The sequence below is a fragment of the Reyranella sp. genome (assembly GCF_052439685.1).
Classification (GTDB): domain Bacteria; phylum Pseudomonadota; class Alphaproteobacteria; order Reyranellales; family Reyranellaceae; genus Reyranella.
On record NZ_JBQVQG010000013.1, the window covers coordinates 26,502 to 136,958 of the forward strand.

The window sequence follows — 110,457 nt, forward strand, 5'->3', positions numbered from 1 at the left end:
CCCAACCCCCCTCCACACGGTTTACCCGGCGTATTTTTGTGTAAAAACGGGGCGTCCCCCGTCGGGGGTACACCCCCCGCCCGCGGTGCCACGCTCCAATGAGACCTACTCCAGCGTTTCCAGCAGGCGCGCGCAGAGGTAGGTGCGCGGCTCCAGCGACGAATAGTAGATCTGTTCGGTAACGGCGTGGGCGCCCTTGCCGTCGGCGCCCAGCCCGTCGAGCGTCGGGATGCCCAGCGCCGCCGTGAAATTACCGTCGCTGCCGCCACCGGTCAGCGGCACGTCGTTCAGCTCCTTGCCGATCTCGCGATAGATTGCCTGCGCCTTCTGGAAGAGATCGGTGATGCCCGCATCCTTCTGGTAGGGTGGCCGGTTCATGCCGCCTTCGACCGAGAGCTCGACCTCCTTGCCGATCGGTTCGAGGTTCAGGAACCAGTGCGTCATCTCCTCCGCCAGCTGCATGCTGGGCACACGCAGGTCGACGTCGATCGAGCATTCGGCCGGTGTCACGTTGACGCCCGAACCGCCGCGGATCAGGCCGACGTTGCAGGTGATGCCGCGGGCATAGTCGGTCTTCTCCTCGATGCGCACGATCTGACGCGCAATCTCGAGGATGGCGCTGCGGCCGTCCTCATGGCGCACGCCGGCATGGGCGGCACGGCCCTTGGCGGTCAGCGTGAAGCGGCCGACGCCCTTGCGTGAGGTCACGACCTTGTCGCCGTCGCGGCCCGGCTCCATGACCAGCGCGTATTTGTGACCCTTGGCGGCTTCCTCGATGCGGGCGCGCGAGGTCGGGCTGCCGACTTCTTCTTCCGGAATGAACAGGAAGGTGACGGGCAGCTTGGTGCGCTTGCCCTGACGGACAAGGTGCCTGAGGGCGTAATAGGCGATATAGCCGCCCGCCTTCATGTCGTAGATGCCGGGGCCGAAGACGCTGTCGCCTTCCTGGCGGATCTTCAACTCCTTCTCCTTCATCCCGTGCGGATGGACCGTGTCGAGATGGGCAAGGACCAGAATGCCCTTGCCCTGCCCCATGCTCCATTCCGCCGGGGTCCTGGCTTCGAGGATGTCCCCGAAGCCATCACGACCCGGCGTGCGCGACAGGTCGAGGCCGAGGTCGCGGCATTGGCCCTCGACCTTGTCGACCATCAGATTGACTGCCTTCGCGTCGTGGCTCGGACTCTCGATCTCGATCCACTCGACGATCCCCTCCAGGATCTCCTTGGGGTCGATCCTGGGCTCGTTCTTCATACGCTCGGCAGCCATCGTCGTCAGTCCTTCCGGCTCAGATCGGATCCCAGGTGAAGTACTCGGGCGAGCGCTTCAGGTCGGTGAAGTAGGGCTTCATCGACGGCACCGCGTGCTCGGCGATGTCCTCGAGGGTCCAGCCCTCGGAGTTATGCACGGATCGTACCGGGCGGTTGGCGTTGAACAGCATGATCTCGTTCATGCGCACCCCGAAGATCTGCGAGGAAATGCCCTGCTCCTGGGCCGAATCCGACAGGAGGTACACCGCCATCGGCGCGATCTTGGCCGGGGTCATCTTCTTGGAGCGCTCCAGGCGCGCCTTCTGCGCCTCGGTGTCGGCGGGGATGGTGCCGATCATGCGCGTCCAGGCGAACGGCGAGATGCAGTTGGAGCGCACGTTGAACGCTGCCATGTCCAGCGCGATCGAGCGCGACAGGCCGATGATGCCCATCTTGGCGGCCGAGTAATTGGCCTGGCCGAAGTTGCCGACGAGGCCGGACGTCGAGGTGAAGTGCACGAAGGCGCCGGACTTCTGTTCCTTGAAGTAGTTGGCGGCGGCGCGGCTGGTGTTGAACGAGCCGTTGAGATGCACGTCGATGACCATCTTCCAGTCCATGTGGCTCATGCGATGGAAGATGCGGTCGCGCAGGATGCCGGCATTGTTGATGACGCCGTCGATGCGGCCGAAATTCTCGACCGCCGCCTTGACCATGCGCTCGGCGCCGGCCGGATCGGACACGCTGTCGCCGTTGGGCACGGCGTGGCCGCCGGCCGCCTTGATCTCCTCGCAGACCTTCTCGGCTGCCGTCGCGCTGCCGCTGCCCTCGCCGTCGACCGCGCCGCCGAGATCGTTGACCACGACCTTGGCGCCTTCCTTGGCCGCCAGCAGCGCCATCTCGCGGCCGATGCCGCCGCCCGCGCCGGTCACCAGCACGACCTTGTCCTTCAACATGTTCGCCATAGTCTTCTCTCTCCCTCTTCTATTGATCCAGTTTCGGGGCCCGCGGCTCACCGCGCAACAGTCGGGCGCTCAGCACCGTTGCAATGGCGAAAGGCGCAAGCCCGATCACCATCGGCATGGCGATGTAGCGACTGCCGACCACAGTCAGGGCCGCGACCGCGACCGTGCCCATGGCGCCCATTCCCATCTGCGCGAGGCCGGCCAGCGACGAAGCCGTGCCGGCGAGCCGCGGATAGAGGCCGACGGCGCCGGCATTGGCGTTGGCGACGATCATGCCCGTGCCGAAGCTCAGCAGCATGTGCGGGCCGACGATGGCCCACCAGGTCACGATGCCGGAGAGCGAAAGAGCCGCCATGCCGACCAGTGCCGCCACGTGAAACCAGCCCGAGAACATAATGATGTCGACCGGCGCGACCCTGCCGACCAGGCGGTTGTTCACGAAGGTGCCCAGTGTGAAGCCGCCGACCGAGAGCAGGACGATGAGGCCGAACTCGCGGGGGCTGAAGCCCATGCTCTCCTGCAGCACGAAGGGCACGCCCGCCAACATCCCGAAATTCAGCGCGAAGGCGAAACCGAGCGGCAGGATGTGGCCGAGGAAGCGCCGGTCTCGCAGCATTTCGCCAGAGCCGCGCAGCAGGCTCGACAAATCGATTCGCTCACTGCGGAACTTGTTGGTCTCGCGCAGGCCCGCCAGCGTGACGAGGAACAGGATGGCGCCGAAGCCGCCGACGAACCAGAAGGTCGCCCGCCAGCTCGACCATTCGCCGAGGAACCCGCCGATCGTCGGCGCGAGGGATGGCGCGATGTTCTGGCCGAGCGAGATCCAGCTCATGACCAGTGGCATTTCCTTGAACGTGTAGGCATCGCGCGTGAGCGCGCGGCCCAGAACCGATCCGGAGGCGGCCCCCAGCCCCTGCAGAATGCGCAGCCCGATCAGCCCGCCGATCGAGGGGGCGAAGGAACAGGCAAAACTGGTGATGGTGAAGAACAGCAACCCGCCCAGCAGGACCGGCCGCCGCCCGTAGCGGTCGCTGAGGGGGCCGTAGAACAGCTGCCCGACCGCGAAGCCCAGCATGTAGGTGGTGAGCGTCAGCTTCACGTTGTCGGGTGTCGCAAAGAGTTCGTGACCCACCGACGGCATGACCGGCGTGTAGATGCTCATGGTGAGCGGGCCAAAACTGCCCAGCGCCACCAGCAGCGCAATGTAGGCGGGCGACCGCGGCGTCAGGTTCACTTTGTCTTCGCCCCGCCCTTTGCTTCAGCTGCACCCTCCGCGCCGAAATCGCCGCCCAGCGCCATCTCCTCCTGCGCCTTCGTCATGCGCGGGTAATAGTGGCGGAAGGCGCCGCGAATCTCGTCGAACGGGATGTCGGCGAACACGCCGCGATAGGCGAGATATTCCATGTGACGGCGGCCGCTGAGATCGAACGGGTGATAGATCGAATCGCCCACCGCGTCCCAGTCGAGCGGCTTCAGGCCGAACTTGTCGGTCAGTTCGCGGTTGAAGGCCGGCGTCGCCTTCACCCAACGCCCGTCCAGCCAGACGTCGGTGTAGCCGTGATAATAGAAGACGTCGCAGCCCATCAGCTCCGACAGCCTCTGAGTCGTCATGTGGTTGCGCACGTCGGCATAGCCCAGCCGCGCCGGAATGCCGGCGGCACGGCAGACGGCGGCCATGAGGCCTGCCTTGTTCACGCAGTATCCGTGCCCGGCCGCCAGGGTCGTGCTCGCGCGATAGGCCTCGCGCTTCATCGGCGTGTTGTAGGGATCGTAGCGCAGCTCGTCGCGCACGGCGTAGTAGAGGCGCAACGCCTTCTCCCGGTCACTGCCCTCACCGGCCACACGCCTTGCATAGGCCACGATTTTCGGGTGTTGTGAATCGATCAAGTCGCCTGGAAGCCGGTAGGCCTCGAAGCTGGCGCCGTCACGAACGACGTCGTCGGCCGGGGTCTTGAAGGATTCGTAATCCATGTGCGGCGTTTTCTTTAAGGCAAGAGGCAGGAAAGTCCATGAGCGACGGCGCGCAATTCACCCATGCGCATATGGTGCGCTTCGAGCGACACCTCCCCGGCCCGCCTGTACAGGCATGGGGTTTCCTGACCGATCCCGGTCGCCTGCCCGGCTGGTATGGCGACGGCAGCATCGAACCGAGGGTCGGCGGCGCCGTCTCGCTGATGGGCGGCCATATCCGCGGGGTGGTCACGCAATGGCAACCGCCGGGCCGGCTCGCCTACACATGGAACGTGTACAATCCGGGTGACGCGACCTCCCCCTATCCGGAATCCTACGTCATCCTGACCTTGGCGGGCTCCGCCGAGGGCACTCTGCTGACGCTTGAGCACCTCCCGGTCCTGGAATCGTTCGTGAAGCTGAACGCCATGGGCTGGCATACCTTCGTCGACATGGTCGACGCGGCCGTCCGCGGCGAGCCCGTCCATGGCCGCGATCACTACATGGCGCGCAACGCCAAGCAGTACGGCGTCGACCTGAGCAATCCGCGGGGGTGATTGGCGTCCTCGTCGCCCTCTCCGCATGCGGCGCATGGGGAGAGGGAACGAATGTCTAAAGCGACGGCGGGGCGTCGGCGTCGGATTTGACCAGGAAGTGTGCATTGGCGGTGGCGACGGGTCTCGACCGGTCCTCCTGCCAGGCTTCGGCGAAGACGTTGACCATGCGTCTTCCCTGCTTCGTCACCTTGGCGCAGGCGATCACGTCGACCGGTCGCGCCGAACGCAGGTAGTCGACCGTGATGTTGACGATCTTCGGCACCGTCTCGGTCTCCGTCTCCCACAGGAGATGGAAGATCGCGGCCATCTCCAGCATGGCGCCCAGGGTGCCGCCATGGATCGCCGGCAGGAAGGTGTTTCCGATCAGCTCCGGGTGATAGCGCATGCGGGTCAGCAGTTCGCCGGTACCATTCTCGGGGGCGATCTGCATCCACCGTGCATAGGGGATGGCTTCGGCCAGGCGGGCGACGTTGCCCTCCTTGCGCGCCTCGGCGAGGCGGCTGAGCAGCGCGCTCATGGCTTGTCTCCCAGCGGCAGCCGGTTCGGCCTGCCCTTGGTGCCCAGCATGAATATGCCGGCGGCGGCAGCGATCGGGTCCTTGGCATCGCCGTGATGGGCGAAGGCGCGGGTGAAGGCGACCGAGCGCGTGATGCGGTAGCACTCGGCTTCGGCGATCACCGGCTTGCCGGGCTCGGCCGGCCGCACATAGTCGATGCGCAGGTCGAGGGTCGCGAAGGGCTCCGGCGCCTTCAGCATGGTGGCCACCGACATGCCGCAGCAGCCGTCGAGCATGGCGGTGAGCGGACCGCCGGCCAGTACGCCGGTCTCGGGATTGCCCACGAGTTCCTCGCGCCAGTCGAGCTGCATCGAGGCGAAGCCGCGCGAGGCATCGATCACCTTCAGGCCCAGCGCCTTGTTGTGCGGGATGTTGTCGGAAAACCATTGCTGGAAGAGCGCGATGCGCTCCTCCTTGCTGGTGAGAGGAGGCATGCGTAACTCCGCAGTTACTAGGCGGCCGGACTGCGCCGCGGAGGCTCTCGCTCGGCTCGCTGGCAGGTGAGCAAGGCTATACCGTTCGGCGAAGATATCGTAACGAAGAATCGTCGATTGGAATTTCTGGGGACTTTCGGTGACCAAAGCATATGCGGGCGTCACGCTGTTGATGATCCTTTCATGGTCGCCCGTATTTGCGCAGGAGGAGCCCTGGGGCGGCAACGTACCGGGGTGGAAATTCACCCAGACGGCGGAATCGGGAGGCGTCGCCAACTGCCGCGCGACGCAGGGCCCGAACATCATCTCGAGGCGAAACAACGGACGCACCTATGTTTCCGTACCTGCGCCCGCGGGGCTGCCGAAGGGCTGGTACCGGGAGGGGCGGGCCACGATCATCATCGGCGGCAGTGCAGAGCCGATCGACGCGGAAGTCGGCGGCCGCCTGGTATTTTACATCGATGAAGGAAATTATCCGGCGCTCATCCGTGCGCGCGGCTATCAGTGGCAGGTCAGCGGACCGAACGGGCTGGTGAAGGGTTCGGTATCGTTTTCCGGCGACGTCGCGAAAGTCTTCTCGGAAGTGCGCGCCTGTGCGAACGCCAACACCACCGCTTCGCAAACCCGACCGGCAGCGAGCCGCAATCCCAGTTGGTCCGGCGACTGGGTCTGGATCCGTCCCATGACAATCTTCGGGAAGCCGGCCGACACCAAAGGCCAGCGCCTGTCGATCGAACTGCTGCAGAACAACCGGGTGAACATCTGCGTCGACCTTCGGCGGAAAGACACGTGCAGAAACAACGTCCCCTTCACCGAACGAAACGGCGCCTACACCCTGTCCGTACACGGATCGGAACTTTACGAGATTAGGGCCGTCAACGACGAGCTGCGCGGACAGTTCTGGTGGGACAAGGCGAACCGGACAAAGACCGGTCCGGACGGAACGTTCCTCCTGAAGCGATAGGGCAGAACTAGAAACCCATCTGGCGGGCGGCGAGATCCTTCATGATCTCGGTCGAGCCGCCGCCGATCGACATGACCTTGGTCTCACGATAGATGCGCTCGACCTTGGCGCCGCGCAGGTAGCCGGCGCCGCCGAAGATCTGCATCGCCTCGTTGGCGCAATACTCCATGGTCGAGGTCGCGAGGTTCTTCAGCATGCAGATCTCCGCGACCGGCTTCTCGCCCTGCCCAACCCGATACGCCAGCAGTTCGAGCGTCGACTTCACCGCGTTGATGCGCATGGCCATGTCGACCAGCCGGTGGCGCACGACCTGGTTGGCGATCAGCGGCTTGCCGAACGTGTGGCGCTCGCGGGCATAGGCGATCGCCTCGTCGAGGCAGACCTTGGCGTAGCCGCAGGCGCCGGCCGCCATGCCCAGCCGTTCCGAGTTGAAATTCAGCATGATGCCAATGAAGCCGCGATTCTCCTCGCCGATCAGGTTCTCCACCGGCACTTTCACATTGTCGAAGAAGAGCTGGGCGGTGTCGGAGGCCCACCAGCCCATCTTCTTCAGCTTGGTGCGCGCGAAGCCTTCGCGGTCGCGCTCGATCAGCAGCAGGGAGACCCCGCCCGCCCCCGGACCGCCGGTGCGGACCGCGACCGTGTAGTAATCGGCCCGCATGCCCGAGGTGATGAACATCTTGGAGCCATTGACGACATAGTGGTCGCCCTCTCGCCGCGCGGTAGTCTTCAGGTTGGCCACGTCGGAACCGCCACTGGGCTCGGTGATGGCCAACGCACTGATCTTCTCGCCGGCCAGGACCTCGGGCAGGACCTTGCGCTTCATCCACTCCGGACCGAGCGCGGCGATGGGCGGGGCGCCGATCGTGTGGCTGTTCAGGCTGGCATTGAGGCCGCCGCTGCCGTGGCGCGCCATCTCCTCGGCCTTGACGATGCCGAAGAACGGGTCGGTGGGGACGCCGCCATACTCCTCGGGGAAGCCAAGCTGCAACAGGCCCGCGGCCGAGGCCTTGCGATAGAGCTCGCGCGGAAATTCCTCGGCCTCGTCCCACTGATCGACATGGGGCATGAGCTCACGGTCGACGAAGCGCCGGACGGTGCTCCGGAACGCCTCGTGCTCCCCGGTGTAGAAGGGCGACGGCGGCCGGCTCGACAGGACGGCCTGCTCGACGAGCGACATGGAATTCTCCGCTGAAGAAGTGAGATCAACCAACAGTACAGCGCTCCGGTTGAAAATCCATTGACTCCCCGCAGCCCGGCCATGTCTTATGATTCAAGTTAAACGCGAAGCCATCAAACGGCCGGTTTACAGGGTTAGGGAATGCTCGACTTCATCCAGCAGCTGGTGAGCGGTATCGCGCTCGGCTGTGTCTACGGCCTCATCGCACTGGGCTTCGTCCTCATCTACAAGGCGACCGAAGTCGTGAACTTCGCCCAGGGCGACCTGATGATGCTGGGCGGCTTCTTCGTCTTCACCTTCATCGGCCTGATCGGCCTCGACTACTGGCTGGGCTTCCTGTTCGCAGTCTGCGCCATGGCGGTGTTCGGTATGGCGACCGAACGCATCCTGATCCGGCCGATCCTGGGCTATCCGCAATTCTCCATCGTCATGGCCACGATCGGGCTGGGATACTTCCTGCGCTCGGTCGCCGGCATGATCTGGGGCACCGACGACCTGAAGATCGAAACCCCCTTCTCGACCGGTGTCTTCAAGCTGGGCGACCTCGTGATCGCCCACGACAAGTTGTCGGTGATCGTGGCCACCGTCATCCTCTGTGCGGTGCTCTACGCCTTCTTCAATTACACGCGGATGGGCACCGCCATGCGGGCCACGTCGGAGAACATGCTGGCTGCCTATTACATGGGCATTCCCGTGAAGCGGGTCGTCTCGCTGATCTGGGCGATCAGCGCCGCGGTGGCGGCGACCGCCGGCGTGCTTCTGGCGCCCATCACCTTCATCCATTCCAATGTCGGCCTTGCACTGGGGCTGAAGGCCTTCCCGGCGGCGGTGCTGGGCGGCTTCGGCTCGATCCCCGGCGCTGTGATCGGCGGTCTGATCATCGGCGTCATCGAGACGCTGGCCGGCTTCTACCTGCCGCAAGGCTGGAAGGACGTCGCCCCCTACGTCGTGCTGCTGATCGTCCTGCTGGTCCGGCCGCATGGGCTGTTCGGCCCCAGCATGCGCAAGAAGGTCTGAGCCCATGCGTTTCGTCTTCAAGACAGATTACGACCAGGACATCCGCCTGCTGAAGCACAGCGGCTACTGGTGGTCCTACGGCGTGCTCCTGGCGGCGCTGATCGCCTTCCCCTACCTCGTCGGCAGCTATCTGCAGAGCCAGATCGTCTTCGTGTTCATCTACGCCATCGTCGGCGTGGCGCTGATCATCCTGACGGGCTTCACCGGCCAGGCCTCGCTGGGCCACGCCGCCTTCCTGGCGATCGGCGCCTATACCGCCGGCTTCCTGCAGAGCCAGGGGATATCCTTCATCGTCTACTTCCCGGCGGCGGCGATCATCACCGGCGCGGTGGGCGCCATGGTCGGTTTCCCGGCGCTGCGCCTCAGCGGCATCTATCTGGTGATCGCCACCATCGCCTTCGCCTTCATCGTCGAGGAGATCCTGGCGCGCTGGGAATCGGTGACGCACGGCAACGAAGGCATGCGGGTCCGCACCATCGACCTGCTGGGCCAGCCGATCCCGCGCGACGGCGACGCCTTCTACTTTCTCTGCCTGCTGGTGCTCGTGGGATCGATCCTGCTGGCGCTGAACCTGCTGCGCTCGCCCACCGGCCGCGCCTTCATCGCCATCCGCGACTCCGAGACGGCGGCCAAGAGCATGGGCATCGACCTCGCCGGCTACAAGGTGAAGTCCTTCGCCATCAGCGCCGCCCTCACCGGCATGGCGGGCGTGCTGTTTGCGCACAAGATGTCCTTCATCTCGCCCGAGATGTTCACCCTGCTGCTGTCGATCGAATTCATCATGGTGATCATCATCGGCGGCGCCTTCGGGGTGCATGGCGCGGTGCTGGGCGCGATCTTCATCGTCATGGTCGATCCCTTCCTGACGGCCCTGAAGGACGACGTACCGGTGCTGGGCGCGAGCCTCGCCACCACGCTCGGCATGGCGCCCGACGCCGCCGGCAAGCTGCGCGACACGATGTCGGCGATCGGCTCGGCCGCCGGCCTCAAGGGCGCGATCTACGGGCTGATCATCATGATGTTCATCCTGTTCGAGCCCTACGGACTCTATGGGCGCTGGCTCAAGGTGAAGCTCTTCTTCCAGCTCTTCCCGCTCTACAAGAAGGCCACCTTCAAGCGGCAGAAGACCTACGTGAAGTCGGAGCGCAACCGATGAGCTTCTTCACGGTCGACGGCATCTCGCTGCAGTTCGGCGGCCTCAAGGCGGTCGACAGCGTGAGCTTCAGCGTCGAGAAGGGCGAGATCTTCACCATCATCGGCCCCAACGGCGCCGGCAAGACCTCGATCTTCAACTTGATCTCGCGGCTCTACGACCCAACCTCGGGCAAGCTGTTCTTCGAGGGGCGCGACATCACCGAGGTGCCGGCCCACCAGATCGCCAAGCTCGGCATCGCCCGCACCTTCCAGAACATCGAGTTGTTCGAGAACGCCTCGATGCTCGCCAACCTGCTGGTCGGACGGCATTGCCACGCCACCACCCAGCTCTGGCAGGAGATCCTGTTCCTGCCGTCGGTCCGTCGCGCCGAGAAGGAGCATCGCCGCAAGGTCGAGGAGGTGATCGAGTTCCTCGATCTGCAGGCCTATCGCGACAAGCTGATCGCCGGCCTGCCCTACGGCGTGCGCAAGGTGGTCGAAGTCGCCCGCGCCCTCTGTTCGGAGCCCAAGCTGATCCTGCTGGACGAGCCCTCCTCCGGCCTCAACGTCGAGGAGACCGACGACATGTCGTTCTGGATCCGCGACATCCGGACGGAACTCGGCGTGACCGTGCTCATGGTCGAGCACGACATGAGCCTGGTGAACCGCGTTTCCGACCGCGTGCTGGCGCTCAACTACGGCAAGGTCCTGGCCTCCGGCACCCCGGCCGAGGTGCAGGCGCATCCCGACGTCATTGCGGCCTATCTCGGCGCCTGAGAGGAGCGGACATGAGCGACGACCCGATCCTCAAGGTTTCGAACATCGAGAGCTACTACGGCCCGATCATGGCCATCCGCGGCGTCAGTCTGGCTGTACCGCGCGGCAAGATCATCACCGTGCTGGGCGCCAACGGTGCCGGCAAGACGACGATCCTCAAGACCATTTCGGGGGTACTCGACCCGCTCAAGGGCACGATCGAATTCGAGGGCAAGGCGATCCAGCGTATGGATGCCGACAAGATCGTGCGGCTCGGCCTCAGCCATGTCCCCGAGGGCCGCGAGGTCTTTCCGTTCCTCACGATCCGCGAGAATCTCGCGATGGGCGCCTTCCTGCGCACCGACCGCGATGGCGTCGCCCGCGACCTGGAAAAGGTCTTCGCCTATTTCCCGCGCCTCAAGGAGCGCATCGACCAGCCGGCCGGCTCGCTCTCCGGCGGCGAGCAGCAGATGCTGGCGATCAGCCGTGCGCTGATGAACCGGCCGAAGCTGCTGCTGCTCGACGAGCCCTCGCTCGGCCTGTCGCCTCTGCTGGTGAAGGAGATCTTCAGCATCATCCGCCGGGTCAACGCCGAGGAAGGCACGTCGATCCTGCTGGTCGAGCAGAATGCCAAGATGGCGCTCGAGACGGCCCACTATGGCTACGTGCTCGAAGTCGGCCGCGTCGTGATGGACGATACCTGCGAGCGGCTGATGAACAGCAAAGACATCCAGGAGTTCTATCTCGGCGCCAAGGAAGAGAGCGCCCGCGGCGAACGCCGCTGGAAGAAGAAGAAGAACTGGCGCTGACGGGAACGAGGAAACCATGCCCATCAAAGCGACGCTGACGGTTGCCGAGACACTGCCCAAGAGCTTCCTGCTCTCCTGCAAGACGCGCGGCGACCGGCCGGCGATGCGCGAAAAGCTTTACGGCATCTGGAACGCCATTTCCTGGACGCAGTGGCTAGAGCGGTCGAAAGCCGTCACCTTCGCGCTGCACGAGACCGGCTTCCGACCGGGCGATGTTGCCTCGGTCCTGGCCAACACCGTGCCGGAATGGAACTACGCCGACTTCGGCATCCTGTGCGCCGGCGGCGTCTCCTCGGGCATCTATCCGACCGACTCGGCCAAGCAGGTCGAGTATCTGATCAACGACTCGAAGACCTCCGTTCTGTTCGTCGAGGATGACGAGCAGCTCGACAAGGCGCTCGACGTGCGCGAGCGCTGCCCGACCTTGCGCAAGATCGTAGTCTTCGACATGGAGGGTCTGCGCACCTTCGACGATTCCATGGTGGTCTCGCTGGACGAGTTCATGGCGGCGGGCCGCAACTACGGCCAGGGCAAGGACGCGCTGTTCGAGGAGCTGGTCGCCTCGCGCAAGCCGGACGACCTCGCCATCCTGGTCTACACGTCGGGCACGACGGGACCTCCCAAGGGCGCGATGCACAGCCATCGCAACGTCGTCTATACGATGCAGAACTGCATGCATCCCGAACTCTCGCTGTCCTGGTACGAAGGGGACGAGCGACTGGCCTTCCTGCCGCTCTGCCACGTCGCCGAGCGCATCGCCGGCAGCTACTACTCGGTCGCAACCGGCGTCTGCAGCAATTTTGCCGAAAGCCCGGAGACGGTCCCCGACAATATCCGCGAGGTGCAGCCCACCCTGTTCGGCGCCGTGCCGCGCGTCTGGGAGAAATTCTACGCCGGCATCACGATCGCGCTGAAGGACGCGACGCCGCTGCAGCAATGGGCCTACCGGCGCGCGATCTCAGCCGGACTCGCCATCGCCGATGCGCGGTTGGCACGGCGCGAGCCCACCGCCTTCGAAAAGCTGCACTTCCAGGTCGCCTACTGGCTGGTGCTGAAGAACATCCGGCGGATGATCGGCCTCGACCGCTGCCGCTGGCTGTTCACCGGGGCCGCGCCAATCTCGCCCGAGCTCATCCGCTGGTATCTGGCGCTCGGTCTCGACATGTACGAGGTCTACGGCCAGACGGAAAATTGCGGTCTGGCGACGGCGATGCCGGCGAATGCCATCAAGCTCGGCACCGTGGGCAAGTCCGTGCCCTACGGCCAGGTCGCGATCTCGCCGGCCGGCGAGATCCTGATCAAGGGCGACATGGTGTTCATGGGTTACCTGAACCAGCCCGAGAAAACCGCCGAGACGGTCGACAAGGACGGCTGGCTGCACACCGGCGACGTGGGCCTGATCGACGAAGAAGGCTACGTCAAGATCACCGACCGGATGAAGGACATCATCATCACGGCCGGCGGCAAGAACATCACGCCCTCGGAGATCGAGAACCTGCTCAAGGCGTCGCCCTATATCAGCGACGCCGTCGTGATCGGCGACAAGCGCGCCTATCTGACATGCCTCGTCATGATCGAGCGTGAGACGGTCGAAAAGTTCGCCCAGGACATCGATGTCCCCTTCACGAACTACACCAGCCTGTGCCGCGCCAAGGAAGTGCAGGAGCTGATCTGGTCGGAGATCGAGAGGGTCAACACCAACTTCGCCCGTGTCGAAACGATCAAGCGCTTCTTCCTGATCGAGCAGCAGCTCACGCCCGAGGACGAGGAGCTGACGCCGACCATGAAGCTCAAGCGGTCGTTCGTGAACACCAAGTACAAGGACCAGATCGACGCGATGTACCGCCCCCAGGCTGCCTGAGCCGGGGCGGTTCGAGGTCACGAAACGGGGAACAAGTAAACAACCTGGAGGAAATCGAAGTGATGCGTACGTTTTGCGTAAAGGCCGCCCTGTTGGGCGGTGTGTTCAGCCTCGCGGCCCTGCCCGCGCTGGCGCAGCAGACCAAGGTCACCAACCAGGGCATCACGCCCACCGAGATCGTCCTGGGCACGCACCAGGATCTCTCCGGCCCCATCAAGTCCTGGGGCGTTCCCGTCACCAACGGCATGAAGATGGCCGTCGACGAGGTCAACGCGGCGGGCGGCATCAACGGCCGCAAGCTGAAGCTGATCGTCGAGGATGTGGGTTACGATCCCAAGCGCGCCGTCCTCGCGACGCAGAAGCTGGTCGAGAAGGACAAGATTTTCGCCATGCTGGCGCCGCTGGGCTCGCCCACCGTACTCGCCGCCCAAGACATCCTGCTCGAGGCCGGTATTCCGCAGCTGTTCCCGGTCACCTCGGCCGAGTTCACCTACAAGATGGACCCGAAAAACCCGCAGGACCGGCTGAAGTTCAACAACGTGCCGCCCTACACCGAGAGTGTGCGCGCCGGCGCGCGCCACTTGATTCAGGAAAAGGGCAGCAAGAAGCCCTGCGTCATCTACCAGGACGACGAGTTCGGCAAGAACGTGCTCGACGGCTTCAACCAGGCCGTCGCGGATACCAAGCTCAAGGCCGCCTCGGTCACCAGCTACAAGCGCGGCGCCTCGGATTTCTCCTCACAGGTCGCGAAGATGAAGTCCGACGGCTGTGACCTCGTCGTTCTCGGCACGATCGTGCGCGAGACCGTCGGCGTGATGGCCGAAGGCCGCAAGATCGGCTTCGCGCCGGTCTATTTCGGCAGCACCGCCGCCAACGTCGTCGAGGTCCCCGCGCTCGGCAAGGAAGTCACGGAAGGATTCTATGCCGTCGGCGGCATGGAGATCCCCTATCGCGACACCTCGACCGGCAAGGCCAAGGAATGGGCCGAGGCCTATCACAAGCTCTACAACATGGAGCCGAACACCCAGTCGGCGCTGGGCTACAACGAGGTCATGACCTTCGCCCACTACGCCAAGCTGGCGGGCAAGGACCTGACCGGCGCGAAGTTCCTGGCGGCGATGGAATCGGGTGACGTCTTCCAGGACATCTTCAACTCACCGCCGGTGAAGTTCTCGCCGACCGAGCATCTCTCGGCCACGGTCTACCTGCTGCAGCAGGTCAAGGACGGGCGCTGGGTCGTCCTGAAGCGCGACCTCAAGAACTGACGAACTTCTCATCGACGGAAGAGGCCCGGGCTTGTCCCGGGCCTTTTCTTTTGCCTGCCGGAATCGTCCGTTTCGCCGTGCATAATCGCTGCGAAACTGATCTAATTCCGCACAAGTCGCGCAAAGCGACGACGGAGCGGGTCGTGCGCGCCGCCCGCCTGAGAAACAAAGAGCGCATCAGTGGAGGAAACGAACAATGCATCTCAAGGCATTCGCGGTGACGCTTGCCTGCACGACGACGCTGGCGGCCATGCCGGCTCTCGCGCAGACAAAGGTCACCAATCAGGGCATCACGCCGACCGAGATCGTCATCGGCACGCATCAGGATCTCTCCGGCCCCATCAAGACCTGGGGCGTCCCCGTGGCCAACGGCATGAAACTCGCCGTCGAGGAAATCAACGCGGCAGGCGGGATCAACGGTCGCAAGCTGAAGCTGATCATCGAGGACAGCGCCTACGACCCGAAGAAGGCCGTGCTCGCCAGCCAGAAAATGATCGAGAAGGACAAGGTGTTCGCCATGATCGGCGGCATGGGCTCCGCGCCCGTGATCGCCGCCCAGGACATCCTGTTCGATGCCGGTGTGCTCCAGCTCTTCCCGCTGACCGCCGCCGAGTTCACCTACAAGTTCGACGCCGGCAAGCCGCAGGAACGGCTGAAGTTCAGCAACCTCCTGCCTTATGTCGAGAGTACGCGTGCGGCCGTGAAGTACATGGTGGAGTGGAAGAAGCCGACCAAGCCCTGCCTGATGTACCAGGACGACGAGTACGGCAAGAACGTGCTCGACGGCTTTACCCAGCAGCTCGACGCCATGAAGCTGAAGCCCGCATCGGTCACGACCTACAAGCGCGGCGCCTCCGACTTCAGCGCCCAGATCGCCAAGATGAAATCCGACGGCTGCGACCTGGTCGTGCTGGGCACCATCCTGCGCGAGACGATCGGCGCCATCGCCGAGGCCAAGAAGCTCGGCTGGGACGTCACCTTCCTTGGCGCGACGCCGACCAACATTCCCGACACGATCACGCTCGGCAAGGACGTGGTCGAGGGCTTCTACGCCGCCGGCGCCTTCGAGACGCCCTATGCCGACACGGCCAAGGGCAAGGTCAAGGACTGGGTCGAGGCCTACAAGAAGATGTTCGGCACCGACGCCAACACGCAGTCCGTCATCGGCTACAACGCGGTCATGACCTTCGCGCACTATGCCAAGCTGGCGGGCAAGGACCTCACGGGCCAGAAGATGTTGGACGCACTCGAGTCGGGCAATCCGTATCTCGACATCTTCAGTTCGCCGCCCAGCAAGTTCTCCAAGACCAACCACCTCGCGAACACGATCACGCAGGTGCAGCAGGTCAAGAACGGCCGCTGGGTCGTCATCAAGGAAGGCCTGGGCTTCTAGTTCCTCGGCTCCTGCCAGAAACACGAAACCCGGACGGGCAACCGTCCGGGTTTTTCTTTGGGCGAAACCAGACCGCCCGTCAGACCGGCGGCACCGGCACCTTGTTGCGGCGGAGCTCCTGCTGGAGCACCGGAATGGCAGCGCCGGTCTGGCCCTCGTGGCATTGGGCAATCGCCACGCGCGCACTGATATCGGCGTCGGTGTTGTCGTTGTCGCCGGCGCTGTCGCCCATCCCGCTTGCGACATACTCGCCGTAGGCCCAACTCAGCTTGGTGCAGTAGGCAGCGGCCTGGGCGGCCGTCATGCCCGGCGGTGGGCCGCCTGCCGTCTGGGTACACCCTGCCGCGAGCAGCGGCAGGAGCATCAATCCGACACACCCGATCAGATGACGAGGAGTTGTCACGGCGGCGGTACCTCGACCTTGTTGTTGCGCAGTTCCCGCTGCAGCACGGGAATGCCCGCGGCTGTATTGCCGTCCTGGCATTGAGCCACCGCGACCCGGGCGTCGATATCGGACTGCCCGCCGCCCCTGCCGACGCCGCCCATCGACGTAGCGAGGCCGGCGACATATTCGCTGTAGACCGTCGTGAGCTTGGTGCAATAGGCCGCACCCTGCGCCGCCGTCATGCCCGGTGGCGGACCGCCCGCAGTCTGGGTGCATCCGGCCGCCGCCAGCGGAGCGACCATCAACCCGAGAATACCCGTCAACTTCCCCATGCGTTCCTCCTCAACGAGAAGCTAACGCACCGCGCGTTTCGCCGCTATGCTCGCCTCGATATGAGCGATGAACTTTCCGGGAGAGTGGCGGTCGTCACCGGCGGTGGTTCGGGCATCGGCGCCGCTTCGGCCGCCCTGCTCGCCACAGCGGGAGCGACCGTGATCGTGGCCGACCTGGCCGAGGGCTCTAAAGAGACGCAGGTCGGTCGCTTCGTGACGCATGACGTCGCATCGGAGGAGGCCTGGCAGTCCCTGCTGGCCGACATCCTCCACCGCGAAGGACGGCTCGACATCATGGTCAACAATGCCGGCATCTCCGGCGGTCCCGGCAATCCCGAGACCACGACCGTCGAGAACTGGCAGCAGGTCCAGGCGGTGAATTCCGAGGGCGTGTTTCTCGGCTGCAAGTACGCCATCCAGGGCATGAAACATCTCGGCGCAGGCAAGACCGAGCCATCGGGATCGATCGTCAACATCTCCTCGATCGCCGGCCTGGTCGGCGGCGCCGGCCCCACCGCCTATACCGCCAGCAAAGGCGCGGTGCGGCTCTTGAGCAAGAGCGTCGCGCTCTACTGCGCCGAACAGAAATACGGGATCCGCTGCAATTCCGTTCATCCCGGCGGCGTCGACACGGCGATCTTCAATCCGCTGTGGCAGGCGGTCGGCCGTGATCAGGGCAAGGCCTTCCTGGGCTCCCGCCATCCGATCGGTCGCATGGCCGAACCGCAGGACCTGGGCGAGCTCGTCCTGTGGCTGGCCTCGGACCGCTCCTCCTTCGTCACCGGTGCGGAGTTCACCTCCGACGGCGGTGTCACCGCCGGACTCATGAGGAGGTCGCTCCTTGCCCCGTCTTGAGAACAAGGTCGTCCTGCTGAGCGGCGGCGCATCGGGCATTGGTGCGGCGACCGCGCGCATGATCGTGCGCGAGGGCGGCAAGGCCGTGCTGGCCGACCGCGACGAAGCCAAAGGCCGTGCACTGGCGGCGGAACTCGGCGACGCCGCGCACTTCGTGCCGCTCGACGTCGTTCAGGAAGAAAGCTGGCAGGCCGCCGTTGCGGCTTCGGTCGAGAAGTTCGGCGCGTTGCACGGCCTGCTGAATGCGGCCGGCGTCGGCGTGCGCAACTCGATCGAGGATTGCACCCTGGCGGAATACCGCCGCGTCAACGACATCAACGCGCTGGGCACGTTCCTCGGCTGCAAGCACGCCATTCCCGCGATGAAGGAGTCGGGCGGCGGCTCGATCGTGAACATCTCCTCGGTGCTGGGCCTGCGTGGATCCTCCTACGCCATGGCCTATTGCGCCTCCAAGGGCGCGGTGCGCACGCTCACCAAGAACGTGGCGCTGCACTGTGCGCAGCAGAAGTACAACGTCCGCTGCAATTCAGTGCATCCGGGCTACATTGACACGCCGATGATCGCGCCGAGGCTCGATTCCAACGTCGGCAACATGACCGGCCGGCAGGCGCTCGAAGAACTCCACCCGCTCGGCCGCCTCGGCCAGGCCGATGAGGTGGCGTACATGATCCTGTTCCTGCTGTCGGACGAGTCGACCTTTTCGACCGGCTCGGAGTTCGTCTGTGACGGTGGGCTGACGGCATAAGCGACAGACTCTGTCGTCTCGACCGAAGCCTCGAGGAGCGAGGCGTGGCGGAGAGACCTTCTCTCCGCCAAAAGCCAGCAATTCGTAGAGAGAAGGTCTCTCCGCTCCGCGCTACGCGCTCCGGTCGAGACGACGGATTACCTTAAGACTTCATCCCCGTGATCGACCCCGAGACGGCGCGCGGGTCGCGCTTGGGCCAGCGGCCCGCTTCGACCTGGACGATGAAGTCGCCGACGATGCGGTTGAACTGGTCGGGGTCTTCGAGGTTGATGGTGTGCCCGCAGTTCGGCATCACCGCCAACGCCGCCGACGGGATTTCGCGCTTCATCAGCATCGAGGGGGCAAGGCAGGGCCAGTCCTCGTCGCCGGTCAGCACCAGCGTCGGGACCGTCATCGCCCGCATCTTGTCGACCAGATCATAGAGCGACGGCCGCTCGCCCTGGCAGCCGAGCTGGGTATTGGCCGAGCCCAGCGCCGAATGCTCTGCCAGCGCCTTCTTGAATTCGGCGAAACCGCGCGGATCCTTGTTCTCGAACTGAACGCGCGTCGGGCCGTAGGCGTACTTCTCCGCGAAGGCTGCCATGCCCTCCTCCAGCAGCGACTTGGCCACGATGCCGACCTCGGCCTTGAACTTCGCCGTCTCGTGCTTCTCCGCGCCATAGCCCACGCCGGCGACGACCAGCGAGCGCGCCCGCGTCGGATGGCGAAAGCCAAAGTGAAGGCTGGCGAAGCCGCCCATCGACAGGCCGACCACATGGGCCTTGTCGATGCCGAGATGATCCATCACGGCCAGGATATCGTCGGTGGCTCGGTTCTGGCTGTAGCTCTCGGGCTTCTCGGGCACGTCGGATGGCGGATAGCCGCGCGCGCCGTAGGTGATGCAGCGATAGCGCTGGCCGAAATGGCGCATCTGCATTTCCCACGAGCGATGGTCCGCGGCGAATTCGTGCACGAACACGATGGGCGCGCCGGCTCCCGTCTCCTCGAAGTAGAGCTTCACGCCATCATCCGTCGTCGCATAAGACATCAGTCGATCTCCCTGTCGGCGCCGACCAGCCCGCGCAACTCGCGAGCCAGGGCAACGAATTCCGGCAATTGTGACGTACGCGGCCGTGGCAAATCCACCTTGATGTCAGCCGCGATGCGGCCCGGCCGCGGGCTGAACACGAGGATGCGATCGGCCAGCAACAGCGCCTCGTCGATCGAGTGCGTGACGAACAGTACCGTCGTCCGCTGCTTCTCCCAGATCTGCAGCACCTCGCCCTGCAGCTTGCCGCGCGTCTGGGCATCGAGCGCGCCGAACGGCTCGTCCATGAGCAGTGCCTTCGGCCGCGTCGTCAGCGCCCGCGCAATGCCGACCCTCTGGCGCATGCCGCCCGAGAGTTCATGCGGATAGCGGTCGGCGAAGCCCGTGAGGCTGGTCATTTCGATGAACTGCGTCGCCGTCGCCCGCCGCTCGGCGGCCGGCGTGCCGCGCGCCTTCATGTTGAACTCGACGTTCTTCTGCACCGTCATCCACGGGAAGAGGCCATGGTCCTGGAAGACGATGGCCGCCTCGGGCGACGGGCCGTCGAGTTCGCGGTTGGCGATCACGATCTGCCCCGAGGTCGGCTTCTCCAGTCCCGCCACCATCTGCAGCAGCGTGGACTTGCCGCAGCCCGAGCGCCCCAGCAGGCAGACGAAGTCGCCGGCATCGCAGGCAAAGTCGATGCCGCGCAGCGCCTCCACCGGCTCGGTCTTGCCGGGATAGATCTTCCCGACGCCGATGCATTCGAGGAACTTGCTCATTCGGGCGACGCCGTGAGGCCCTCCTGCCAGCGGCAGACATGGGCGCGGATCATGCGCACCGCTTGGTCGGCCAGCAGGCCGATCGCGCCGATCACGATGATGCCGGCAATGATGAGGTCGGAGCGGAAGGTGAGCTGGGCATTCAGGATCATGTAGCCCAGCCCCGACTTCACCGCGATCATCTCGGCCGTCACCACGGTCAGCCAGCCGCCACCGACCGCCAGGCGAAGGCCAGTGAAGATCGCCGGCAGCGAGGCCGGCAGGATGATGTCCTTCATCACGAGGAACTCGCTGGCGCGCGCCGCCCGAGCCACCTTGATCAGGGTGCGTTCGATGCCGCGTACACCGAAGATCGTATTGATCAGAAGCGGCCAGGTGCCCGCCAGGAAGATCAGCGCGATCGCCGGCTTGTCGCCGATGCCGAGGAACAGCAACGCCATGGGGATGAGCGCGATCGGCGGGATCGAGCGGAAGATCTGGATCGACCAGTCCGTCATCGTATCGAGCAGACGATAGCGGCCGATCATCAGCCCGAGCGGCACAGCGAACAGGAAGGCGAGCGAAATGCCCACGGCCACGCGGGTGACGCTGGCCAGTGCATTGCCGAGCAAGGTGTCCCAATCGTCGATGAAGACCATCAGGACCTTGGCCGGCGGCGGCAGCAGGACAGGCGGATAGACCTTGGCCTGCACCGCCAGTTCCCAGGCGAGCAGCAGCAGCGCCAGGGGCAGAAGCCCCAGCGCCCGTCGGAACTGCATCAGACGAAACCGAGATTCAGGAAGTTGTCCCAGTCGGGCTCCTTCTCGAGCATCTTGTCGTCGATCATCATCTTGGCCAGCGACTTGAGGCCGGTGACGAAGGTCGGGCCGGAGTCGGCGCTGAAGAAGAGGTTCTTCGTCGAGAGTTCGGCCACTTCCTTCGTCATCTTGAACTGCTTGATGGTGGTCTCGATGGCGATCGAGGGATTGGCCGCCATCTCCTTGGTCGCCCTCACATGCGCCTGCACCATCTTCTTCGTGAGATCCGGGTCCTTCTTCACGAAGGCCGAGGAAGCCACGAAACCGAGGTTGGTCTTTCCCATGGGAGAGTCGTACGGCACCCACAGCCGCTTGCCCCAGCCGTTCACCTCGGCCAGCGCGGCATAAGGCTCGAACACGCAGATGGCCGCGACGTCGCCGCGCATCAGCGGGATCGGCTGGTCCTGGTTGTCCATGAAGGCCAGTTCGACCTTTCCGAACACGCCTTCCTGCTTCAGCTTCCAGTTCAGGGAGACGAGGCCGATCGAACCGTTCTGCACGGCGATCTTCTTGCCGACGAGGTCCTTGAAGCTCTTGATGGACGGCTGGGCCAGCACCATCCAGCCGCCATCGCAGCCATTGGCCAGCACCTGCATCGGAAAGCCCTTGGTCGCGACCTGCATCGTGGCGGACAGTCCACCGTTGCCGATATCGACGTCGCCCGAGGCGACGGCCTGCATGCGCTGCACGAGCGAGGGAAACATCACCAGTTCGAGGTCGATGCCTTCGGGCTTGAGCAGCGCCGGCATCAGGAAGGCCGCGTTGGTCGTGGTGGTGAAGGCCGAGCCCATCTTCACCTTACGCAGATTCTGTCCGAGCGACGCGCGCGAGACGAGGGCGGGGGCGGCAAACGAGGCGGCAGCGGTGGCGAGGAGCTTGCGTCGCAACATGTGTGAATCTCCATGAGCCGCGGAAGCGGCAGGGCAGCAGTGACGGAGCGCGCTCTGCAATCGGTGGGCCAATCCCTAGAAACCTTCATGCGCCTCAGATGCGGAATGATGCCGCCGTAATGCTAGGGTAATCGACATGAGTGAAATCGGTACCGGCCTGCAAAACGCATCAGGCATCCGCGCCGCCATAGAGCGAGCGGGTTATGCCTTCGTCGAAGCCTCCGACATGCGGACGGCCCTCGCCCGCTTCGGGTCGCTCGCCGACTGGCCGGCTTTCGCCGAGAGCTGGAACGATCTCGAAGTCGACACCTACATGGGCGACGGCGGCCGCTACCGGAAGCGCCGCTTCGGCGTCTACGCGGCCGAGCGTCAGGGCGCCATCGAGCGCGGCCCCCACCAGCCGCACTATCAGGGGCTCAGCTACAACAATCTGAATGGCGGCATCGAACGCTGGTTCAAGCCGGTGACCGAGGAGATCGGCGGCGGCGAGTCGATGCATACGATCCTCGAATACTGTCGCGCCCTGTTCGGTCGCCTCGTACCCGAGGCGAATAAGTGGCACATCGAGGTCCATCAGTTCCGCATCGAGGCCAAGACCGGCGAGGCCGGCAAGCCGACGCCCGAGGGCATGCACCGCGACGGCGTCGACTATGTGCTGGTGCTGCTGATCAACCGCCGCAATATCGCCAGCGGCACCACCACGGTGCACGATCTCGACAAGCGCGCGCTGGGCAGCTTCACCCTCACCGACCCGCTCGATGCCGCGCTCGTCGACGACTCCCGCTGCTATCATGGCGTGACGCCGGTCGAGCCGGAGAACCCGGCCCTGCCCGCCTACCGCGACGTGCTGGTCGTGACTTTCAAGAAGAAGCCGTAGCCCTTCCTGTTAGATGGCGGCCAATTTGAAGCTGCCAAAGGTGCAGCTTACCGCGAAGATCGGGACCGGCTCGCAGAAGTCGACCGTCCCCTTCGCGCCCTTCGCCGCGGCGGCCGCCGCGATGAACGTCCTGATCTCGAAGCCGCCCTGCCCGGCTTCGCGATAGGTTTCGGCGTCTGTATAGGACAGCAATGCCTCGCGGTCGTTGGCCGACCAGCGTCGCAGGAACTCGCGGTCCCATTCCTGATTGATCTTTCCTGAATCCGGCGTGGCCGGCCAATGCGAAAGGCCGCCGGTGCCGATCAGCGCAATGCGTTCCGGGACGGCGTCCGCCGCACGCCTGAGCGCCTCGCCGAAGGCCCAGGCGCGGGCCAGCGGGGCGAGTGGCGGGCCCTGGCAGTTGATGTTGGCCGGCACGATCGGCAGGTCGTAGTCAGGCGTCAGGAAGTGCAGCGGCACGGAGATGCCATGGTCGAACTGCCATTCCTCGGCATAGGCCACATCGACCGTCTGCATGACGTTCTCGATCAGCCGGCGCGACAGGGCCTTGTTGCCCGGCACCGTCGTGCGCTTGATGCGCAGGAACGCCTCGTCCTCGATCGGGCCGTGGTAACCGTCGGCCATGCCGATCGCGAAGGCCGGCATGTTGTTCATGAAGAAGTTCGCGAAGTGCTCGGCCGCGATCACCACCAGCGCATCGGGTCTGGTGGCGCGGATATCGTCGCCCATGCGGCGGAACGCGCTCTCCAGCGCCTGGCGCGTCTGGGTATCGGCACGCTCGGCGCGGCCGGTCATACCCGGGGCATGGCTGCAGGCGCCGCAATAGACCAGGGGCATCAGCGAGCCTCCCGTTCGGCCTTGAGGCGCGCCTCGTGCGCCTCGACGCCCTCGTAACCGGTGGCGGCATAGACGCCTTCGCGCACCGGGCCGTACTGCTTCAGCCCCTGCCGCATGCGCTCGAGATAGTCGGTCCACTCGATGCGATGCAGGGCCGCGAAGTGCATCAGGAGCTGGCCGTTGACGCCCAGCACGTAGAGAAGCCCGATATCCGGCTTCTCCAACGCACCGATCTCCTCCTGCGTGAGATCGTATTCACGGAGCACGGCGTCGCGCTGCTCGACGTAGCGCTGCCGCATGCGCGGATCGCGGTTGAGCTGATAGATCAGCTTCTGGACCTGGTAGAGGCTCATCCCCAGCCCTCCCGCGCCCCCGGCCGGGGCTGCTAGCCGCCGCTGCCGATGGTTACGCCCGCATCGGCGATGATGGTCTGGCCGGTGATGAAGGCTCCGGCCTTGGCGGCCAGCATCACCGCAATGCCGCCGATATCGTCCGGCTCGCCGATACGGCCGAGCGGGGCGCTCTTGAGGCGGACGGCGAGATACTTCTGGTCGTCCCACAGCGCCTTGGCGAAGTCGGTCTTCACAAGGCCCGGCGCGATCGTGTTCACGCGGATATTGTCCTTGCCGTACTCGACGGCGAGGTTGCGCGCGAGCTGCATGTCGGCGGCCTTGGAGATGCCGTAGGCGCCGATCACCGGGGTGCCGCGCACGCCGCCGATCGACGAGACGATGATGATCGAGCCGTCCTTCTTGGCGCGCATGTCGGGCAGGCAGAAATTGATCAGCCACATGCTCGACAGGATGTTGTTATGCATCACCTTCATGAACACGTCGTCCGGCAGCTTCTCGTTCGGCCCGTAATAGGGGTTCGAGGCGGCGTTGCAGACCAGGATGTCGACCGGCCCGAGTTGCTTGCGAGTCTCCTCGATGAGCTTCTCGCACTGCGCCTTGTCGGAAATGTTGCAGGGAATGACGATGGCTTCGCCGCCGGCCGCCTTGATCTCCGCCGCCGCTTCCTCACACGCCGGCGCCTTGCGGCTCGACACCACGACCCTGGCGCCCTGCAGCGCGAGGTGGAGCGCGATCGACTTGCCGATGCCCTTGCTCGAGCCGGTGACGACGGCGACCTTGCCGGTAAGGTCGAAAAGCGGCGATGCCATTGAGCTGTCCTCCAGAAGATTTCAGCCTCTTCTGTGGCATGAACGCAAGAAATCGAAAACCCCCGCGCCCATGGTCCTGAGCGTTCACGAAGGCCTGATTTGCGGGCGAGAAGGTCGCGACCTTAGCTTGGCGAACAATCCAACAGGAGTTCACGATGCGCCTTACGACCAGGATCGGCGCCGTCCTTGCAGGTCTCCTTGCTCTCCCCATCGTTGCCGTCGCTGCCACGATCGGAGGCAACTATTATGCGCCGCAGTACGACTATCGGGAATTCTTCGCGGCAACGGACGGCAAGAACTTCCCGGTCGTCCTGGCCGGCACCGCATTCCCGGGCGTCGATCCCGCGGTCGTGGCGCGCGACCTCTTGCCGGCGATGCAGCAGGCCAAGCCCCGTCCTGCCCTCACCTTCACCTACGATCGGCCCAGTCCACCGCCAAGCCCGGACTACCGGCTGGTGCTGGTGTTCGACCCGGCCAACAATCTCAATGCAGATCCCGTCTGCGCCGGCGAGCCGCCGCGCTTTCAGCCGGGCAAGCCGGGTCGCTTCTACGTCTACGCAATCTACTGTCGCAACGCGCAGGCCCTCTCCTTTACCACCGCATGGACGCAGGCCACCGGCCCGGGCGATCCGCGCATCGAACGACTTTTCCGAGAGCTGTTCATGGTGGTTTTCTCCGATCAGCAGCAGCGCTTTGCCCAGGCGGATCCCATCTGGATTCCGTGAATCGCTGGGCGCGCTCTTGAAGGGCTTCCGCTGAGGCATCCCTTTTCAGTCCCCAGCGTTGTATGGCTTGCGTGGCATGACATGTCTCAGACACGAATTTCTGCGGTGGGCGCGCATATGTTGCCTCGCTGCCCTGACGTCGGCCGGCATCGCAAGCCTGTTTCCGCGCACTGCCGAGGCGCGCGCCGGCAAGATCGCGCTCGCCGTCACCGGAGACGAGCGCATGGCGTCGGACCTCCGGGAAGTTTCGGAAGACTTTCAGAAGCAGCAGCCTTTGACCGGCGACGCGTTGGGCATCCTTCAGGGCGCTCAAGCCGTTACATCCCAGTTCAATACTGCACTGCGGTCGCGCGGGTTCTATGACGCGACGATCAACGCCACGATCGAGGGAAAGCCGATTGCCGATGCTTCCGCCCTGGAGGCGCTGGAGGCGCGGCCCGACGCCGACGAGGTTACGGTCGACATCACGATAAATACCGGCCCGCGCTTCCGCATCGGCTCCGTCGCCATTCGTCCCCCCGGAGCGCAGCAGTCCCTGCCCGGCGTCGACCGCACGGAACTCGGCATCGCCCCCGGCGATCCGGCCGACGCAGCCGCGATCATCGCCGCGCAGAACAAGCTTTTGGACGAACTGCGCAAGCAGGGCTACGCGCTGGCTACCATCAAGGACCGCGAGGTCATCATCGATCACGCCACGCGCGAAGCCGAGGTGACCTTCGTTGCGCAGCCCGGTCCGCTTGCCAAGATGGGCCCAGTGCGCTTCACCGGAACCGAGAAGGTCGATACGGTCTGGCTGCAGCGCCGCGTCCCGTTCAAGGAAGGTGACCCGTACTCGCCGGCCAAGGTCGAGGAGCTGCGCGGGAAGCTCACCTCGCTCGGCACTTTCAACGCGGTGCGCCTGAAGCCCGCGACGGAACTCGATGCCAACGGCGAGCTCCCGATCGAGGCCGAGTTGACCGACCGGCTGCAGCGCTCGTTCGGCTTCGGCGCGAGCTACGAAACCCAGCTGGGCTTCGCGGTCGAGGGCTTCTGGGTCCACCGCAACCTGTTCGGCCAGGCCGAGAGCCTGCGTCTCTCCGGCGAAGTCAATCACATCGGCCAGGGCTACGCGATCCTCGACACCGGCTTCGCCTTCCGAGCCGCTTTCCGCAAGCCCGACTGGTGGCTGTCGGGACAGGATCTGCGACTGGAAGCGGCGGCGCTGAAAGAGGTCGTTCCCGCTTATACGAGGAAGGCCGCTACCTTCTATGGCGGCTTCGATCGAACCTTCTCACCGCGTTGGCAGGCCCGGCTCGGCTTGGCGGCCGAGATCTCCGACATCACCCGTGAGGGCTTGACGCAAAGCTATCGTCTGCTCGGCCTGCAAGGGACGGTGCTCTACAACCGCGCCAACAGCGACCTCGACCCGACGCGCGGCTATCGTATCGAGTTCAATGCCCAGCCCTGGATCGACACCGGACCCGGCGGCGACTTCTTCACCATCCTGCGTCTGACGGGCCGTCACTACTGGGACATCGCCGAGCCGGGTCGCACTGTCCTGGCGACCCGGGCGTCGTTCGGCACCGAACCCGCCAGCAGCATCGCCGGCATCCCGCCCGACAAGCTGTTCTATGCCGGCGGCGGCGGCTCCGTGCGCGGCTTCGTCTATCAGACCGCCGGACCGCTCGACGCCTATGGCAACCCGCTGGGCGGCGCGAGCGTCGTCGAGGCCAACGTCGAATTGCGCCAGCGCATCGGCAAGGCGTTCGGCGCCGTGGCCTTCGTCGATGCCGGCAGCGCCTACCCTGATTTCCTGCCCAACTTCTCGCAGCTGGCCCCGCGGGTCGGCGCCGGCGTCGGCATTCGCTACTACACCGACTTCGGGCCGATCAGGGCCGATGTCGGTGTCCCACTGAACCGCCGGCCAACCGATCCGCCTTTCGGCATCTACGTCAGCTTGGGACAGGCCTTCTGATGCGCGCACTCCGCATCACAGCCTATGCGCTGGCTGCCGTCTTGGCGCTGCTCGGCCTCGCCTTCGCAGGAATGCAGACCACCCCCGGGAAGCGGCTGCTCGCCAAACTGGCTTCCAGTCTCGCTTCCTCACCCGGTCAGCAGATCCAGATCACAGGTATCGATGGTCTCGTGCCGACCGACCTGCGGGTGGAGCAGATCGAAATTTCGGACCGCACGGGTCCGTGGCTGCGGGTCGAGGACGCCCGCGTATCGTGGTCCTTCGCGTCGCTCCTGCAGCGCCGGCTGCAGATCGACCTTCTGTCGGCCGCGAAGATCGGGGTGCTGCGCGCGCCGCAGGACGAAAAGAAGGAGAGCGCATCCGCCGGCGGCGGCCTCCGGCTTCCCGTCGACATCGATCTGCAGGCACTGCGCATCGACGACCTCCACCTTGCGGCTGCCCTCGGCGGAGTCGACTCGCATTGGAAGATCAGCGGCCAGTCCGCCGTCGCTCGCGACCTCGGGGAGATCAGCGCGAAACTCGCGGCCGATCGTCTTGAAGGGCCGAAGGGCACCCTCACCGCCGACGTCCGGCTCGAACGAGCGCCTCGCAGGATCGCCGCCGACATCACGCTCGACGAAGCGTCCGGGGGCATCGTCGCCGCCCTCATGCAGCGCCCCGACCTGCCGGAAATCTCGCTGAAGCTCTCGGCACGAGGCGATGAACGCGAAGGCACGGCCGAACTGACGGCCAAGGCTGGTAATGCGGCGACTGCGAAGGGCGATCTGCAGTGGATGCCTGATGGCAGCGAGACCGGTTTCCAGGCCGCTCTCGACGCCGGCCCGATCGAGGTCCCCGCACAGGGCGTGGCCTGGAAGGGTCTGCATCTGGAGGCCGATGGTAAGCTTACCGGCGCGGTGCGTATCCGGGGCCGCGTCGAGGATCTGAAGCTGGCGACACTCGATCCCCGCCTGCCGCAACCGGGAACCGTCACGGTTGACGCAACCGCGGCAGATCTTGCTTGTGAAAAGATATCGATTCGCTCGTTTGAAATCGCCACGTCGCTCGTGCGCGTGAAAGGCGACGGCGACTACACGCCCTCGGCGGACAAGGGGGAAGTGCGCGCCACCCTCGATCTTCCCAGCCTCGAGCCGCTGTCCGCCTTGGCCGGCCGTGCCTTGGCTGGCAAGGCACAGGTCGAGCTCACGGCGGGCATCGACAAGGGCAACCTCTCTGCCCGCTGGCAGGGCCGCATCGACGGGTTCGGAGCGCCTGACATCCCGCCCGGGCTGGTGGCTTCCGTCAACCTGGCCGGAAACGCCACCCTGGCCCCGGACGGCAACTGGACGATCCGGGACGCGAAGCTCGGCAGCGACACCGGCACGCTCACTGTGACGGGTCAGGGCCACGAACAGGCAGGAACACTGGATCTCGACCTCGACCTGCCCCGACTGGCCGTCTTCCGCGCGGGGGTAGAGGGCGCTGCCACCGCGACGGCCCACCTCGGATTCGGCGGTCCCGAAACCTCACTGAAGCTCGGCATCAAGTCCCGCGACGTGGCCTACCAGGGCATCACCTCTCGGCGCTTGAGCCTCGACACATCGGTGTCCCTCGCCGCCGACGGCAAGCTTGCGGGGAACGTCCAGGCCCAGGGCGTGGTGGCGGATCAGCCGCTTTCGCTGAATGGGCGATTTGCGTATGACGCGGCCGCGGGTCTCTCAGTGCCGGACTTGCAGGGCCGCTGGTCGACCGCCGTTCTCGACGTGACAAATCTTGTCATTGCCCAAATACAAACGACCGGTCGTGCGCGTCTGACCGTCACGCAGCTCAAGGATGTCGAGGCGCTGGCCGCGCTCGGCCTCGAAGGCTCTCTTGTTGCCGAGGTAACGGCCGATCCCAGTGCTCCCGCGGGCCGGCTCGACGTTTCGGTGAAAGGCACTGACCTTGCCGGCCAGGGTGTGGCAGCCGGCACACTCCAACTTACGGGATACATCGAAGATCCGGCTGGTCGCGCCGCCACCGACCTCACCCTCGAAGCGGCCCGCCTGCGCGGCGTTGGTGGGCTTTCGACCCTCAAGGCGACGGCCAAGGGGGATCGCCCGAGCGGCATCGACGTCAGCCTGCGGGGGGCCGGCCCGGAACTCGCCGCCGATCTCGCCGCGAAGATCGAATTCCTGTCGGAAGAAATCCGGGTCGCACTGTCCCGATTCACCGGCCGCTACCGGGACATCCCCCTCGGTCTCAATGCGCCGACGAAGGTGACCGTGGCTGGTGCGCGCATCGTGATCGATCCCACGAACCTGCGCGTGGGTGGCGGCCGGGTTGCCTTGCGCGGCACGCTCGATCCCGTGGCAAGCGACCTGCAGGCCGATATCGCCGGGCTGCCGCTCGCCCTCATCGACACGTTCGCTCCCGGGACCGGCCTCGAGGGCACCTTGCAGGCTAAGGTCCGTGCGACCGGCGCCATGGCGACGCCGAGACTCGAGGCCAGTTACAGTGCGGCGGGGGTGCGGGTACGCCGCCCCGATGCGGCGTTGATCCCCGCCCTCTCGTTGCAGGGCACAGGCTCCCTCGTCGGTCAGCAGGTGAGCCTCGATGCCCGGGTGACGGCTGGCGGCAGCGCAAACTTGACAATGAAAGGCACCGGGACACTCCCACGAGGATTCGGGCCTGTCGCTGCCAGGATCGCGGTCGGCGGCTCGATCGACATCGCCCCCTTCACGCCCCTCCTGGGTAACGATGTCCGGAACGTCACCGGTCGCCTCAGGCCCAACCTGACGGTTACGATCAACGGTTCGCAGGTGGGCGGCACCGGCACGATCGACTTCGAGGGCGGCGCGCTGGCTCTGCCGGAAGCGGGGCTGAAGCTGAGTGGCGGCCAGGGTCGCCTGGTCCTGCAAGGCGAAATGCTACAGGTGCAGCGTCTGACCTTCCGGGCGGGCACGGGCACCGTGAACGGCAGCGGCTCGATAAGCATCGATGCCGAGCGCGGGCTGATCCTCGACCTTGGGCTGGCGACCCAGCGTGCCCTGCTGGTCAGCCGGCCCGACATGGTCGCCACGGTCTCCAGCACCCTGAAGATCACCGGCGCCACCTCGTCCGGCATCGAGGTCTCCGGGCCCGTGACGATCGACCGTGCGGAAATCTCGGTTGGCGGCGGTCAGACCGCGTCCTTTCCGACCCTCGACGTCCGTGAGATCAACAAGCCGGGCGCGCCCGCCACACGATCCGCGCAGGGCCGGGCGTCCCCCAAGGCCCCGCCTCCGCCGGACGCCACACCGATCTCGCTGGCGCTCGATGTTCGGGCGCCGCAGGCAATCTTCGTCCGCGGTCGGGGCCTCGACGCCGAAATGAGCGGGCAGCTCACCGTCACCGGCAGTCCGAGCGCACCCGCGGTGATCGGCGGCTTCACGATGCGGCGCGGCACGTTCAGCCTGGGCAGCCGGCGCTTCACCTTCTCCAAGGGCATCGTGACCCTCGACAACCTCAATACCATCGATCCACGCCTCGACTTCCTGGCGACGACGACGGCCAATTCCGCCACCATCGGTGTGGCCATCACCGGAACCGCGCGCGAGCCCAAGCTCGAGATCACCTCCACGCCCTCCATGCCTCCGGATGAGGCGATGGCGCTGCTGATCTTCGGCAAGCCGGCCTCGCAGCTCGGGGCCTCGGAACTCGTCCAGGTCGCCCAGGCGCTTGCCGAACTGGCAGGCCAGTCGCCGGGTGAGGGCGTGTTGAGCCGTCTGCGCAAGGGGCTGGGGCTCGACCAGTTGAGCATCGGATCCTCGTCGTCGTCGTCGCGCGGTGGTGAGCCGTCGGGGGGCGTGGCCAGTGGCGTATCCCTCGAAGCCGGACGCTACGTGGCCCCCGGCGTGTATGTCGGCGCCCGACAGGGAGCCGCCGGCAATTCCAGCCGGGGCGTGGTGCAGCTCGATGTCTTCGACAACATCAAGGTCGAGGGCGACATCGGCGCTAATTCCACCGGCCGAGTTGGGGTGAAGGCGGAGTGGGACTACTGATCCGGACGACGGAAAGTTCTTTCTGCATGGCATCGGAACTTCCACGAGGGTCGCGCGTTTAGCCCTCGGACGGACCCACCGTGGGTTTAGATCCGAAAATCGAGGGAAACCATTCCATGCTCAAAAAACTCCTGGTCGTCGCCGCGGCGACATTCCTGTTGGGCGCTTGCGCGTCGGAGCCGCCTCCGCCGCCTCCTCCCCCGCCGCCGCCGCCGGTCCAGGCGCAGACCTTCATGGTCTTCTTCGATTGGGACCGCTCCAACCTGACCGCCCAGGCCGTCGATACGGTCCGGCAGGCCGCGCAGGCCTACAAGACCCGTGGTAGCGCCAACATCGTGGCGACCGGCCATACCGACACTTCCGGCTCGCCGCAGTACAACATGGCGCTCTCCCTGCGCCGCGCGAACTCGGTCAAGGAACAGCTCGTCCGCGAGGGCGTGCCGGCGACCGCCATCACGGTCAATGGCCGGGGCGAGGAAGGCCTTCTCGTGCAGACCGGCCCCAATGTCCGCGAACCGCAGAACCGCCGCGTCGAGATCGCGGTGGGCGGCCAGACCACGGTCAGCACCGTGTTCTCGGACCCGCGCTCGTACTGCAAGGCGCTGAGCGACAAGTGGCGCCAGTATCGCACCTCCGTGATCGAGCCGCGTGAGGCTGCCGCGATGGCGAAGTGCGAGCAGGGCGACTACGCCGCGGGCATCCCGGTGCTCGAGGACGCGCTGATCGGCGTCAAGATCCCGCTCCCGGCCCCCGGCTATCGCTGGCCCGGCCGTCCCATCGGCCCGGCCTAAACCCCGGTCCGATCGACAACGGAAGGCGGCCCCTCGCGGGGCCGCCTTTTTCGTTGTAGGCAGACCGGATGTTCGACGGCGACCTTGCCTCCTTCCTCGGTTTCATTCGCCAGCATGGCGATGCCGTCTACAGCTTCCTCGCCGTTTACTCGATGGCCAACAGTCTGCTGCTCGCGCTGTTCGCAGGCTATGCCGCGCAGGCCGGCGCGCTGGGCTACGAACAGGCGCTGGCAGCCTGCTGGGTTGGCACGTTCGTGGGCGACGTCCTGCGCTTCTGGGTTGGGCGGCGCTTCGGCACCCGCTGGCTGCGCGGCATCCCGCGCCTGCAACGCGCCGTCGAGGCGGCGGCGCGGGTGGCCGACCGCCATCATTCTTGGATGATCCTGATCCACCGCTATCCGCGCATCATCCGCAACGTCGCGGGATTCGCCTATGGGGCCTCGACCCTGAGCTGGCCGCGTTTCCTCATCCTCAATTTCATCGCGGCGGGCCTGTGGGCCACGCTCGCCGTCTCGGCAGGCTACGGCTTCGGTTTCGTCTCCGAAAAGACCATGACCGATGCCCTGTCGGTCTTCGGCATTGCCATGCTGGTGGCCTTCCTGGGGATCGGCTGGTTCCTGACGCGACGTCTGGAGCGTGTGATGGAGCGCAACTAGGATGAATCCCTTCTGGAGCCGGATCGCTCGCGAGCTGTCGCCCTACACGCCGGGCGAACAACCACGCATCGCCAACCTCGTGAAGCTCAACACCAACGAGAGCCCGATCGGCCCCTCACCTCGCGCCGAAGAGGCGATGCGGGCGGCGGCCTCCGATTCGCTGCGGCTCTATCCCGACCCGGAGGCCGGCGAACTGCTTCAGGCGCTGGCCGATCATCACGGCGTCAAGCGGGAGCAGGTGTTCGTCGGCAACGGCTCCGACGAGGTGCTGGCCCACGCCTTCGCCGGACTGCTGAAACAGGACAGGCCCCTCCTCTGCCCGGACATCACGTACAGCTTCTACCCGGTGTGGGCGCAGCTCTTCGGCATCACCCTGGAGACCGTACCGCTCGACGAGGGGTTGGGCGTGCGCATCGAGGACTATCGCCGCGATCCCGGGGCGATCGTCATCGCCAACCCCAATGCCCCGACCGGAATCGCCCTGCCGCGCGCCGCCATCGCCCGGCTGCTCGACGAGCACGCCGACATTCCGGTCCTGATCGACGAAGCCTATGTCGATTTCGGCGGCGAGAGCGCGGTGCCGCTGATCGCCGATCATCCAAACCTGCTGGTCGTGCAGACCATGTCCAAGTCGCGCGCCCTGGCCGGCCTGCGCGTCGGCTATGCTCTGGGCGATGCGGGACTGATCGAGGCGCTGCGCCGGATGAAGGACTCCTTCAATTCCTACCCGCTGGGCCGTATCGCCCAGGCCGGCGCCATCGCCTCGGTGCGCGACGATGCCTGGTTCCGCGAGAGCTGCGCCCGGATCGTGGCGACACGCGAGGCGATGACGCGCGATCTGGCGGCGCTGGATTTCGTCGTCCTGCCCTCCAGCGCCAACTTCGTCTTCGCCCGTCATCCCTTTTTGGGCGGTGCCGAATTCGCCGCCGCCCTGCGCGATCGCGCGATCCTGGTCCGGCACTTCGACAAGCCTCGATCGGCACCGTACATGCGAATCACGGTGGGCTCGCCAGAAGACGTGCGGAAGCTCACCGCGGCGGCAGCGGATGTCCTGAGGAGCCGTTAGAATGCCTTTGGAGTACGACGGATTGCCGCCAGCATGATCACCCGACGACTGTCTCTTCTCGCAGGCGCCACGGCTGGCGTGCTCGGCACGACCGGCACGGCGACCGCTCAGGAAATCCGCGTGCTGGACTCGGCACCGAAGGCCGACGCGGTGGTCGGTCAGCGCAGCAGCGCCTTCTATGTCCGCTTCAACCGGCCCGTGGACCACCAGGATTCTCGCCTGACCATCAAGCAGGGCGGCCGCATCATCGAAGTTCTGCAGCCGCGCCTGGAATCGACGCCGGACGTACTGTTCGCCAGGGCGCCCACGCTGCAGCCGGGCCGCTACAGTCTCCACTGGATCGTGGGCGGCGATCCAAAGGCCGACGGCGAGATCCCCTTCACCGTCGGCAACGACTGAGGATCAGTCGAACAGCTCGCGCAGGACGCGGCCGGTGGCCGTGATCGCGAGCAAGGTCGGCACTTTCAACACGGCCTTCACAGCGGCCTTTGTCGCGGGCCCGTAGCTCATGCAGTCGAGCGCCACCAGGTCGGGCTTCGTCGCGGCCAGGCGGCCGGCCACTGCGACCGCCTCTTCAGGCCCGGCACTCGGCACGAGCGCCTCGACCGTCACCGACACACCGTTGCGCGCCCACTTGGTGGCGAGTTTTTCGCCCTGCTCGGCGAAGGGCACCAGCAGACCCAGCCGTCCGCGCGGCAGCAATCCTTCGGCGATGCCGCTCAGCACCCGCGACGGGAAAAGGACGCCGGCATCGCCTTCCATGGCCGGGAACTCGCCCGTGCAGGCATAGACGATGGCATCGCAGCCGTCGGCGCGCAGCTTCGCCAGCGTGCCCGGTGAGCGGGCGATCACGGCCTGCTTGGAGATCTTCACGTCGCGGCCGCCGCGCAGGCGCGTGTAGAGCGTGTCGGCGCCGTTGAGCGGCGGTAGCGTGTCAACTTCCTCGTCGCTCAAGCCATCGAGTGCGCCACGCAGGATTACCTTCGTGCCGGCCGGCGCCTGGGCGGCAAACAGCTCGACGATGTCGTCGCGCGGCGCCTGTCCGATGGTGACGATGCCCAAGGTACTCATGGTCAGCCCTCCAATGCTACGGCGTCGGCGTCGTTCCAGGCGAGCCCCACCGCATCGCCCGGCGCCCGCGAGGCGCGCTCGCCGGCATGTGTCTCGCGCACCAGCATCGAGGAGCCCGTGGTCGGCCGGACGCGCAGCAGCGTCGATCCGCCGAGATAGTTTGCCGTCTCGACCGTTCCGGCGAGGCGCGCGCCATTGGCGGCCACGAGCCGGATCTTCTCGGGTCGCAGCGCGCGGAGCGGGCCGCCCTCCTCCAGGATGTTGATCTCGCCGATGAAGTCGGCGACGAAGCGCGTCCGCGGCCGCTCATAGATTTCGGTCGGCGTCCCGACCTGCTCGACCTTGCCGCCGTTCATGACGGCGATACGGTCGCTCATGGCCAGCGCCTCCTCCTGGTCGTGGGTGACGAAGACCAGCGTGACGCCCAGGCGCTTCTGCAATTCCTTCAGTTCGAACTGCATCTGCTGGCGCAGCTTGCGGTCGAGCGCACCCAGCGGCTCGTCGCAGAGGAGTACCGGTGGCTCGACGACCAGCGCGCGGGCGAGCGCCACGCGCTGCTGCTGTCCGCCCGAAAGCTGGCCGGGCTTGCGCGTCTCGAAACCCGTGAGCGCCACCTGAGCCAGCGCCGCCGCCACCCGCCGCTCGATCTCCGGCTTTGGGACCTCGCGCATGCGCAGTCCGAATGCCACATTCTCCGCCACCGTGCGGTGCGGGAACAGCGCATAGGACTGGAACACCATCCCCATGTCGCGCCGGTGTACCGGCAGGTCGGTGATATCGCGGCCGCCGACATGGACGCGGCCCGAATCGGGGTGCTCGAAGCCCGCGATCATGCGCAGGCTCGTCGTCTTGCCACAGCCAGAAGGCCCCAGCAGCGAGAAGAACTCGCCGGCGGCGATGTCGAGCGTCACCCCGTCGACGGCCAGTACGCGGCCGTCGAACGTCTTGGTCACCTGGTCGAGTTTGATGGCCGCGGAGGTCACGGATGCACGCCTGTCCGTCAGCCCTTGAGGATCTTGGTGACGCGGGCGTCGATGTCTTCGCGGCGCGCATTGTACCATTTCCAGTCGGGCTGGATCAGCGACGCGACCTTCTCCGGCGTGGTGAGAAGCTTGGCATCGTACTTGGCGTCGAGCTTCACCTTCTTGTTCGCCGGCGAGTACCACACCGCCTCCGCCAGCAGCTTCTGCACGTCGGGCCGCAGCATGTAGTCGATATAGGCGAAGGCCAGTTCCTTGACCTTGGAGCCCGGCGTGACGTTGAGCACCTGCTCCAGCGCCAGCACGCCCTCGGAGGGGCTGGCGAAGTCGACCGGCTGCATGTTCGGCCCTTCGTAGCGGTAGACGCCCGAATCGTGGATGACGCCCATCGACACCTCGCCCGACAGCAGCATCTTTTCCATCTGCCCGGTGAAATCGACCAACTTGATCGGCTTGAGCGCTTCGAGCGCCTTGTAGGCGGCGTCGAGGTCGGTGAGGCCCTTGCCGTAGACCTTGCCGAGCATCATCAGGTGCGCCTGGCCGAGGCTGTTCACCGGGATCAGGTAACCGCCGCGCGAACCGGCCAGCTTGGGATCCGCGAGATCCTTCCACGAGGTCGGCTTTGTCAGGCCCTTGTCGGTGCGATACCCCAGGCCGATGGCGCTGGTGAAGATCGTGACGCCGACGATCTTGTCGCTCACCGCGTAAGGATAGACGTCGGCGATGTTGGGCACTTCCTTGGCGGTGATCTTGTCCATTACCAGGCCCTCGACGACCGCATTCCACTGCTCGTTCGAGTTGGCGTGCAGCACGTCGTAGATCGGGTCGTTCTTCGAGCTGACCTGCAGCTTGGGCAGGAACGGGAAGGCCTGATCGGCCGACACCGTACACTTGAACTCCTTCTCGAAGGCCGGCAGCACCGTGGCCTTCATCACTTCGCCCCACTTGCCGCCCCAGGTCGTGATCTTGAGCGTCTTGGTCTGGGCATGAAGGATCGATGGTGCTCCCACCGTGGCGAGGGCCGCGAGACCCGCACCGGCACGCAACGCTTTGCGACGTGAAATCATGGCAACCCCCTTGTTCGTTCCGATCACAGCTTAACGTAGGCCTTGAGGCCGATCAGCCTCTCCAGCACCAGAACCACCGAAAGTGCGAGCAAGATCGAGACCATCGAGGCGGCCGCAATGGCGCCGTCGAGGTCGAATTTCATGTAGTTGAACAGCACCACCGGCAGGGTCTCGCCCTTTGGCACCACCAGGAACAGCGAGACCGGGAACTGGTCGAACGACACGATGAAGGCGAAGACACCGCCCGCGAAGACGCCCGGCCGGATCAATGGCAGGGTGACCTCGAAGAAGACCCGCATCGGGCTGGCGCCCAGCACGGCGGCGGCCTCCTCGATGCGGCGATCGAAATTGTGCAGCACGGCGAGCGTCGTGCGAATGACGTAGGGCACTGCGACGAGCGTATGGGCCGCGATCAGCCCCCAGACCGGCCGGCCGATCCCCGACAGGAGATAGGCCTGGAACAGCGCGAGGCCGGTCAGGATGGCCGGCACCATCAGCGGCGACATGAAGAAAGCCGTCATCACAGCCCGCCCCGGCAGGTTGCCGCGCACCAGCGCCAGCGCGCAGGCGGCGCCGATCACGATCGACAGGACCAGCACCACGGACGCCACCCACAGAGACAGCCAGAGCGCATTCATGAACTCCGCACTGCCGAAGAACTTCTCGAACCAGCGCAGGCTGATGCCGACCGGCGGGAAGGAGATGTACGGTGTCGGGTTCAGCGCGAACACCAGCACGATCACGATGGGCAGCAACAGGAACGTGAGCAGGAGCGCGTTGAGCGTGAGATAGGCGGCACGTCCCGCGTCGAACGGGCGCCGGTTGGGCGCGGCGCTCATGCCATCCCCTGCCCGCCCGCCAGCCGCGCCAGGATGCGGTTGTAGGCGACGACGATCGCCAGCGAGACCAGCAGCAGGATGACGCCCAGCGCCCCCGCGAAGTTCGGGTTGAAGCTGGTGCCGACCTGCTGGGCGATCAGCATCGGCAGGGTCAGCACGTCAGTGCCGCCCATCAGCGAGGGTGTGACATAGGCGCTGATCGACAACGCGAAGACCAGCAGCGAGCCCGCCAAAATGCCCGGCAGGCTGAGCGGCAAGGTCACCTCGACGAAGGCACGCAACCGGCCGGCGCCCAGGCTGCGCGCCGCCTGCTCCAGCCGCTCGTCGATGCGGCCGATCACACCGGTCAGGGTCAGCACCATGAACGGCACGTAGATATGGACCAGGGCCACGATCGTGCCGAACTCGTTGTACATCAGCGGCAGCGGCTTCTCGATCACGCCCCACTGCATCAGCGTCGTGTTGATGACGCCCTTGTCCTGCAGGATGGTCATCCAGGCGAAGGTGCGCACGACGATGCCGGTCAGCATGGGCGCAATCACCGCCATCAGCACCAGCGCGTGGCCCAGACGGGATTGCATGCGCGCCATCCAATGCGCCAGCGGATAGCCGATCAGCAGCGACACGATCGTGGTGATGAGGCCGATGCGCAGGGTCGACCACAGGGCCTCATGGAAGATGCCGGCCGTATCGAAGATGAAACGCTCGTAGTGGCGGGTCGTCAGGAAGGCGTTGGGATTGGTGACGGGATTGCCGGAATAGAACGACATCGCGGTCATCACGGCGAAGGGCAGCACGAAGAACAGGACGAACAGCAGCCCGGCCGGGGCGATCAGCCAGGCGATCGGCGACAGGCGGGCGGCGGTCGTCATGCCGTCACGATCACGCGGTGGCCGCGACGTCGCCCACGACCCGGACGCGCACGCGCACCGAGTTGCCGGGCAGGTAGGCGAGCGGCATGTCCTCGCTCTCGATCGTGTGCAGGGTCGCGCGGTCGGCGCCGGCCGCGACGGCGCGGTCGTTGGCGATGTGCTGCGCCGCTTCGATCGCCTCGACCCTGGTCATATCCTTGAAGATCTGGTCGCACTCGCCCGAAACCTGGGCGATGGCGGCGCCTACGGCATTGGCGCAATCGCCATGCTCGACATGGATGACCTGCGAAACACCCGCCATTTTATCGGGGATCAGGAACGCCCCACCACCGACGGCGATCAGCGGCACATCGCCCGCCTCGGTCTTCATCCGGTCGACTGCCTCCTCAGCGAGACGCGCCGCTTCGGAGAAGACCTTCGCGCAGGTCGCGGCATCGAGGTGCGCCACCTTCGTCTTGTCGCCGAGATCGAGTACGCCCGCCGCCACCGCCACGTCCGTCGTCGTGAGCTGCGCGCCACCAAAGGCGATGGCGTCGGTCAGCAGGCGATAGCCCACCGAGACCGGGCCGATGGAAAGCGGATCGAGCACCACGTGGCTGCCGCCACCCAGGCCGATCGACAGCAGGTCGGGCATGCGGAACAGCGTGCGCACACCGCCGACCTTGACCACCGAATTGGCTTCGCGCGGGAAGCCGAGCTTGAGCTGGCCCACGTCGGTCGTGGTGCCACCGACATCGATCACCATCGCGTCGCTCAGCCCCGACAGGTAGGCCGCGCCGCGCATGGAGTTCGTCGCACCCGAGGCGAAACTGTAGACGGGCAGGCGCCGTGCCTGACTGGCCTCGGCGACGGTGCCGTCGTTCTGGGTGATGAACAGTGGCGCGGCGATGCCGGAATCGCGGATCGCCTTCTCGAAGGCGGCGATCGTGTCGCGCGACAGGTCGGCCAGGGCCGCGTTCAGCAGCCCGGCATTCTCGCGTTCCAGCAGGCCGATGCGGCCGAGATCGGAAGAACAGGTGATGGCGGCATCCGGGACGACCGAAGCAACCAGTTCCGCAGCGCGCTTCTCGTGGCTGGGATCGAGCGGTGAGAAAACCGACGAGATGCCGACCGCGCGCAGACCCGCCGCCTTCATCTCCTGCGCCGCCTTCAGCACGGCAGCCTCGTCGAGCGGCATGAACGGGCGGCCATCATACTCGTGGCCGCCTTCGACCATCCAGACGCCGCCGCGCACCAGCTCGCCAAGATCCTCGGGCCAGTCGCAGAACGGCGGCAGCGAGGCGCCGGACGGCAGGCCGAGGCGCAGCGCGGCCACCTTCGTAAGATGCCGGCGCTGCACCACGGCATTGATGAAGTGCGTGGTGCCGATCATCACGCCGTCGACCTTCTTCGCCGCGCCGTCGGTACCCTTCAGCACGCCGGTTGCGGCGAGCTTCTTCAGCGCGTCGAGGATGCCCGTCGTCACGTCCTGGCTGGTCGGCGCCTTCACCGCGCCGGATACCTTGCCCTCTTCGATCAGGACTGCGTCGGTGTTGGTGCCGCCGACATCGATACCGATTCGTCTCATGACGCGAACACGCTCCTGAAGTCGAGATCATAGCCAAAAGCCCGCGGGCCGACATGCGCCAGGCCTTCGGGTGTGAGGAAGATGTCGGGGCCTGGCAAGGCGATCACGGTGACCCGCTGCCCGTAGCGCACCGTTTCCGTGCCGACCGCCTCGCCGGACACCGAGTCGAGGACACAGATGAGGTCCGGCGTCATGGCGATGGGTTCGCCATCCTGCGAAGCCACGATCCACTCATTCTGGAAGTTGATACGGAGAGCCGATCCACGCCACTCGTCCATGCCTTCGAGACGCGCGACACCGCGCAGGAAGCCTTCGGTTGCCCGCCGTTCGACGTCGACGATCTTGCCCTTGTAGAGAAGCCGGCCCGGTTCGACCGAGAGGATGGCCGCCACCGGATCGTCGTGAGTCCTCTGTGCTTCGCGCACGGCACGGCCGATGGCGATCGCCTTGGTGGTGGTGCCATGAATGCCCCACTTCTTGACCTCGGCCCCCGTGCGGGGCGGCTGGCAGGTCGGGGCCGTGGAGCCATATTCGACACAGATCTTGCGCACGATCCGTTCCGCCCATTTCCACGACGGCACGGTCTCGACGATCGCTTCGAGGCCGCGCACGTCGACCGCCGTCAACGGACAGGGCTTGAGGCCGCCCACTGCGACAGAGGTCATCTGCGCCTCGGGATAGGCGCGGCCCATCGTATCGGAATCGACGACCGGAACGCCGAGATGGGCCGCGACCATGAACGGCCGCACGCCGTTGCCGCCGCCGATCTCCATCCCCATCACGGCGTCGAACCGGCGTCCGGTATGCTCTTCCATCAGCCGTGCTGCGCGCGCGATCGTCTGGTGATCCGTCAGCCGCTCGATGCCGACCAGCGGTGCGCCCATATTGGCGATGACGCCGACCCAATCGTCATCGCCGAGGTCCGAGGCCGGCATGAGTTCGACGCGACGGCCCTCGCGATAGAGCACCCGCATGTTGAGCAGCGACAGATAGGGATTGCCGCCGCCACCGGTGCCCAGGACCCAGGCCCCGACGGCGAGCGATTCGATGTCGTCCTCTGTGATCTCGCGGCGGCTCACCCGAAGACGCTCTTGAATTCGATGTCGTAGCCGAAGGCCATGGGGCCCACATGCTGCAGGCCTTTGGCGCTGAGGAAGACCGGCGGCGGCGGCAGCGCGATCACCGTCACGCGCTGGCCGTAGCGGATCGTCTCGGTACCGACCGCCTCGCCCGAAACGGAATCCAGCACGCAGATCAGGTCCGGCGACATGGCGACGGGCTTGCCGTCGAGCCACGCTACGATCCACTCGTTCTGGAAGTTGATCTCCATGCCCGAGCCGCGCCACTCGTCCATGCCGTCGAAGCGGGTGCGACCGCGCAGAAAGCCCTCGGTCGCGCGTCGTTCGACGTCGACGACCTTGCCCTTGTAGAGGACCTTGCCCGGTTCGACCGAAAGAATGGCCGCGATCGGGTCTTCATGCCTGCGCTGGGCCTCACGCACGGCGTGGCCGATGGCGATGGCCTTGGTCGTGGTGCCCTGGATGCCCCACTTCTTCACCTCGGCGCCGGTGCGCGGCGCCTTGCAGGTCGAGGCGATCGAACCATACTCGACGCAGATCTTGCGGCTCACCCGCTCCATCCACTTCCAGGTCGGCACCTTCTCGACGACCGACTCGAGCCCGCGCACGTCGACCGTCGTCAGAGGACAGGGCTCGAGATCGCCGACGGCAACCGACGTCATCTGCGCCTCGGGGTAAGCGCGGCCCATCATGTCGGCGTCGATCACCGGGCGCTTGAGGTGAGCCGCCGCCATCAGCGGCTGGATCGAATTGCCGCCGCCGATCTCGAGCGCCATGATTCCGCGGAAACGGTAGCGCGTATGGCGCTCCATCAGGTCGACGGCGCGCGCGATGGTGCGGCTATCGGTGAGACGTTCCTGTCCGACCAGCGGCGCGCCCATGTTCGAAACGGCGGCGACCCAGTCGTCGTCGGCCAGCTCGGAGGCCGGCATGAGTTGGACGCGATAGCCTTCCTTGTAGAGGGCCCGCATGTTGAGCAGGCCGAGATACGGGCTGCCGCCGCCGCCCGTGCCGAGGACCCAGGCGCCAACGGCCAGCGATTCGATGTCGTCGAGAGTGATGTCGGTCAGGGGCATGGGCCAGTGCTTCGGGCGAATTTTCTCTTGTCGGGTCAGACGAGGTCCGCCGGAGCGCCGCCTTGCAAGATCGGGACCACCGACGCAGCGTGTTTCGTCGCGTGATGAGTTCGAGCCCGCATGACATCTTGCCCCGTGTTCAGGCATGTCTACGGATTGGGCAGGCAGGCATCAATACGTGCGAGCACGTATGGGGAGAAGACAAGTGGAGACCAGGCGCATACCGCGCATTGCCGTGATCACGATGGGCCATGCCCCGCGTCCCGATGTGATGCGGGAAATCGCTCCCCTGCTCGGCGAAGCCGAGTACGAAGAGTTCGGAGCCCTCGACAACGATCCCGAAGCGATGATCGCGAGCATGGCGCCGCGCGGCGACGAGTTGAGCTATCTCACCCAGGTGCGCAGCGGCCGGCACGTCATCGTCGAAGCCGGCTTCGTGACGAGGCGCACCGAGGCGCTCGTCGCAGACCTCGATGGCCGCGATTACGATCTTCTCATCCTGGCGATGACCGGCATGCGAGCGCGACTTTCGACGCGCACGCCACTCATCCACGGCCAGGATGCGCTCGACGCCTGGATCTCCGCCCTGGTGGCCAGCAACTCGCGCATCGGCATCATTTTCCCCCTGGCGAGCCAGCAATCGGCTGCGAGCGAGAGCGACTACGGCACGATGCTGAAGAGCTCGCTGGCGAGCATCGGCGGCAGCCAGAGTTCCGACCTGACCCGAGCCATCGACCGCGTGTCCGGCGCGGACCTCATCGTGATGAACTCGGTCGGCTACACCGGCGGGATGGCCCAGGAGGTCGCGCGCACCAGCGGCAAGCCGGTCGTGACCGCTTGCCGCATCATCGCCAGCACGGCCCGCCTGCGCCTGTCCGAGATCGCCGGCAAGCCGCTCGACCTCCCGGTCGCCACCTATACCGGCGCCGAGCTGCTGCGGCGACTTCCGCAGGCCGCTCTCGACTCGCTGACGCGGCGCGAGACGGAGGTGCTGGTTCAGGTGCTGGAAGGTGCCGGCAACAAGTACATCGCGCGGGCGCTGGGCATCAGCCACCGTACCGTCGAGATCCACCGCGCTCGCGCGATGCTGAAGCTGGGCGCGACGTCGACTCCCGAACTTATCCGGCGTGCATTGAGGCAGTCGGACCGCTGAAGTCCGACGGCGGCCCTCACGGTGCGAGCGGCGGTACGGCAGCCAGGATCGGCGCGCTCGAAATCTGCATCAGGCCGGAGAATGGCTTGGCCATTTCGAGGATCAGGAACAGGGCCGCTGCCACCGAAAGGGCGACCAGCACCAGCGCCACGGCCGATGTCGGATTCACCGGCGAGAACAGGCAGTAGCTGGCGAACAGCACGGTGAGCCAGAAAATCAGCACCACGAGGATCGGCAGCGGCAATCCGGACCTCGACTGCTCGTAAAGGGCGAGTCTGGCCTGCGAGATCGCGACGGCGAGTTGGAGGGCCTGCGTGGCGAGGGCTGATGTGACGGCTGTCCCGCCCGGCAGAGCATGGAGACCGGCATAGACCTGCGACGCAAGCGTCCCGCTGCCGTACAGCGCGCCACGAGCCTGGGCTTTCGGATCATGCCAGATTCCCTCGATCATCTGGTCGACGGCTTCCCTCAGCAGGATGCGCACCGGCTTCGCGTCCGGACCGTACTGATCGAGCACCGCGTCGAGCAGGGTGAGATTGGCGGCAATCTGGCGGACTTCGGCACGCTGGGCTTCGTAGCTGCTGCTCGCCGAGTTGATGAGAAGACCGAGGACCAGTGCCGCGATCGTACCGACGAGGCCGGCTCCGAGCCGCACGATGTCGCGAGCATGACCGTCGAGATGATGGTCGGGCAGCCAGCGGCGCAGCAAGACACCGATCACTGCGCCAAGGAGCATGACCCCGCATGTCGCGAGCGAGATCCAGATGGGCTGCACGAAATAGACCTTTCCCGGGGGCGCCGTACGCTGGCGCACGCTGAATTCTAGCACTTCTGCGAAACGCGCACGGCTTGCTTTTTGCAGGGGTTCCGGGGCGCATGTTAGCGTTCGTGTAGCGTAATCGGAGGACATCGATGCAGCCATCCATCCAACCCGTGAGGGGGCAGCCCGTCGCCCCGCCGCTGATCGGCGGCGAGATTCCGCTGATCGATGTCTCGGCCTATCTGGCAGGCGTTCCCGGCGCAGCCGAGAAAGCCGCGGCCGAACTTCGCTACGCCTTCGAGAATGTCGGCTTCTACTATCTCGCGGGTCACGGCGTGCCGCAGAAGCTGATCGATGCCACCTATGAAGCGGCCGCACGCTTCCATGCCCAGCCCATGGCAGCCAAGCTCGCGGTGAAGGTCGACGAGCACAATATCGGCTACATGCCGATCGCCGAGAAGGCGCCGCCCAACGCGGCCGCGCAGGGCAAGAAGCCCAGCCAGAACGAGGCCTATTTCCTGCGCCGCGAGCGCGACGCCAGCGACCCCGATGTGATCTCGGGCCGTCGCTTCCATGCGCCCAACAAGTGGCCGGCCGACCTGCCGGGCTTCCGCGACACGACGCTCGAATACATCTCGACGCTCGAGAAGCTCTGCCAGAAGCTCGTGAAGCTCTACGCGCTGGCGCTCGATCTCCCGGAGACGTATTTCGACGCGTGCTTCGCCAAGCCGCACATGATCCTGCGGATGTCGCGCTATCCGCAGATCGACGGCGCCGACGAGAGCGTCGAGAGCCTGGTCCCGCATACCGACTCGGGCTTCATGACCCTGCTGCCGCCCAACAAGGTGCAGGGCCTGTCGATCCTGCTGCCCGACGGGCGCTGGATGGAGGCGCCCGGCCTCGAGAATGCCTTCGTCGTGAACGGCGGCGACATCCTCCACCGCTGGAGCAACGAGCGGTTCCTGTCGACGCCACACCGCGTGCGCAACGTTTCGGGACAACTCCGCTACGCCATTCCCTTCTTCTGCGATCCCGACCACGACACGATGATCGAGTGCCTGCCGTCGTGCCAGTCGCCCGAGAAGCCCGCCAAGTATCCGCCGATCAAGTTCGGCGACTATGCGCTGTGGTTCGCCGCCCAGCGCTACGGCCACATGTCGAAGGTCCAGGCGCCGTCCGAGACCGAGATCGCGCCGGGTGAGCGCGCAACCTCCCGCTGGCAGGCCTGATCCGATGCGCCTTCGTGACCTGCTTGCGGCCGGCTCCGCCGCTGCCTTTCTCCTCGCCTCGCCCGCTTTCGCCCAGACCAAGACCATCAAGGCGGTGATGCATTCCGACCTCAAGGTCCTCGACCCGATCTGGACGACCGCCAACATCGTGCGCAACCACGGCTACATGGTGTGGGACACGCTGTTCGCGATGGACGAGAAGCTGCAGCCGCAGCCCCAGATGGTCGACACCTGGACCCTGAGCGACGACAAGCTCACCTACACTTTCACGCTGCGCGACGGGCTGAAGTGGCATGACGGCAAGCCGGTCACGGCCGAGGATTGCATCGCCTCGCTGAAGCGTTGGGGCGCTCGCGATTCGACGGGCGTGAAGATGCTGAGCTTCGTCTCGTCCTTCGAACCGGTGAACGACAAGACGTTCAGGATCGTGCTGAAGGAACCGTATGGGCTGTTGATCGATTCGCTGGCCAAGCCGGGCGGCTCGACTCCGCTGATGATGCCCAAGCGCATCGCCGACACCGACCCGGCCAAGCAGATCTCCGAGTTCATCGGGTCCGGCCCCTTCATCTTCAAAGCCGACGAGTGGAAGCCGGGCGACAAGACCGTCTATGTGAAGAACCCCGACTACAAGCCGCGTCCCGAGCCGGCGTCGGGCCTGGCCGGCGGCAAGGTCGCCAAGGTCGATCGCGTGGAATGGTTGGCCATCCCCGACCATCAGACCGCGGTGAACGCCCTGCTCGCCGGCGAGATCGACTATATCGAGGCGCCGCCGCACGACCTGAAGTCGCTGCTTCTGGCGGACAAGAACATCAAGCTCGAGGTCTATAACAAGATCGGCGCGCAATACGTGTTCCGCTGGAACACGGTCGTGCCGCCTTTCAACAACGAGAAGGTACGGCGCGCTGCAGAGTATGCCTTCGACCAGAAGGCGTTCCTCCAGGGCGTGATCGGCGACGAGAAGTATTACCAGACCTGCGATGCCATGTTCGTCTGCGGCACGCCGCTCGAATCGAACGCCGGCATGGACGGGCTGGTGCGGGGCAACTTCGCCAAGTCGAAGGAGCTTCTCAAGGAGGCGGGTTACGACGGCACACCGATCGTGATGCTGCACACGACCGACATCGCGGTGCTGACCAATGCCGGCCCGATCGCCAAGGACCTGCTCGAGAAGGGCGGCTTCAAGGTGCAGATGGTGCCGCTCGACTTCCAGGCCATCGTGGCGCGGCGCCTGCGCAAGACACCGCCGCAGGATGGCGGCTGGAACGGCTTCATGACCGCATGGCTCTCGATCGACATGATGAACCCGCTGACCAACAGCATGCTCACCGCCTCGTGCGACAAGGCCAATTTCGGCTGGCCCTGCGACGCCGAGGTCGAGAAGCTGCGTGACGCCTTCGCGCGAGCGCCCGATCTCGAGAGCCGCAAGAAGATCGCCGCCGACCTGCAGGCGCGCGCCATCACCTACGGCACGCATGTCCCGCTGGGCCAGTACACGCTGCCGACCGCAACCCGTTCGGACCGGCTGAGCGGTATCGTGACGAGCCCCATTCCGGTATTCTGGAACATCGAGAAGAAGGGCAACTGACGCCCATCACGCCGGGGCCGACGATGCTTTCCGAGAAAACCCGCATCGTCGGCGCCAGCGCCATCGGCAACGTCCTCGAATGGTTCGATTTCGCGATCTACGGATACTTCGCGATCACCATCGGCCAGGCCTTCTTTCCGCACCAGGAGCCGGTGGCGCAGCTGCTGTCCACCTTCGGCGTGTTCGCCATCGGCTGCCTGATGCGGCCGCTGGGCAGCCTTCTCTCGGGCAGCATCGGCGACCGATACGGCCGGCGCGCCGCGCTCACCTTCTCGATGACGGCGATGGCGTTTTCGACCTTCCTCGTCGGACTCCTGCCCGGCTATGACACGCTCGGGCTGGCAGCGCCCCTGATCCTGACGGTCCTGCGCATGGTGCAGGGCCTGGCGCTCGGAGGCGAGTGCCCGACTGCCTTCATCTTCATGATCGAGCATGCGGGGGCGCACCGGCGCGGCCTGGCCGGCGCGATGGCGACTGGCGGCGGCACGGCCGGTCTCCTCCTCGGTTCGGCGACCGGCGCGATCCTCACGGCGCTCATGCCGCCTGAGTTCCTGCAGGACTGGGGCTGGAGGCTACCCTTCCTCCTCGGCCTGCCGGTCGGGCTGATGGGCCTCTGGCTACGGCGGGGCGTGCCCGAGCCGCCACGAGAGGCCGGCATGCTGCAGGCGCCGGTGCGGGAGGTGTTCAGCCACCATCGCTGGCTGCTGGCCCGGCTGGCCGGCATGGCATCGCTGGGCGCCGTGACGTTCTTCATCGTGTTCCTGTACCTCGTGAGCTGGCTCCAATTTGTCGACGGCGTCACGCCGGCCCGCGCCCTGGCCTTCAACACGATCGCCATGGCATCGGCTCTCCCCATCTATCTCGCCTCAGGATGGTTGAGCGACCGGATCGGGCGTCGCAAGTTGCTCCTCGGCGCGATGGCGGCAGGGTTCGTGGGCGCGGTGCCCCTGTTCTGGATGATGCAGCACAGCGATCCCCTCATGGTCCTGGCCGGCCAGTTCGGCTTCGTGCTGATCATCTCCACGATTTTCGGTGCCGAACCCGCCTTCATGGTGGAAGCGACCCCGTCCCCGATCCGCTGCACGGCCGTCGCACTCGCCTTCAACCTGCCGGCCGGCATCCTGGGCGGCCTCTCGCCCCTCGCGGCAGCATGGCTGATTCATCGCACCGGAAACGATCTCAGCCCTGCCTTCCTCATCATGGCTGCGGCAGCCGTTTCCCTGGTCGCGACAGCGTCGTTTCGCGACAGGACAGGGATGCCCGACGAACGGCCTGAACAGGTGACAGGCAGTAATCCCCGTCAGCTCGTGGCATAGTCCCGCGAGATGAATCCCATCAGCACTCGCCGCATCGTTGCGGCCGGCACCATCGGCAACCTGCTCGAATGGTACGATTTCGCGGTCTACGGCTACTTCGCCGCCACCATCGGCCGTGTCTTCTTCCCCGCCGAGAATCCTGTGGCGCAGGTCCTGGCCGCCTTCGGCATCTTCGCGCTGGGCTATCTGATGCGCCCGCTGGGCGGCATCGTGGTCGGCCATATCGGCGACCGGCTCGGCAGGCGGGCCGCGCTAACCTTCTCGATTGCCGCCATGGCGCTCCCGACCTTTCTCGTGGGCCTGCTGCCGGGCTACGAGACCCTGGGCGTCGCGGCGCCCATCCTGCTCACGCTGCTGCGCATGATCCAGGGCCTGTCGGTCGGCGGTGAGGCCACGACCGCAATGGTCTTCCTGGTCGAACAGGCACCGGCCGGGCGCCGCGGCCTGGTCGGCAGCTTCTGCTCTCTGGCCGCCACCGGCGGCTTCCTCCTGGGCTCGGGAATCGGTGCGGCTTTCGCTGCACTCCTGCCGCCGGAGGCACTGGCGACCTGGGGCTGGCGCGTGCCGTTCCTGCTCGGCCTGCTGCTCGGCGTCGTCGGCTGGTGGATCCGCCAGGTCATCGTCGAGGAGGCCCCGGCCAAGGCGAGCCACGGCTCGCCCCTGATCGAAACGCTGCGCCATCACGGCCGCGCCGTAATGCGCGTGGCCGGCATCACCGTCTTCAACGCCGTCGGCTTCTACTTGATGTTCCTCTACGTAGTGACCTGGCTGCAGACCGTCGACGGAATCCCGCCGGCGCGTGCTTTGGAGATCAACACCGTCAGCATGGTCTTCCTGCTGCCGGTAATGCTCGCGTCCGGCTGGCTGTCGGACCGGCTGGGCCGCCGACCGCTGATGTTTGCCGCCATGGTTCTGGGCTTCGTCGGCGCGCTGCCGCTGCTCTGGCTGATGCATCATCCCGATCCGAGGCTGATCCTGGTGGGACAGCTCGCTCTGGTGGTGCCGGCCGGCATGGGCCTCGGCATCATCCCCTCCCTCTTGACCGAGGCGGTGGCGGGCCGGGTCCGCTGCACCGCCATCTCGCTGGGCTACAACATCGCCTTCGGTGTGATCGGCGGCCTGACGCCGCTCACCGCCGCCTGGCTGATCGCTCGCACGGAAATGGACCTGAGCCCGGCCTGGCTGTTCATGGGCGCCGCCGCCATCTCCATCGCGACCCTCCTCACCTTCCGCGAGACGTCGCGCGATGCGACGCTGCCGCCGTGAAGACCACACGTCGCGCGCTGGCGCCGATGGCGCTCGCGGCAGCGACGCTGCCAGCCCGGGCAGCACCTCCTCCCTGGATCGACGCGCACACCCACGCCTTCGTGCGTGGGTTGAAGCTCGCCGTCGATGCGCGCTATGCGCCGACCTACGACGCATCCTGGGAGACGTTGCTGAAGTTGGCCGAGACCAATGGCGTCGGACGTACGGTGCTGCTGCAGCCCTCGTTCCTGGGCTACGACAATTCCTATCTCTTCGCCGCGCTGAAGGCCGAGCCGCAGCACTTTCGCGGCGTGCCGTGGATCTCGCCCTCGGTCGAGACGCGGCCCGAAGAGTGGGAGGAGATGGCGCGCATCGGCGTGCGTGGGCTGCGCTTCCCGATCTTCGGCCTGCCATCGCCGCAATGGTCGGCCTATCATGAGATGCTGGGCGAGGCCCTGAAGCGGGACTGGCCGATCCACCTCTATGTCGAGAGCAAACGCCTGCCCGAGATGCTGCCGTTCCTGCTCGACGGCGGCCACAAGGTCGTGATCCCCCACTACGGCATGTTCGATCGCACTCTGGGCCCGGCGCGCGATCCAGGCTTCAAGACCCTTCTGGAAAGCGCGAGAACGGGCCGTGTCTTCGTCGTGATGTGCGGCGCCTATCGTGTCGGTCCCGAACGCGCCCGGATGGCGGCGCCCATGCTGCTCGATGCCTTCGGGCCCGAGCGCCTGATGTGGGGCAGCGACTGGCCGCATACCGATACGGATCTGAACCGCGTCACCACCTATCCGATCACGCTCCGGACGTTCGAGGACTGGGTGCCGGACGAGGCGGCTCGGCGCACGATCCTGGTCGATACGCCGACACGGCTCTACGGGTTTTAGGCGGCGCCACCCTCGACGGCGCGACTTTCGGCACGCCAGCGCAGCATGCCGCCGGGGAGGTTGGCGACGTCGGCCAGCCCTGCCTTCTGCAGGATCGCGGTCGCATGGGCGGAGCGGCTGCCGGCGCGGCAGACGGCAACGACCGGCTTGTCCTTCGGCAGGTCCTTGGCCCGCGACGCCAGTTCGCCGAGCGGCACGAGTGTAGCGCCGCGGATATGACCGAGAGGACCGGAGAACTCGGCCGGCTCGCGGACGTCGACGATGTTCACCTTCGCCAGATTCTCTTCGAGCCAATGCGGCTCGACCTCCCAGACGCCACCGAACGTGAAGCGCAGCGGCGCCCAGCCCGGCTCGGCCGGCGGCGGCGTCTCGTTGCCGGGCTGGCCGCAGCGCAGGTTGGCGGGCACGGCCTCATCGATCTTTTTCGGGTGAGGAAGGTCGAGGTTCTTTATGTAGCCGACATAGTCGTTTTCGCCGACCTCGCCGCCCAGCCGCGGATTGAACCGCTTCTCTTCGGCGACGCTGCTGACCGTCAGGCCGCGATAGTCGTGCGCGGGATAGAGCAGGCAGCTTTCGGGGAGCGCGAAGATGCGCGAGCGGACGGAGCGATAGAGGGCGCGAGGATCGCCCTGCTGGAAGTCGGTGCGGCCCGAGCCGCGGATCAGCAGGCAGTCGCCGGTGAAGGCCATGCTCTCGTCATCGAGCACGTAGGTAACGCAGCCCGACGTATGACCCGGCGTGGCACGGACCTCGAGCGACCGGCGACCGAACTCGATCCGGTCGCCGTCCTCCAGCAGGCGGTCGGCCCCCGCCGCGCCCGAGGCCGCCGACAGCGCGATCCGGCTGCCCAGCCGCTGCTTCAGCAGCCAGGCACCGGTGACATGGTCGGCATGGACGTGGGTGTCGAGTGTCCAGGCGAGCGTGAGGCCGAGTTCGCCGATCAGTGCCGCATCGCGCCGTACCTGTTCGAATACCGGGTCGATCAGCAGCGCCTCTTTCGAGACGCTGCAGCCGAGCAGGTAGGTGTAGGTCGACGAGGTCGGATCGAAGAGCTGGCGGAAGACGAGCATCGGCCTCTCCCTTCTCAGGCTGGTGCGCTGGCCTTGTCGAGGGCGGCGACCGATTCCGGATCGAGCTCCAGGGTCGTCGAGTTGAGCACGTCGTCGAGCTGCTTCAGGCTGGTCGCGCTCACGATCGGCGCCGTGATCGCCTTGCGCTGCAGCAGCCAGGCGAGCGCCACCTGCGCCAAAGTGGCGCCATTCTTCTCGGCGGCATCGTCGAGCGCCTTCAGCACGGCCATGCCCTTCGGGTTGATGTACTTCTTCACGCCGGCGCCGCGCTGGGCATTTCCAACATCGGCCTCGGACCGGTACTTGCCCGTCAGGAAGCCGCTGGCCAGGGAATAGTAGGGAATCACGCCGATTCCCTGCTTCAGGCACTCGTCCTCCAGCGCTCCCTCGAACAGGCCGCGCTCCATCAGATTGTAGTGCGGCTGGAGGCTCTCGTAGCGCGGCAGGCCCTTTTCCTTAGCGATCGCCGCGGCCTCGGCAAGGCGCGGCGCCTCGAAGTTGGAGGCGCCGATGAAGCGGATCTTGCCCGCCTTCACCAGCTCCCCGTAGGTCGAGAGCGTCTCTTCCTGCGGCGTGTCCTTGTCGTCCTTGTGCGACTGGAAGAGGTCGATACGGTCCGTATTGAGCCGCTTCAACGAGGCGTCGACCGACTCCTTGATGTTCTTCGCCGAGAGCGCACCGCTCGGCAGGCCGAGGCCGCACTTGGTCGCCAGCACGATCTTGTCGCGCTTGGACGGGCCTTTCTTCAGCCAGCTCCCGATCACCGTCTCGCTCTCGCCGCCCTTGTTGCCCGGAAACCAGCGGGAATAAACGTCGGCCGTGTCGACGAAGGAGAAGCCATGGTCGACGAAGGCGTCGAGCAACTTGTGGGACGTCGCCTCGTCGGCCGTCCAGCCGAAGACATTGCCGCCGAAGGCGATGGGTACGAATTCGAGGTCCGACTTGCCGAGTTTGCGCTTCTGCATCTTTGACTCCTCTGGAGATTTACTCTGCGGCCTTGGGGGGCGCGGCGACAGGCGCCTCGACCTTCGCCTCGGCCACCGGCGGGACGGCAGGTGTCGCGGGGATCGGAAACGGATAGTTGTTGCCAGACGCGAACTGGATGCCGAGCGCCGGGAACTGCTCGTACATTCGCCGGATCACAATACGCTGGACCAGGGTCGGGTTCTTGGGCCGCGCCATGAACTTGAAGCGCACGATGACCGAGTTGTCCTTGATGTCGACGACACCCTGCATCTTGGGCGGGTCCAGCAGGATCGGCTTGTAGGCCGCCTCCTCCATCATCGCGAGGCCGATCTTCTTAACCGTCTTGCGGAGCAATTCGACGTCAGTGCCGTTGGCGAAGGCGATATTGAACTTCACCACTGTCCAGTCCCGGCTGAAGTTGGTGATGTGGGCGACTTGCCCGAACGGCACGATGTTGAGCTGACCGTTCTGGTGCCGCAGCTTCAGTGAGCGGACGCTGAACCCTTCGACGGTGCCCTTACCTTTGCTGCAGTCCACATACTCACCGATACGGAAGGAGTCTTCGGCGAGGAAGAAGACGCCCGACACGATGTCCCGCACCAGCGACTGGCTACCGAACGAGACGGCGAGGCCGAGCACGGACGCGCCGGCGATCAGCGGCGTGATGTTGACACCGAGTTCCGCCAGGACCAGCAGTCCGCCAATGATGGCAATGGTGGCGCCCGCAACGACGCGCAGTAGCGGCATCAGGGTGCGCAGCCGGGAGGCCGCGACCTGGACTTCCTCCTCCGAATCCCCCGAAACGTCGGCCGAGGGTAGCGGATTGGCGGCAATGTAGGAGTCCATGCGGTACTTGAGGAACCGCCAGCCGGCATAGATCGCCACCGCACTGATCGCCGCCATCTTGGCCCCGCGATCGTGCGCGACCCATTCGTCGGCCGTCGCCGCGGCCAGGACGCGGACCATCAGCGCCTCGGCGATCAGGATCGCCACATAGAGGCGCACGAGCAGACGCACGCAGTCGGCCACGACGTCGCCGGCCATCGGCAGTTCGGAGACGATGTGGCGCGTGATGCGGTGCATCAGCGTCTCGAACAGCAGCAATGCGATCAGGGCGGATTCGATGGTCGACAGGCCACGCGCCGCGGTGCCGCTCTCGGTCAGGGCGGCATAGACGGAGGCGGCGCCCAGCAGCACGTAGAAGGCGAGACCGCCCATCCACCAGTTGCGTGCCGCGTCGAGCTTGAGCTGGCGGCTGAAACCGGTCTGCGGCACCATGGCGGTCAGCCAGGTCGCCATGTCGAAGCGCCAGCGCCAGACGATTCCCACCAGCAGCACCGCGATCACCGGCACGTAGAGGATGATGGCGGCGCTCGTGATCTCGCGGTTCGCTCCGGTCGCGTCGAGAGCACGCGCCGCGAGACTTCCGACCAGCGGCAGCAGAACCACGAGGTCCAGCGCGACCAGCAGGCGATGCGCCGTGCCATCGTCTACCGGGGCGATGCGACCTTCCGCCAGGTTCGGGCGCAGAAAGGCGCGGAACACCAGGTTGAACGCCCGCCAGTAGACGAGGGCGTGCAGCAACATCTGGCCGAGGTGTGAGCCGAGGCTGTCCGACGGGCCGAGTTGGGCGAGCACCAGCCGGCCGGCGACGGCCAGCGCCATCAGGGCGAGCGCGTCCAGCAGCAGCGCGCGGAAGAAGGCGCGCAGCGGCGTCTTGCTGGCGAGCCGGTCGAAGGCATGGACCCGGGCGCGGCTCAGGATCAGGCGGGTGATGAATTCGGCCATGAGGCCGGCCACGACGAGACCGACGAGAAGCAACGCCGTGCGCCCCCCGATCGCCTCCGGCAGGCCCATGAGGTGCGCGCCGAGTGCGGGAAGTTGCGCGACCGTGAACTCGAACCGCTCGGTCATCATCAACAGGAATCCGGCCGCGGCGGTGTGGCCGCCCGTCACCGTTTGGGCCCCTGCGGGAAACGCCCAGCCGGCGGCGAGTGCACCAATCGCCGAGGCGCCGCCGCAGCTTGACCGTTTCATCGATTTTCCCCCAAAGGATGTCTTCCGGACCCTAAGGCAATTGGCGCCAAGTCGCCAGACGACACGACAGGAGAGACGCCCCGATGCTCGGCCTCATGCAGGATCGCCCGCTTCTGATTTCGCAGCTCATCGAGCATGCCGCCCTCAACCACGGCGACACGGAGATCGTCTCCCGAACCGTCGAAGGCCCGATCCACCGCTACACCTACCGCGATGCGAACAAGCGGGCGAAGAAGGTCGCCGAGGCGCTGCTCGGCCTCGGCATCAAGGTCGGCGATCGCATCGGCACGCTGGCCTGGAATGGCTACCGGCATTTCGAGCTCTACTACGGCATCTCCGGCATGGGCGCGGTCTGCCACACGATCAATCCGCGGCTGTTTCCCGAGCAGATCGTCTACATCGTGAACCATGCCGAGGATCAGCTCCTTTTCGTCGATCTCAACCTGCTCCCGGCCGTCGAGAAGCTGCTGCCGCAAATGAAGGGCGTGCGCCACGTCGTGGCGATGACCGACCGTGCGCACCTTCCCAAGGACTGCAACATCCCCAACCTGTTGGTCTACGAGGAGCTGATCGCCGACAAGCCCGGCACCTATGAATGGCCGGAGTTCGACGAGCGCACGGCCTCCTCGCTCTGCTACACATCGGGCACGACGGGCAATCCCAAGGGAGTGCTCTATCACCACCGCTCGACCATCCTGCACGCCTATGGCGCGGCCCTGCCCGATACGCTGAACCTCTCGGCGCGCTCGGTGGTGCTCCCCGTGGTCCCGATGTTCCACGTCAATGCCTGGGGCCTGCCCTATTCAGCCGCACTGGTCGGCGCCAAGCTGGTCTTCCCCGGCGTCGCGCTCGATGGCGCCAGCCTGCACGAGCTGTTCGAGAAGGAACGGGTCACCTTCACGGCCGGTGTGCCGACCGTGTGGCTGGCGCTGCTGAACCACATGAAGGCCAACAAGCTCACGCTCTCGACCGTGAAGTATGCCGTAATTGGCGGCTCGGCCGCCCCGCCGGCCATGATCGAGACCTTCGACAAGGAATTCGGCGTCGAGGTGCTGCATGCCTGGGGCATGAGCGAGATGAGCCCGCTCGGCACGGTCAACCATCCCAAGGAAAAGCATCTCGACTTCTCGCCCGCCGATCTGCTGCAGGTGCGCCTGAAGCAGGGCCGCCCGCCCTACGGCGTCGAGATGATGATCGTCGACGATGCCGGCAACGAACTGCCGCGCGACGGCGAGGCGTTCGGCGACCTGCTGGTGCGCGGTCCCTGGATCACCTCGGGCTACTTCAAGGGCGAGGGTGGCGAGGTGCTGCGGGCCCTCGAGGGCAAGGGCGGCGGCTGGTTCGCGACCGGCGACGTCGCCACCATCGATCCCGACGGCTACATGCAGATCACCGACCGTTCCAAGGATGTGATCAAGTCAGGCGGCGAGTGGATCAGCTCGATCGACCTCGAGAACGCCGCCATGGCCCATCCCGCGGTCGCCGAGGCGGCGGTGATCGGGGTCACACACCCCAAATGGGACGAGCGCCCGCTGCTGATCGTACACCGGAAGCCCGACGCCCAGATCGACAAGCAGGAACTGGTCGACTTCCTCGCGACCAAGGTCGCCAAATGGTGGCTGCCCGACGACGTCCAGTTCGTCGACGCCATCCCCCACACCGCCACCGGCAAGATCCTGAAGACCCGCCTGCGCGAGGACTTCAAGGACTACAAACTGCCGACGGCGTAGAGCAGTCGATCAAAAGTCTCTACCTCCCCCACACAGGGGGAGGCTGAGTTATGATCAACTCAGCGCCGCCCACATGAACAGGAGCGTCGCGCCCACGCCGAGCATCGTACGTTTGACGTGGAGTTTGCCCCAGCGGCGCAGCAGCGTGTGGCTGTCCTCGCCGGCATCGTCGAGGTCGATTGCCTTCAGCTCGTTGTTGACGGGCATGATCATCAGGGCGGTGTAGGCCCAGTTGGCACCCATCAGGATGGCCCCGACGATGTAGAGTTCGTCGCGCGTCTGCCACCACGCCGCCATACCCAGCGCGAATCCCAGGGCCGCCAGCGTGCCCTGCATCATCGTCCCTCGCCTGTAGGCGGGCTTCCAGTGCTGGAGCTGCGCGCGGTCGTCGAGTTCGGAGCGGGCCGGGTGCTCGGCGAAGCTCACGTAAAAGGCCGCACCGGCGAAGAGCGACGCCGTCACCAGGGCGAGAATTCCGAAGATCATGACATTCCTTCCGTGCGCGCTGGACCGCGGCGCCGTGACGGCATTATCGTCCGTTCCGGGCGAAATAGGGAGCCCGAGGAGGAGCAGACCGTGGCCACCGAAACAATTCCCGTCATCGATCTCGGCCCCTATCTGGCGGGCGAGCCCGGCGCGATGGACCGCACCGCCAAGGAGCTGCGCTTCGCGCTGACCGAGATCGGCTTCTACTTCATCGTGAACCACGGCATCGCGCGCGAGAAGATCGCCGCCATGTTCGCCGAGGTGAAGCGCTTCCACGACCAGCCGGTCGAGAAGAAGCTTGAGCTCAAGCTCGACCAGCACAATACCGGCTACCTGCCGATGCGCGGCAACACGTTGCGCACCTCGACGGTCCAGGCCGGCACCAAGGCCAATCTCAACGAAGCCTTCTTCGTGAAGCGCGAGATGGCGCCGGATCATCCCGACGTGCTGTCGGGGCGGCGCTTTCGCGGTCTCAACCGCTGGCCCGACCTGCCCGGCTTCCGCGATACCGTCGTCGACTACTGCAACGAGATGGAGCGGCTGGTGCAGAAGATGGTGCGGCTCTACGCGCGCGCCCTCGACCTGCCGGCCAACTATTTCGACACCGCCTTCGCCGAGCCGATGTTCTCGATGCGCATGACTCACTACCCGCCACAGGACGGACCGGTGGACGACGAGTTCGGCCTGGCGCCGCATACCGACACCAGCTTCCTCACCCTGCTGGCGCCGAACGAGGTGCAGGGCCTGTCGATCCGCAGCCAGAGCGGGACCTGGATCGACATGCCGGCCATCGACAACGCCTATGTCGTGAACGGCGGCCAGATGCTGCAGCGCTACACCAACGATCTGTTCCTGGCGACGCCGCACCGCGCCATCAACAAGACGGTCGGCGCGCGCTATGCGCTGCCCTTCTTCTGCGACAGCGGCATCGACTGGCCGGTTGCCGCCGTGCCGACCACGGTCGGCCCCGACAAGCCGCCGAAATACCCCACGACCTGGTACAGCGATTACATGACCTGGTACCTCAAGCGGAACTACGACGTGCTCAACACGGAGGCCCAGCAGGCCGCCGAATGAGCCCGCGCGCCGACGCCATCCCGATCATCGATCTCGGCCCCTGTCTGGCGGGCCAGCCCGGGGCGATCGAGCGCGCCACCCGGGAGCTGCACGCGGCGCTGACCGAAATCGGTTTCTATTTTGTCGTCAATCACGGCGTGCCGCCGGATCTGATCCGCAACACGTTCCATCAGGCGGCGCGGTTTCATGCCCTGCCGCTCGATCGCAAGATGGAAGTCAGGATCGACACGCACAATGTCGGCTACCTGCCGATGCGGGGCGACACGCTGCGCACCTCCACGGTTCAGGCCGTCACCAAGCCCAATCTCAACGAAGCCTTCTTCGTCGCGCGCGACCTCCCGGCCGACCACCCCGACGTCGTGGCCGGCCGGCGTTTCCGCAGCGCCAACCGGTGGCCGTCGGACCTGCCGGGTTTCCGCGAGACCATCATCGCCTATTGCGACACCCTGGAGCGGCTGGTCCGCCGGCTGGTGCCGCTCTATGCCCGCGCCCTCGGCCTGCCCCCGACCTACTTCGATGCAGCCTTCGCCGAGCCGCAATACAAGCTGCGCATGACGCATTATCCGAACCAGCCGGCCCTCGCCGACGACGAGTTCGGCATCGCCCCGCACACCGACACGAGCTTCCTCACCCTGCTGGCACCCAACGATGTGTCCGGCCTGTCGATCCGCAGCCGGGACGGGCATTGGATCGAGGCGCCCGTCCTGCCCGACGCCTATCTCGTGAACGGCGGACAGCTCCTGCAGCGCTGGACCAACGATGTCTGCCTCGCCACGCCACATCGCGCCGTCAATCGCAGCGGCGGCGAGCGCTATGCGCTGGCCTTCTTCTGCGACAATACCATCGACTGGCCGATCGCTGCCGTGCCGACAACGGTGGGGCCCGACAGACCGCCGAAATACCCGACGACCTCGTACACCGATTACATGGTCGAGTATCAGAAGCGGACCTACGACCTGCTGAACGCCGACCCGAAGGCTGCCGAATGAGCGACGCGATCGAGCTGGGCCCTGTCGTCCCCATCTTGCGCATCTTCGACACCGCCAAGGCAAAGGAGTTCTACGTCGACTTCCTCGGATTCACCTGGGACTGGGAGCATCGCTTCGACGACAACGCGCCGCTCTATGCCCAGATTTCGCGCGCCGGTGTCGTGCTCCATCTCAGCGAGCATCACGGCGATGGCGCGCCGGGTTCGGCGATGATGATCCAAACCAAGGGCATCGAGGCGTTTCATCACGAACTCACGCAGAAGAAGTATCGCTTCGCACGCCCGGGTCTCGAGGACCAACCGTGGGGTGCGCGCACGGTCACGGTGACCGACCCGTTCGCCAACAAGCTTACCTTCAGCGAGTCGAACGACTAGACTTCCCGCATCACCGGCGAAAAGCCGGGACTCGGGAGGAACATGAGACAATGAGTGGGGCGACCCTCGCCCGCGTCGAAGCCCACGTCTTCCGCACCCCCATCGCGCAGCCGGTCCGTACCTCCTTCGGCACCATGACCGAACGCGCCGCCGTGTTCGTGAAGGTCGAGGATTCCGACGGCGCGCGGGGCTGGGGCGAGATCTGGTGCAACTTTCCGAACGCCGCCGCCGAGCATCGCGCGCTGCTGTTCGCCGACATTGTGGCGCCCCGCGCGCTGGGCCGGTCGCTCGACGATCCGGTCGGCCTGTGGGGCGAGATCGACCGCGCACTGCATGTGCTGCGCGTGCAGAGCGGGGATGCCGGCGCGCTCTCCGCTGCAGCGGCCGGCCTCGATCTGGCGATCCACGATCTTCGGGCACGCAAGCGCGGCCTGCCGCTGTGGCGGGCCCTCGGCGGCACAGACGATGCGCCCGTCCCTGTCTATGCGTCGGGTCTGAACCCCGGCCGCGCTGCCTACGACACGGTGGGCCGCATGCGCGCGGCTGGATACCGGGCCTTCAAGATCAAGGTGGGTTTCGGCGAGGAGACCGACCTCGGCTCGCTGCGGCCCGTGGCCGCCGAGCTGCAGGAAGGCGAGCGGTTGATGGTCGACGCCAACCAGGGCTGGGACCTGGGCGCGGCCTGCCGTATGGCACCGAAGCTCGCCGAGTTCGGGTTGGGCTGGATCGAGGAGCCGCTGATGGCCGACCGGCCCCTCGCCGAATGGACCCAGGTCGCTGCCGTGGCGCCGGCCCGGCTGGCCATCGGCGAGAACCTGCGCGGCGCCGGCCCCTTCCAGGAAGCCATCGACAGCGGCCTGTTCGGGGTGATTCAGCCCGATGCCGCCAAATGGGGCGGCCATTCGGGCTGCCAGCCCGTCGCCCGCGCCGCCCTGGCGGCGGGCCGCACCTTCTGTCCGCACTTCCTGGGTGGTGGCATTGGCCTGCTCCACTCGTTGCACCTGCTGGCCGCCGTGCGCGGTTCCGGCCTGCTCGAGGTCGATGCCAACCCCAATCCCCTGCGCGAAGGCATCCTTCAGGACGTTTTTTCGGTCCGTGACGGAAGCGTCAGTCTTCCCGGAGGGCAAGGACTCGGTCTAGAACCGAACATCAAGCCGCTCCTAACCCTAAGAAGCCTACATATCGAGCGGCGCGCGTAAGAGAGGAAACGCCATGCTGGGTTTGATGCAAGACCGTCCGCTGCTGATCTCGCAGATCATCGACTATGCAGCCGCCGCCTATCCCGAAGTCGAGATCGTGACGCGAACCGTCGAAGGGCCGATCCACCGCTACGGCTACAAGGACGCGCAGAAGCGCGCCAAGCAACTGGCGGAAGCGCTGCAGGGGCTCGGCATCAAGCTTGGCGACCGGGTCGGGACCATCGCCTGGAACACCTACCGGCATTTCGAGCTCTATTTCGGCATCTCCGGCATCGGCGCGGTGCTGCACACGCTGAACCCGCGCCTGGCGCCCGAGCACGTGGCCTATATCGCCAACCATGCCGAGGACCAGATCCTCTTCGTCGACCTCAACCTGGTACCGATCGTCGAGGGCGTCTGGGACCAGCTGAAGACCGTGAAGCATGTCGTGGTCATGACCGACCGCGCCCATATGCCGGCCTCGGCCAAGATCCCGAACCTGCTCTGCTACGAGGAGCTGATCGCCGACAAGCCGGGCACGCTGACGTGGCCGGAGTTCGACGAGAAGACGGCCTCGTCGCTTTGCTACACGTCGGGCACCACGGGCAATCCCAAGGGCGTGCTCTACTCTCACCGCTCCACGATGATCCATTCGATGATGATGTGCTCGGGCCCGGTTCTGGCGCTCGATCCCGATACGACCATCCTGCCCGTCGTGCCGATGTTTCACGCCAATGCCTGGGGCCTCGTCTATGCCGGCCCCTTCTGCGGCACCAAGCTGGTGTTCCCGGGCTTCAAGCTCGACGGCGCCAGCATCTACGAGCTGCTCGACAAGGAGCAGGTGACCCTGTCGGCCGGCGTGCCGACCGTGTGGCTGGCCCTGCTCGACTACTGCCAGCAGAACAAGCTCAAGATGTCGTCGGTGAAGCGCACCCTGATCGGCGGCTCGGCCGTGCCCTACGCCATGATCGAGCGCTTCTGGAAGGAGCACGGTGTCGAGGTCGCGCAGGGCTGGGGCATGACAGAGATGAGCCCGCTCGGCACGCTCACCCGGTTCAACAGGGGCGAGCGCAACCTGCCCGATGCCGAGCGCTTCGCCATCACCGCCAAGCAGGGCCGCCCGGTGTTCGGCTGCGAGATGAAGATCATCGACGATGCCGGCAACGACCTGCCGCTCGACGGCAGCGTCTCCGGCAACATGGTCGTGCGCGGTCCGTGGATCGTGAAGGGCTACATGAAGGGCGACGGCAGGAGCCAGTTCCTCGAGAACGACTGGTTCCACACCGGCGACGTCTGCAAGATCGAGAGCGACGGCTCGGTGGTCATCACCGACCGCTCCAAGGACGTGATCAAATCGGGCGGCGAGTGGATCAGCTCGATCGATCTCGAGAATGCCGCCATGGGCTGCCCCGGCGTGGCCGAGGCCGCGGTGATCGGGGTCGCCCATCCCAAGTGGGACGAGCGCCCCCTCCTCATCGTCGTCCGCCGTCCCGACGCGTCCCTCGAGAAGGGCGACGTCCTGAAGTTTCTCGACGGCAAGATCGCCAAGTGGTGGATGCCCGACGACGTGCAGTTCATCGACGCCATCCCGCACGGCGCCACCGGCAAGATCCTGAAGACGGCGCTGCGCCAGCAGTTCGAGAGCTACAAGCTCCCAACCGCCTGAACCTCTGCCTCCCGGGCCTGACGCAGCTCTGCGATGGCATGGCGCGTCACCTGGAAGGCACCGACCAGGGCGAGGCCGGACATGATCGCGGCGACGAGATAGTCCGGCCAGCCGCTCCCTGAGCCGAAAACGCCCGCAGCGGCGGCCAGCACGGCGAGGTTGCCGATCGCGTCGTTGCGCGTGCAGATCCACACCGAGCGCATGTTGCTGTCGCCGTCGCGCCAGCGATAGAGCAGCAGCGCCACACCGAAATTGGCGGCGAGCGCCAGCGCGCCGACCACGCCCATCACCGGCGCCGCCGGTACGGTGCCGGCCATGGCGTGATTGATCGTGGTGATCGCGATCCACAGGCCGAAGGCGCCCATGCTGGCGGCTTTCAGGAGCGAGGCGCGGGCACGCCACTGGATCGCCATGCCCAGCACGAACAGGCTGATGCCGTAGTTGCCGGCGTCCCCCAGGAAGTCGAGCGAGTCGGCGAGCAGCGAGACCGATTGCGCCGCAACGCCCGCGCCGATCTCGACCGCGAACATGGCGAGGTTCACCGCCAGGGCGATCCACAGGATCCGCCGGTAGGCGGGCGAGGATGCTGCCGCGGCGCCGTGGTCATGGCTGTGACCGGGACCGTGCGAATGAGAGTGGCAGCTCGCGCTCATGTCAGTGCTCCGCGATGTGGTTGACCATGTCCTCGACCATGCGGCGGACATGGAGATCGTCGGCCTCGTAGTAGACCTGCTTGCCCTGCCGGTCGGCCCGCACAAGGCGCGCGCCCTTCAGCAGCCGCAGGTGATGGCTCACCAGCGAAACCGAGAGGCCAAGCCGCTCGGCGATGTCCGACACCGCGAGCGGCGTGCGCAGGCAGGAGACCACGATCTTCAACCGGGTCGGATCGCCCAGCAGCCGGAACAGGTCGGCCAGCGCCACCGCGTGGTCGTCGGAGAGGAGGGTTTTCTTTGCTTTGGACATTTGAATAACTGTTCAAATGTAAGAAGCACCTGCCCTGCCGTCAACCCGCGAGAATCGTTACGTTATTTCCTCCTGTCGACGGCGAATCGCGATGTCGCAAACCACCGCCACAACGACGATCGCGCCTCCGGCGAGAGTCGGCCAGCCCGGCGTCTCGGCGAAGGCCAGCCAGACCCAGATCGTGCCGAGCGGCGTCTGCAGCACGCCGATCAGGGCGCCGCGCGTCGCGGAGACCAGCGGCGTGCCCAGTGCCAGCAGCAACAGGCCGAGGCCGAACTGGCTCATGCCGAACAGCGCGAGCAGCAGCAGTTCGTGTCCGCTCACCGCCAGCGGCTGCGCAAAAGGCAGCACGATCGCCGCGCAGAGGAAGGCCGAAAGCCCGACCGCCGGCAGCATGCTGGTTCCGGGATGGCGCCGGATCAGCACCAGGACGAGCGACATCAGCACGACCATCCCGAAAGCCAACAGGTTGCCCGGCAGGCGTCCTCCCGAGGCCGCCGCGCCCATCATCACCGCAACACCGACGACGGCCGCGACCGTTGCCATCAGCGTCACCCAGTACTCGCGCTCGCCGATCACCAGCCAGGCAATGCCCGCCGTCACGAAGGGGATCATGGCGTCGATCACCAGCACGTCGGCCACCGTCGACAAACGCAGCGCATTCAGGAAGCACACGGTCGCCAGCGCCGAGCACAGCGCGATCAAGAGCCCGTCGTAGCCGATGGCGCGCACCGCTTGCGCGACACGTCCCTGCTCCCGCCACGCCAGCATGCCGGCGAGGAACAGTCCGCCGAAGACACCGCGCCAGAACAGCATCGTCCAGGCATCGAGATCGATTAGCCGCGTGTAGAAACCGGCGGTGCTGTAGGCGGCGGCCGACGCCGCCAGCAGGATCGTGCCCCACCAGGCCGTCTTGGAGGCGCTCATGAACGCCGCCATCCACTGCGGCTGGCCTCGGCTGCCGAGTAGGCCGCGCGTGCGAACTCGGGCCGGGCCTGCTCGTCGAGGTGATCGAGGATGGCGCGGCTGTCGACCAACCGCATGCCATCGTCCAGTTCGAGGATCGGCACCTTGCCCAGCGGGTCGAGCGCCAGCACGGCCTCGAAATCCGCAAAGACCGACAGCACGCGCCGCTCGAAGCCGATCCCGTAACGATTGAGCGTCACCGCGACCCGCCGGACGAAGGGCGAGTCGTGCTGGCCGACCAGGATCATCGGACCAGCGCCACGCAATCCATCTCGAGGTCGAAGGGGCCGAACCATCCTGCCGTGCAAACGAAGATGCGCGCCGGCTTGTGGTCGCCGAAATACTCGGCGTAGACCGCGTTGATGGTCGCGAAATACGCCGGGTTCGAGCAGTAGACGTTGCACTTCACGACGCGGTCGAGGCCTGAGCCCGCCGCCTCCAGGCACGACTTCAGGTGATCGAGCACTCGCCGCGCCTGAGCGTCGATCGGCAGGATGTCGTAGCCGCCGGTTTCGGGATTCACCGGCGGCAGGCCGGAGACATAGACCCAGTCGCCGGCCCGCACGACCGGCGAGGTCGGCACCGTATTACGTTGAGCGAACTTGGCGAGCGCCGGCACATGCGGCATGGTCATTTCGATTCGGGACATCGGTTTTCCTTCGATTTGGAGAGGCGGCCAAACCTACCAACCGCCTACTGACAGCGTTGTGTCAGCAGCAAAAGAAGGCCATAAAACGGGCCTCATGCGTCGCTCCGATCGCCTGTTCGACATCATCCAGCACCTGCGCACGGCCAAGAGGCCGGTCACCGCCGCAGCGCTGGCGACGAAGCTCGAAGTGACGCCCCGCACCATCTATCGCGACATCGCGACCCTGCAGGCGCGGCGCGTGCCGATCGATGGGGCGGCGGGGATCGGCTACGTGCTGCGCAAGAGCTTCGACCTGCCGCCACTGATGTTCACCGCCGACGAAGTCGAGGCCATCGCCATCGGCGCGCGCCTCGTCCGCCGCCTGCGCGACGCCAAGCTGCAGGAGGCGGCCGACAGCGTCTTCTCCAAGGTCACGGTGGTGCTGCCTGAGGCGCTACGCCGGCAGCTCGTTTCGACGCCTTTCTTCGTCTCGCCCGGCGACACTGTCGAACCGCGCGGCGTCGATCTCGCCGACGTGCGCGCCGCGATCCGCGACAGCCGCAAGCTCCACATCTCCTACGCCGACGAGCAGGGCCGCCGCACCAACCGCACCATCTGGCCGATCGCCATGGCCTACTATGTCGACGTCACGCTGATCGGCGCCTGGTGCGAGCTGCGCAACGGCTACCGCAACTTCCGCGTCGAGCGCATCCAGTCGTCGACGGTGCTCGATGAGCTTTTCGACCAGGACAATGGCCGCCTGTTCCGCGAATGGTCGGAACTGCCGAAGGTGAAGCCGGCCGTTTCCTAGAAGAGATGCAGCGCCGCAACATTGACGATCGCGCCGCTGCCCAGCGCCCATAAAGGATTGCGCCGTGTCGTGTAGACGAAGGCGGTGGTGGCGAGGCTGATCAGCACGGTGACGGTGTCGTGATCCACGGTACGCATCATCGAGAGGCCGGACGCCAGCATCATGCCGAGCGCGACAGGTATCAGGGCGGCGCGCAGCACCGCCACGACCGGATGATGGGACCATCGCGTGAGCACGCGGCCGGCGAAATAGGCCAGCGCGCTCGACGGGATCAGGAGGGCGAGCGTCGCCACCAGCAAGCCAGACAGGCCCGCGACCTGCCAGCCGATCAGGCTGACGAAGATCACGTTGGGACCGGGCGAGGCATTGGCGATGGCGAAGGCAGTCGCGAAGGCCGCGTCGGTCATCCAGCCATGGATGTCGACGACCTGGCGGTGGATCTCGGGCAGCAGCGCATTCACGCCGCCGATCGAGACCAGCGACAGCAGCGCGAAGGTCCGTGCCAACTCGGCCAGCACGCCGGTCACCGGCGGCGCTCCCACCAGGTCGCGGCGATGGCGGTCGGCACCAGCACGAGCACCACGGGCACGAGCGGCCAGCGCAGCAGGCCGATCGCCGCGAAGCCCGCCGCGCCGATCGCATAGGAGAGCGGCGTCGGCCGGATGTTGCGGATCATCTTGAGCGCCGTGCCCAGAACGAGACCGGCGGAGGCCGCCGCCGCTCCCATCAACGCGGCCCCCACCTCGGGGATTCCGGCGAGACGCTCGTAGACGACGGCGAGTGCGGTGACGATGACGAGGGGCATCGCCATCTGCCCCAGCAGGCACAGGAGGACGCCGACGGTCCCCTGGTTACGGTCGCCGATGATGACGGCGGCGTTGATGGTGTTGGGCCCCGGCAGGACCTGCCCGATGCCCAGGATCTCGGCGAACTCGCGGTCCGTGAGCCAGCGCCGTTCCTCGACGATGATATGGCGAGCCCACGGCGCCACGCCGCCGAAGCCCAGCAGGCCGATCTTGAGGAAGCCGAAAAACAGGTCAGCCTTGCCGATGTTGCGGCGCGGCGTAGCGGAAGGGTCATGCTGCATTGCGGGCCAGGATAGCAAAATTCGGTCCACGCGCCTCGCCGGCCGTCCCCGACCGCGCTAGCCTCTTCCCACCATGAGCAAAGCCATTCGCCCCCTCGATCCGCAGAACCGCCCGTTCTTCGCCGGCGAAGTCTCGGGCATCGACCTCACGCATCGCCTGAGCGACGAGGAAGTCGCCTTCATCCACGACGGGATGAACCGGTACGGCGTCCTGGTGTTCCGCGACCAGAAGCTCGATGACGAGAGCCAGCTCGCCTTCAGCCGCCAGCTCGGGCCGCTCGAGCAGGCGACCGGGGACATCATGCCGCCGGAGGAACGGCGCATGAGCATGGACCTCAACGACATCTCGAACCTCGACCGTAACGGCAACGTGCTGGCGCGCGACGATCGCCGCCGCCTGTTCAGCCTCGGCAATCAGCTCTGGCATTCCGACAGCTCGTTCAAGGACGTGCCGGCCCTCTATTCGCTTCTGTCGGCGCGCACGATCCCGTCGGCCGGCGGCAACACAGAGTTCGCCGACATGCGCGCAGCCTACGATGCGCTCGACGAGGCGACCAAGCGTGAGGTGCATGACTTGATCTGTCTGCACAGCCAGATCTACTCGCGCGGCATGCTGGGCTTCGAGGACTTCACCGAGGGCGAGCGCATGAAGTGGGCACCTGTGCGCCAGCGCCTGGTGCGCCGCCATCCGGGCTCCGGCCGCCTGTCGCTCTATCTCGCCAGTCATGCCGGCGGTATCGAGGGCTGGCCGGTGCCCGAGGCGCGCGCCTTCCTGCGCGACCTTACCGAGCACGCCACGCAACGCCAGTTCGTCTATGCCCATGTCTGGCGCCCGCTCGACCTGGTGATGTGGGACAACCGGGCCACCATGCACCGCGCCCGCCGTTTCAATTCGGGCGAGGTGCGCGACATGCGCCGCACCACGCTCACCAACATCGTCTCCAGCCTGGAACAGTCCCCTTAGAAGATGCGGCTGCAGTTCCTCGGATCCGGCGATGCTTTCGGCAGCGGCGGACGGTTCAACACCTGTTTCCATGTCGAACGCGCCCGGCACGGCAACCTGCTGGTGGATTGCGGCGCCTCATCCATGGTCGCCATCCGCAAGTGGGAAGTCGAGCCCAATGCGATCTCCACCGTGCTGGTGAGCCATCTGCACGGCGACCATTTCGCGGGGCTCCCCTTCTTTTTGCTCGACGCGCAGCTGGTCAGCCGGCGCACGGCGCCCCTCCTGCTGGCGGGACCGCCCGGGTTCCGCGACCGGCTGATGACCGTCATGGAGGCGATGTTCGCGGGCTCGACCCAGGTCCAGCGCAAGTTCGATCTGGAAATCCGTGAACTCGAACTGCACGAGCGGGTCGAGATGAACGGCCTTGCCGTCACGCCCTACCTGATGAAGCACTATAGCGGCGCGCCCTCCTACGCGCTTCGCATCGAGGCCGACGGCAAGGTGCTCACCTATTCGGGCGACACCGAATGGGTGGAGGAGCTGGTCCCGGCCGCGCGCGATGCCGATCTCTTCATTTGCGAGGCCTACTTCTTCGACAAGGTGATGAAGTACCACATCGACTACACGACGCTGGCCGGCCACCTGCCCCGGATCGGCGCCCGGCGCACCATCGTCACCCACATGAGTGCCGAGCTTCTGGCCCGCGGCTCGGAGATCAAGCTGGAAGCCGCGCATGATGGGCTGGTGGTGGAGTTTTAACCGCCGCTGTCATCCTGAGCGCAGCGAAGGTTCTCACGCCAGCAACGGAGTCCTCTGGTCGATCCGTGAGGTCCTTCGCTGCGTTCAGGACGACAGGGGTTAGCCCTTGGGCACCCACTCCTCGAGCCGAGTGTTGGTCGCAGCATCGAGCATGCAGGTCGCGCGCAGCACCATACCGTGCCTGGCGAAGACTTCCTCCGGCGTCGCGTTCCTGCCGACGCCCGGAAAGACCGGCCGGCCCCGCGGCACGCTGGCGTCGGTGCGCGTCAGGAAAAAGCTGTCGTAGCCGATGTTGAGGAACAGGCCGAACACGTCGGTGCCGCCGACCACGGCCAACGTTCCGTCGTCGACATTGAGGCGCATCCACGCTTCCTCGAACGGCGCCGAGGCGGGGTTCCACAGGATGGCATTGGCATTGTCGGGATCCGGAACGACACGCTCGACCCGTCGGGTGAGGACGATGCGCCGGCGTGCGGCTTCCTTGGGCCCTCCTTCTGCGGAGTGCCGGCCGTTGGCCACCGCCGACGCCTGGTCCACCGAGTCCTGGTAGAATTTCTGGTCCGCCGGAATCTTCAGCCTCTCGGGGAAGGATCCGTCCGACGCCGCGATCATGCCCTCGCTCGACACGATCGCGAATCCTTCGATGCGTGGTCGTCTGCTGGTCATGGACTGCCCCTGAAACCACCTGTTGCGCCGGACAACGAACGCTCCGGCCAATGGATGCAGGGCACCCTAGCGCAAATGGAAGCGGCGGGGAAAAGCCCCGCCGCTCCTCATTTAAAAGAAGGCGCTCAGCCCTTCGGCAGAAGAACCGTGTCGATGACGTGAATGACGCCGTTCGACTGCTTCACGTCGGCGATCGTCACGGTGGCAACGTTGCCGTTCTCATCGGTGAGCGTGATCTTGTCGCCCATCATCTTCGCCTGCAGGACACAGCCGCCCACCGTCTTGACGGGGTGCGTACCCTTGTCGTCGGCAATCATCTTGGCGATCGCCGGCGACATCGCATTGGCCGACACGACATGGCAGGTCAAGATCTTGGTCAGCTTGGCCTTGTTCTCGGGCTTCACCAGCATCTCGACGGTGCCCGGCGGGAGCTTGGCGAAAGCGGCATTGGTCGGCGCGAAAACGGTGAACGGGCCGGCCCCCTGCAGCGTCTCGACGAGGCCGGCAGCCTTCACCGCGGCCACGAGCGTCGTGTGATCCTTCGAATTGGCCGCATTCTCGACGATGTTCTTGTTCGCATACATCGGCGCGCCGCCGACCATGGGATTTGCCGGGGTCGATGACGCCGCCGGAGCCATGGTCTGGGCAAAGGCCGGGGCGACGGCAACAAGGGACAGGGCGGCAGCTGCGATAAGCGTGTGACGCTTGAGCATAATTCTCTCCAGTTGGATGAGGGTTCTTCGAGCAGTACAGCCGACGCCGGCGCGCTCGCCGTCGGCTCGACAGGGCGGCATCTCTTGCAGCCTCGTCGTTGTGTGCTACGCCCATCCTCCAAAGCCGGTTCATCGCGCGGCTCACACACTATTGTGACGACGCCGATATCGAATCAGGTGATCCAACGGGAGTGAAACAGGCATGCGTGTCACCGATCTCAGAACAATGCTCGTCGAAGTGCCGCTCGACCGGCCGACCCGCAATTCGAGCGGTGTCAGCAACGACCGCATCGGTGCCGTACTGATCTTCGTCGACACCGACATCGGCGTCACCGGCGAGAGCTTCCTGTTCACCCTGGGCGGACGGCGCATCGAGGTGCTGCGCGCCATGGTCGACAGCCTGAAGCCCGCCCTGCTGGACGAAGACATCCGCTACGCCGAGCGTTTCTGGGAGCGGATGTGGCGCGAACTCTACTTCCTCGGCCACAAGGGCGTGACGATCTTCGGTCTCGCCGGCGTCGACACCGCGCTGTGGGACGCCAAGGGCAAGGCGCTGGGCCAGTCGGTCACCCATTTGCTGGGCGCCGCCCGCGATCGCATCCCTGTCTATTCAAGCGCCGGCCTGTGGCTGTCGGCGACGCCCGACGAACTCGCGAAGGAAGCCGCCGGGTACGTGGCCGAAGGGTTCCGCGGCGTGAAGATGCGGGTCGGCAAGGCGCATGTGGAAGAAGACGTCGAGAGAGTCGCCGCGGTGCGCAAGGCGATCGGCCCCCGCGTGTCGCTGATGTGCGATGCCAGCCGCGGCTTCACCGCCGACCATGCGATTCGCCTCGGCCGCAAACTGGAAGACTTCGACCTCACCTGGTTCGAGGAGCCGGTCGCACCCTACGATCATCGCGGCTCTGCACGGGTCGCGGCCGCCCTCGACACGCCGATCGCCAGCGGCGAGACCGAAGCGACCCGCTACGGCTTCCGCGAGATGCTGGCGCACGGTGCAGCCGACATCTGGATGGCCGATCTCGCCCGCGTCGGCGGCGTCAGCGAATTCGTGAAGGTGGCGCATCTCGCCGCGGCACACGACATCGCCATATCCAACCATCTCTTCACGCAGCAGAGCATCGGCCTGCTGGGAGCCTTCGCCAACGCGACCTGGCTGGAATACATGCCCTGGACCTCGAAGCTCTACCGCGAGCCGATCGCGGTGGAGGACGGTCACATCGCGGTACCCGACCGTCCCGGCCTCGGTTTCACCTTCGATCCCGACGCGATCGAGCGCTATCGGGTCCGCTGATCCATCGTGTTAGGGTCGGTCCCTTCCATAGGGGACCGACCGACGATGACCGCGTACAGTGATTTCAAGCCGCTGACCTTCCACGACGCCACGAAGCGCTTCGCCGACGGCAGCGATACGCCGCGTGCCTATCTCGAACACTGCCTCGAGACGGTGGCGGCGCGCGAGCCGGTAGTGAAGGCCTTCACGGCCATCAACGAGGCCGGCGCCCGCGACGCCGCCGACGCCAGCACCGCGCGCTGGAAGACCGGCAAGCCGCTCTCCTCCATCGACGGCATGCCGGTCGCCATCAAGGACCTGCTCGAGACCAAGGACATGCCCACCCAGATGGGCTGCGAGGCTTTCAAGGGCAACTTCCCCAAGCGCGACAATGCCGCCGTCTGGGCGCTGCGCCAGGCCGGCGCGATCGTTCTCGCCAAGACCGTGACGGCCGAACTCGGCGGTTCGCATCCCGGTCCGACCACCAACCCCTTCGATTCGACCCGTACGCCGGGCGGCTCCTCCTCCGGTTCGGCCGCCGCCGTGGGCGCCAACATGGTGCCGGCGGCCATCGGCACGCAGGTCGGCGGCTCGATCATTCGCCCGGCCGCCTATTGCGGAAACTTTGCCCTGAAGCCGACGCAGGGTGGCATCAATCGCGGCGAGCGGCAGGCGACCAGCCAGAGCACGCACGGCCCGCATGCCAATTCGCTGCAGGACATGTGGCAGGTCGCCATCGAGATCGCGCGGCGCGCCGGCGGCGATCGCGGTGAGGTCGGCCTGATGGGCCCCTCCAGCCTGCCCGCCGCGGTGAAGCCCAACCGCCTGGTCGTGCTGGAGACCGAAGGCTGGGTCGAGTTGGACGATGCGACCAAGACGGCCTTCGACGGCGTGCTGAAGCAGTTGCGCGACGCCGGCGTCGAGCTGAGCTTCCGCAAGGACCATCCCTGGATCGAGGCGCTGGAGAAGTCGATCGCCAACGGCCGCGCCATCTGCGGCGGCGTGACGGGCTGGGAGAACCGCTGGGGGCAGCGCGGGATCGTCGACAACAATCCCGCCGGCGTCAGCGAACGCACCAAAGCGGGGCTCGCCAAGGCCGAGGCGATGACGCTGGACGACTACCGGATGGCGCTGCTGGCGCGCGAGAATGCCCAGCGCATCCATGCGACCATGGCCCCGTTGGCCGATGCGGCCATCACTCTGGCCTGCCCGGGTCCCGCCCCGCTCTGGCCGGGCGACGTGCCGGGCCAGCCCCTGGCGCCGCGCCCGACCGGCGATTTCGTCTTCAATGCGCCGAGTTCGATGCTGTTCGCGCCCGTCGTCACCGTGCCGCTGATGAGCGTCGGCGGCATGCCGGTCGGCCTGCAGCTGATGGGCCAGAAGCACGAGGACGCCCGCATGACCGGCCTCGCGCGCTGGTTCGACGAGACCCTGAAGCGCGTCTCGGCCTGAGATCCGCGGCCCTCATTCTCACCTCCCCCGTTTGACGCGGGGGAGGAAAGCTTTCTGATCGCTACACCGGCTGGATGCCCAGCGCGACGATGCGCGGGATGAGCGTCTTCTTCAGACGCTCATAGTCGGCCATGACTTCCTCGTGGGGCATCGGCTTCTCCACGAGGGCGAAGCTGTCCATCATCTTCTTGCCGGGTTCGGAATCGGCGGCCGCCACCCAGAGGTCAGACATCCGCTTCACGATGTCCTTCGGGGTCGCGGCGGGCGCGGCGAGCGCCAGCCAGCCCGACACGGTGAAGGCATCGTCGGTGAAGCCCTGCTCCAGTGAGGTCGGCGTGTCTGGGAGTGCGCGGGCACGCACCTTGGACGGCGCGGCAATGCCACGCACGTCGCCCTTCACGATCAGCGCGTTCATCGCCTGTGGGCTGCCCATGGCGGCCTGCAGCTGGCCCGCGCCCATGTCCTGCCACATGGGCGCCTCGCCCTTGTAGGTCACGATCTCCATCGTGAGCCCGTACTTCTCGTTCAGCGTCTGGGCGAAGATGTGCGCCGAGGAGCCCAGCGCCCACGAGCCGAAGTTCACCTTGTTCTTCTTGGCGTACTCGATGAAGGTCTTGAGATCCTTGACCTCGGCCGGCAGCGACTTGTGCACGACGACCGGCAGCACGCCTGAGGACGTGCCCGAGACGACGGTGAAGTCCTTGTCGGGATCGAAGCCCAGCGTCTTGAACATCACCCGGTTCTGGATGAGCGTGCTCGAAACGGAGTGCAGGAACGTGTAGCCGTCGGCCGGCGCGCGGGCGACCTGGGCCGCGCCGATGTTGCCGCTGGCGCCCGGCTTGTTGTCGACGATGACCTGTTGGCCGGTGGCCTGGCTGACAGACTGGCCGAAGGCGCGGGCAATGCCGTCGGTGAGACCGCCGGCCGGGAAATTCACGACGATGGTGATCGGCTTGTTGGGCCACGCGGCGCCCTGGGCCCGGACGATCGACGGCGCGGCCACGATCAAGGCGGCGCCGGCAGCACCGGCCCGCAACAGCCCGCGACGAGTGGTCGTTTCTCTGGTCATTTTCTCATAGCCTCCCAGTTTCGTTTTTAGGTGGCGATGCATAGCGGCTGACTTTGTCAGGAGCTAGGCTGTGTATCTGCACCTATCTCCGCACGGCGAAACGCAAGGCCGCTGGGCGGGGCAGTCAGAGATTGCTAAGACCACCCGTCCGTTACGGGTCTCATCAGGGAAGAACGTCCATGTCCGACGCTGTCATACGCTCCACAGAGGGGCGAATCGGAATCCTCACCATCAACAATCCGCCGGTGAATGCGCTGGCCGCGGCTGTCCGGGCCGGCATCAAGGACGGCGTCGAGGCGTTCGCCCAGGATTCCAACGTCGACGCCATCGTGCTGATCGGCGGCGGCCGCACCTTCATCGCCGGTGCCGACATCCGCGAGTTCGGCAAGCCGCCGTCGGGTCCGAACCTGAACGACGTCATCGCCACCATGGAGAACTCGCCCAAGCTGATCGTGGCGGCTCTGCACGGCACGCCGCTGGGCGGCGGCCTCGAGACGGCACTGGGCGCTCACTATCGCGTTTCGCTGCCGACCACCCGCATGGGCCTGCCGGAAGTGCATCTCGGCCTGCTGCCGGGCGCCGGCGGCACCCAGCGCCTGCCGCGCCTCACCGGCGCCAAGTACGCGCTCGACGCCATCCTCTCGGGCCGCCACATCCCGGCGGCCGAGGCCAAGAGCAAGGGCATCGTCGACGCCATCGTCGAAGGCGACCTGCTGAAGGGCGCCATCGCCCACGCCCAGATGCTGGTGGCCCAGAAGGCGCCGCTCCGCCGCGTCCGCGACCTCACCGTCACGCTCGAGTCGCCGGAACTGTTCGCCGAGACCGAGAAGTCGATCGCCCGCAAGGCGCGCGGCTTCAAGGCGCCGTGGAACATCATCAAGTGCGTCCAGGCCGCCGTCGAACTGCCGTTCGACGAAGGCATGAAGCGCGAGCGCGAGCTGTTCAGCGAGCTGCTGACCTCTCAGGAATCGGCGGCGCAGCGTTATTACTTCTTCGCCGAGCGCGAGGCCGCCAAGGTCAAGGACGTACCGGCCGACACGCCGCAGCGCGAGATCAAGACCGGCGGCATCATCGGCGCCGGCACGATGGGCGGCGGTATCGCCATGAACTTCGCCAACGCGGGCGTTCCGGTCACGATGCTGGAAACCAGCCAGGAAGCACTGGATCGCGGCCTCAAGACCATCCGCACCAACTACGAGAACACCGCCAAGCGCGGCGGCATGAAGGCAGAGGACGTCGAGAAGCGCATGGCGCTGATCACGCCGACCCTCGACTACAACGCCCTGAAGGATGCCGACGTCATCATCGAGGCGGTGTTCGAGACGATGGAAGTCAAGGAAGCCGTCTTCAAGAAGCTCGACGAAGTCGCCAAGCCGGGTGCCATCCTGGCCACGAACACGTCCGGCCTCGACGTCAACCAGATCGCGACCTACACGAAGCGGCCTGGCGACGTGATCGGCATGCACTTCTTCTCGCCGGCCAACGTCATGAAGCTGCTCGAGAACGTGCGCGGCAAGGCAACCGAGAAGGACGTCATCGCGACGGTCATGTCGTTCTCCAAGAAGATCGGCAAGATCCCGGTCCTGGTCGGCGTCTGCGAGGGCTTCGTCGGCAATCGGATGCTTCGCATGAGGGGCATCCAGTCGGCCTACATGATGGAGGAAGGCGCCCTTCCCCAGCAGATCGACAAGGTGGTCTACGACTACGGCTTCCCGATGGGCCCGTTCGCGATGAGCGACCTCGCCGGCAACGACGTGGGCTGGCGCATCCGCCAGGGCAAGAAGGAAAAGGAAAAGCGCAACGTGCGCTACACCGGCTACGTCGCCGACGCGATCTGCGAGCTGGGCCGCTTCGGCCAGAAGACCGGCGCCGGCTACTACAAGTACAATCTGCCCGACCGCACGCCGATCCCCGACCCCGAGGTCGAGAAGATCATCGAGGAGACGTCGAAGAAGCTCGGCATCACCCGCCGCGCCATCTCCGACCAGGAGATCCTGGAGCGCGCGCTCTATCCGATGGTGAACGAGGGCGCCAAGATCCTCGAAGAGGGCATGGCCCAGCGCTCGCTCGACATCGACGTGATCTGGGTCAACGGCTACGGCTGGCCGGTCTATCGCGGCGGCCCGATGTGGTGGGCCGACAACGTCGTCGGCCTCAAGACCATCCACGACGCGCTGGTGAAGTACCGCGACCTCTCCGGCGACCCGTTCTGGGAACCGGCACCGCTGCTCAAGAAGCTGGTGCAGGAAGGCAAGAAGTTCTCTAGCGTCTGACGTCAATTCGTCGCCCACCCCCTCCCTACCTCCCCCGTCTGACGGGGGAGGTGCCCGAAGGGCGGAGGGGGAAAGCGACTCCAAGGTTCTATCTGGAAGGAAACTCAAATGGCTGATGCAGTAATCGTCTCCACCGCCCGCACGCCGATCGGCAAGGCATTCCGCGGCATCTTCAACGACACGCACGGCGCCGACATGGGCGCGCACGTGATCAAGCACGCCGCCGAGCGCGCCAAGGTCGACCTGGCCGAAGTCGAGGACGTGATCCTGGGCTGCGCCGCACCGGAAGGCACCACGGGCTCCAACGTCGCGCGCGTCTCGGCCATGCGCGCCGGCGCCCCGGTCAGCGTCTCGGGCGTCACCGTCAACCGCTTCTGCTCGTCGGGCCTGCAGACCATCTCGATGGCCGCCCAGCGCGTGCTGGTCGACAAGGTGCCGGTGATGATCGCCGGCGGCCTGGAGTCGGTGTCGCTGGTCCAGGGCCCGCCGGGCGGCAACAAGAACCGTCTGGTGAACCCGTGGGTGCAGGAGCACGTGCCGGGCATCTACCACGCCATGATCACGACGGCCGACACGGTCGCCGCGCGCTACGGCATCAGCCGCGAGGCGCAGGACGAGTACTCGCTGCAGAGCCAGCTGCGCACCGCGGCGGGCCAGCAGGCCGGCAAGTTCGACGACGAGATCGTGCCGATGGAAACCACGATGCTGGTCACCGACAAGAACACCAACGAGACCACCCGCAAGACGGTCAAGCTCACCAAGGACGAGGGCAACCGTCCCGAGACGACGCTCGAAGGCCTGGCCAAGCTGCAGCCGGTCGCCGGTCCCGACAAGTGGATCACCGCCGGCAACGCCAGCCAGCTCTCCGACGGCGCCTCGGCCGCGGTCATCATGAGCGATGCCGAAGCCGCCAAGCGCGGCCTGACGCCGCTCGGCATCTACAAGGGCCTGGTCGTCGCCGGCTGCGAGCCCGACGAAATGGGCATCGGCCCGGTCTACGCGATCCCGAAGCTGCTGAAGCGCTTCGGCCTCAAGATGGACGACATCGACCTCTGGGAGCTGAACGAGGCCTTCGCGGTGCAGGTCCTGTACTGCCGCGACAAGCTCGGCATCCCCAACGAGAAGCTGAACGTCAACGGCGGCTCGATCTCGATCGGCCATCCGTTCGGCATGACCGGCGCGCGCTGCACCGGCCACGCCCTGATCGAGGGCCGTCGCCGCAAGGCCAAGAACGTCGTCGTGACCATGTGCATCGGCGGCGGCATGGGCGCCGCCGGCCTGTTCGAGGTCGTGCAGTAAGCGGATAGGCCCTGCGCCATCCGTTCCTGATCAACGAGCCCGGCGGTGATGTCGATATCGAGATCACCGCCGACGGCTTGTGCTTCGTGAACGAGGGCGGCCGATCGGCCTCCCTGCCCTTCAGCCGGATCCGTGAGGTCCGGCTTTTTTGCGAGACGACGGAGGATGGTGACCTCTTCACCGTCTTCTTCTGCGAGCTGAGGCTTCGCGATCGGCAAACCATTCTATTGTCGAGCAACATGGCAGGCCGATACCTCTACCGTGACTTCGTGCAGCTCTTGCACCAGCGTCTCGTGCCGCTCCGCCGCCGCATCAGGTTTCGCGGCGGATGGACCTGGCTCCGCTTCATCGGCTGGGTCCTCTTGGGCGTCGAGGGTTCGCACTTCCACGTCGGCTCGTACATCGTGCCGCTCTTTCCGCTCCTGTCCTACGAGCGCCTTGCCTTCCGGCAAAATCGTCCGCGGCGATACAGGCCGGACAGGCTTCCCGATTTTCTCCTGCCTGACGTCGGGACCATCAGCCCGCCGTAACGCAACACAGCGCCGGTCAAGCTACCGTAAGTAGTGGCGCCGCACGGACTTGCCGATGGCGCCGTACAGGTCGGAAACACCGACCTTCCATTGCACCGCCAGTTCCTCGAGGCCGATCTCTTCACTGCCTTGGCGTCCGAGAAACACGACCTCGTCGCCGAGCCTGGCTTCGGGCACGTCGGTCAGGTCGACACGCAGCAATTCCGAATGCGTCGGTCCCAGCAGGCGCACGCGCTTGCCGTGGAGCAGCGCCGTGGCATTCTCCGGGATCTTGCGCGGGTAACCGTCGGACCAGCCGTACGGGACGAGCCCGATCTTCATGCCGGGCCGGCGCGGCAGGAACGGCGCGGGCATGACGTCGCCGATATCGTCGAGCGACTTCACCATCACGAGATGGCTGCGCAGGTTCACCAGCGCATGACGCCAGACGCGCTCGCGTCCGGCCGCGGCGGGGAAACTCTGCCCGATCGCGAGGCGTCCCGGATCGACGGCATTCAGGTCGGCCTCGGGATGGCTGAGGATGATGGCCGAGCTCGAAACCATGCGGACGGGAACGTCGATGCCGGCCGCCTCGATACGCTTCAGTGCGTCGATGCAGGATTTGACCTGCGCGTCGGTATAGACGGGATCGACCGGACCATAGGACGCCATGGGATGGCCGTAGGCACCCGCCAATTCGAGCGTGTTGCTGTCGGCGATGGCGCGCGCCACGGCCGGCGCATGATGGGGAAAGGCACCGGCGCGGAACCCGCCGCCGTCGAGCTTCAGGAACACCTTCAGCGACCTGGCCTGCGCCGACCATGCGGCCACGTCCTCGAGCGTCGAGAGCGTCGGCATGAGGTTGTGCTCCTCCAGCGCCGGCGCGGTATCCGGCAGGCAGGTTGGATAGAGCAGAATCGGCAGGCGCACGCCCGCTTGGCGCGCGGCCATCGCACGATCGAGGTTGCCGAAGGCGACGCCGGCGGCGCCGGCCCGCTCGGCCGTGCGGGCGACCTCGATGTCGCCGCAGCCACTGGCATCGCCCTTGACGCAGACGAACACGCCGACCTTGGGGCCGACCATGTCGCCCAGCGTGGCGAGATTATGCGTAATGGCCGAGAGGTCGATCTCGCACCAGGTGGGACGTTGGGCGTGCATCATTGGTTTCCTGAGAGGGTTGGCTAAATGCGATGCGCCGCCTGGTAGCGGGCGAGAAAGGAACGCAGGCGGTCGCCCTTGGGAGTGCCGAACAGGTCGGCGGGCGATGCCAGCTCGACGATCTCGCCTGCTGCCATGAAGGCTACGCGGCTCGAAACCTCGCGGGCAAATTGCATCTCGTGGGTCACGATCATCATGGTCATGCCGTCGGCGGCGAGCGATTGCACGACGTCGAGCACCTCGCCGACCAGTTCCGGATCGAGTGCCGACGTGACCTCGTCGAGCAGGATGAGATGCGGCTCCATCGCCAAGGTGCGCGCAATGGCGACGCGCTGCTGCTGACCGCCCGAGAGCGCCGCCGGATACTGCGCCGCCTTTTCGGCAAGGCCGACACGCTCGAGCAGAGCCATCGCCTTCTCGCGCGCCTGCTTCAGCGGCAGGCCGCGCACCTTCACCGGCGCTGCCGTCAGATTGTCGAGCACGGTGAGATGCGGAAAGAGATTGTAGCTCTGGAATACCATGCCGACGCGCGCGCGCATCGCGGCGACCTCGCGGTCGGGGCGCGCCTTGCGGCTGCCGTCGGCGCCGATGCGGATGCCGACGGTCTCGCCGTCGATGCTGATCGCGCCACTGTCGTAGGTCTCGAGAAAGTTGACGCAACGCAGCAACGTGGTCTTGCCGCAGCCGCTCGGGCCGATCAGCGTCACGACCTCGCCCCTGCCGACGGTGAGCGACACGTCGTTCAGGACCCGGTTGGCGCCAAACGACTTGCCGACCCGGTCGATGACGACGAGGGGCTCTCGGAGAGGCTCAGGCATGCGAGTTGCGCTCCACGTAGCTCGCCAGCCGCGCCAGCGGGAAACAGATCAGGTAGTAGCCGGCGGCGACACCGAGATAGGTCGGCATCAGCTCGCCCGTGCGCTCGCCGATTTCCCGGCCGGCCGAAAACAACTCCCATCCGCCGATGGCGCTGATCAGGGACGTGTTCTTGACCACCGAGAGCGCGGTGTTGAGGAAGGGCGCTACGCACAGACGCCGCGCCTGCGGCAGGATGACGATGCTGAAATTCTGGAGGCCGCGGAAGCCGACGCTGCGGCCGGCGTCCCATTGCGTCCGCGGCACCGCCATGAGGGCGCCGCGGAACACCTCACCCATGTACGCGGCAAAATAGAAGCCCATCACCACGATCGCAGCGGCATAGACCGGCAGCGTGATGCCAAGATAAGGCAGGCTGAAATAGCAGCCGATCAGAAGAACCAGCAGCGGGATACCGCGCGTGACCAGAGCATATCCCGCCGCCAGCATGCGCAGAGGGGGCCAGGCATAAAGTCGGGTCAGCGCCAGCCCCATGCCGAGCAACGAGCTCAACAGGATCACGGCAGCGGCAAGCATCACGGTGACGCTTGCCCCCCAGGCCATATAGGTGAGCACGGACAGCTTCATGTGCGCACCCTCATGTGCGGACCGGGAAGCGCCAGGCCAGCAGCTTCATCGCCCCCAGCAGGATCGCCGCCATCGCCAGGTAGAGCGCCGCCATCATGAAGAACGTCTCGTATGGCGCGGCGCTCCGATCGAGCAGCAGCTTGCCGGCCTGCGTCAGCTCGGCCACGGAAATGGTCGAGGCGATCGAGCTGTCCTTGAGGATCACGACCGCCTGGTTGCCGAGCACCGGCAGGACTCGGCGCAGCGCCTGAGGCAGCACGATGTCGAACAGCGCCCGGCGCGGCATCATGCCGAGCGACAGGGCGGCCTCCGTTTGCGTGCGCTTCACCGACTCGATGCCCGCGCGGTAGATCTCGCCGGCATAGGCGCTGTTCTGCAGCACCAGCGCGTTCACCCCGCAGGCGAACGCTTCGGGATAGAGGCCAATCTCGGGCAGGCCGAAGTACAGGATGAAGATCTGCGCCAGGACCGGCGTGTTTCGCATCACGTCGATGTAGGCGATCGTGACGGCGCGTACCGCGGCGTACCGGCTGCGCCGGCCGGCGACGACGATCAAGCCGCCGATCGCCGCGCCGACCAGCGCGAGGGCCGTCAGCGCCACGGTGATCTCCAGCCCTTCCAGCAGGGCCGGGAGAATGCGCAGGAGGAAGGCGGTGTCCATTGAACGATACGGACGCGAGCGGGATCAGCGAGCGGACAGGATCACTTCGCCGAATAGAAGCGTGCCGGCGGCGGTGCGGCGCCGAACCATTTGCGGTAAAGCGCCTCGTATTCGTCGTAGCGCGAACCATGCGTGTATTCGCCGACGATGGTGTCGAGGCAGAGCCAGAGCTGGAAGTCTCCGGGCTTCATGAACAGCGCATTGCCGTTCAGGCTGCCGAGCTGGCCGGGCAGCTTGACCCAGGCCCCGTTGGAACGGGCGATCTGGAACTCGGCTGCGGCCGAATCGGCCTGCACGGCGCCCACCCGCCGGCTTTTCAGCGCCTGGAAGGCTGCGCTGTCGGTATCGAAGTACATTGCCTTGGCCTTGGGGGCATAGCGCTTCGCGCGATCGATCATCGCGGCAGTGTTGGTCGCGCCGAAAGTCACATCCGCGCTGTCGAGATCCTCGATCTTCTTGATCGGTGAATCCTTCGGCACGACGACGAACGTGGTCGAATCCATGTAGGGCCGCGTGAAGGCGAGCCGCACGGCGCGATCGGGGTAGATGGTAGCCGATGCGATGCCGAAATCGACACGCCCGGAAAGCACCGCCGGGAAACGGCCCGCCGCGTTGACGACGACGAACTCGATCTTGTCGGGGCTGCCCAGGATCGACTTGGCGAGCAGACGGGCAAACTCGATCTCGAAGCCGGTATGGATGCCGTTCTCGTCGATGAAGCCGGTGGGCATCGTACTGTTGCTCACGGCCACGACCAGCTTGTCGCGCTTCAGGATGGCCTCGAGGCGCGACTCCTCTGCCTGGGCGGTGCCCAGCCCCGCAGCGAACGCCACGACACTCAATACAATTGCGAAGCAAAGCGAAGTGCGATGGTCGAAGCGCACCCGGCTGAACAGAGAATGGCAAAGCCCCATAATTTACTCCCCCAACGCAGCAAATAGCACGATAGATGAGAGTTCAACACGTTGCGGCAGGTCGGAAAAGCGAGTTAATCCCATGCTGAGTATCGCGAAACGCGATGCTCTGTAGATTCGAGAAGCGCCGATGCTGCGAGAGTTCCAGACCTTCCTGGCGGTGTGCCGCTGGGGCACCTTCACCGCCGCCGCCCAACGACTCGGCATGACGCAGTCGGCGGTCAGCGATCACATTCAGCGGCTCGAAGAGTTCACCGGCGTGCAGCTCTTTCACCGCACCGGCCGGTCGGCCACTCTGAATGCCGCCGGCGAGGCGTTGCGGCCGCTCGCCGAGGAAGCGCTGCAGATCACCGACCGCATGCGCACGGGCCATGGCGCTGACCAGCTGCGCGGCAGCCTGCGGGTGGGTACGATCACATCGGTGCACAACAGCCTGATGGCGCGTGCGCTCGTCGCTTTCCGGCACGCCCATCCCGCGGTTACGATCCGCCTCATTCGCCGCGAAGGCCCGATGACGGGCGATGTAGAGCGCGAGGAGTTCGACCTGGCGGCCTCCGTCCTGCCCAGCCTGCCCTTGCTGCGCACGATCCGCTGGATCCCGCTGTTCCGCAAACCCTTCGTGCTGATCGCGCCCGTGACCACACGTGCCCGCGATTGGCGCGAGGCCATGGCGATGCACACCTTCATGGGCTACGACCTGTCGTGGAGCGCCGGCGTGCAGATCGACGATTTCCTGTCGCGCATGGGCGTGCCGGTTCGCGACACGCTCTGGGTCGACTATCTCGACACCATGATCACCCTGGTCGCGAGCGGCGTGGGCGTCGCCATCATCCCCCGCACGGCGCTGGGAGAGTCCGTCGGACTGGTGCGGGAATTCGAGTTCGGTACCGATACGTTCTATCGCGAAGTCGGCCTCCTGCGCCGCGCCCGGCCACCCAACGGCGGCGCCATCGCCGACGCGTTCATCGACACGCTGCTCGACGAGGTGAAGCGCGAACCGTTTGCCGAACCCCCGCACTGACCCGACGGCGGAGGTTCATTCCTTGCTCAGCCGAGCATGACGTCGAGGAACATCATCACCACCAGGCCGATCATCAGGCCGACCGTGCCGTGATTCTCGAATCCGCGGCGGTGTGTTTCCGGGATGATCTCGTCGCTGATGACGAAGATCATCGCGCCGCCGGCATAGGCCAGGCCCCAGGGCAGCAGCGATTGCGCCACGGTGACGGCGCCGGCCCCCAGCAGGCCACCGATCGGTTCGACCAGCCCGGTCAGCAGCGCTACCAGGAAGGCTTGGCGCTTGCCGTAGTCGAGGCTCAGCAGCGCGACGGCGACGGCCAGCCCTTCCGGCATGTTCTGCAGGCCGATGCCGATCGCCAGTGCGATGGCCTTGCCGGGATCGTCGCCGCCGAAACCCACGCCCACCGCCAGTCCCTCGGGGAAATTGTGCAGGGTGATGGCGATCACGAACAACCAGATGCGCCGGAAGCGCGGCGCGTCGGGTCCCTGGCGGCCCATGATGAAATGCTCGTGCGGCAGGTAGCGATGGACCAGCCAAAGGCTGGTGGCGCCGAACAGGATGCCGGCGATCACCAGGGTGACGGCGCCCAGCTTGGTCGCGCCCTGCTCCTGCGCCACGTCGATGCCGGGAATGATCAGTGAGAAGAACGAGGCCGCCAGCATCACGCCGGCGGCGAAGCCCAGCATGACGTCCTGCGCCTGTGCGGAGAGCTTTCGGATGAACAGGATCGGCAGCGCGCCGAGCGCGGTCGCCAGCCCCGCGCACAGGCTGGCAAGGGCGCCGGCCAGGATCGGTGACGACGACGCGAAAGCGGAAAACATATGGACTCCCTCACCAGCACGAAACCCGGTCTGGCGAGAAAGCGCGACCCCGCGCCGAAGCGCAACCTGGCCTTGAGTATAACCTGGATCAGCGCCGGTTGCGGCGCAGATCCTCCTCGTCCTGCCACATCAAGAACTGCGGGCCGAGATCGGAGATCTTGGTGGCGCCGATCTGCGCCATGCTGATGTCGACCTCGCGATGGAAGATCTGCAGCGCCTTGGCTGCGCCCGCCACGCCCCCGGCGGTGACGCCGTAGAGCGTCGGCCTGCCGACGAACACGAACTTGGCGCCCATGCACAGCGCGATGATGGCGTCGAGGCCGCGGCGCACGCCGCCGTCGAACATCACCGTCATCTTGTCGCCGACCGCGTCGCGGATCGCCGGCAGCACCTCGAGCGGCGACGGTGCCAGGTCGAGCTGACGGGCGCCGTGGTTGGAGACCATGACGCCATCGACACCCATCGAATGGGCGCGGATCGCATCGTCGGGATGCATGATCCCCTTCAGCACGAAATTGCCCTTCCACAGCTCGCGGAAGCGCTCGACATGCTTCCAGGTCATGGGCGCGCGGTTCTGGTAAGCGACCATGTCGGCCACCTTGTCGGCCGTCGCGTCGGGACCGGCATACTTGGCCCAGTTATCGAAATAGGGCGTGCCGTGGCGGAACCACTGCATCATCCAGGCCGGATGCAGCAGTGCCTCGAACTTGGTCTTCCAGGTGAGCTTGAGCGGCCGCGACCAGCCGTTGCGCGTGTTGCGCTCGCGGTTGGAGCCCTCGGGCACGTCGACCGTGAAGACGAGCGTCCGCAAACCGGCATCGGCCGAGCGCCTGATCATGTCCTCGGAGACCGCCTGGTCCTTGGCCGAATAAAGTTGGTACCAGCCATGGTCGGGCGCGAGCCTGCCAAGATCCTCGATCGAGCCGGTGCTCGAGCCCGACATGATGAACGGCACGTTGGCGTCGCGCGCCGCCTCGGCCAGCATCAGATCCGCACCGTGCCGGAACAGGCCGGCGAGGCCCGTGGGGGCGATGCCGATGGGGCTGGAATAGGTCCGGCCGAACAGGGTGGTGGACTGGTCGCGCACCGAGACGTCGACGAGATAGCGCGGCACGATGCGGGCCTTGCGGAAGGCCTGCTCGTTGGTGACGAGGCCGACCTCGTCGTCGGTGCCGCCCTCGATGAAGTCGTAGGCGATCTTGGGCAGCCGTCTCTTCGCGAGCTTGCGCAGATCATCGATGTTCACCACGCCGTCCATCGTCTCACTCCTCGATCCGTCGGCAGCTGCCATTCATTTGCAACATTTTGACTGGCTTTCGCGAGCCCGGCCAGAGCCGCATTCCGCCCCGCGTCCGCCCCCGTCGCCGCTGGCATGCCGCTTGCTGCCCTCGGCAGAGTCGCGGACGAGGCAACGGATGACAGACTTCGCATTTCCCATCATCGATCTCGGGCCCTGGTTCGAAGGCGGGCCGTCCGGCCGCCGGGTAGTCGCGGACCGGGTCCGCATGGCCTGCGAATCCACCGGCTTCTTCGCCATCGTCGGACATCGTGTGCCCGGGGGAACGATCGAGGCGATGCGCTCGGTCTCGCGGGACTTCTTCGACCTGCCGGCGTCCCGGAAGATGGCGGTGGCCCGCCCGCGGCCCGAGCAGAACCGCGCCTATCACGCCGAGGGCACGGAGACCTTGGCGCGGCTGGCCGGCAACGAGACCCCGCCCGACTACAAGGAGGTGTTCGCCATCGGACCGCTCGACGTGCCGGCGGACGATCCCTGGTACCACGACGCACCCGGCGCTTATCCGAACTACGCTCCCAATCTCTGGCCCTCCGACGTGCCCGGTTTCGAGGCGGCCTGGCGGGCCTACTGGTCGGCGATGGAGGGCCTGCAGGATACGATCAGCCGGATCTTCGCCCTGTCGCTCGGCCTGCCGGAGGACTGGTTCACGGGTGCCCTCGCACGCCATTGCAGCATGCTGCGGGCGCTGAACTATCCGGCCCAACGCGAGCTGCCCCGACCGGGACAGCTGCGCGCCGGCGAGCATACCGATCTCGGCATGTTGACGATCCTCAAGAACGAAGCCGCAGACGGCGGGCTCGAAGTGCGCGATCTCGACGGCAAGTGGCACGAGGCGCCACCGGTCGAGGATGGATTCGTCGTCAATATCGGGGACCTGCTGATGCGCTGGTCGAACGATCGCTTCCGGTCGACCCTGCATCGCGTCGCCAATCCGCGGTCGGGCGGCGGCGCCCGGCGCCTGTCCATCGCCTACTTCGTGGCGCCGGCCTACGACGCGATGATCGAATGCCTGCCGGGTTGCGCCACGACGGACCGTCCGGCGAAATATCCGCCGGTGACCGTCGCGGCCTATCGCAACGCCCGCTTCGCCCGCACGGCGGCACCCATCATCACCGCCACCTGAGACGCACAAAGCCCTACTCCGCGCCGGACCCCTGGGTTAGCGTCGGCCTAACGCCGAAGAGCAACAAGGGAGGTTGCGTCATGGAATTGACGGACCAGCAGATCGAGCAGTTCGATCGCGACGGTTTCCTCGTGTTCCCCAACCTGTTCGACCGCAGCGAAGTCGCGGTGCTGCGCCGCGAGGTCGCCCGGCTCTCCGGGATCGACAGCGAGGAGGTCGTGCGCGAGCACACCGGCGGCGTTCGCACCATCTTCCGCGTCCACGAGGATGACGGCGCGACCCGTTCGAAGCCCTTCCACGCACTGATCCGCACGCCGCGCCTGTTGCGGCCGGTGCAGCAGGTGCTGAAGGACGACGGCGTCTACGTCTATCACACCAAGATCAACACCAAGCCGGCCATCGAAGGCACGGTCTGGCAGTGGCATCAGGACTATGGATCGTGGATGCGCGACGGTTGCCGGCGGCCCGACATGGCGACCTTCAACCTGATGATGACCGACACCACGGAGATGGGCGGCGCCCTCTACCTGATCCCCGGCAGCCACAAACTCGGCCGCATCGAACCCGTCTACGACGAATCGACCTCCTACAAGTTCTGGGCGATGCCGAAGCAGCGCATGATCGAAATCCTGAAGAGCTCGCCCGAGCCCGTGGCCGTCACCGGCCGGGCCGGTACCTGCGTGCTGTTCCATTGCAACGTGCTGCATGCCTCGGGGCACAATCTCTCGGCCGAGGATCGCTGGCACATCTACGTGTCGTGCAACACGGTGGCCAACAAACCGCAGCTCGGCGACAACCCGCGGCCGGACTGGGTCGTGTCGCGCAACTGGAATCCCCTTCCCCTCGAGGCGGACGACGGCATCCTGGAGGCGGCGTGAGTCCGATCCCGACGTCGCTGATCCTCCACCAGTACGACTTCTCGAATTTCGCCGAGAAGGCGCGCCTGATGATGGGCTTCAAGGGCCTGGCCTGGCGGGCCGTCGAGATCCCCCCGATCGAGCCCAAGCCCAAACTCACGCCGCTGACCGGGGGCTATCGTCGAACGCCCGTCCTTCAGGACGGTGCCGACGTCTGGTGCGACACCAAGCTGATCGCCCGCGAGCTGGAGCGGCGCGTGCCGCAGCCGGCCTTCTACCCTCCAAACACCTCAGGCACGGCCGACGCCATCGCCTGGTGGGCCGAGCAGCAGTTCATGCGGCCGACCGCGCTCTACGTCTCGGGCATCAACGCCGACCACATGCCCGAAGGACTGCACGCCGATCGCGCGAAACTGCACGGCTTGCCGATCCCCTCGATCGAGGCCGTGCGCAAGGCAGCCTTCCGCAACCTCCAGCTCGTGCGGCCCCAGGTGAAGTGGATCGCCGACATGCTGGCGGACGGACGGCCCTACCTGCTGGGCGATCAGCCCTGCATCGCCGACTTCGCCACCTATCACGTCGTCTGGTTCTTCCGCGGCCGTCACATCGATTGCCGCGAGGTGCTGAACGCCTATCCGCGCCTGCTCGCCTGGCGCGACCGCATGGAAGCGATCGGCCACGGGCACCGAACGAACATCGATGCCGACGAGGCCCTGGCGGAAGCCCGCGCCGCGACGCCGGCAACACCGCGCCCCTCGCAGCCACAGGAAGGCGATCCCCTCCCCGGTCAGCGCGCCCGCGTGCGTGCCGCAGACAATGCCAGGGACTGGATCGAGGGCGGGGTGCTTTTCATCGACGCCGACGAGATCGCGCTGCTCCACGAGAACGACGAGGTCGGCCAGGTCGCGGTGCATTTCCCGCGCCTGGGCTATGATTGGCGTAGCGCCTGACTCTCTTGTTCCCCTCCCCCTATCGGGGAAGAGGAGTTTGAGTAAAGCGCTCGATACCCAGTCCATCAATCGGGGTGTTGGTCGAGCCGGTCGCCACAAGTTCCGCCATCACCGCACCCGTCCCGGGACCCAGCTGGAAGCCGTGGGTCGAGAAGCCGAACTGGTGGAACACACCCTCCGAGGTCGAGCTGCGGCCGACCACGGGAATGCCGTCCGGCATGTAGGCCTCGATACCGGCCCAGGCGCGCACGATCGTGGCCTCGTGCATGGCCGGGAACAGCTCCCACACCGTACGCGCGCTGATCGCGAGCTTCTCCCAGTCGAGCACCGTCTCGTTGCTGTCGCGATAGGGCGTCGAGAGATGGCCGCCGCCGATCACCACGGTGCCGTTGTCGAGCTGCTTGAACGAGAGCTTGCGGCCGCGCAGGATCACCACCGGCTTGATGAAGGCCGGCAGGCGGCTGGTCACCATCAGCATCGGCGCCACGACGGCGAGCGGCACGGGCTCGCCTAGCATCGCGGCGATGCGGTCGGCCCAGGCACCGGCGGCGTTCACGATCTTCGGCGCTTCGAAAATGCCGGCGCTCGTCTCGACCCGCCAGTTGGCACCGCTCCTGGAGAGGCCGGTGACGGTCACGCCCTCGATCACCTCCGCTCCCTTCTCGACCGCGCGGCGGCGGAAGGCCTGGGTCGTGCGAAACGGATCGGCAGCCCCGTCGCGGCGCGAGACGACGCCGCCCGGGCAGCGATCGGACACCGCCGGCACCAGGCGCCGCAACTCGGCGGCATCGATCAGTTCCTCGTGCACGAAGCCACGCAGGTTGAGGTCGTCGACCCGCTCGCGGAAACCCGCCAGCTCGTCCTCGCTCTCGGCCACCAGCACGGTACCGTGGGCGCCGAAGCCGCAATCGTCGCCGACCAGCTCCTCGATCCGCTCCCAGATGTCCATCGACGAGATCGACAGCGGAATCTCGTGCAGGTCGCGCGCGAGCTGACGCACGCCGCCCGCATTCACGCCCGAGGCATGGCGGCCGGCATAGTCCTTCTCGATCAGGATCGGCTTCAGGCCGCGCAGCGCCAGATGAAGCGCCGTCGAGCAGCCGTGGATGCCGCCGCCGATGACCACCACATCGGCCGTGCGCGCCATGCTAGCGCTCCACGGCCTTGCGTTCGGCCTCGCTGATCGGCAGCGAGGCGAGTTCGGCCAGGGTGATCGGCTTCACCGGCGGGCGCAGGCGGTAGTAGCCGACCTCGTCGGGTGTCGTCTTGCGCTCGGCGGCGATCAGCTCCGTGACCGTGAGGCCGCACAGCCTGCCCTGGCAGGGGCCCATGCCGCAGCGCAGGAAGGCCTTCATCTGGTTGGGCCCCTCGCAGCCCATTTGCGCCGTCTCGCGGACCTGCCTGGCGGTGACCTCTTCGCACCGGCAGGCGATCGTATCGCCCGCGGGCAGGCGAAAGGCATCGGCCGGCCGATTGAGACAGTCGAGAAAGGCCCGTCCCATCTCCTCGCGCTGCAGCCTCTGGCGGATCGCCTGCGCGTCCGGCAACGTCGCGTCGGGTCGCAATGCGCGCACCGCGGCGATGGCGGCAATCCTCCCGCGTTCGGCGGCGGCGGTGCCGCCTGCGATCCCCGCCCCGTCGCCGGCCACGGCAATGCCGGGCACCGAGCTGCCAAAGTCGGCGTCGAGCACCGGCACGAAGCAGAGCTGGCGGTCGTTCCACAGATGCGCCACGCCTGCTGCGTTCGCGAGGTTGACGTTGGGCACAACGCCCTGGTGCAACAGCAACAGGTCGACCGGCAGGCGCCGCGTGCCGCCGGGACCGGAGAAGGCGACCTCGCGCACCCGGTCGGTGCCCACCGCTTCTATCGTATCGACGCGATGCACCGGCACCCTGGCGCGGACTTCGCGCAACAGCGCCAGTCCCTTGCCGAAGTACGGCGACAGCGCGAAGTCGGGCAGATGGGCAATCGCCTGCAGCCAGTTGCGGCGCGGCGTGGTGTCGAGGATTGCATCGATCGTGCCGCCCGCCCGCAGGGTCTGGGCCGCCAGCAGCCACAGCAGCGGCCCGCTGCCTGCCATGACGGTGCGGCCGTCCACGACGAGGCCCTGCGCCTTCAGTGCGGTCTGGGCCGCGCCCGCGGTCATGACGCCCGGCAGGGTCCAGCCGGGAATCGGGAACGGTCGCTCCTGCGAGCCGGTGGCGATGATGACCCGGCCGGCCTCGATCACGCGCGCCTTGCCGCCGATCGAGACACCGACCAGCCGCTGCCGGTCGAGGCTCCACACCGTCGCGCCGTTGACGATCACCGCGCCGCTCGCCTTGGCCTCGTCGGCCAGGGCGGCGCCGTCCCAGTAATCCTGGCCCAGGATCGCACGGTTGGTGACCGGCGTGGAGCCGATGGCGCGATAGATCTGGCCGCCGACGCCGGGGTTCTCGTCGAACAGCACCGTCGACACGCCGGCCCGCGCGGCCAGCGCGGCCGCCGCGAGACCAGCCGGCCCGCCGCCGATGACGACGAGTTCGCACGAGGAGGCGAGATCCGCCGCCGCAATCATCGTCCGGCCTCCCGGCGGCCGAGCTGGGTCTCGACCTTCATGCCGTCTCGCACCGGGATCAGGCAGCCCTGCCGGCTGCCGACACCATCGACGGTCACCAGGCAGTCGAAGCACACGCCCATCAGGCAATAGGGCGCGCGCGGCGCCCCGGTGACGGGCGTGGTCCGGCAATGGTCGATGCCGGCGGCGAGCAGCGCCGCCGCGACCGTGTCGCCGGCGCGGGCGTTCACTGTCTTTCCGTCGACGGTGATCGCGATGGCGGGGCCCTTATCAGCCAGCCGCTTGAACATGGAACCTCCGGGCACTGAAAGGGGCGACGAGCGAGGCGTCGAGCGCGCCGCGCGCGATCATCGGCGCGATGGTGAGGGCGTGGTTGGCCGCCAGAGTCACGCCGGAATGGCAGCAGACGGTGAAGGCGCCGGGATGGGTCTGCGACTCGTCGTAGATCGGGAAACCGTCCTGGGTCATGACGCGGATGGCGCTCCAGGTGCGCACCACGTTCACGTTGGCCAGCAGCGGGAACTGGCGCACCGCGCGTTCGGCCTCGGTCGCGCTGACGCCGATCGTGAGGCCGCTGGGGTCCACGCTCTCTTCCTTGGAATCGCCGATCATCACCGTACCTTCGTCGGTCTGGCGCAGGGTGACGACGGGATGATTGAGGAAGGGTCGCAGCCGTTCGGTGACGACGATCTGGCCGCGCTCCGGCTTCATCGGACAGTCAAGACCGACCATCGGCGCGAGGCGCATGTTGGCGTTACCCGCGGCCAGCGCCACCTTGGCAGCGCGGACCTCGCCCTGCGTCGTGGTGAGCCGGAACTCCCCGCCCTCGCGCACGATGTTCTCGACCCTGTGGCTCGGCCGGTAGGCGACACCCCGGGCATTGAGCGCGGCATGCAGGGTGCGGAACAGGCGCAGCGAATTCACATGGCCGTCGAGTTCGCAGAAGCTGCCGCCCACGACCTCCGGCCCGATGTCGGGCAGCATCGCCTTGACCTGGTCGTGGGTGAGGATCTGGGTCTTGTAGTCGACGATACCGGGCTGGTTGTGCAGGCGCTTCAGCACGTTGGCGCGCGCCTCCAGCTCCTTCTCCGACAGGCACAGATGAAATCCACCGGGCCGCTGGAACGAGACGTCGAGGCCGGTCTCCTGCTTTAGGAGATCCGAGAAGCCGCGCCAGGCGTTGGACGAGCGGATGGTCCAGCCGGCATAGGGGGCGAGGCCGAGCCCCTTGCTCTGCACCCAGACCAGCGCGAAGTTGCCGCGGCTCGCGCGCACCGCGCGGTCGCCCTCGTCGAGGATGACGACGCGGCAGCCCTCGCGCGACAGGCCCCAGGCCGTGGCGACGCCGACCAGCCCGCCGCCCACGACCGCGACGTCGAATTCGTCACCGGCCCTTGCTTCAGCGGCCATGCCCGGCGCTCCTTCCAATGAGCAGGCGTTCTAATCCGAAGGCACGATCGAGCACCAGCAGCGCCGCGACGGTGATGGCGATCACACAGGCCGACACCGAGGTCACCAGCGGATCGATATTGTCCTGGATGTAGAGGAACATGCGGACCGGCAGCGTCTCCGTGCCCGGTGCCGCGATGAACACCGTCATCGTCACCTCGTCGAACGAATTGATGAAAGCCAGCGCCCAGCCGCTCACCAGTCCCGGCAGGACCAGCGGCAGGGTGATGCGCCGCAGGACCACGCTCTCGCTGGCGCCGAGCGACACGGCGGCATGCTCGATCGAGCGGTCGAGGCCGAACGCCGAGGCGAGCGTCAGCCTGAGCGCGAAGGGCAGCACGACCACGATATGCGAAAGCACGAGTCCGGCGAAGGTGCCGCCCAGGCCGATCTGGGTGAAGAAGCGCAGGAAGGCGATGCCGAGCACGAGATGCGGGATCATCAGCGGCGACATGAACAGCGCCGTCATCGCCTCCCGGCCGCGGAAGCGATAGCGCGCGATGGCCAGCGCTGCGGGCACGGAGATCCCCACCGCGATCGCCGAGGAGATCGCGCCCAGCCACAGGCTGCGCCAGAAGGCCGAGATGAACTCCGGGTACTGCGCGATGGCGTAGAACCAGCGCAGCGACCAGCGGTCGGTGGGAAACGACAGATAGCCTTCGGGCGTGAAGGCCACGAAACAGACGACCAGGATGGGCGCCAGCATGAAGGCCACGAACAGCGTGTGATAGGCGAGCGCCAGTGGGCCATTGCGGCTCATGCGAAGACCTGCGCGTAGCGGCGCTCGACCAGCCGATTGGCGCCCCACACGATGGCGACCAGCGCAAGCAGCAGCAGCACCGCCACGGCGGCACCCAGCGGCCAGTTGAGCGTATTCAGGAACTCGTCATAGGCAAGCGTCGAGGCGACCTTGAGCCGCCTCCCGCCGATGATCGCCGGGGTGGCGAAGGCGCTGGCGGCCAGCGCGAACACGATCACCGCGCCCGACAGGATGCCCGGCATCACCTGCGGCCGCACGATGCGGCGCAGTACGGTGAAGGGCCCCGCCCCCAGCGCCACCGCCGCGTTCTCGATCTGCGGGTCGAGCCGCTGCAGCGAGGCCCAGACGGCCAGCACCATGTAGGGCATCAGCACATGTGCCAGCGCGACCACGATTCCGGTCTCGGTGAACATGAAGGGCAGCGGCGCCGAAATCAGGCCCATGCCCATCAGCGCCTTGTTCACCAGACCGGAATTGCCGCCGAACAGCAGTGCCCAACCGAGTGTGCGCGCCACGACGGAGATGAGGAGCGGGCCCAGGATCACCAGCAGGAAAATCCCGCGCCATGGGCTGCGCATGCGGTTCAGGATGTAGGCTTCGGGCGCGCCGAACACCGCGGCCAGCAAGGTCACGAAGAAGGCGATGCGGAAGGTGCGCGCGAACATCTCGTGGAAGTAGGAATCGCCCAGCACTTCCTGCCAGTTCTTCAGGATGAAGACGGGCTCGATGCCCTTGTACTGCCCCCAGTCGTGGAAGGAGAGCAGCACCGTCATGGCGAGCGGCACGATCACCACGCCGGCGAACAGGACCAGCGCCGGCACGCAGAGGAGATAGGGCACCGCCTTCACGCGCGCCCTTCCCAGGCGAGATGCACGGCATCGCCCTCACCCGGCATCGCCTCGCCGCTGTTCTGGCGGATCACCGTCACGAGGCCGGATGCGGTGTCGATCTGGTAGAGCCAGTGATTGCCCTGGAAGATGCGCGTCTTCACCGTGCCGGCAAGGCCTGAGACGGCGAAGGAGATTCGTTCGGGCCGCACGCTGGCGCCGTCCACCAGATTGGTCTTGCCGAGGAAGTTGGCGACGAAGGGCGTAGCCGGCCGCTCATAGGCCTCGTGCGGCGGGCCGATCTGCTCGGCCCTGCCCTGGTTCATCACCACGATGCGGTCCGACAGCGCCATCGCCTCGGCCTGGTCGTGCGTCACCAGGATCGTCGTCGTGCCGACCGTGCGCTGGATCTGGCGCAGCTCGATCTGCATGCCTTCGCGCAGCTTGGCGTCGAGGTTGGACAGCGGCTCGTCGAGCAGCAGGACCTGCGGGCGGATCACCAGCGCCCGCGCCAAGGCCACCCTCTGCTGCTGGCCGCCCGACATCTGGCGCGGAAAGCGCGACGCGAAGGCGCCGAGCCCCACCAGTTCCAGCGTCTCAGCCACCCGCGTCTTGCGCTCGGCCGCAGCGACGCCCTGCATTTCGAGGCCGAAGCCCACGTTCTCCACCACGGTCATGTGGGGGAACAGCGCATAGCTCTGGAAGACGATGCCGAGACCGCGCTTCGCCGGCTTGATCGCCAGCAGGTCCTTGCCGGCCAGCCGGATCGCCCCGGAGGTCGGTTCGACGAAACCGGCGATCATCTGCAACGTCGTGGTCTTGCCGCAACCCGAGGGCCCGAGCAACGCCACGAACTCGCCCTTCTCGACGCTGAGCGTCAGCCCGTCGACGGCGTTGTGCGTGCCGAACGACTTGGTGAGATTGTCGAGTTCGAGGAACGCCATCTAGTCCGCACCGTGCGAGACGATGCGCGCCGCCGTGTCGCGATGCAGCCGATAGAAGGCGTCCTGCGGCTGGTCCATGTCGAGGATCTCGGCCTCCGGTACGCGCAGGAAGAGGCCGCGCAGGACGCGCCCGATGCCGCCGTGGGCGAACACGGCAACCGGACGCTCCATCGCCAGCGCGGCGATATCGTCGAGCGCTGCCCGGGCGCGCGCGGCGGCCACGATGTAATTCTCCCCGCCCGGTGGCTCGTACCGCCAACGATCGAGCCGCCGCGCCGCCATCGCACCGGGCCAGCGCGCCTCGATCTCCGGTCCGGTCAGCCCGTCCCATTCGCCCCAGCTCATCTCCCGCAGGCGATCGTCGAACGACCCGTCGTGATGCGTCAGGCCAGCCTCTTCTGCGGCGAGAGCCAGCGTCTCGCGAACGCGGCCGAGCGGGCTCGCCCGAACCACGACGTCCGCAGGCGCGTGACCGGCCTGCCGCAGCTCATGCGCCAGCGCGCGCCCCATGGCGCGCGCCTGCGCCCGTCCCGTCTCGGTCAGCGGCGAGTCGAGAAAGCCCTGAGCCCGCTTCTCGGCATTCCAGACGGTCTCGCCATGGCGAAACACATAGACGGGATGATGCACGACCGGTCTTTCAGGCGATCAGCGTTCGACCTCGCGGTTCCAGCGCTTGGTCCAGTCGTCGCGCGAGGCGTTGATGGCGTCCCAGTCCGGCGCGATGATCAGCTTCGCGCGCTCGCCGACCGGCGCCATCTTGAGTTCCGGCATATTGACGTCGACCTTGGTGTTGACCGGCCCGTTGCCCATCTGCTTGGCCATGCCGGTCTGCACCGGAGCCGATACCAGCAGCTTGATCATCTCGTGAGCCAGCGGATTGACCGAAGCCTTGGCGACCGGGCAGGCCGAGGCGAGCAGGATGGGCGCGCCCTCCTTGGGGTAGATGAAGTCGACGGGGAAGCCGGTGTTGGCGAAGGCCTGCACGCGGCCGGTGCCCCACACGGCAATGTTGGCCTGACCCGACTGGAAGAGTTCGGTCATCTTGCCCGGCGAAGGCTCGTACACCAAAACGTTGGGATTGATGTCGGCCTTCATCACCTTGAAGCCCGGCTCGATGTTCTTCTCGCCGCCGCCGTTCATGCGGGCGAACATCATGAGCGTGTAGAGGCCGTAGGTGTTGTTGATCGGCGGGATCACCAGCTGCTTCTTGAACTTCGGGTCCTTGAGGTCGTTCCACGAGGTCGGGATCGGCCAGCCCTTTTCCTTGAAGACCTTGGTGTTGATCATGAAGCCGGTGCCGGTCTGGCCGACCGCGACGGCCTTGTCGTCCTTGAACAGGGCGGCCGGATAGAGCTCGCTCTTGTCGAGGCCCTGGATCGGCGCGCAGAAGCCGAGCTGGATCGCCTGGTACATCACGCCGTCGTCCATGATGGCGACGTCGATCACCTGGTTGCCCTTCTGGGCCTGCAGCTTGGCCAGCGTGTCGGTGGAGTTGCCGGCGACGTATTCGACCTTCACACCGTGCTTCTTCTCGAACTCGGGGAAGACCTCCTTGCGCAGGTGGCTGTCCCAGACGCCGCCATAGGCCGCGACGGTGAGCGTCTTCTGTTGCGCTTCCGCGGGCAGCGCGCCCGCCAGTAGAGCCAGAGCGGCGATTGCGCCGAAGCCTGCCAAACGGGCCATTGCCCCCTCCGTTCGTGAGTTCCCCGGCATCAGTGTTTGATATCGAGCCGCGCGGCGTCAAATCCATTTTGTCGTCAAGGTCTATGCCGGAATGTTATGAACGGCCATGCGCAGCCTGAATCCGCGCCAGATCGAGGCCTTCCGCGCCGTGGTACTGACCGGCGGCGTCAGCATGGCCGCGAACCTGATCAACGTCACCCAACCCGCCGTCAGCCGCATGATCCGCGATCTCCAGCAGCAGCTCGGCCTCACCCTCTTCGAACGCCGCGGCACGGGGCTGGTCCCCACCAGCGAGGCGCTGTCCCTTTATGCCGAGGTCGAGCGCGCTTTCGTCGGACTGGAACGCATCGCCCAGATGGCCACCGAGCTGCGCACGCGGCGGGCCGGCTTCCTGCGCATCGCCGCCCTCCCCGCGCTGGCCAACGGCTTCCTGCCGCGTTTCGCGGGAAGCTATCTGGCCGAGCGTCCCAAACTCGATCTCGTCCTTTCGGGTCTGGTCTCGCACGCCGTCGTCACGTCCGTTGCCCAGGGCCAGAGCGATCTCGGCTTTGCCGAAGGCTCGATCGAGCACGCGGCGGTGCGGCTCGAACGCATGCCGCCGGCCCCCTACATGGCGGTGCTGCCGCAGGGCCATCCGCTCGCCCGCAAGAAACGGCTCCGGCCGGCCGACTTCGAGGGCGAGAGCTTCATTTCGCTGGGGCACTCCTCTCTGTCGCGTTTCCGCATCGACCGAGTTTTCGCCGATCACGGCGTGAGGCGCGTCATGCGCATCGAGACGCCACTGTCGGAAATCGCCTGCTCGCTCGCCGGCTCCGGCGCCGGTGTGACGCTGTGCGATCCCTTCACCGCGACCGAGTACGCGACCCGCGGCGTCGTCGTGCGGCCCTTCGAGCCGCGTATCCATTTCGAATTCGCCGCCCTTCACGCCGCGCAAAGCACGCTGCCTCCGGTGGCGCGCGACTTCATCGACAGCTTCCGTGCCCACATCACCGCCTTCCTGCGCACCCTGCCCCGGCGCTGACTATCCCGTCGCGGCGTCTGCCGGCCGAAGAGGCAGGAGGAAGGTGAGTTCGTGCTTGTTCTGGTGAAGGTGCAGGACGCTTGCCCCGGGGATCGCGGCGAAAGCCTCGGCCGTCTCGTGATCGGTCTCGCCCTGGAACTTGATGGTGCAGACGAAGTTCCGCACCAGGCCGGTCGCCCGCCAGCGCTCCACCAGACGCAACAGGCGCGCCGGATAGCAGATGACGTCGGAGAACAGCCAGTCGACCGGGCCGACGTTGGCCGGATCGAGTCCGAACGCGCTTTCGCCGCGCCATTCGACGCCCGGCATCGCCGCCACTTTGGGATCGAGCGGCGCCTTGTCGACCGCGACGACGTTGGCCCCGAGGCGCGCCAGCACCCAGGTCCAGCCGCCCGGGCAGGCCCCGAGATCGAGGCAGCGTTCGCCCGGCTGCGGCCAGCGACGCAGCCGCACCAGCGCCTCCCAGAGCTTCAGATAGGCGCGGCTCGGCGGCCCGACCTTGTCCTCGACGAGTTCGACGGCACCGTTGGGAAACGGCGAACTGCACAAGGCGGCCGCCAGCATCCGGTCCGGCGCGAGCAAGGTCCACGATCCCAGCGGCGCGGTCGGTGCAGCGGCGGGAAAGACCACGGGCTTGGCCGAGACATGCGGCAGCCGCTCCTGAATGAGAGCGGCACGACGATGATGGACCGGCGCGTACATCGCCCAGTTGCGCTGGATGTCGCGCAGGGCTTTTGCCGCCGTGCCGATCGAGCTGACCGGCAGCTCGACGCACTCTCGCCAGACGTTGGCGGCCCACGCGGCCGGATGCGCCGGCGCATCGGACAGGAGCAGGAGGCCATGGTCGGCCCGCACCGCGACGCCGGCCCGTCCGAGTTCCTCGCGCAGCTGGCTCTCGAATCCGTCGGCTGCAAGATAGGCCGTGGTCACGCGATCGTTCGGCATTGGAGATTGAACATAATCAATCTCACTGTAACAGGCCGGCCATGGAAAATCCGGCAAACCTCATGCTAGCGTTACGCAATAACGAGGGAGATAGTCTCATGTTCACCAAACGCTTCCTGATCGCCGCGATGCTCGCCGGATCGATCGCCGCCACCGGCGTGACCACCGGCGCCGCTTATGCGCAGGGACAGCCGATCGTCGGCATCTCGACAGTGGTCACCTATTCGATCGACGCGACCATCAGCGCCATCGATCCGGCCAAGCGCAGCGTGACCTTGACCGGTCCGGCCGGCCGCTCCGTGACCTCGAACGTCGGCCCCGGCGTCAAGATGGACACCAGCAAGGTCGGTGATCGCGTTTCGGTGGCGTTCGAGGAAAAGCTGAGCTTCGTGCTGTCCGGCCCGAATACGGCGACTCCGGGCGGCCGCAACGTCAACGTCACCGCCGCCGCCACGACCGGCACTCGCGCCGCCGGCGTCATGGCCGACCAGACCGTCGCCAACTGGTGGGTCACAGGCGTCAACACCACGGCCAACACCATCTCGCTCGTGAATCCCAATGGCGGTGAGGTCAAGACCTACAGCGTCGTCGCCCCCGAAGGCCGCGCCCAGCTGCCGCGGGTCAAGACCGGCGACAAGCTGACCGCCATCGACACGCAGGTGCTGGTCGTCTCGATCACGCCGAAGAAGTAGCAACCCGACGGCGCGGCGGTGCTGGCACGGTCGGCCAGCACCGCTCGCCTCACCAGACTCAACCGCCGCGGCGGCCGAGATTTCCCCGCATCGAGCCAGCGGTGGCGCGCAGCTCTAGCGTGACGGCGCCGGCAGCTGCCTTGCCGGTCGCGGTGAAGCCGCCCACCGAACAGTCCTGACCTTCGTACAGGCGCCCGCCGCCGGAGATGTCACCGTTCGGCGCCACCGTGAGCGAGAGCGAGGAAGTGCCACAGCCCGGCTGCGTCAGCCGTCCGATCAGCAGGCTGCCGGCGATGCTGACCTCGGCCGTCACGACGCCGGATGCCTGGCCGAAGCCGCTGCTGGTCATGCCGCCGCCATACACGCCGTCATAGGCGCCCGCCTGCCTTGCAGGCGGTGACGAAGACCCCGACGGCGTCGACGGACGCGCGGCCGGCGAGGCCGGCGCCTCACGCAACAGTGCCGGAACCTGCGCTGCCGTCAGATAGCCGGTCGCCGCATGGCCCTTGGCCTTCTGCCATGCCGCGATCATCTCGCGCGAGCGCTGACCGAATGCGCCGTCTGAGCCGCGCGTGTCATACCCGAGCGCGGTGAGGATCACCTGGATACGCTGGCGATCGGCCGAGATGAGTTTGAGCGCCTCCTCCCCTTCGCGCGCGGCCTCGACGGGATCGGCCTGGCTCTCGGGAACGCCAGCGGCCGCGACCGGCGCGCTTTCGCTCGCCTGCAGCGCCTGCCGGGGTGGCTGCGTCAGGAAATAGGCCCCGCCCGCCAGCGCCAGCAGCATGGCGACGGCGCCCATCAACAAAGGCTTTGCGCGGGATCGCGCCTTGGGCCCGACGGCAAGCACCGACGGTTCGCTCGGCGGCGTCGGGGGTGTCGGCGGGGTTGGTGGTGTCGGTGGCGTGGGCGGCACCACCGGCTGAGGCATGATCAGCGTCGCATTTGCGTCGGCCATCGAGCCGCCCAGCATCGCACGCCAGGTGGCGATCGAGTGCGGTCGCTCTTCGAAACGTACGGCGAGGCCCGCATCGATGCCGGCGAGCAGCGCCGGCGGATAACCTACGAGTTGCTGTGCCGCCAGAGGCTGATAGGTGTCGTCGAGGAGGCGGTCGAAGGCGCTGGGCGGGGGCTTGCCGATGATGGCGTGATGCAGCGTGGCCGCCAGCCCGTAGATGTCGGTCCATGGTCCCTGCTTGCCGGTCGCAAACTGTTCGGGAGCGGCATAGCCCGGCGTGAAGATCGCGGTCATGGTCGAGGACCGCCCGGCGATGGCCAGTCGCGCCGCACCGAAATCGATCAGGGTCGGGAGCCCCGCTTCGCTGAGCAGGATATTGCCGGGCTTGATGTCGCGATGCAGGAAGCCGGTTTCGTGAACCTTCTGCAGCCCCTCGAGCAGCGGCGGCAGGAACGTGTCGACGGCCTGCGGCGACAGCGGCCCCGACGCCTTGACCCGCTCTTCGAGAGTGCCGCCGCGCACCAGTTCCATCACCATATAGGAGGTGCCGTTGGTCTCGACGAAGTCGAAGACCTTCACGATGGCCGGGGCGTCATGCAGGCTGGCGACGGTGCGGCCTTCGGCGACGAAGCGCTCGCGTCCCCATGAAAAGTCTTCCGCCACTTCGGTGGAGCGAGGCAGGACCGACGCACCATCCTGGCGGATGGCAAGGGCGGGGGGCAGATACTCTTTGAGAGCGACCTCGCGATCGAGCTGGGTGTCACGTACACGATAGGTGATCCCGAAGCCGCCCTGGCCCAACACTTCAAGAACCTCGTAGCGGCCGACGATGCGCCCTGGCGCCAGCGCGACATAGTCGACGACGGCGTCCGCTGCCGCCGCCCCCATGGGTTCGGCAGGCTTCTCGCCCGTATCATCCTTGGTCTGCATGTTACTCCTGCCCCGCATTGCAACGTCCGGGGAACACGGGCGTTCCTCGGGACGCGCCGATGATCTGCGGCGCAAGCGAGGTTCTTCGATGGCATCGGCATTCAAGGCTTCAGACGAGGGCTCGCGCCCTCTGGCCGATGAAGCGGAAATACGCGTGGCCACGGCGGGAACCTGGGTGGGACTCGCTGCCGGCATTCTCGTCGTCGCCGCCGGCTTCGTGTGGACGATCCTGTAGCGAGACCCCCTCCCGGCGGGCTAACCTCCGGACAACACGGAGGAAATTCATGGCGAAGTTCGGCATTGGTCAGTCGGTCCGCCGCGTCGAGGATCCGCGTCTCCTCACCGGCGGTGGTCGCTACACGGACGACACCAAACTCTCGGCACCAGCTGCGCGGGCGTATGTGCTGCGTTCGCCGCACGCGCACGCCGACATCAAGGGGATCGACACCACGGCGGCGAAGAAGGCGCCCGGCGTCCTCCTGGTGCTCACTGGCGCGGACGTGAAGGCTGCGGGCTACGGCGATCTGCCTTGTCTCGTGCCCGTGACCAACCGGGACGGTACCCCTCGCGGCGAGACGCCCCGTCCCATGCTGGCGCAGGACCGAGTCCGCCATGTCGGCGATCCGGTGGCGCTGGTCGTCGCCGAGACGCTCGAGCAGGCGAAGGACGCCGCCGAGCTGATCGAGATCGACTACGAGGCCCGCCCCCATACCGTCGGCACGCTGGACTCGGCCAAGCCCGGTGCGCCCCTGGTCCACGATCACATTGCCGGCAACATCGTCTTCGACTGGGAGATGGGCGACCGCGCGCGCACCGAAGCGGCCTTCGCCAAGGCCGACCGCGTCGTGAAGCTGGAGATCGTGAACAATCGCCTGGTCGTGAACTCGATGGAGCCGCGGGGCGCGATCTGCGAATACGATCCCACCGACGACCGCTCGACCCTGTGGGTCTCCTCGCAGGGCGTCAGCGTCATCCGCCCGGTGGTCGCCGACATGATCCTGAAGATCGGCCAGCCCAAGCTGCGCGTGCGCACCGGCGACGTCGGCGGCGGCTTCGGCATGAAGATCTTCGTGCACCCGGAATATCCGCTGGTCGTATGGGCCAGCCGCGAGTTGAAGCGCACGGTGAAGTGGATTCCCGACCGCCAGGAAGCTTTCCTGTCAGACGTGCAGGGCCGCGACCATGTCTCGCTGGCCGAGATGGCGCTCGACAAGGATTGCAAGTTCCTCGGCCTGCGGGTCACGACCCATGCGGCACTCGGCGCCTATCTCAGCCATTTCGGCGCCTTCATCCCGACCATGGCCGGCAGTGGCATGCTGGCCGGCCTCTACCAGACGCCCGCGATCTACGTGAACGTGAAGGGCGTGATGACCAACACCGTGCCGACCGATGCCTATCGCGGCGCCGGCCGGCCCGAGGCGGCCTATCTGCTTGAGCGCTTCGTCGACCATATCGGTCGCGAGACCGGGCTGGGCCCTGCCGAGATTCGCAAGCGCAACCTCGTGAAGCCCAACCAGATCCCGTGGAATACGGCGCTCGGCGACACGTTCGATTCCGGCGACTTCGACACGGTCATGCTGAAGGGCATGGAGAAGGCCGACTGGAAGGGCTTCCCGGCCCGTCGCGCGGCCTCGCTGGCCAAGGGCAAGTGGCGCGGCATCGGCATGGCCACCTATGTCGAGAAGTGCTCGGGCGGGGCGCCGGAGAGCGCCATCGCCAAGTTCAACGACGACGACACGATCACCGTTTTCGTCGGCGTGCAGACCAACGGTCAGGGCCACGAGACCGCTTTTACGCAGATCATGTCGGCGCGCCTCGGTGTCGATGCCGACCGTATCCGCATCGTGCAGGGCGATTCGGATTTCACGCCCGAAGGCATGACCGGCGGCAGCCGCTCGATCCCGGTGGCGGGCGCCGCCGTTCTCGGCGTCAGCGACAACATCATCGAGAAGGGCAAGCTGGTCGCCGCCTCGGCGATGGAAGCGGCGGTGGGCGACATCGAATATGCCGACGCCACCTTCCGCATCGTCGGTACCGACCGGACGATGAGCCTGTTCGACGTGGCCCGCGCCGCGCGCGATCCCAGGCACGTACCGGAAGGCGGCAAGCCGGGCCTCGACGACGCCTTCACACGCACGCCGCAGGCCGCGACCTTCCCCAACGGGTGCCATATCTGCGAACTCGAGGTGGATCCCGACACCGGCACGCTGGAGATCCTGAACTATTCGATCATGGACGACTTCGGCACAGCGCTGAACCCGCTGCTGCTGCAGGGGCAGGTCCATGGCGGCGTCGGCCAGGGCGTCGGCCAGGCGCTGACCGAGAAGACGATCTACGACCCCGACTCGGGCCAGCTCATGAGCGGTTCGTTCATGGACTATGCCCTGCCGCGCGCCGACGTCGTGCCGCACGTGAACTTCGACATGCACAACAGCCTGTGCACGACCAACCCTCTGGGCGTGAAGGGCGCGGGCGAGGCCGGCGCCATCGGTGCGCCGCCCTCCGTCATCAACGCGATCGTCGATGCGATCCATCCGCACACCGGCCTGAATCACATCGACATGCCGGTCACGGCATCGTCCTTGTGGGCAGCCATCGACGGCCACAAAACCAGCAAAGCAGCGTAGTGAGCATGACCGAGAGCAAGAACGACCCCACCCTCGCCACCGCCCTCGCCGATTCGGTGAAGGCGATCGACGCCGATTACAGCGAAGAGATGCGCGAACTGCGCGCTCTCTTCGAAGAGGCGCGTCTCGAGGCGGAGAAAGACGAGCCGAGCGACGTGAAGCTCAAGGCTCTGCTCAACGATGCCAACGAGATGGCCCGCACCTTTGCAACGCTCGACCCCGCCTGGGGAGCGGTGCAGCGCGTGGCACGGATGTTCGGGATACTCTGAGTAGCGTCAGTTCGAAGCGTTGCGGCGGCGTTCGAGCGCGCGCCGGATGGTCCGCGTAACCTTCTCGTCGAGATAGAAAGCGCGCTCGCTTCGATAGCTTTCGTAGCGGGCGATTTCGATCGCACCCACGGCGGCGGCCAGACGGTCGGCGTCGATCTTGCGCTCGAAGGCGCAGTGAATCGCCGGACCACATTCATCTTCCACCGTGCGGACGGAATAGTGTCCGTGCGGCGGAAAGGTAACGATGAAATCGTGCAGGGCCCGCGCGGTTTCGACGATCGGCTGACCGCCATCATCCGCTTGGCCCAAGACAAGATAGGGACTTATGTCCTCCAAGGTCGTGCTGTCGCTCATGCCGGCTCAACGATAGGTGCAGTGCAATAGTTGCATCCGCCTCGGAGTCGCCTGGCAAAGGCAACCTTTCCAGCCGAACGGCGTTCGAACTTTCAGCACGGACTGAGCCGCGGATGTACCGGTGAGTTCGTAAGGCCCGCCCGACACCGTCGGAGCGGGTCTTTTGCAGTGCTCCGGCGACAATCCGCACGACATCCTTTATGTGGTGGCACTGCTTCAGCGCGGAGTCTTGCTTGTCGCCTTTGCTCTTCCGGTCAAATCTCGCAGGGTTGCTCCTCCTTCTGACGGCCTTCCCCGCCGCCGCCCAGGAGACCGTCACGGTCGGTGGCGAGAAGAAGCGGGGGGTCGGAACGCCGACAGCCTTCCGGAATGGCGATACGGCTTGCTATGTCACTCTGAAGGACGACCGCGGTGCCACCTTTGACGAGCTTGCGGATTTCGATCTCTGCGCCAGGGAGAAATCGCTCAAGGGCAAGCGCCTGGCGCTGACCTACAAGACCGCGCGCGTCATGGCGGCTTCGTGCCAAGGCAATCCCGACTGCAAGAAGAGCGAGACCGTCGTTCTGATCGCGTCCGCCAAGCCTGCGCCGCTCAACGGGCCGGCACTTGCTGCTCCGACGCCAGCCCGGACCGCACAGGCCTCCTTCTGTACGCCGACCGAGGTGATCGTGTTTTCGTGCCGCACCAGCCCGATCAAGCTCGTGTCGGTCTGCGCCTCAAGGGACGCATCTGCCAGCAAGGGTTACCTGCAATACCGGACCGGCAAGCCCGATTCGGGCGAGCCGCTGGACCTCACACTCCCGGCAGCCCAGTTGCCACCACCGCAGGCGGCGAGCGGCGAATCGGTTCCTTTTTCCGGCGGCGGGGCCGCATGGCTGCGCGTCGCGGCAAAGAACAACGTCGCTTTCGTCGTCTATACCGGCATCGGGAAGTGGGGACCGCGAGGCGAGATCCAGGAGAAGGCCGGCGTCGCCGTCGAGCGCGATGGCAAGTCGGTCGCCAACCTCAACTGCACCGGCAAGCCGATCAGCCTGCTCGGTCCGGACTGGTTCGACAAGGCCGGCATCACGGCCAAGGGCCAGGATTTCGACCTTCCCGACTGAAGAGAGTTGTAATGTCGCGCCCATTCGAGATTTTCGCTGCCGCCCTCGCGCTCTTACTGTCCTCGGTGGCTGGCGCCCGGGCGCAGGAACCGTGGCGCGCCTACGAGGGGCACGATTCCATCGAGATCCCGTTCGCGAACGGCCCGATCTCGCTGCATCACGTCCCGACGATCTGGCTCGGGCTGAACGGCGCCCGGCCGCGCTGGTTCGGCATGGACACCGGCTCGACCGGCATCGTGGTCTCCGCTGAGCATTTCATTCCCGGCCCCGGCGATGTGGCGCAGGGACCCGGCCGGCTCGTCTACAACAGCAGCGGTCGCGTGCTGAGCGGCGAGCACTGGATGACGGACGTCGTCATCCGCCGCGACGAGCACACGCCGGTCGCCACGGCGCGCGTGCAGGTGCTGCGCGTCGACCGGATCACCTGCCTGGAGCATGCGCGGGACTGCCGACCCGAATCCGAACCGCGCAACGTTTCGTTCATGGGCATTGGCTTCGATCGCGGTTCGGCGCAGGCCACCGCCGACCACAACTCGCCGAAGAACCCGTTCGTGAGCCTCGTCTCGCTGGCCTCCGGGCGTCCCGCGAGTTCGGTGCGGGCGGGCTATGTGATTACGCGCGCCGGCGTCCATCTCGGCATGACACCCGCCCTCACCCGCCACATGGCCTTCGTCAAGTTGACGCCCAAGGCGCATGCTGCAGGCGTTCCGGACTGGAACGGCGCGCCGATGACCGTGTCGGTCGATGGAGTCGCCGGCCGTGGCACGATGCTGATGGATACCGGCATCAACTACATGTTCCTCTCGCCGCCGGCTGGCACGCGCCTCGAACACGGGCGCCGCGCCCCAGAAGACACGCGCATCGAGCTCTTCATGCCGGATCGCCAGCGCCCTCAGCCCGCGTTCTACGAATTCCGGGTCGGTCGGCGCGGCAATCCGCTCCATCCCGAACGGGTCGAAGTGGTGCGCGACGCCACAGTCTTCGTGAACACCGGGCGCATGTTCCTGGAGGGGTTCGACTATCTCTACGACGCCGCCGGTGGCTACGTGGGCTTCGGCTGGAACGGACGGGTCAGCCACGAATATGGCGGCGTGACTCCCGGGACCTTCAGCGCGCCTTAGCAGGCCGTCGAGAACGTCGAATTCGGGCGCATAAACGAAATAAACGCAATAAACGAAACAAACGAAGCGGGTGTCGCACCTTCTGGAATCCTGGGTGGTGGCGACCGGACGCATCAATGTTACGCGCCAGTGGCCCGTCAGGAAATTTTGCGCCCATGTCGGGAGGGGACGGCCGGCTTCGTCCTTGGGACAGAATCACCTTTCGACCGGAGCCGAAAATGAAGACCGCCCCCGCCAACGACCGCGAGCTCGTCATCTCACGCCTGATCGACGCCCCGCGCGAAAAAGTCTATCGCTGCTGGACCGAACCGGCGTTGCTGAAGCAGTGGTTCGCGCCCAAGCCCTATGAGACTCCCATCGCGGAGCTCGACGTGCGGCCGGGCGGCTCCAGCCTGATCGTCATGCGCGGGCCCGACGGTCAGGACATGCCCAACCGCGGTGTCTACCTGGAAGTCGTGCCCAATGAGCGCCTGGTTGCCACCGATGCCTTCACCGAGGCCTGGCAGCCTTCGGCAAAGCCGTTCATGACAATCGTCCTCACGTTCGAAGAGCAGGAGAGCAGGACGCTTTATACCGCGCGCGTCCGCCACTGGACGGTCGAGGACCGCGACGCCCACGAGAAGATGGGCTTCCATGCCGGATGGGGCCTCTGCACCGACCAGCTCGCGGCGCTGGCGGCAACCCTCTGACCGGCCCGCAACGCAAACGTCCTCCCGGGGTTGAGTCGCAAAGCCCCTGGAGGATCGCATGCTCAGGAACACCCTCATTGCCATTGCCGCCTGCAGCGTGATCGCCGGTACGGTTCACGCACAGACAAATGGTCCGGGATCGAGTGCTGGCGGCTCGTCGACGTCACCGGCGCCGGCCGGGACCTCGCCGACCGTGCCGCCACCGCCGACGTCACCCCCGCCGGCGGGCACCCGTACGCCCGTAACGCCGATGCCCACGACGCCTGGCGCACCGAGCGCCGGACAGCCCGGCGTCGGCTCGGATACCAGCCGCCAGGCCCCTCCCGCGGGGACCCGCTGACGGCCTACAGCACGCTCGCGAGCACCGCCTCGCGAAGGACGCGCAGGGATGGAACCCATTGGTCCGTCACGTCGTAGTTGCCTGCCGTCACCGCCACCACGAGGTCGATGCCGGGGAAGACCCAGAGGCGCTGGCCGCCATTGCCGTAAGCGCCCTGATAATGCTCCAGGCGATTGCGGTTCCAGCGCGGGCCGGAGGGCACGCTGAACGCCATATCTCCCATGTACCACTGGTAGCCATAGCGACGGACCTCGTCGCAGCTCACGTAGGGACGCGTGGCGGCCGCCATCCATTCCCCGGAGACGATCCGCCTTCCGCCGATCTCACCACCCCGTAGCACCAGCTCCCCGATCCTCAGGAGATCGCGCGGCCGCAGGCGCAGGCCGGATGCCGCAAACTCCTCACCTTGGGCGTCGGTGAGCCATTCGCTCGCGCCCACGCCCAACGGATCGAAGAGCGCCTCGCGCGCGAAAGCATGCAGGCTCCGCCCTGTTCCCAGCGCGATCATCCGGCCAAGGAGGGCCGTGGCACCACCGCTGTAAACCCAGCGCGTCCCGGGCTCGGAGACGACGGGGCGGCCGAGCACGTACCGATAGCGATCGGGCGCGCGATCCATCTCGATCTCGCTGTTGGTCGGGTCGGTGTAGGGAACGCCCAACTCGTCCCAGTCGGTGCCCATGGTCATGGTGAGGGCATGGTGGACCGTCCATCTGGCGCGGGTGGGGTCGGTTGCCAGGTCTCCATGGGCGGGGAATGCGTCGAGAAGCGGGGCGTCCGGCGGCGGTACCTTCCCCTGCTCCAAAGCGATGCCATAGAGCAGACCGACGATGCTCTTGGAGACGGAGCGCAGATCGTGCAGCGTGTCCGGACCGAAAGCGACGTGGCCGAGCGTCTGGCCGCGCTGCCAGTCGGTCCCCTCGAAGTAGCGCTCCAGGATCAGCTTTCCGCCCCGCGCGACCAGGACGCCGTGCACGTTCCAGGCGCGCTTGTCGGAGATCAGGGCGTTGAGCCTCGAGGACAGATCCGGCGCGAAGCCGGCCAACGCCGGGGACTGCCTCCCCCAGGCTGCGAACTGAGCGGACGAGTTCAACGGCGCCATGAGCATTGCTCCCAGCAAGGCAAAAAACGGGCGGCGATCGGGGCGACCGGCGTCACCGCGAAGGACGCTAACACACCTCGGCAGCTGGGCAGGCGCCCCGCAACCTGAAGGACCCGCCGCCCCGTCGGCAACCTTTTGCTCCCAATTCGTTGATTCGGAGCGACCAGGGAGAAAGTCGATGCGCTATCAAGTCCTGCCGGCCACGACCGCAGACGTGGCTTATGTGGCGACGCTCCTGGAGGATCAGCCCGGCGCCTCGGACTGGCCCGAAAAGGAGCCCGGCCGGCGGCTGGTGGAAACCGTGGCTTTCAGCGCCCAGATCTGGGCCGCGCGGCGCCTCAGCGATGGAGCAACGACGGCCCTCTGGGGCGTGACCCCTCGCTTGGACAATCCGGACGTCGGCTATCTGTGGATGATGTCCCTCGCCGCCTTTGATGGCGAGTCCAGGGAATTCTCGATGCTGTGCCGTCTCGTTTTCGGCGAGATGCTCGATCAGTTCCCGCGCCTCGAGCAGCATATCGATGCGCGTGAAGACCGGACGCTCGAACTTCTCCGCGGCCTTGGATTCAGGATCGAACCAGCCGAGCGCGAACTCGGTTCGGCGACGGCGTTCCATCATGTATGGCTGGAATCCGAATTGTTCGGCCACCTGTCCAACGGCGCCGGTGCAACACCAGTGCTGGTCAACTAGCCATCGATTGAAAAAGAGAAAGCCCCTTGAAAAAGAGAAAGCCCCGCCGCCATTTCAGGCGCGGGGCTAGCGTCCGCCGACCGGTCACCATTACATCCGTGGCTCACCCCGGCGGTGTTCGCGATCAATCTGACCGCTGGAACGAATTGCATATGGGGTGTGTTGGACGGACTTCAAGAGCGTTAACGCCAGGAACTTCCCGTAAGTCTCATTTTTGATTTGCGAACGGATTGCAGGTCCGACTAACGTCCGCTCAAGTGGTGGCTTGAGGGTCTCTGGTAATGGCGGGTGATCGAACGGCAGCGATGATGTCCGCCACACCAGAGATCGGGATGGTGGTCGTGCAGCCGACGGCCTTCTGCAATATCGCCTGCACCTACTGCTATCTTCCGGATCGTTCGAACAAGCACGTCATCGCGCAGTCCACGGTGAACCGGCTCTTCGAGCAGATTTTTGCGTCAGGCTGGGCCTGCGGCGAGATCACGGTGATCTGGCACGCGGGGGAGCCGTTGGTGGTGCCCGTCTCCTTCTACCGTGAGGCCTTCGCGACGATCGAACGGATGCGGCCCGCATCGGTGCAGGTGAAGCATTCGTTTCAGACCAACGGCACGCTGATAGACGAGCCCTGGTGCGACCTCTTCAAGGAGTGGCAGGTCGGCGTCGGCGTCAGTCTCGACGGCCCGCGCGAATTGCACGACCTCCATCGCAAGAGCCGCAGCGGCAAGGGAACATTCGACAAGACGGTCGCCGGCATCCGTTGCCTGCGTGACAACGCCGTGGACTTTCACGTGATCTCGGTGCTGTCGCACACCAGCCTCGACCAACCCGAAGAGCTGCTCGACTTCTACCTTTCCGAGGGCATCGACCAGATCTGCTTCAATGTCGAAGAGTCCGAAGGCGATCACGTTTCGAGCCTGTTTCACGGTCCCGAACTCCGCAAGCGCTATGCCGCGTTCCTGCGGCGCTTCTGGCACCTCGCCCGACAGAGCGGCCGCGTCCGCTTCGTGCGCGAGATCGATCTCGCCCTGCCGCGCATGTTCCGCCCCGAGGGCGTGCCGGCCCGCAACATCCAGGTCGAGCCGCTGGCGATGCTGAACGTCGACAGTCACGGCAACGTGTCGAGCTTCTCCCCCGAGCTGCTTGGTCTGAAGAATGCCGACTACGGCGACTATCTTCTGGGCAACATCAATTTCCAGACCCTCCCGGAGATCCGCGACACCTGCCTGGCCTCGCCGCTCTATCGCGATATCACCGCGGGCGTGCAGGCATGCCGCGGCTCCTGCGAATACTTCTCCGTGTGCGGCGGCGGCGCCCCGGTCAACAAGCTGTTCGAAAACGGCAGCTTCATGGGCACCGAGACCTCTTACTGCACACTGACGCAGATGGTCCCGACGGATCTCGTTCTCGAAGCCTATGAGCGGCTCTCGCGCAGTGAGACCCCGGCCGCCCTTTCGCTTTCGTCCGTTCCGAGTGGCGACGCGGCCGCTCAGCTGCCG

Annotated in this window: 113 protein-coding genes (1 of these 113 cut by a window edge); 54 read left to right on the forward strand and 59 right to left on the reverse strand. The window is 66.3% G+C overall.

All coding sequences use genetic code 11. The features are described 5' to 3' along the window. Nucleotides 1-105 precede the first annotated feature (105 nt). The 4 genes from ACT6UX_RS17315 to ACT6UX_RS17330 are packed head-to-tail and all read right to left on the reverse strand — an operon-like array spanning nt 106 to nt 4,180. Nucleotides 106-1,266, reverse strand: a complete 1,161-nt coding sequence (locus ACT6UX_RS17315) for a M20 family metallopeptidase (protein WP_444776392.1) — start codon at nt 1,264-1,266, stop codon at nt 106-108. 19 nt (nt 1,267-1,285) lie between these two features. After that, complete coding sequence (locus ACT6UX_RS17320) at nt 1,286-2,209, reverse strand: SDR family NAD(P)-dependent oxidoreductase (RefSeq protein ID WP_428683683.1); 924 nt, start codon at nt 2,207-2,209, stop codon at nt 1,286-1,288. A 19-nt stretch (nt 2,210-2,228) separates the two neighbouring features. After that, nucleotides 2,229-3,443, reverse strand: a complete 1,215-nt coding sequence (locus tag ACT6UX_RS17325; RefSeq protein WP_444776393.1) for a multidrug effflux MFS transporter — start codon at nt 3,441-3,443, stop codon at nt 2,229-2,231. After that, nucleotides 3,440-4,180, reverse strand: a complete 741-nt coding sequence (locus ACT6UX_RS17330; RefSeq protein ID WP_444776394.1) for a transglutaminase-like domain-containing protein — start codon at nt 4,178-4,180, stop codon at nt 3,440-3,442. Before ACT6UX_RS17330 ends, ACT6UX_RS17325 begins: the two co-directional genes overlap by 4 nt. 38 nt (nt 4,181-4,218) lie before the next feature. Between ACT6UX_RS17330 and ACT6UX_RS17335 the strand changes: the two genes are divergently transcribed. Further along, complete coding sequence (locus ACT6UX_RS17335; protein WP_444776395.1) at nt 4,219-4,716, forward strand: SRPBCC domain-containing protein; 498 nt, start codon at nt 4,219-4,221, stop codon at nt 4,714-4,716. A gap of 55 nt (nt 4,717-4,771) precedes the next feature. Here ACT6UX_RS17335 and ACT6UX_RS17340 read toward each other — a convergent pair whose 3' ends face one another. Both ACT6UX_RS17340 and ACT6UX_RS17345 read right to left on the reverse strand, forming a co-directional pair. Then, a complete protein-coding gene (locus tag ACT6UX_RS17340; RefSeq protein WP_444776396.1) occupies nt 4,772-5,233 on the reverse strand; it encodes a PaaI family thioesterase in 462 nt (153 codons plus the stop codon). Beyond that, nucleotides 5,230-5,706: a PaaI family thioesterase gene (locus tag ACT6UX_RS17345; RefSeq protein WP_444776397.1), complete on the reverse strand. Its 477-nt coding sequence runs from the start codon at nt 5,704-5,706 to the stop codon at nt 5,230-5,232. The genes ACT6UX_RS17340 and ACT6UX_RS17345 overlap by 4 nt, the downstream gene beginning before the upstream one ends. A 139-nt stretch (nt 5,707-5,845) precedes the next feature. Between ACT6UX_RS17345 and ACT6UX_RS17350 the strand changes: the two genes are divergently transcribed. Next, nucleotides 5,846-6,670 carry a hypothetical protein gene (locus ACT6UX_RS17350; protein ID WP_444776398.1) on the forward strand — a complete coding sequence of 275 codons (825 nt, stop codon included), beginning with the start codon at nt 5,846-5,848 and terminating at the stop codon, nt 6,668-6,670. Nucleotides 6,671-6,677: 7 nt separating this feature from the next. On the opposite strand, the gene ACT6UX_RS17355 is transcribed toward ACT6UX_RS17350, so the two are convergent. Continuing rightward, entirely contained in the window at nt 6,678-7,850 is a 1,173-nt protein-coding gene (locus ACT6UX_RS17355) for an acyl-CoA dehydrogenase family protein (protein ID WP_444776399.1), read from the reverse strand. 141 nt (nt 7,851-7,991) lie between these two features. On the opposite strand from ACT6UX_RS17355, the gene ACT6UX_RS17360 reads away from it, so the two are divergent. The 7 genes from ACT6UX_RS17360 (at nt 7,992) to ACT6UX_RS17390 (ending at nt 16,085) form a co-directional block, all read left to right on the forward strand. Further along, nucleotides 7,992-8,867 carry a branched-chain amino acid ABC transporter permease gene (locus tag ACT6UX_RS17360; RefSeq protein WP_444776400.1) on the forward strand — a complete coding sequence of 292 codons (876 nt, stop codon included), beginning with the start codon at nt 7,992-7,994 and terminating at the stop codon, nt 8,865-8,867. 4 nt (nt 8,868-8,871) lie between these two features. Next, nucleotides 8,872-10,023: a branched-chain amino acid ABC transporter permease gene (locus ACT6UX_RS17365; RefSeq protein ID WP_444776401.1), complete on the forward strand. Its 1,152-nt coding sequence runs from the start codon at nt 8,872-8,874 to the stop codon at nt 10,021-10,023. Next, the gene (locus ACT6UX_RS17370; protein WP_444776402.1) at nt 10,020-10,778 is read left to right on the forward strand and encodes an ABC transporter ATP-binding protein; all 759 of its coding nucleotides are present in this window, start codon (nt 10,020-10,022) and stop codon (nt 10,776-10,778) included. Before ACT6UX_RS17365 ends, ACT6UX_RS17370 begins: the two co-directional genes overlap by 4 nt. 11 nt (nt 10,779-10,789) lie before the next feature. Beyond that, nucleotides 10,790-11,566 (forward strand): ABC transporter ATP-binding protein, encoded by a 777-nt coding sequence (locus tag ACT6UX_RS17375; RefSeq protein ID WP_444776403.1) that lies wholly within the window; start codon nt 10,790-10,792, stop codon nt 11,564-11,566. Between the two features lie 16 nt (nt 11,567-11,582). Then, nucleotides 11,583-13,427: an AMP-dependent synthetase/ligase gene (locus ACT6UX_RS17380; protein ID WP_444776404.1), complete on the forward strand. Its 1,845-nt coding sequence runs from the start codon at nt 11,583-11,585 to the stop codon at nt 13,425-13,427. Between the two features lie 62 nt (nt 13,428-13,489). After that, entirely contained in the window at nt 13,490-14,692 is a 1,203-nt protein-coding gene (locus tag ACT6UX_RS17385) for an ABC transporter substrate-binding protein (protein ID WP_444776513.1), read from the forward strand. 196 nt (nt 14,693-14,888) lie between these two features. After that, complete coding sequence (locus ACT6UX_RS17390) at nt 14,889-16,085, forward strand: ABC transporter substrate-binding protein (RefSeq protein ID WP_444776405.1); 1,197 nt, start codon at nt 14,889-14,891, stop codon at nt 16,083-16,085. A 79-nt stretch (nt 16,086-16,164) separates the two neighbouring features. Here ACT6UX_RS17390 and ACT6UX_RS17395 read toward each other — a convergent pair whose 3' ends face one another. Together ACT6UX_RS17395 and ACT6UX_RS17400 are read right to left on the reverse strand one after the other, a co-directional pair. Beyond that, nucleotides 16,165-16,488 (reverse strand): hypothetical protein, encoded by a 324-nt coding sequence (locus ACT6UX_RS17395; RefSeq protein WP_444776406.1) that lies wholly within the window; start codon nt 16,486-16,488, stop codon nt 16,165-16,167. Continuing rightward, complete coding sequence (locus ACT6UX_RS17400) at nt 16,485-16,802, reverse strand: hypothetical protein (RefSeq protein WP_444776407.1); 318 nt, start codon at nt 16,800-16,802, stop codon at nt 16,485-16,487. The genes ACT6UX_RS17395 and ACT6UX_RS17400 overlap by 4 nt, the downstream gene beginning before the upstream one ends. Before the next feature lie 60 nt (nt 16,803-16,862). On the opposite strand from ACT6UX_RS17400, the gene ACT6UX_RS17405 reads away from it, so the two are divergent. Together ACT6UX_RS17405 and ACT6UX_RS17410 are read left to right on the forward strand one after the other, a co-directional pair. Further along, the gene (locus tag ACT6UX_RS17405; RefSeq protein WP_444776408.1) at nt 16,863-17,657 is read left to right on the forward strand and encodes an SDR family oxidoreductase; all 795 of its coding nucleotides are present in this window, start codon (nt 16,863-16,865) and stop codon (nt 17,655-17,657) included. Next, nucleotides 17,644-18,402, forward strand: a complete 759-nt coding sequence (locus ACT6UX_RS17410) for a glucose 1-dehydrogenase (RefSeq protein WP_444776409.1) — start codon at nt 17,644-17,646, stop codon at nt 18,400-18,402. Before ACT6UX_RS17405 ends, ACT6UX_RS17410 begins: the two co-directional genes overlap by 14 nt. Nucleotides 18,403-18,544: 142 nt before the next feature. Here the strand turns inward: ACT6UX_RS17410 and ACT6UX_RS17415 are convergent, their stop codons facing one another. From ACT6UX_RS17415 to ACT6UX_RS17430, 4 genes are read right to left on the reverse strand one after another with little or no spacing between them, the layout of a single operon-like run. Next, nucleotides 18,545-19,429: an alpha/beta fold hydrolase gene (locus tag ACT6UX_RS17415; RefSeq protein WP_444776410.1), complete on the reverse strand. Its 885-nt coding sequence runs from the start codon at nt 19,427-19,429 to the stop codon at nt 18,545-18,547. After that, nucleotides 19,429-20,190, reverse strand: coding sequence for an ABC transporter ATP-binding protein (locus ACT6UX_RS17420; protein ID WP_444776411.1), 762 nt, complete (start codon nt 20,188-20,190; stop codon nt 19,429-19,431). Before ACT6UX_RS17420 ends, ACT6UX_RS17415 begins: the two co-directional genes overlap by 1 nt. Further along, a complete protein-coding gene (locus tag ACT6UX_RS17425) occupies nt 20,187-20,948 on the reverse strand; it encodes an ABC transporter permease (RefSeq protein ID WP_444776412.1) in 762 nt (253 codons plus the stop codon). The genes ACT6UX_RS17420 and ACT6UX_RS17425 overlap by 4 nt, the downstream gene beginning before the upstream one ends. Continuing rightward, entirely contained in the window at nt 20,948-21,877 is a 930-nt protein-coding gene (locus ACT6UX_RS17430) for an ABC transporter substrate-binding protein (RefSeq protein ID WP_444776413.1), read from the reverse strand. Before ACT6UX_RS17430 ends, ACT6UX_RS17425 begins: the two co-directional genes overlap by 1 nt. Nucleotides 21,878-22,013: 136 nt before the next feature. Between ACT6UX_RS17430 and ACT6UX_RS17435 the strand changes: the two genes are divergently transcribed. Then, nucleotides 22,014-22,754, forward strand: coding sequence for a 2OG-Fe dioxygenase family protein (locus ACT6UX_RS17435; RefSeq protein ID WP_444776414.1), 741 nt, complete (start codon nt 22,014-22,016; stop codon nt 22,752-22,754). 9 nt (nt 22,755-22,763) lie between these two features. Here the strand turns inward: ACT6UX_RS17435 and ACT6UX_RS17440 are convergent, their stop codons facing one another. Genes ACT6UX_RS17440 through ACT6UX_RS17450 form a run of 3 tightly spaced genes read right to left on the reverse strand, consistent with a single transcriptional unit; the run spans nt 22,764 to nt 24,753 of the window. Then, complete coding sequence (locus tag ACT6UX_RS17440; RefSeq protein WP_444776415.1) at nt 22,764-23,591, reverse strand: hypothetical protein; 828 nt, start codon at nt 23,589-23,591, stop codon at nt 22,764-22,766. Next, nucleotides 23,591-23,944 carry a hypothetical protein gene (locus tag ACT6UX_RS17445; protein ID WP_444776416.1) on the reverse strand — a complete coding sequence of 118 codons (354 nt, stop codon included), beginning with the start codon at nt 23,942-23,944 and terminating at the stop codon, nt 23,591-23,593. Before ACT6UX_RS17445 ends, ACT6UX_RS17440 begins: the two co-directional genes overlap by 1 nt. A gap of 32 nt (nt 23,945-23,976) precedes the next feature. Beyond that, nucleotides 23,977-24,753, reverse strand: a complete 777-nt coding sequence (locus ACT6UX_RS17450) for an SDR family NAD(P)-dependent oxidoreductase (RefSeq protein ID WP_444776417.1) — start codon at nt 24,751-24,753, stop codon at nt 23,977-23,979. Nucleotides 24,754-24,908: 155 nt separating this feature from the next. Here ACT6UX_RS17450 and ACT6UX_RS17455 point away from each other — a divergent pair, with 155 nt between their 5' ends. From ACT6UX_RS17455 to ACT6UX_RS17485, 7 genes are all read left to right on the forward strand, one after another. Beyond that, nucleotides 24,909-25,478, forward strand: coding sequence for a hypothetical protein (locus ACT6UX_RS17455; RefSeq protein ID WP_444776418.1), 570 nt, complete (start codon nt 24,909-24,911; stop codon nt 25,476-25,478). A gap of 76 nt (nt 25,479-25,554) precedes the next feature. Further along, nucleotides 25,555-27,432, forward strand: a complete 1,878-nt coding sequence (locus ACT6UX_RS17460) for an autotransporter assembly complex protein TamA (RefSeq protein WP_444776419.1) — start codon at nt 25,555-25,557, stop codon at nt 27,430-27,432. Between the two features lie 41 nt (nt 27,433-27,473). Next, nucleotides 27,474-31,433: a translocation/assembly module TamB domain-containing protein gene (locus ACT6UX_RS17465; RefSeq protein ID WP_444776420.1), complete on the forward strand. Its 3,960-nt coding sequence runs from the start codon at nt 27,474-27,476 to the stop codon at nt 31,431-31,433. Nucleotides 31,434-31,549: 116 nt separating this feature from the next. Beyond that, on the forward strand, nt 31,550-32,224 hold the full coding sequence (locus tag ACT6UX_RS17470; protein ID WP_444776421.1) for an OmpA family protein: 675 nt from the start codon (nt 31,550-31,552) through the stop codon (nt 32,222-32,224). 68 nt (nt 32,225-32,292) lie between these two features. Beyond that, the gene (locus tag ACT6UX_RS17475; RefSeq protein WP_444776422.1) at nt 32,293-32,880 is read left to right on the forward strand and encodes a DedA family protein; all 588 of its coding nucleotides are present in this window, start codon (nt 32,293-32,295) and stop codon (nt 32,878-32,880) included. Nucleotide 32,881: 1 nt separating this feature from the next. Then, nucleotides 32,882-33,946 carry a pyridoxal phosphate-dependent aminotransferase gene (locus tag ACT6UX_RS17480; protein WP_444776423.1) on the forward strand — a complete coding sequence of 355 codons (1,065 nt, stop codon included), beginning with the start codon at nt 32,882-32,884 and terminating at the stop codon, nt 33,944-33,946. A 33-nt stretch (nt 33,947-33,979) separates the two neighbouring features. Beyond that, nucleotides 33,980-34,345: a copper resistance protein CopC gene (locus tag ACT6UX_RS17485; RefSeq protein ID WP_444776424.1), complete on the forward strand. Its 366-nt coding sequence runs from the start codon at nt 33,980-33,982 to the stop codon at nt 34,343-34,345. 3 nt (nt 34,346-34,348) lie between these two features. Here the strand turns inward: ACT6UX_RS17485 and ACT6UX_RS17490 are convergent, their stop codons facing one another. Genes ACT6UX_RS17490 through ACT6UX_RS17525 form a run of 8 tightly spaced genes read right to left on the reverse strand, consistent with a single transcriptional unit; the run spans nt 34,349 to nt 42,497 of the window. Next, nucleotides 34,349-35,017: an AroM family protein gene (locus ACT6UX_RS17490; RefSeq protein WP_444776425.1), complete on the reverse strand. Its 669-nt coding sequence runs from the start codon at nt 35,015-35,017 to the stop codon at nt 34,349-34,351. A gap of 2 nt (nt 35,018-35,019) precedes the next feature. Continuing rightward, nucleotides 35,020-36,000, reverse strand: a complete 981-nt coding sequence (locus ACT6UX_RS17495) for an ABC transporter ATP-binding protein (RefSeq protein ID WP_444776426.1) — start codon at nt 35,998-36,000, stop codon at nt 35,020-35,022. 17 nt (nt 36,001-36,017) lie between these two features. Beyond that, complete coding sequence (locus tag ACT6UX_RS17500) at nt 36,018-37,064, reverse strand: extracellular solute-binding protein (RefSeq protein WP_444776427.1); 1,047 nt, start codon at nt 37,062-37,064, stop codon at nt 36,018-36,020. Nucleotides 37,065-37,087: 23 nt separating this feature from the next. Beyond that, nucleotides 37,088-37,903 carry an ABC transporter permease gene (locus ACT6UX_RS17505; RefSeq protein ID WP_444776428.1) on the reverse strand — a complete coding sequence of 272 codons (816 nt, stop codon included), beginning with the start codon at nt 37,901-37,903 and terminating at the stop codon, nt 37,088-37,090. After that, on the reverse strand, nt 37,900-38,775 hold the full coding sequence (locus ACT6UX_RS17510) for an ABC transporter permease (protein ID WP_444776429.1): 876 nt from the start codon (nt 38,773-38,775) through the stop codon (nt 37,900-37,902). The genes ACT6UX_RS17505 and ACT6UX_RS17510 overlap by 4 nt, the downstream gene beginning before the upstream one ends. 10 nt (nt 38,776-38,785) lie before the next feature. Beyond that, nucleotides 38,786-40,342: a hydantoinase/oxoprolinase N-terminal domain-containing protein gene (locus ACT6UX_RS17515; RefSeq protein ID WP_444776430.1), complete on the reverse strand. Its 1,557-nt coding sequence runs from the start codon at nt 40,340-40,342 to the stop codon at nt 38,786-38,788. Then, on the reverse strand, nt 40,339-41,421 hold the full coding sequence (locus ACT6UX_RS17520; protein ID WP_444776431.1) for a DUF917 domain-containing protein: 1,083 nt from the start codon (nt 41,419-41,421) through the stop codon (nt 40,339-40,341). Before ACT6UX_RS17520 ends, ACT6UX_RS17515 begins: the two co-directional genes overlap by 4 nt. Next, nucleotides 41,418-42,497: a DUF917 domain-containing protein gene (locus ACT6UX_RS17525; protein ID WP_444776432.1), complete on the reverse strand. Its 1,080-nt coding sequence runs from the start codon at nt 42,495-42,497 to the stop codon at nt 41,418-41,420. The genes ACT6UX_RS17520 and ACT6UX_RS17525 overlap by 4 nt, the downstream gene beginning before the upstream one ends. Nucleotides 42,498-42,702: 205 nt before the next feature. Here ACT6UX_RS17525 and ACT6UX_RS17530 point away from each other — a divergent pair, with 205 nt between their 5' ends. Then, a complete protein-coding gene (locus ACT6UX_RS17530; RefSeq protein WP_444776433.1) occupies nt 42,703-43,650 on the forward strand; it encodes an AroM family protein in 948 nt (315 codons plus the stop codon). A 16-nt stretch (nt 43,651-43,666) separates the two neighbouring features. Here ACT6UX_RS17530 and ACT6UX_RS17535 read toward each other — a convergent pair whose 3' ends face one another. Continuing rightward, the gene (locus tag ACT6UX_RS17535; protein ID WP_444776434.1) at nt 43,667-44,464 is read right to left on the reverse strand and encodes a bestrophin-like domain; all 798 of its coding nucleotides are present in this window, start codon (nt 44,462-44,464) and stop codon (nt 43,667-43,669) included. Nucleotides 44,465-44,562: 98 nt separating this feature from the next. Between ACT6UX_RS17535 and ACT6UX_RS17540 the strand changes: the two genes are divergently transcribed. Genes ACT6UX_RS17540 through ACT6UX_RS17560 form a run of 5 tightly spaced genes read left to right on the forward strand, consistent with a single transcriptional unit; the run spans nt 44,563 to nt 50,672 of the window. Next, nucleotides 44,563-45,639 carry an isopenicillin N synthase family dioxygenase gene (locus ACT6UX_RS17540; RefSeq protein WP_444776435.1) on the forward strand — a complete coding sequence of 359 codons (1,077 nt, stop codon included), beginning with the start codon at nt 44,563-44,565 and terminating at the stop codon, nt 45,637-45,639. Nucleotides 45,640-45,643: 4 nt separating this feature from the next. Next, nucleotides 45,644-47,224 (forward strand): ABC transporter substrate-binding protein, encoded by a 1,581-nt coding sequence (locus ACT6UX_RS17545; RefSeq protein ID WP_444776436.1) that lies wholly within the window; start codon nt 45,644-45,646, stop codon nt 47,222-47,224. Nucleotides 47,225-47,247: 23 nt separating this feature from the next. Continuing rightward, entirely contained in the window at nt 47,248-48,540 is a 1,293-nt protein-coding gene (locus ACT6UX_RS17550) for an MFS transporter (RefSeq protein WP_444776437.1), read from the forward strand. A 9-nt stretch (nt 48,541-48,549) separates the two neighbouring features. Beyond that, nucleotides 48,550-49,806: an MFS transporter gene (locus tag ACT6UX_RS17555; RefSeq protein ID WP_444776438.1), complete on the forward strand. Its 1,257-nt coding sequence runs from the start codon at nt 48,550-48,552 to the stop codon at nt 49,804-49,806. Continuing rightward, nucleotides 49,803-50,672: an amidohydrolase family protein gene (locus ACT6UX_RS17560; RefSeq protein WP_444776439.1), complete on the forward strand. Its 870-nt coding sequence runs from the start codon at nt 49,803-49,805 to the stop codon at nt 50,670-50,672. Before ACT6UX_RS17555 ends, ACT6UX_RS17560 begins: the two co-directional genes overlap by 4 nt. Here the strand turns inward: ACT6UX_RS17560 and ACT6UX_RS17565 are convergent. The 3 genes from ACT6UX_RS17565 to ACT6UX_RS17575 are packed head-to-tail and all read right to left on the reverse strand — an operon-like array spanning nt 50,669 to nt 54,745. Further along, nucleotides 50,669-51,742, reverse strand: a complete 1,074-nt coding sequence (locus ACT6UX_RS17565) for a rhodanese-like domain-containing protein (RefSeq protein ID WP_444776440.1) — start codon at nt 51,740-51,742, stop codon at nt 50,669-50,671. The two genes, ACT6UX_RS17560 and ACT6UX_RS17565, sit on opposite strands and share 4 nt — an antisense overlap. A 14-nt stretch (nt 51,743-51,756) precedes the next feature. Further along, nucleotides 51,757-52,707: an aldo/keto reductase gene (locus tag ACT6UX_RS17570; RefSeq protein ID WP_444776441.1), complete on the reverse strand. Its 951-nt coding sequence runs from the start codon at nt 52,705-52,707 to the stop codon at nt 51,757-51,759. 19 nt (nt 52,708-52,726) lie between these two features. Continuing rightward, entirely contained in the window at nt 52,727-54,745 is a 2,019-nt protein-coding gene (locus ACT6UX_RS17575) for a mechanosensitive ion channel family protein (protein WP_444776442.1), read from the reverse strand. An 83-nt stretch (nt 54,746-54,828) separates the two neighbouring features. Between ACT6UX_RS17575 and ACT6UX_RS17580 the strand changes: the two genes are divergently transcribed. Beyond that, nucleotides 54,829-56,475, forward strand: a complete 1,647-nt coding sequence (locus ACT6UX_RS17580; RefSeq protein WP_444776443.1) for a 3-(methylthio)propionyl-CoA ligase — start codon at nt 54,829-54,831, stop codon at nt 56,473-56,475. Nucleotides 56,476-56,529: 54 nt separating this feature from the next. Here ACT6UX_RS17580 and ACT6UX_RS17585 read toward each other — a convergent pair whose 3' ends face one another. Next, a complete protein-coding gene (locus ACT6UX_RS17585) occupies nt 56,530-56,961 on the reverse strand; it encodes a DUF1772 domain-containing protein (RefSeq protein WP_444776444.1) in 432 nt (143 codons plus the stop codon). A gap of 90 nt (nt 56,962-57,051) precedes the next feature. Here ACT6UX_RS17585 and ACT6UX_RS17590 point away from each other — a divergent pair, with 90 nt between their 5' ends. The 5 genes from ACT6UX_RS17590 to ACT6UX_RS17610 are packed head-to-tail and all read left to right on the forward strand — an operon-like array spanning nt 57,052 to nt 62,245. After that, nucleotides 57,052-58,038, forward strand: coding sequence for an isopenicillin N synthase family dioxygenase (locus ACT6UX_RS17590; protein ID WP_444776445.1), 987 nt, complete (start codon nt 57,052-57,054; stop codon nt 58,036-58,038). Continuing rightward, nucleotides 58,035-59,027 (forward strand): isopenicillin N synthase family dioxygenase, encoded by a 993-nt coding sequence (locus ACT6UX_RS17595; protein ID WP_444776446.1) that lies wholly within the window; start codon nt 58,035-58,037, stop codon nt 59,025-59,027. The genes ACT6UX_RS17590 and ACT6UX_RS17595 overlap by 4 nt, the downstream gene beginning before the upstream one ends. Continuing rightward, the gene (locus ACT6UX_RS17600) at nt 59,024-59,401 is read left to right on the forward strand and encodes a glyoxalase superfamily protein (protein ID WP_444776447.1); all 378 of its coding nucleotides are present in this window, start codon (nt 59,024-59,026) and stop codon (nt 59,399-59,401) included. The genes ACT6UX_RS17595 and ACT6UX_RS17600 overlap by 4 nt, the downstream gene beginning before the upstream one ends. Nucleotides 59,402-59,451: 50 nt before the next feature. Next, entirely contained in the window at nt 59,452-60,600 is a 1,149-nt protein-coding gene (locus ACT6UX_RS17605) for a mandelate racemase/muconate lactonizing enzyme family protein (RefSeq protein WP_444776448.1), read from the forward strand. Between the two features lie 13 nt (nt 60,601-60,613). Then, nucleotides 60,614-62,245 carry a long-chain-fatty-acid--CoA ligase gene (locus ACT6UX_RS17610; RefSeq protein ID WP_444776449.1) on the forward strand — a complete coding sequence of 544 codons (1,632 nt, stop codon included), beginning with the start codon at nt 60,614-60,616 and terminating at the stop codon, nt 62,243-62,245. Here the strand turns inward: ACT6UX_RS17610 and ACT6UX_RS17615 are convergent. Genes ACT6UX_RS17615 through ACT6UX_RS17635 form a run of 5 tightly spaced genes read right to left on the reverse strand, consistent with a single transcriptional unit; the run spans nt 62,224 to nt 64,823 of the window. Then, complete coding sequence (locus ACT6UX_RS17615) at nt 62,224-62,898, reverse strand: cation transporter (RefSeq protein WP_444776450.1); 675 nt, start codon at nt 62,896-62,898, stop codon at nt 62,224-62,226. The genes ACT6UX_RS17610 and ACT6UX_RS17615 overlap by 22 nt on opposite strands. Nucleotide 62,899: 1 nt before the next feature. Further along, nucleotides 62,900-63,208 carry an ArsR/SmtB family transcription factor gene (locus tag ACT6UX_RS17620; RefSeq protein ID WP_298314864.1) on the reverse strand — a complete coding sequence of 103 codons (309 nt, stop codon included), beginning with the start codon at nt 63,206-63,208 and terminating at the stop codon, nt 62,900-62,902. A gap of 57 nt (nt 63,209-63,265) precedes the next feature. Next, a complete protein-coding gene (locus ACT6UX_RS17625; protein WP_444776451.1) occupies nt 63,266-64,135 on the reverse strand; it encodes an EamA family transporter in 870 nt (289 codons plus the stop codon). Then, nucleotides 64,132-64,422: a glutathione S-transferase N-terminal domain-containing protein gene (locus ACT6UX_RS17630; RefSeq protein ID WP_444776452.1), complete on the reverse strand. Its 291-nt coding sequence runs from the start codon at nt 64,420-64,422 to the stop codon at nt 64,132-64,134. Before ACT6UX_RS17630 ends, ACT6UX_RS17625 begins: the two co-directional genes overlap by 4 nt. Beyond that, the gene (locus ACT6UX_RS17635; RefSeq protein ID WP_444776453.1) at nt 64,419-64,823 is read right to left on the reverse strand and encodes a RidA family protein; all 405 of its coding nucleotides are present in this window, start codon (nt 64,821-64,823) and stop codon (nt 64,419-64,421) included. Before ACT6UX_RS17635 ends, ACT6UX_RS17630 begins: the two co-directional genes overlap by 4 nt. Nucleotides 64,824-64,917: 94 nt before the next feature. On the opposite strand from ACT6UX_RS17635, the gene ACT6UX_RS17640 reads away from it, so the two are divergent. Next, entirely contained in the window at nt 64,918-65,613 is a 696-nt protein-coding gene (locus ACT6UX_RS17640) for a helix-turn-helix transcriptional regulator (RefSeq protein ID WP_444776454.1), read from the forward strand. Here ACT6UX_RS17640 and ACT6UX_RS17645 read toward each other — a convergent pair. Both ACT6UX_RS17645 and ACT6UX_RS17650 read right to left on the reverse strand, forming a co-directional pair. Beyond that, nucleotides 65,610-66,140 carry a chromate transporter gene (locus tag ACT6UX_RS17645; protein WP_444776455.1) on the reverse strand — a complete coding sequence of 177 codons (531 nt, stop codon included), beginning with the start codon at nt 66,138-66,140 and terminating at the stop codon, nt 65,610-65,612. The genes ACT6UX_RS17640 and ACT6UX_RS17645 overlap by 4 nt on opposite strands. Beyond that, nucleotides 66,137-66,700 carry a chromate transporter gene (locus ACT6UX_RS17650; RefSeq protein WP_444776456.1) on the reverse strand — a complete coding sequence of 188 codons (564 nt, stop codon included), beginning with the start codon at nt 66,698-66,700 and terminating at the stop codon, nt 66,137-66,139. Before ACT6UX_RS17650 ends, ACT6UX_RS17645 begins: the two co-directional genes overlap by 4 nt. Nucleotides 66,701-66,773: 73 nt before the next feature. Between ACT6UX_RS17650 and ACT6UX_RS17655 the strand changes: the two genes are divergently transcribed. Together ACT6UX_RS17655 and ACT6UX_RS17660 are read left to right on the forward strand one after the other, a co-directional pair. After that, nucleotides 66,774-67,664, forward strand: a complete 891-nt coding sequence (locus tag ACT6UX_RS17655) for a TauD/TfdA dioxygenase family protein (protein ID WP_444776457.1) — start codon at nt 66,774-66,776, stop codon at nt 67,662-67,664. Between the two features lie 3 nt (nt 67,665-67,667). Continuing rightward, the gene (locus ACT6UX_RS17660; RefSeq protein WP_444776458.1) at nt 67,668-68,405 is read left to right on the forward strand and encodes an MBL fold metallo-hydrolase; all 738 of its coding nucleotides are present in this window, start codon (nt 67,668-67,670) and stop codon (nt 68,403-68,405) included. Nucleotides 68,406-68,504: 99 nt separating this feature from the next. On the opposite strand, the gene ACT6UX_RS17665 is transcribed toward ACT6UX_RS17660, so the two are convergent. After that, a complete protein-coding gene (locus ACT6UX_RS17665; RefSeq protein ID WP_444776459.1) occupies nt 68,505-69,071 on the reverse strand; it encodes a dihydrofolate reductase family protein in 567 nt (188 codons plus the stop codon). 125 nt (nt 69,072-69,196) lie between these two features. Then, nucleotides 69,197-69,709 (reverse strand): fasciclin domain-containing protein, encoded by a 513-nt coding sequence (locus ACT6UX_RS17670; RefSeq protein ID WP_444776514.1) that lies wholly within the window; start codon nt 69,707-69,709, stop codon nt 69,197-69,199. Between the two features lie 277 nt (nt 69,710-69,986). On the opposite strand from ACT6UX_RS17670, the gene ACT6UX_RS17675 reads away from it, so the two are divergent. Next, complete coding sequence (locus tag ACT6UX_RS17675) at nt 69,987-71,075, forward strand: mandelate racemase/muconate lactonizing enzyme family protein (protein WP_444776460.1); 1,089 nt, start codon at nt 69,987-69,989, stop codon at nt 71,073-71,075. Between the two features lie 45 nt (nt 71,076-71,120). Next, a complete protein-coding gene (locus ACT6UX_RS17680) occupies nt 71,121-72,506 on the forward strand; it encodes an amidase (RefSeq protein WP_444776461.1) in 1,386 nt (461 codons plus the stop codon). A gap of 61 nt (nt 72,507-72,567) precedes the next feature. Here the strand turns inward: ACT6UX_RS17680 and ACT6UX_RS17685 are convergent, their stop codons facing one another. Then, on the reverse strand, nt 72,568-73,575 hold the full coding sequence (locus tag ACT6UX_RS17685; RefSeq protein WP_444776462.1) for a Bug family tripartite tricarboxylate transporter substrate binding protein: 1,008 nt from the start codon (nt 73,573-73,575) through the stop codon (nt 72,568-72,570). Nucleotides 73,576-73,754: 179 nt separating this feature from the next. Between ACT6UX_RS17685 and ACT6UX_RS17690 the strand changes: the two genes are divergently transcribed. The 3 genes from ACT6UX_RS17690 to ACT6UX_RS17700 all read left to right on the forward strand — a co-directional run bounded on the left by ACT6UX_RS17690 (nt 73,755) and on the right by ACT6UX_RS17700 (nt 77,677). Beyond that, entirely contained in the window at nt 73,755-75,848 is a 2,094-nt protein-coding gene (locus ACT6UX_RS17690; protein ID WP_444776463.1) for a 3-hydroxyacyl-CoA dehydrogenase NAD-binding domain-containing protein, read from the forward strand. Nucleotides 75,849-75,956: 108 nt separating this feature from the next. After that, nucleotides 75,957-77,147 (forward strand): acetyl-CoA C-acyltransferase, encoded by a 1,191-nt coding sequence (locus ACT6UX_RS17695; RefSeq protein ID WP_422029142.1) that lies wholly within the window; start codon nt 75,957-75,959, stop codon nt 77,145-77,147. A gap of 239 nt (nt 77,148-77,386) precedes the next feature. Continuing rightward, nucleotides 77,387-77,677 (forward strand): hypothetical protein, encoded by a 291-nt coding sequence (locus ACT6UX_RS17700; RefSeq protein ID WP_444776464.1) that lies wholly within the window; start codon nt 77,387-77,389, stop codon nt 77,675-77,677. A gap of 21 nt (nt 77,678-77,698) precedes the next feature. Here ACT6UX_RS17700 and ACT6UX_RS17705 read toward each other — a convergent pair whose 3' ends face one another. The 5 genes from ACT6UX_RS17705 to ACT6UX_RS17725 are packed head-to-tail and all read right to left on the reverse strand — an operon-like array spanning nt 77,699 to nt 81,751. After that, nucleotides 77,699-78,814, reverse strand: coding sequence for an alanine racemase (locus tag ACT6UX_RS17705; protein ID WP_444776465.1), 1,116 nt, complete (start codon nt 78,812-78,814; stop codon nt 77,699-77,701). A 23-nt stretch (nt 78,815-78,837) separates the two neighbouring features. Beyond that, complete coding sequence (locus ACT6UX_RS17710; protein WP_444776466.1) at nt 78,838-79,632, reverse strand: amino acid ABC transporter ATP-binding protein; 795 nt, start codon at nt 79,630-79,632, stop codon at nt 78,838-78,840. Further along, nucleotides 79,625-80,257 (reverse strand): amino acid ABC transporter permease, encoded by a 633-nt coding sequence (locus ACT6UX_RS17715; RefSeq protein ID WP_444776467.1) that lies wholly within the window; start codon nt 80,255-80,257, stop codon nt 79,625-79,627. Before ACT6UX_RS17715 ends, ACT6UX_RS17710 begins: the two co-directional genes overlap by 8 nt. A gap of 10 nt (nt 80,258-80,267) precedes the next feature. Then, a complete protein-coding gene (locus ACT6UX_RS17720) occupies nt 80,268-80,918 on the reverse strand; it encodes an amino acid ABC transporter permease (RefSeq protein WP_444776468.1) in 651 nt (216 codons plus the stop codon). A 41-nt stretch (nt 80,919-80,959) separates the two neighbouring features. Beyond that, nucleotides 80,960-81,751 (reverse strand): substrate-binding periplasmic protein, encoded by a 792-nt coding sequence (locus ACT6UX_RS17725; RefSeq protein WP_444776469.1) that lies wholly within the window; start codon nt 81,749-81,751, stop codon nt 80,960-80,962. Nucleotides 81,752-81,962: 211 nt separating this feature from the next. Between ACT6UX_RS17725 and ACT6UX_RS17730 the strand changes: the two genes are divergently transcribed. Next, a complete protein-coding gene (locus ACT6UX_RS17730; RefSeq protein ID WP_444776470.1) occupies nt 81,963-82,853 on the forward strand; it encodes a LysR family transcriptional regulator in 891 nt (296 codons plus the stop codon). A 26-nt stretch (nt 82,854-82,879) separates the two neighbouring features. Here ACT6UX_RS17730 and ACT6UX_RS17735 read toward each other — a convergent pair whose 3' ends face one another. Next, on the reverse strand, nt 82,880-83,674 hold the full coding sequence (locus ACT6UX_RS17735; RefSeq protein ID WP_444776471.1) for a ZIP family metal transporter: 795 nt from the start codon (nt 83,672-83,674) through the stop codon (nt 82,880-82,882). Nucleotides 83,675-83,762: 88 nt separating this feature from the next. Continuing rightward, nucleotides 83,763-84,932, reverse strand: a complete 1,170-nt coding sequence (locus ACT6UX_RS17740) for an alpha-hydroxy acid oxidase (RefSeq protein WP_444776472.1) — start codon at nt 84,930-84,932, stop codon at nt 83,763-83,765. 157 nt (nt 84,933-85,089) lie between these two features. Between ACT6UX_RS17740 and ACT6UX_RS17745 the strand changes: the two genes are divergently transcribed. The 3 genes from ACT6UX_RS17745 to ACT6UX_RS17755 all read left to right on the forward strand — a co-directional run bounded on the left by ACT6UX_RS17745 (nt 85,090) and on the right by ACT6UX_RS17755 (nt 87,901). Further along, nucleotides 85,090-86,094 (forward strand): isopenicillin N synthase family dioxygenase, encoded by a 1,005-nt coding sequence (locus tag ACT6UX_RS17745; RefSeq protein ID WP_444776473.1) that lies wholly within the window; start codon nt 85,090-85,092, stop codon nt 86,092-86,094. A gap of 80 nt (nt 86,095-86,174) precedes the next feature. After that, on the forward strand, nt 86,175-86,972 hold the full coding sequence (locus tag ACT6UX_RS17750) for a phytanoyl-CoA dioxygenase family protein (protein WP_444776474.1): 798 nt from the start codon (nt 86,175-86,177) through the stop codon (nt 86,970-86,972). After that, nucleotides 86,969-87,901 carry a glutathione S-transferase family protein gene (locus ACT6UX_RS17755; RefSeq protein ID WP_444776475.1) on the forward strand — a complete coding sequence of 311 codons (933 nt, stop codon included), beginning with the start codon at nt 86,969-86,971 and terminating at the stop codon, nt 87,899-87,901. Before ACT6UX_RS17750 ends, ACT6UX_RS17755 begins: the two co-directional genes overlap by 4 nt. Nucleotides 87,902-87,920: 19 nt before the next feature. On the opposite strand, the gene ACT6UX_RS17760 is transcribed toward ACT6UX_RS17755, so the two are convergent. The 9 genes from ACT6UX_RS17760 to ACT6UX_RS17800 are packed head-to-tail and all read right to left on the reverse strand — an operon-like array spanning nt 87,921 to nt 96,122. Then, a complete protein-coding gene (locus ACT6UX_RS17760) occupies nt 87,921-89,048 on the reverse strand; it encodes an NAD(P)/FAD-dependent oxidoreductase (protein ID WP_444776476.1) in 1,128 nt (375 codons plus the stop codon). A 1-nt stretch (nt 89,049) separates the two neighbouring features. Beyond that, nucleotides 89,050-90,456, reverse strand: a complete 1,407-nt coding sequence (locus ACT6UX_RS17765) for an FAD/NAD(P)-dependent oxidoreductase (RefSeq protein WP_444776515.1) — start codon at nt 90,454-90,456, stop codon at nt 89,050-89,052. Continuing rightward, the gene (locus tag ACT6UX_RS17770; protein WP_444776477.1) at nt 90,456-90,749 is read right to left on the reverse strand and encodes a (2Fe-2S)-binding protein; all 294 of its coding nucleotides are present in this window, start codon (nt 90,747-90,749) and stop codon (nt 90,456-90,458) included. Before ACT6UX_RS17770 ends, ACT6UX_RS17765 begins: the two co-directional genes overlap by 1 nt. After that, complete coding sequence (locus ACT6UX_RS17775) at nt 90,730-91,869, reverse strand: NAD(P)/FAD-dependent oxidoreductase (RefSeq protein WP_444776478.1); 1,140 nt, start codon at nt 91,867-91,869, stop codon at nt 90,730-90,732. The genes ACT6UX_RS17770 and ACT6UX_RS17775 overlap by 20 nt, the downstream gene beginning before the upstream one ends. Beyond that, on the reverse strand, nt 91,859-92,668 hold the full coding sequence (locus ACT6UX_RS17780) for an ABC transporter permease (protein ID WP_444776479.1): 810 nt from the start codon (nt 92,666-92,668) through the stop codon (nt 91,859-91,861). The genes ACT6UX_RS17775 and ACT6UX_RS17780 overlap by 11 nt, the downstream gene beginning before the upstream one ends. Further along, a complete protein-coding gene (locus tag ACT6UX_RS17785) occupies nt 92,665-93,516 on the reverse strand; it encodes an ABC transporter permease (protein WP_444776480.1) in 852 nt (283 codons plus the stop codon). The genes ACT6UX_RS17780 and ACT6UX_RS17785 overlap by 4 nt, the downstream gene beginning before the upstream one ends. Then, nucleotides 93,513-94,439 (reverse strand): ABC transporter ATP-binding protein, encoded by a 927-nt coding sequence (locus tag ACT6UX_RS17790; RefSeq protein ID WP_444776481.1) that lies wholly within the window; start codon nt 94,437-94,439, stop codon nt 93,513-93,515. The genes ACT6UX_RS17785 and ACT6UX_RS17790 overlap by 4 nt, the downstream gene beginning before the upstream one ends. After that, nucleotides 94,440-95,066, reverse strand: coding sequence for a histidine phosphatase family protein (locus ACT6UX_RS17795; RefSeq protein ID WP_444776482.1), 627 nt, complete (start codon nt 95,064-95,066; stop codon nt 94,440-94,442). It abuts the gene before it with no gap. An 18-nt stretch (nt 95,067-95,084) separates the two neighbouring features. Beyond that, complete coding sequence (locus ACT6UX_RS17800) at nt 95,085-96,122, reverse strand: ABC transporter substrate-binding protein (RefSeq protein WP_444776483.1); 1,038 nt, start codon at nt 96,120-96,122, stop codon at nt 95,085-95,087. Between the two features lie 106 nt (nt 96,123-96,228). On the opposite strand from ACT6UX_RS17800, the gene ACT6UX_RS17805 reads away from it, so the two are divergent. Beyond that, on the forward strand, nt 96,229-97,143 hold the full coding sequence (locus ACT6UX_RS17805) for a LysR substrate-binding domain-containing protein (protein ID WP_444776484.1): 915 nt from the start codon (nt 96,229-96,231) through the stop codon (nt 97,141-97,143). On the opposite strand, the gene ACT6UX_RS17810 is transcribed toward ACT6UX_RS17805, so the two are convergent. Continuing rightward, nucleotides 97,144-98,088, reverse strand: coding sequence for an SAM-dependent methyltransferase (locus ACT6UX_RS17810; protein WP_444776485.1), 945 nt, complete (start codon nt 98,086-98,088; stop codon nt 97,144-97,146). Nucleotides 98,089-98,186: 98 nt separating this feature from the next. Here ACT6UX_RS17810 and ACT6UX_RS17815 point away from each other — a divergent pair, with 98 nt between their 5' ends. Beyond that, on the forward strand, nt 98,187-98,780 hold the full coding sequence (locus tag ACT6UX_RS17815; protein ID WP_444776486.1) for a hypothetical protein: 594 nt from the start codon (nt 98,187-98,189) through the stop codon (nt 98,778-98,780). Between the two features lie 58 nt (nt 98,781-98,838). On the opposite strand, the gene ACT6UX_RS17820 is transcribed toward ACT6UX_RS17815, so the two are convergent. Beyond that, nucleotides 98,839-100,668, reverse strand: coding sequence for a serine/threonine protein kinase (locus tag ACT6UX_RS17820; RefSeq protein WP_444776487.1), 1,830 nt, complete (start codon nt 100,666-100,668; stop codon nt 98,839-98,841). Between the two features lie 88 nt (nt 100,669-100,756). Here ACT6UX_RS17820 and ACT6UX_RS17825 point away from each other — a divergent pair, with 88 nt between their 5' ends. The 3 genes from ACT6UX_RS17825 to ACT6UX_RS17835 are packed head-to-tail and all read left to right on the forward strand — an operon-like array spanning nt 100,757 to nt 103,564. Then, nucleotides 100,757-100,903 carry a hypothetical protein gene (locus ACT6UX_RS17825; protein ID WP_444776488.1) on the forward strand — a complete coding sequence of 49 codons (147 nt, stop codon included), beginning with the start codon at nt 100,757-100,759 and terminating at the stop codon, nt 100,901-100,903. A gap of 49 nt (nt 100,904-100,952) precedes the next feature. Further along, the gene (locus tag ACT6UX_RS17830; RefSeq protein ID WP_444776489.1) at nt 100,953-103,295 is read left to right on the forward strand and encodes a xanthine dehydrogenase family protein molybdopterin-binding subunit; all 2,343 of its coding nucleotides are present in this window, start codon (nt 100,953-100,955) and stop codon (nt 103,293-103,295) included. 5 nt (nt 103,296-103,300) lie between these two features. Beyond that, entirely contained in the window at nt 103,301-103,564 is a 264-nt protein-coding gene (locus ACT6UX_RS17835) for a hypothetical protein (protein WP_444776490.1), read from the forward strand. A 6-nt stretch (nt 103,565-103,570) separates the two neighbouring features. On the opposite strand, the gene ACT6UX_RS17840 is transcribed toward ACT6UX_RS17835, so the two are convergent. After that, complete coding sequence (locus tag ACT6UX_RS17840) at nt 103,571-103,918, reverse strand: hypothetical protein (RefSeq protein WP_444776491.1); 348 nt, start codon at nt 103,916-103,918, stop codon at nt 103,571-103,573. Nucleotides 103,919-104,151: 233 nt separating this feature from the next. On the opposite strand from ACT6UX_RS17840, the gene ACT6UX_RS17845 reads away from it, so the two are divergent. The 4 genes from ACT6UX_RS17845 (at nt 104,152) to ACT6UX_RS17860 (ending at nt 107,171) form a co-directional block, all read left to right on the forward strand. Further along, complete coding sequence (locus ACT6UX_RS17845; RefSeq protein WP_444776492.1) at nt 104,152-105,021, forward strand: hypothetical protein; 870 nt, start codon at nt 104,152-104,154, stop codon at nt 105,019-105,021. Nucleotides 105,022-105,032: 11 nt separating this feature from the next. Then, on the forward strand, nt 105,033-106,142 hold the full coding sequence (locus ACT6UX_RS17850; protein WP_444776493.1) for a hypothetical protein: 1,110 nt from the start codon (nt 105,033-105,035) through the stop codon (nt 106,140-106,142). Nucleotides 106,143-106,360: 218 nt separating this feature from the next. Next, nucleotides 106,361-106,831: an SRPBCC family protein gene (locus ACT6UX_RS17855; RefSeq protein ID WP_444776494.1), complete on the forward strand. Its 471-nt coding sequence runs from the start codon at nt 106,361-106,363 to the stop codon at nt 106,829-106,831. A 58-nt stretch (nt 106,832-106,889) separates the two neighbouring features. Next, nucleotides 106,890-107,171, forward strand: coding sequence for a hypothetical protein (locus ACT6UX_RS17860; RefSeq protein ID WP_444776495.1), 282 nt, complete (start codon nt 106,890-106,892; stop codon nt 107,169-107,171). 4 nt (nt 107,172-107,175) lie between these two features. Here the strand turns inward: ACT6UX_RS17860 and ACT6UX_RS17865 are convergent, their stop codons facing one another. Continuing rightward, entirely contained in the window at nt 107,176-108,270 is a 1,095-nt protein-coding gene (locus tag ACT6UX_RS17865) for a serine hydrolase domain-containing protein (protein ID WP_444776496.1), read from the reverse strand. 223 nt (nt 108,271-108,493) lie between these two features. Between ACT6UX_RS17865 and ACT6UX_RS17870 the strand changes: the two genes are divergently transcribed. Next, the gene (locus ACT6UX_RS17870; protein ID WP_444776497.1) at nt 108,494-108,961 is read left to right on the forward strand and encodes a hypothetical protein; all 468 of its coding nucleotides are present in this window, start codon (nt 108,494-108,496) and stop codon (nt 108,959-108,961) included. A gap of 308 nt (nt 108,962-109,269) precedes the next feature. After that, a protein-coding gene (grrM, locus tag ACT6UX_RS17875; protein WP_444776498.1) for a cyclophane-forming radical SAM/SPASM peptide maturase GrrM/OscB crosses the window boundary here: on the forward strand, nt 109,270-110,457 show its 5' portion. The gene runs 12 nt beyond the window's last position; only the first 1,188 of its 1,200 coding nucleotides appear in the window; it begins with the start codon at nt 109,270-109,272; its stop codon lies off the right edge, out of view.

Coding starts and splice junctions, on each gene's coding strand:
- ACT6UX_RS17315 (WP_444776392.1), bottom strand. CDS start 1,266: ATGGCTGCCGAGCGTATGAAGAACGAGCCCAGGATCGACCCCAAGGAG.
- ACT6UX_RS17320 (WP_428683683.1), bottom strand. CDS start 2,209: ATGGCGAACATGTTGAAGGACAAGGTCGTGCTGGTGACCGGCGCGGGC.
- ACT6UX_RS17330 (WP_444776394.1), bottom strand. CDS start 4,180: ATGGATTACGAATCCTTCAAGACCCCGGCCGACGACGTCGTTCGTGAC.
- ACT6UX_RS17335 (WP_444776395.1), top strand. CDS start 4,219: ATGAGCGACGGCGCGCAATTCACCCATGCGCATATGGTGCGCTTCGAG.
- ACT6UX_RS17340 (WP_444776396.1), bottom strand. CDS start 5,233: ATGAGCGCGCTGCTCAGCCGCCTCGCCGAGGCGCGCAAGGAGGGCAAC.
- ACT6UX_RS17345 (WP_444776397.1), bottom strand. CDS start 5,706: ATGCCTCCTCTCACCAGCAAGGAGGAGCGCATCGCGCTCTTCCAGCAA.
- ACT6UX_RS17355 (WP_444776399.1), bottom strand. CDS start 7,850: ATGTCGCTCGTCGAGCAGGCCGTCCTGTCGAGCCGGCCGCCGTCGCCC.
- ACT6UX_RS17360 (WP_444776400.1), top strand. CDS start 7,992: ATGCTCGACTTCATCCAGCAGCTGGTGAGCGGTATCGCGCTCGGCTGT.
- ACT6UX_RS17365 (WP_444776401.1), top strand. CDS start 8,872: ATGCGTTTCGTCTTCAAGACAGATTACGACCAGGACATCCGCCTGCTG.
- ACT6UX_RS17370 (WP_444776402.1), top strand. CDS start 10,020: ATGAGCTTCTTCACGGTCGACGGCATCTCGCTGCAGTTCGGCGGCCTC.
- ACT6UX_RS17375 (WP_444776403.1), top strand. CDS start 10,790: ATGAGCGACGACCCGATCCTCAAGGTTTCGAACATCGAGAGCTACTAC.
- ACT6UX_RS17380 (WP_444776404.1), top strand. CDS start 11,583: ATGCCCATCAAAGCGACGCTGACGGTTGCCGAGACACTGCCCAAGAGC.
- ACT6UX_RS17385 (WP_444776513.1), top strand. CDS start 13,490: ATGCGTACGTTTTGCGTAAAGGCCGCCCTGTTGGGCGGTGTGTTCAGC.
- ACT6UX_RS17390 (WP_444776405.1), top strand. CDS start 14,889: ATGCATCTCAAGGCATTCGCGGTGACGCTTGCCTGCACGACGACGCTG.
- ACT6UX_RS17400 (WP_444776407.1), bottom strand. CDS start 16,802: ATGGGGAAGTTGACGGGTATTCTCGGGTTGATGGTCGCTCCGCTGGCG.
- ACT6UX_RS17405 (WP_444776408.1), top strand. CDS start 16,863: ATGAGCGATGAACTTTCCGGGAGAGTGGCGGTCGTCACCGGCGGTGGT.
- ACT6UX_RS17415 (WP_444776410.1), bottom strand. CDS start 19,429: ATGTCTTATGCGACGACGGATGATGGCGTGAAGCTCTACTTCGAGGAG.
- ACT6UX_RS17420 (WP_444776411.1), bottom strand. CDS start 20,190: ATGAGCAAGTTCCTCGAATGCATCGGCGTCGGGAAGATCTATCCCGGC.
- ACT6UX_RS17425 (WP_444776412.1), bottom strand. CDS start 20,948: ATGCAGTTCCGACGGGCGCTGGGGCTTCTGCCCCTGGCGCTGCTGCTG.
- ACT6UX_RS17430 (WP_444776413.1), bottom strand. CDS start 21,877: ATGTTGCGACGCAAGCTCCTCGCCACCGCTGCCGCCTCGTTTGCCGCC.
- ACT6UX_RS17435 (WP_444776414.1), top strand. CDS start 22,014: ATGAGTGAAATCGGTACCGGCCTGCAAAACGCATCAGGCATCCGCGCC.
- ACT6UX_RS17440 (WP_444776415.1), bottom strand. CDS start 23,591: ATGCCCCTGGTCTATTGCGGCGCCTGCAGCCATGCCCCGGGTATGACC.
- ACT6UX_RS17445 (WP_444776416.1), bottom strand. CDS start 23,944: ATGAGCCTCTACCAGGTCCAGAAGCTGATCTATCAGCTCAACCGCGAT.
- ACT6UX_RS17450 (WP_444776417.1), bottom strand. CDS start 24,753: ATGGCATCGCCGCTTTTCGACCTTACCGGCAAGGTCGCCGTCGTCACC.
- ACT6UX_RS17455 (WP_444776418.1), top strand. CDS start 24,909: ATGCGCCTTACGACCAGGATCGGCGCCGTCCTTGCAGGTCTCCTTGCT.
- ACT6UX_RS17460 (WP_444776419.1), top strand. CDS start 25,555: ATGACATGTCTCAGACACGAATTTCTGCGGTGGGCGCGCATATGTTGC.
- ACT6UX_RS17470 (WP_444776421.1), top strand. CDS start 31,550: ATGCTCAAAAAACTCCTGGTCGTCGCCGCGGCGACATTCCTGTTGGGC.
- ACT6UX_RS17475 (WP_444776422.1), top strand. CDS start 32,293: ATGTTCGACGGCGACCTTGCCTCCTTCCTCGGTTTCATTCGCCAGCAT.
- ACT6UX_RS17480 (WP_444776423.1), top strand. CDS start 32,882: ATGAATCCCTTCTGGAGCCGGATCGCTCGCGAGCTGTCGCCCTACACG.
- ACT6UX_RS17485 (WP_444776424.1), top strand. CDS start 33,980: ATGATCACCCGACGACTGTCTCTTCTCGCAGGCGCCACGGCTGGCGTG.
- ACT6UX_RS17490 (WP_444776425.1), bottom strand. CDS start 35,017: ATGAGTACCTTGGGCATCGTCACCATCGGACAGGCGCCGCGCGACGAC.
- ACT6UX_RS17500 (WP_444776427.1), bottom strand. CDS start 37,064: ATGATTTCACGTCGCAAAGCGTTGCGTGCCGGTGCGGGTCTCGCGGCC.
- ACT6UX_RS17505 (WP_444776428.1), bottom strand. CDS start 37,903: ATGAGCGCCGCGCCCAACCGGCGCCCGTTCGACGCGGGACGTGCCGCC.
- ACT6UX_RS17510 (WP_444776429.1), bottom strand. CDS start 38,775: ATGACGACCGCCGCCCGCCTGTCGCCGATCGCCTGGCTGATCGCCCCG.
- ACT6UX_RS17515 (WP_444776430.1), bottom strand. CDS start 40,342: ATGAGACGAATCGGTATCGATGTCGGCGGCACCAACACCGACGCAGTC.
- ACT6UX_RS17525 (WP_444776432.1), bottom strand. CDS start 42,497: ATGCCCCTGACCGACATCACTCTCGACGACATCGAATCGCTGGCCGTT.
- ACT6UX_RS17540 (WP_444776435.1), top strand. CDS start 44,563: ATGCAGCCATCCATCCAACCCGTGAGGGGGCAGCCCGTCGCCCCGCCG.
- ACT6UX_RS17545 (WP_444776436.1), top strand. CDS start 45,644: ATGCGCCTTCGTGACCTGCTTGCGGCCGGCTCCGCCGCTGCCTTTCTC.
- ACT6UX_RS17550 (WP_444776437.1), top strand. CDS start 47,248: ATGCTTTCCGAGAAAACCCGCATCGTCGGCGCCAGCGCCATCGGCAAC.
- ACT6UX_RS17555 (WP_444776438.1), top strand. CDS start 48,550: ATGAATCCCATCAGCACTCGCCGCATCGTTGCGGCCGGCACCATCGGC.
- ACT6UX_RS17565 (WP_444776440.1), bottom strand. CDS start 51,742: ATGCTCGTCTTCCGCCAGCTCTTCGATCCGACCTCGTCGACCTACACC.
- ACT6UX_RS17570 (WP_444776441.1), bottom strand. CDS start 52,707: ATGCAGAAGCGCAAACTCGGCAAGTCGGACCTCGAATTCGTACCCATC.
- ACT6UX_RS17575 (WP_444776442.1), bottom strand. CDS start 54,745: ATGAAACGGTCAAGCTGCGGCGGCGCCTCGGCGATTGGTGCACTCGCC.
- ACT6UX_RS17580 (WP_444776443.1), top strand. CDS start 54,829: ATGCTCGGCCTCATGCAGGATCGCCCGCTTCTGATTTCGCAGCTCATC.
- ACT6UX_RS17585 (WP_444776444.1), bottom strand. CDS start 56,961: ATGATCTTCGGAATTCTCGCCCTGGTGACGGCGTCGCTCTTCGCCGGT.
- ACT6UX_RS17595 (WP_444776446.1), top strand. CDS start 58,035: ATGAGCCCGCGCGCCGACGCCATCCCGATCATCGATCTCGGCCCCTGT.
- ACT6UX_RS17600 (WP_444776447.1), top strand. CDS start 59,024: ATGAGCGACGCGATCGAGCTGGGCCCTGTCGTCCCCATCTTGCGCATC.
- ACT6UX_RS17605 (WP_444776448.1), top strand. CDS start 59,452: ATGAGTGGGGCGACCCTCGCCCGCGTCGAAGCCCACGTCTTCCGCACC.
- ACT6UX_RS17610 (WP_444776449.1), top strand. CDS start 60,614: ATGCTGGGTTTGATGCAAGACCGTCCGCTGCTGATCTCGCAGATCATC.
- ACT6UX_RS17615 (WP_444776450.1), bottom strand. CDS start 62,898: ATGAGCGCGAGCTGCCACTCTCATTCGCACGGTCCCGGTCACAGCCAT.
- ACT6UX_RS17620 (WP_298314864.1), bottom strand. CDS start 63,208: ATGTCCAAAGCAAAGAAAACCCTCCTCTCCGACGACCACGCGGTGGCG.
- ACT6UX_RS17625 (WP_444776451.1), bottom strand. CDS start 64,135: ATGAGCGCCTCCAAGACGGCCTGGTGGGGCACGATCCTGCTGGCGGCG.
- ACT6UX_RS17630 (WP_444776452.1), bottom strand. CDS start 64,422: ATGATCCTGGTCGGCCAGCACGACTCGCCCTTCGTCCGGCGGGTCGCG.
- ACT6UX_RS17635 (WP_444776453.1), bottom strand. CDS start 64,823: ATGTCCCGAATCGAAATGACCATGCCGCATGTGCCGGCGCTCGCCAAG.
- ACT6UX_RS17640 (WP_444776454.1), top strand. CDS start 64,918: ATGCGTCGCTCCGATCGCCTGTTCGACATCATCCAGCACCTGCGCACG.
- ACT6UX_RS17650 (WP_444776456.1), bottom strand. CDS start 66,700: ATGCAGCATGACCCTTCCGCTACGCCGCGCCGCAACATCGGCAAGGCT.
- ACT6UX_RS17655 (WP_444776457.1), top strand. CDS start 66,774: ATGAGCAAAGCCATTCGCCCCCTCGATCCGCAGAACCGCCCGTTCTTC.
- ACT6UX_RS17660 (WP_444776458.1), top strand. CDS start 67,668: ATGCGGCTGCAGTTCCTCGGATCCGGCGATGCTTTCGGCAGCGGCGGA.
- ACT6UX_RS17665 (WP_444776459.1), bottom strand. CDS start 69,071: ATGACCAGCAGACGACCACGCATCGAAGGATTCGCGATCGTGTCGAGC.
- ACT6UX_RS17670 (WP_444776514.1), bottom strand. CDS start 69,709: ATGGCTCCGGCGGCGTCATCGACCCCGGCAAATCCCATGGTCGGCGGC.
- ACT6UX_RS17675 (WP_444776460.1), top strand. CDS start 69,987: ATGCGTGTCACCGATCTCAGAACAATGCTCGTCGAAGTGCCGCTCGAC.
- ACT6UX_RS17680 (WP_444776461.1), top strand. CDS start 71,121: ATGACCGCGTACAGTGATTTCAAGCCGCTGACCTTCCACGACGCCACG.
- ACT6UX_RS17685 (WP_444776462.1), bottom strand. CDS start 73,575: ATGACCAGAGAAACGACCACTCGTCGCGGGCTGTTGCGGGCCGGTGCT.
- ACT6UX_RS17690 (WP_444776463.1), top strand. CDS start 73,755: ATGTCCGACGCTGTCATACGCTCCACAGAGGGGCGAATCGGAATCCTC.
- ACT6UX_RS17695 (WP_422029142.1), top strand. CDS start 75,957: ATGGCTGATGCAGTAATCGTCTCCACCGCCCGCACGCCGATCGGCAAG.
- ACT6UX_RS17700 (WP_444776464.1), top strand. CDS start 77,387: ATGGCAGGCCGATACCTCTACCGTGACTTCGTGCAGCTCTTGCACCAG.
- ACT6UX_RS17705 (WP_444776465.1), bottom strand. CDS start 78,814: ATGCACGCCCAACGTCCCACCTGGTGCGAGATCGACCTCTCGGCCATT.
- ACT6UX_RS17710 (WP_444776466.1), bottom strand. CDS start 79,632: ATGCCTGAGCCTCTCCGAGAGCCCCTCGTCGTCATCGACCGGGTCGGC.
- ACT6UX_RS17715 (WP_444776467.1), bottom strand. CDS start 80,257: ATGAAGCTGTCCGTGCTCACCTATATGGCCTGGGGGGCAAGCGTCACC.
- ACT6UX_RS17720 (WP_444776468.1), bottom strand. CDS start 80,918: ATGGACACCGCCTTCCTCCTGCGCATTCTCCCGGCCCTGCTGGAAGGG.
- ACT6UX_RS17730 (WP_444776470.1), top strand. CDS start 81,963: ATGCTGCGAGAGTTCCAGACCTTCCTGGCGGTGTGCCGCTGGGGCACC.
- ACT6UX_RS17735 (WP_444776471.1), bottom strand. CDS start 83,674: ATGTTTTCCGCTTTCGCGTCGTCGTCACCGATCCTGGCCGGCGCCCTT.
- ACT6UX_RS17740 (WP_444776472.1), bottom strand. CDS start 84,932: ATGGACGGCGTGGTGAACATCGATGATCTGCGCAAGCTCGCGAAGAGA.
- ACT6UX_RS17745 (WP_444776473.1), top strand. CDS start 85,090: ATGACAGACTTCGCATTTCCCATCATCGATCTCGGGCCCTGGTTCGAA.
- ACT6UX_RS17750 (WP_444776474.1), top strand. CDS start 86,175: ATGGAATTGACGGACCAGCAGATCGAGCAGTTCGATCGCGACGGTTTC.
- ACT6UX_RS17760 (WP_444776476.1), bottom strand. CDS start 89,048: ATGGCGCGCACGGCCGATGTGGTGGTCATCGGCGGCGGCATCCACGGC.
- ACT6UX_RS17770 (WP_444776477.1), bottom strand. CDS start 90,749: ATGTTCAAGCGGCTGGCTGATAAGGGCCCCGCCATCGCGATCACCGTC.
- ACT6UX_RS17775 (WP_444776478.1), bottom strand. CDS start 91,869: ATGGCCGCTGAAGCAAGGGCCGGTGACGAATTCGACGTCGCGGTCGTG.
- ACT6UX_RS17780 (WP_444776479.1), bottom strand. CDS start 92,668: ATGAGCCGCAATGGCCCACTGGCGCTCGCCTATCACACGCTGTTCGTG.
- ACT6UX_RS17790 (WP_444776481.1), bottom strand. CDS start 94,439: ATGGCGTTCCTCGAACTCGACAATCTCACCAAGTCGTTCGGCACGCAC.
- ACT6UX_RS17800 (WP_444776483.1), bottom strand. CDS start 96,122: ATGGCCCGTTTGGCAGGCTTCGGCGCAATCGCCGCTCTGGCTCTACTG.
- ACT6UX_RS17805 (WP_444776484.1), top strand. CDS start 96,229: ATGCGCAGCCTGAATCCGCGCCAGATCGAGGCCTTCCGCGCCGTGGTA.
- ACT6UX_RS17810 (WP_444776485.1), bottom strand. CDS start 98,088: ATGCCGAACGATCGCGTGACCACGGCCTATCTTGCAGCCGACGGATTC.
- ACT6UX_RS17815 (WP_444776486.1), top strand. CDS start 98,187: ATGTTCACCAAACGCTTCCTGATCGCCGCGATGCTCGCCGGATCGATC.
- ACT6UX_RS17820 (WP_444776487.1), bottom strand. CDS start 100,668: ATGCAGACCAAGGATGATACGGGCGAGAAGCCTGCCGAACCCATGGGG.
- ACT6UX_RS17825 (WP_444776488.1), top strand. CDS start 100,757: ATGGCATCGGCATTCAAGGCTTCAGACGAGGGCTCGCGCCCTCTGGCC.
- ACT6UX_RS17830 (WP_444776489.1), top strand. CDS start 100,953: ATGGCGAAGTTCGGCATTGGTCAGTCGGTCCGCCGCGTCGAGGATCCG.
- ACT6UX_RS17835 (WP_444776490.1), top strand. CDS start 103,301: ATGACCGAGAGCAAGAACGACCCCACCCTCGCCACCGCCCTCGCCGAT.
- ACT6UX_RS17840 (WP_444776491.1), bottom strand. CDS start 103,918: ATGAGCGACAGCACGACCTTGGAGGACATAAGTCCCTATCTTGTCTTG.
- ACT6UX_RS17850 (WP_444776493.1), top strand. CDS start 105,033: ATGTCGCGCCCATTCGAGATTTTCGCTGCCGCCCTCGCGCTCTTACTG.
- ACT6UX_RS17855 (WP_444776494.1), top strand. CDS start 106,361: ATGAAGACCGCCCCCGCCAACGACCGCGAGCTCGTCATCTCACGCCTG.
- ACT6UX_RS17860 (WP_444776495.1), top strand. CDS start 106,890: ATGCTCAGGAACACCCTCATTGCCATTGCCGCCTGCAGCGTGATCGCC.
- ACT6UX_RS17865 (WP_444776496.1), bottom strand. CDS start 108,270: ATGGCGCCGTTGAACTCGTCCGCTCAGTTCGCAGCCTGGGGGAGGCAG.